The 85031-nt window shown below is 68.7% G+C and carries 81 protein-coding genes and 5 pseudogenes (1 of these 86 only partly in view); 54 read left to right on the forward strand and 32 right to left on the reverse strand.

Going from position 1 to position 85031, the window contains the following annotated elements; translation table 11 throughout:
* From ACFYTS_RS28560 to ACFYTS_RS28580, 5 genes are all read left to right on the forward strand, one after another.
* A protein-coding gene (locus ACFYTS_RS28560) for an MMPL family transporter (RefSeq protein ID WP_387308527.1) crosses the window boundary here: on the forward strand, window positions 1-274 show its final stretch. 1880 nt of this gene lie to the left of the window's left edge; only the last 274 of its 2154 coding nucleotides appear in the window; the start codon falls outside the window, past its left edge; the stop codon is at window positions 272-274.
* A 118-nt stretch (window positions 275-392) separates the two neighbouring features.
* Complete coding sequence (locus tag ACFYTS_RS28565) at window positions 393-662, forward strand: metal-sensitive transcriptional regulator (protein ID WP_357287602.1); 270 nt, start codon at window positions 393-395, stop codon at window positions 660-662.
* Window positions 663-686: 24 nt separating this feature from the next.
* On the forward strand, window positions 687-923 hold the full coding sequence (locus ACFYTS_RS28570) for a DUF2892 domain-containing protein (RefSeq protein ID WP_357287599.1): 237 nt from the start codon (window positions 687-689) through the stop codon (window positions 921-923).
* Entirely contained in the window at window positions 923-1318 is a 396-nt protein-coding gene (locus tag ACFYTS_RS28575) for a DUF302 domain-containing protein (RefSeq protein ID WP_357287597.1), read from the forward strand. The genes ACFYTS_RS28570 and ACFYTS_RS28575 overlap by 1 nt, the downstream gene beginning before the upstream one ends.
* Before the next feature lie 94 nt (window positions 1319-1412).
* A complete protein-coding gene (locus ACFYTS_RS28580) occupies window positions 1413-2006 on the forward strand; it encodes a TetR/AcrR family transcriptional regulator (protein ID WP_357287594.1) in 594 nt (197 codons plus the stop codon).
* A gap of 12 nt (window positions 2007-2018) precedes the next feature.
* Here ACFYTS_RS28580 and ACFYTS_RS28585 read toward each other — a convergent pair whose 3' ends face one another.
* A complete protein-coding gene (locus tag ACFYTS_RS28585; protein ID WP_387308531.1) occupies window positions 2019-2915 on the reverse strand; it encodes a sigma-70 family RNA polymerase sigma factor in 897 nt (298 codons plus the stop codon).
* Window positions 2916-2944: 29 nt separating this feature from the next.
* On the opposite strand from ACFYTS_RS28585, the gene ACFYTS_RS28590 reads away from it, so the two are divergent.
* Together ACFYTS_RS28590 and ACFYTS_RS28595 are read left to right on the forward strand one after the other, a co-directional pair.
* A complete protein-coding gene (locus ACFYTS_RS28590) occupies window positions 2945-3382 on the forward strand; it encodes a DoxX family protein (protein ID WP_387308533.1) in 438 nt (145 codons plus the stop codon).
* Window positions 3383-3455: 73 nt separating this feature from the next.
* Window positions 3456-5198, forward strand: coding sequence for a pyruvate dehydrogenase (locus ACFYTS_RS28595; protein ID WP_387308535.1), 1743 nt, complete (start codon window positions 3456-3458; stop codon window positions 5196-5198).
* A gap of 13 nt (window positions 5199-5211) precedes the next feature.
* On the opposite strand, the gene ACFYTS_RS28600 is transcribed toward ACFYTS_RS28595, so the two are convergent.
* Window positions 5212-6225: an LLM class flavin-dependent oxidoreductase gene (locus tag ACFYTS_RS28600; protein WP_357287583.1), complete on the reverse strand. Its 1014-nt coding sequence runs from the start codon at window positions 6223-6225 to the stop codon at window positions 5212-5214.
* Between the two features lie 152 nt (window positions 6226-6377).
* Entirely contained in the window at window positions 6378-6722 is a 345-nt protein-coding gene (locus tag ACFYTS_RS28605; protein WP_387308537.1) for an SDR family oxidoreductase, read from the reverse strand.
* 140 nt (window positions 6723-6862) lie between these two features.
* Here ACFYTS_RS28605 and ACFYTS_RS28610 point away from each other — a divergent pair, with 140 nt between their 5' ends.
* Genes ACFYTS_RS28610 through ACFYTS_RS28640 form a run of 7 tightly spaced genes read left to right on the forward strand, consistent with a single transcriptional unit; the run spans window position 6863 to window position 13238 of the window.
* The gene (locus tag ACFYTS_RS28610; RefSeq protein ID WP_357287577.1) at window positions 6863-7705 is read left to right on the forward strand and encodes a metalloregulator ArsR/SmtB family transcription factor; all 843 of its coding nucleotides are present in this window, start codon (window positions 6863-6865) and stop codon (window positions 7703-7705) included.
* Entirely contained in the window at window positions 7702-9138 is a 1437-nt protein-coding gene (gene sufB, locus ACFYTS_RS28615) for a Fe-S cluster assembly protein SufB (RefSeq protein ID WP_357287575.1), read from the forward strand. The genes ACFYTS_RS28610 and sufB overlap by 4 nt, the downstream gene beginning before the upstream one ends.
* Window positions 9138-10316, forward strand: coding sequence for a Fe-S cluster assembly protein SufD (sufD, locus tag ACFYTS_RS28620; RefSeq protein WP_387308540.1), 1179 nt, complete (start codon window positions 9138-9140; stop codon window positions 10314-10316). The genes sufB and sufD overlap by 1 nt, the downstream gene beginning before the upstream one ends.
* A 56-nt stretch (window positions 10317-10372) precedes the next feature.
* Complete coding sequence (gene sufC, locus ACFYTS_RS28625; RefSeq protein WP_357287570.1) at window positions 10373-11146, forward strand: Fe-S cluster assembly ATPase SufC; 774 nt, start codon at window positions 10373-10375, stop codon at window positions 11144-11146.
* 2 nt (window positions 11147-11148) lie between these two features.
* Window positions 11149-12402 carry a cysteine desulfurase gene (locus ACFYTS_RS28630; RefSeq protein WP_357287567.1) on the forward strand — a complete coding sequence of 418 codons (1254 nt, stop codon included), beginning with the start codon at window positions 11149-11151 and terminating at the stop codon, window positions 12400-12402.
* A 3-nt stretch (window positions 12403-12405) separates the two neighbouring features.
* The gene (sufU, locus tag ACFYTS_RS28635; RefSeq protein ID WP_357287565.1) at window positions 12406-12879 is read left to right on the forward strand and encodes a Fe-S cluster assembly sulfur transfer protein SufU; all 474 of its coding nucleotides are present in this window, start codon (window positions 12406-12408) and stop codon (window positions 12877-12879) included.
* 2 nt (window positions 12880-12881) lie between these two features.
* Complete coding sequence (locus ACFYTS_RS28640) at window positions 12882-13238, forward strand: metal-sulfur cluster assembly factor (RefSeq protein ID WP_357082950.1); 357 nt, start codon at window positions 12882-12884, stop codon at window positions 13236-13238.
* Window positions 13239-13296: 58 nt separating this feature from the next.
* On the opposite strand, the gene ACFYTS_RS28645 is transcribed toward ACFYTS_RS28640, so the two are convergent.
* Complete coding sequence (locus ACFYTS_RS28645) at window positions 13297-13887, reverse strand: TetR/AcrR family transcriptional regulator (RefSeq protein WP_387308543.1); 591 nt, start codon at window positions 13885-13887, stop codon at window positions 13297-13299.
* 46 nt (window positions 13888-13933) lie between these two features.
* Between ACFYTS_RS28645 and ACFYTS_RS28650 the strand changes: the two genes are divergently transcribed.
* From ACFYTS_RS28650 to ACFYTS_RS28665, 4 genes are all read left to right on the forward strand, one after another.
* Window positions 13934-14275 carry a cytoplasmic protein gene (locus ACFYTS_RS28650; RefSeq protein WP_357287559.1) on the forward strand — a complete coding sequence of 114 codons (342 nt, stop codon included), beginning with the start codon at window positions 13934-13936 and terminating at the stop codon, window positions 14273-14275.
* A 64-nt stretch (window positions 14276-14339) separates the two neighbouring features.
* Window positions 14340-15002 carry a transcriptional repressor LexA gene (gene lexA / locus ACFYTS_RS28655; protein WP_387308545.1) on the forward strand — a complete coding sequence of 221 codons (663 nt, stop codon included), beginning with the start codon at window positions 14340-14342 and terminating at the stop codon, window positions 15000-15002.
* Between the two features lie 52 nt (window positions 15003-15054).
* A complete protein-coding gene (locus tag ACFYTS_RS28660; protein WP_387308547.1) occupies window positions 15055-15513 on the forward strand; it encodes a DUF4189 domain-containing protein in 459 nt (152 codons plus the stop codon).
* Between the two features lie 111 nt (window positions 15514-15624).
* On the forward strand, window positions 15625-16251 hold the full coding sequence (locus ACFYTS_RS28665; RefSeq protein ID WP_387308549.1) for a hypothetical protein: 627 nt from the start codon (window positions 15625-15627) through the stop codon (window positions 16249-16251).
* Between the two features lie 2 nt (window positions 16252-16253).
* Here the strand turns inward: ACFYTS_RS28665 and ACFYTS_RS28670 are convergent, their stop codons facing one another.
* The 4 genes from ACFYTS_RS28670 to ACFYTS_RS28685 form a co-directional block, all read right to left on the reverse strand.
* Window positions 16254-17255 (reverse strand): SMP-30/gluconolactonase/LRE family protein, encoded by a 1002-nt coding sequence (locus ACFYTS_RS28670; RefSeq protein ID WP_387308551.1) that lies wholly within the window; start codon window positions 17253-17255, stop codon window positions 16254-16256.
* Window positions 17256-17532: 277 nt separating this feature from the next.
* A complete protein-coding gene (locus ACFYTS_RS28675; RefSeq protein WP_357287547.1) occupies window positions 17533-18024 on the reverse strand; it encodes a hypothetical protein in 492 nt (163 codons plus the stop codon).
* Window positions 18025-18054: 30 nt separating this feature from the next.
* Window positions 18055-18633, reverse strand: coding sequence for a GNAT family N-acetyltransferase (locus tag ACFYTS_RS28680; RefSeq protein ID WP_357287544.1), 579 nt, complete (start codon window positions 18631-18633; stop codon window positions 18055-18057).
* A gap of 31 nt (window positions 18634-18664) precedes the next feature.
* Window positions 18665-19564 carry a Ku protein gene (locus ACFYTS_RS28685; RefSeq protein ID WP_387308554.1) on the reverse strand — a complete coding sequence of 300 codons (900 nt, stop codon included), beginning with the start codon at window positions 19562-19564 and terminating at the stop codon, window positions 18665-18667.
* A gap of 89 nt (window positions 19565-19653) precedes the next feature.
* Here ACFYTS_RS28685 and ACFYTS_RS28690 point away from each other — a divergent pair, with 89 nt between their 5' ends.
* Window positions 19654-20778, forward strand: coding sequence for a sulfite oxidase (locus ACFYTS_RS28690; protein WP_387308556.1), 1125 nt, complete (start codon window positions 19654-19656; stop codon window positions 20776-20778).
* 16 nt (window positions 20779-20794) lie between these two features.
* On the opposite strand, the gene ACFYTS_RS28695 is transcribed toward ACFYTS_RS28690, so the two are convergent.
* Window positions 20795-21784 carry a diiron oxygenase gene (locus ACFYTS_RS28695; RefSeq protein WP_387308558.1) on the reverse strand — a complete coding sequence of 330 codons (990 nt, stop codon included), beginning with the start codon at window positions 21782-21784 and terminating at the stop codon, window positions 20795-20797.
* A gap of 292 nt (window positions 21785-22076) precedes the next feature.
* Here ACFYTS_RS28695 and ACFYTS_RS28700 point away from each other — a divergent pair, with 292 nt between their 5' ends.
* A complete protein-coding gene (locus ACFYTS_RS28700) occupies window positions 22077-23672 on the forward strand; it encodes an FAD-binding protein (RefSeq protein WP_357287532.1) in 1596 nt (531 codons plus the stop codon).
* Window positions 23669-24022, forward strand: a complete 354-nt coding sequence (locus ACFYTS_RS28705) for a 4Fe-4S binding protein (protein WP_387308560.1) — start codon at window positions 23669-23671, stop codon at window positions 24020-24022. The genes ACFYTS_RS28700 and ACFYTS_RS28705 overlap by 4 nt, the downstream gene beginning before the upstream one ends.
* Before the next feature lie 280 nt (window positions 24023-24302).
* Here ACFYTS_RS28705 and ACFYTS_RS28710 read toward each other — a convergent pair whose 3' ends face one another.
* Window positions 24303-25811, reverse strand: a complete 1509-nt coding sequence (locus tag ACFYTS_RS28710) for a PucR family transcriptional regulator (protein WP_387308561.1) — start codon at window positions 25809-25811, stop codon at window positions 24303-24305.
* 164 nt (window positions 25812-25975) lie between these two features.
* Here ACFYTS_RS28710 and uraD point away from each other — a divergent pair, with 164 nt between their 5' ends.
* The 10 genes from uraD (at window position 25976) to ACFYTS_RS28760 (ending at window position 35660) form a co-directional block, all read left to right on the forward strand.
* Complete coding sequence (gene uraD, locus ACFYTS_RS28715) at window positions 25976-26491, forward strand: 2-oxo-4-hydroxy-4-carboxy-5-ureidoimidazoline decarboxylase (protein WP_387308563.1); 516 nt, start codon at window positions 25976-25978, stop codon at window positions 26489-26491.
* Between the two features lie 93 nt (window positions 26492-26584).
* On the forward strand, window positions 26585-27457 hold the full coding sequence (locus ACFYTS_RS28720; RefSeq protein WP_357287521.1) for an FAD binding domain-containing protein: 873 nt from the start codon (window positions 26585-26587) through the stop codon (window positions 27455-27457).
* Complete coding sequence (locus tag ACFYTS_RS28725) at window positions 27457-27930, forward strand: (2Fe-2S)-binding protein (RefSeq protein ID WP_357287519.1); 474 nt, start codon at window positions 27457-27459, stop codon at window positions 27928-27930. Before ACFYTS_RS28720 ends, ACFYTS_RS28725 begins: the two co-directional genes overlap by 1 nt.
* The gene (locus ACFYTS_RS28730) at window positions 27927-29279 is read left to right on the forward strand and encodes an 8-oxoguanine deaminase (protein ID WP_357287516.1); all 1353 of its coding nucleotides are present in this window, start codon (window positions 27927-27929) and stop codon (window positions 29277-29279) included. The genes ACFYTS_RS28725 and ACFYTS_RS28730 overlap by 4 nt, the downstream gene beginning before the upstream one ends.
* Window positions 29276-31609, forward strand: coding sequence for a xanthine dehydrogenase family protein molybdopterin-binding subunit (locus ACFYTS_RS28735; protein ID WP_387308566.1), 2334 nt, complete (start codon window positions 29276-29278; stop codon window positions 31607-31609). The genes ACFYTS_RS28730 and ACFYTS_RS28735 overlap by 4 nt, the downstream gene beginning before the upstream one ends.
* Before the next feature lie 129 nt (window positions 31610-31738).
* Entirely contained in the window at window positions 31739-33175 is a 1437-nt protein-coding gene (locus ACFYTS_RS28740; protein WP_387308568.1) for an NCS2 family permease, read from the forward strand.
* Window positions 33176-33177: 2 nt separating this feature from the next.
* The gene (locus ACFYTS_RS28745) at window positions 33178-34293 is read left to right on the forward strand and encodes an XdhC/CoxI family protein (RefSeq protein WP_357287508.1); all 1116 of its coding nucleotides are present in this window, start codon (window positions 33178-33180) and stop codon (window positions 34291-34293) included.
* Between the two features lie 34 nt (window positions 34294-34327).
* Entirely contained in the window at window positions 34328-34711 is a 384-nt protein-coding gene (locus ACFYTS_RS28750; RefSeq protein WP_387308570.1) for a gamma-glutamylcyclotransferase, read from the forward strand.
* Entirely contained in the window at window positions 34699-35505 is an 807-nt protein-coding gene (locus ACFYTS_RS28755; RefSeq protein ID WP_387308646.1) for a hydroxypyruvate isomerase family protein, read from the forward strand. Before ACFYTS_RS28750 ends, ACFYTS_RS28755 begins: the two co-directional genes overlap by 13 nt.
* Window positions 35502-35660 carry a hypothetical protein gene (locus ACFYTS_RS28760; RefSeq protein WP_357287501.1) on the forward strand — a complete coding sequence of 53 codons (159 nt, stop codon included), beginning with the start codon at window positions 35502-35504 and terminating at the stop codon, window positions 35658-35660. Before ACFYTS_RS28755 ends, ACFYTS_RS28760 begins: the two co-directional genes overlap by 4 nt.
* A gap of 4 nt (window positions 35661-35664) precedes the next feature.
* Here ACFYTS_RS28760 and ACFYTS_RS28765 read toward each other — a convergent pair whose 3' ends face one another.
* Window positions 35665-35970 (reverse strand): hypothetical protein, encoded by a 306-nt coding sequence (locus ACFYTS_RS28765; protein WP_357287499.1) that lies wholly within the window; start codon window positions 35968-35970, stop codon window positions 35665-35667.
* 404 nt (window positions 35971-36374) lie between these two features.
* Here ACFYTS_RS28765 and ACFYTS_RS28770 point away from each other — a divergent pair.
* Window positions 36375-36584, forward strand: a pseudogene (locus ACFYTS_RS28770) (DUF397 domain-containing protein); the annotation flags it as partial.
* Between the two features lie 102 nt (window positions 36585-36686).
* On the opposite strand, the gene ACFYTS_RS28775 reads toward ACFYTS_RS28770, so the two are convergent.
* Together ACFYTS_RS28775 and ACFYTS_RS28780 are read right to left on the reverse strand one after the other, a co-directional pair.
* Window positions 36687-37106: a nuclear transport factor 2 family protein gene (locus tag ACFYTS_RS28775; RefSeq protein WP_357287496.1), complete on the reverse strand. Its 420-nt coding sequence runs from the start codon at window positions 37104-37106 to the stop codon at window positions 36687-36689.
* Window positions 37107-37129: 23 nt separating this feature from the next.
* Window positions 37130-37900 carry an SDR family NAD(P)-dependent oxidoreductase gene (locus ACFYTS_RS28780; protein WP_387308573.1) on the reverse strand — a complete coding sequence of 257 codons (771 nt, stop codon included), beginning with the start codon at window positions 37898-37900 and terminating at the stop codon, window positions 37130-37132.
* Window positions 37901-38000: 100 nt separating this feature from the next.
* On the opposite strand from ACFYTS_RS28780, the gene ACFYTS_RS28785 reads away from it, so the two are divergent.
* Window positions 38001-38753, forward strand: a complete 753-nt coding sequence (locus tag ACFYTS_RS28785; protein WP_387308575.1) for a DUF1295 domain-containing protein — start codon at window positions 38001-38003, stop codon at window positions 38751-38753.
* Between the two features lie 3 nt (window positions 38754-38756).
* Here the strand turns inward: ACFYTS_RS28785 and ACFYTS_RS28790 are convergent, their stop codons facing one another.
* Window positions 38757-39863 (reverse strand): lycopene cyclase family protein, encoded by a 1107-nt coding sequence (locus ACFYTS_RS28790; protein WP_387308577.1) that lies wholly within the window; start codon window positions 39861-39863, stop codon window positions 38757-38759.
* Between the two features lie 93 nt (window positions 39864-39956).
* On the opposite strand from ACFYTS_RS28790, the gene ACFYTS_RS28795 reads away from it, so the two are divergent.
* Window positions 39957-40967 (forward strand): hypothetical protein, encoded by a 1011-nt coding sequence (locus ACFYTS_RS28795; RefSeq protein ID WP_357287485.1) that lies wholly within the window; start codon window positions 39957-39959, stop codon window positions 40965-40967.
* A 69-nt stretch (window positions 40968-41036) separates the two neighbouring features.
* On the opposite strand, the gene ACFYTS_RS28800 is transcribed toward ACFYTS_RS28795, so the two are convergent.
* Window positions 41037-41801, reverse strand: coding sequence for an SDR family oxidoreductase (locus tag ACFYTS_RS28800; RefSeq protein ID WP_387308579.1), 765 nt, complete (start codon window positions 41799-41801; stop codon window positions 41037-41039).
* 286 nt (window positions 41802-42087) lie between these two features.
* Between ACFYTS_RS28800 and ACFYTS_RS28805 the strand changes: the two genes are divergently transcribed.
* Together ACFYTS_RS28805 and ACFYTS_RS28810 are read left to right on the forward strand one after the other, a co-directional pair.
* Complete coding sequence (locus tag ACFYTS_RS28805; RefSeq protein WP_387308581.1) at window positions 42088-43107, forward strand: hypothetical protein; 1020 nt, start codon at window positions 42088-42090, stop codon at window positions 43105-43107.
* Window positions 43108-43424: 317 nt separating this feature from the next.
* Window positions 43425-45095 (forward strand): phospholipase D-like domain-containing protein, encoded by a 1671-nt coding sequence (locus ACFYTS_RS28810; protein WP_387308583.1) that lies wholly within the window; start codon window positions 43425-43427, stop codon window positions 45093-45095.
* A 58-nt stretch (window positions 45096-45153) separates the two neighbouring features.
* Here ACFYTS_RS28810 and ACFYTS_RS28815 read toward each other — a convergent pair whose 3' ends face one another.
* Window positions 45154-45366: a hypothetical protein gene (locus ACFYTS_RS28815; protein WP_387308585.1), complete on the reverse strand. Its 213-nt coding sequence runs from the start codon at window positions 45364-45366 to the stop codon at window positions 45154-45156.
* Between the two features lie 242 nt (window positions 45367-45608).
* Here ACFYTS_RS28815 and ACFYTS_RS28820 point away from each other — a divergent pair, with 242 nt between their 5' ends.
* The 3 genes from ACFYTS_RS28820 to ACFYTS_RS28830 all read left to right on the forward strand — a co-directional run bounded on the left by ACFYTS_RS28820 (window position 45609) and on the right by ACFYTS_RS28830 (window position 49465).
* Window positions 45609-46766 carry a helix-turn-helix domain-containing protein gene (locus ACFYTS_RS28820; RefSeq protein WP_387308586.1) on the forward strand — a complete coding sequence of 386 codons (1158 nt, stop codon included), beginning with the start codon at window positions 45609-45611 and terminating at the stop codon, window positions 46764-46766.
* 208 nt (window positions 46767-46974) lie between these two features.
* Window positions 46975-47835 (forward strand): alpha/beta hydrolase family protein, encoded by an 861-nt coding sequence (locus tag ACFYTS_RS28825; protein WP_387308588.1) that lies wholly within the window; start codon window positions 46975-46977, stop codon window positions 47833-47835.
* Window positions 47836-48292: 457 nt separating this feature from the next.
* Window positions 48293-49465: a cytochrome P450 gene (locus ACFYTS_RS28830; protein WP_387308590.1), complete on the forward strand. Its 1173-nt coding sequence runs from the start codon at window positions 48293-48295 to the stop codon at window positions 49463-49465.
* Between the two features lie 70 nt (window positions 49466-49535).
* Here the strand turns inward: ACFYTS_RS28830 and ahpF are convergent, their stop codons facing one another.
* Window positions 49536-51116 (reverse strand): alkyl hydroperoxide reductase subunit F, encoded by a 1581-nt coding sequence (ahpF, locus tag ACFYTS_RS28835; protein ID WP_387308592.1) that lies wholly within the window; start codon window positions 51114-51116, stop codon window positions 49536-49538.
* Between the two features lie 50 nt (window positions 51117-51166).
* Window positions 51167-51730: an alkyl hydroperoxide reductase subunit C gene (ahpC, locus tag ACFYTS_RS28840; protein ID WP_387308594.1), complete on the reverse strand. Its 564-nt coding sequence runs from the start codon at window positions 51728-51730 to the stop codon at window positions 51167-51169.
* Between the two features lie 435 nt (window positions 51731-52165).
* Here ahpC and ACFYTS_RS28845 point away from each other — a divergent pair, with 435 nt between their 5' ends.
* From ACFYTS_RS28845 to ACFYTS_RS28865, 5 genes and pseudogenes are all read left to right on the forward strand, one after another.
* Entirely contained in the window at window positions 52166-53869 is a 1704-nt protein-coding gene (locus tag ACFYTS_RS28845) for an amidohydrolase (RefSeq protein WP_387308596.1), read from the forward strand.
* Window positions 53856-54086: a hypothetical protein gene (locus ACFYTS_RS28850; protein ID WP_387308598.1), complete on the forward strand. Its 231-nt coding sequence runs from the start codon at window positions 53856-53858 to the stop codon at window positions 54084-54086. The genes ACFYTS_RS28845 and ACFYTS_RS28850 overlap by 14 nt, the downstream gene beginning before the upstream one ends.
* 106 nt (window positions 54087-54192) lie before the next feature.
* Entirely contained in the window at window positions 54193-55299 is a 1107-nt protein-coding gene (locus ACFYTS_RS28855) for an agmatine/peptidylarginine deiminase (protein ID WP_387308600.1), read from the forward strand.
* 73 nt (window positions 55300-55372) lie between these two features.
* Window positions 55373-56477, forward strand: a pseudogene (locus tag ACFYTS_RS28860) (agmatine/peptidylarginine deiminase); the annotation flags it as partial.
* 77 nt (window positions 56478-56554) lie between these two features.
* Window positions 56555-57127: a TetR/AcrR family transcriptional regulator gene (locus ACFYTS_RS28865; protein ID WP_357289061.1), complete on the forward strand. Its 573-nt coding sequence runs from the start codon at window positions 56555-56557 to the stop codon at window positions 57125-57127.
* A gap of 6 nt (window positions 57128-57133) precedes the next feature.
* Here ACFYTS_RS28865 and ACFYTS_RS28870 read toward each other — a convergent pair whose 3' ends face one another.
* Together ACFYTS_RS28870 and ACFYTS_RS28875 are read right to left on the reverse strand one after the other, a co-directional pair.
* Window positions 57134-57709, reverse strand: coding sequence for a TetR/AcrR family transcriptional regulator (locus ACFYTS_RS28870; protein ID WP_387308602.1), 576 nt, complete (start codon window positions 57707-57709; stop codon window positions 57134-57136).
* A 4-nt stretch (window positions 57710-57713) separates the two neighbouring features.
* Window positions 57714-58844, reverse strand: coding sequence for an agmatine/peptidylarginine deiminase (locus tag ACFYTS_RS28875; RefSeq protein ID WP_387308604.1), 1131 nt, complete (start codon window positions 58842-58844; stop codon window positions 57714-57716).
* Window positions 58845-59109: 265 nt separating this feature from the next.
* Between ACFYTS_RS28875 and ACFYTS_RS28880 the strand changes: the two genes are divergently transcribed.
* From ACFYTS_RS28880 to ACFYTS_RS28920, 9 genes and pseudogenes are all read left to right on the forward strand, one after another.
* Window positions 59110-59820 (forward strand): hypothetical protein, encoded by a 711-nt coding sequence (locus ACFYTS_RS28880; RefSeq protein WP_387308606.1) that lies wholly within the window; start codon window positions 59110-59112, stop codon window positions 59818-59820.
* Between the two features lie 122 nt (window positions 59821-59942).
* Entirely contained in the window at window positions 59943-60983 is a 1041-nt protein-coding gene (locus tag ACFYTS_RS28885; RefSeq protein ID WP_387308608.1) for an agmatine/peptidylarginine deiminase, read from the forward strand.
* Complete coding sequence (locus ACFYTS_RS28890; RefSeq protein ID WP_357289076.1) at window positions 60980-61957, forward strand: nitrilase-related carbon-nitrogen hydrolase; 978 nt, start codon at window positions 60980-60982, stop codon at window positions 61955-61957. Before ACFYTS_RS28885 ends, ACFYTS_RS28890 begins: the two co-directional genes overlap by 4 nt.
* 75 nt (window positions 61958-62032) lie before the next feature.
* The gene (locus ACFYTS_RS28895; RefSeq protein WP_387308610.1) at window positions 62033-63673 is read left to right on the forward strand and encodes an ABC transporter substrate-binding protein; all 1641 of its coding nucleotides are present in this window, start codon (window positions 62033-62035) and stop codon (window positions 63671-63673) included.
* Between the two features lies 1 nt (window position 63674).
* Complete coding sequence (locus ACFYTS_RS28900) at window positions 63675-64622, forward strand: ABC transporter permease (RefSeq protein ID WP_387308612.1); 948 nt, start codon at window positions 63675-63677, stop codon at window positions 64620-64622.
* On the forward strand, window positions 64619-65506 hold the full coding sequence (locus ACFYTS_RS28905) for an ABC transporter permease (RefSeq protein WP_387308614.1): 888 nt from the start codon (window positions 64619-64621) through the stop codon (window positions 65504-65506). The genes ACFYTS_RS28900 and ACFYTS_RS28905 overlap by 4 nt, the downstream gene beginning before the upstream one ends.
* Window positions 65503-66552 (forward strand): ABC transporter ATP-binding protein, encoded by a 1050-nt coding sequence (locus ACFYTS_RS28910; protein ID WP_387308617.1) that lies wholly within the window; start codon window positions 65503-65505, stop codon window positions 66550-66552. Before ACFYTS_RS28905 ends, ACFYTS_RS28910 begins: the two co-directional genes overlap by 4 nt.
* Window positions 66549-67349, forward strand: a complete 801-nt coding sequence (locus ACFYTS_RS28915) for an ABC transporter ATP-binding protein (RefSeq protein ID WP_387308619.1) — start codon at window positions 66549-66551, stop codon at window positions 67347-67349. The genes ACFYTS_RS28910 and ACFYTS_RS28915 overlap by 4 nt, the downstream gene beginning before the upstream one ends.
* A gap of 349 nt (window positions 67350-67698) precedes the next feature.
* Window positions 67699-67909 (forward strand): annotated as a pseudogene (locus tag ACFYTS_RS28920) (pyruvate kinase alpha/beta domain-containing protein); the annotation flags it as partial.
* 4 nt (window positions 67910-67913) lie between these two features.
* Here ACFYTS_RS28920 and ACFYTS_RS28925 read toward each other — a convergent pair.
* The 8 genes from ACFYTS_RS28925 to ACFYTS_RS28960 all read right to left on the reverse strand — a co-directional run bounded on the left by ACFYTS_RS28925 (window position 67914) and on the right by ACFYTS_RS28960 (window position 78720).
* Window positions 67914-69041 carry a serine/threonine-protein kinase gene (locus tag ACFYTS_RS28925; protein WP_387308622.1) on the reverse strand — a complete coding sequence of 376 codons (1128 nt, stop codon included), beginning with the start codon at window positions 69039-69041 and terminating at the stop codon, window positions 67914-67916.
* 95 nt (window positions 69042-69136) lie between these two features.
* Window positions 69137-70501, reverse strand: a complete 1365-nt coding sequence (locus ACFYTS_RS28930) for a flavin monoamine oxidase family protein (RefSeq protein ID WP_387308624.1) — start codon at window positions 70499-70501, stop codon at window positions 69137-69139.
* A gap of 163 nt (window positions 70502-70664) precedes the next feature.
* A complete protein-coding gene (locus ACFYTS_RS28935) occupies window positions 70665-71699 on the reverse strand; it encodes an agmatine/peptidylarginine deiminase (RefSeq protein WP_387308626.1) in 1035 nt (344 codons plus the stop codon).
* The gene (locus ACFYTS_RS28940; RefSeq protein WP_387308628.1) at window positions 71699-72664 is read right to left on the reverse strand and encodes a nitrilase-related carbon-nitrogen hydrolase; all 966 of its coding nucleotides are present in this window, start codon (window positions 72662-72664) and stop codon (window positions 71699-71701) included. The genes ACFYTS_RS28935 and ACFYTS_RS28940 overlap by 1 nt, the downstream gene beginning before the upstream one ends.
* 33 nt (window positions 72665-72697) lie before the next feature.
* Complete coding sequence (locus ACFYTS_RS28945) at window positions 72698-74275, reverse strand: APC family permease (protein WP_357289106.1); 1578 nt, start codon at window positions 74273-74275, stop codon at window positions 72698-72700.
* Window positions 74276-74423: 148 nt separating this feature from the next.
* Complete coding sequence (locus tag ACFYTS_RS28950) at window positions 74424-75881, reverse strand: NAD-dependent succinate-semialdehyde dehydrogenase (RefSeq protein ID WP_357289109.1); 1458 nt, start codon at window positions 75879-75881, stop codon at window positions 74424-74426.
* Window positions 75882-75896: 15 nt separating this feature from the next.
* Window positions 75897-77240, reverse strand: coding sequence for a 4-aminobutyrate--2-oxoglutarate transaminase (gene gabT / locus ACFYTS_RS28955; RefSeq protein WP_387308631.1), 1344 nt, complete (start codon window positions 77238-77240; stop codon window positions 75897-75899).
* A gap of 49 nt (window positions 77241-77289) precedes the next feature.
* Window positions 77290-78720 (reverse strand): aminobutyraldehyde dehydrogenase, encoded by a 1431-nt coding sequence (locus tag ACFYTS_RS28960; RefSeq protein WP_357289114.1) that lies wholly within the window; start codon window positions 78718-78720, stop codon window positions 77290-77292.
* A gap of 143 nt (window positions 78721-78863) precedes the next feature.
* Between ACFYTS_RS28960 and ACFYTS_RS28965 the strand changes: the two genes are divergently transcribed.
* Window positions 78864-80390, forward strand: a complete 1527-nt coding sequence (locus ACFYTS_RS28965; RefSeq protein WP_357289117.1) for a PucR family transcriptional regulator — start codon at window positions 78864-78866, stop codon at window positions 80388-80390.
* 15 nt (window positions 80391-80405) lie between these two features.
* Here the strand turns inward: ACFYTS_RS28965 and ACFYTS_RS28970 are convergent, their stop codons facing one another.
* The 4 genes and pseudogenes from ACFYTS_RS28970 to ACFYTS_RS28985 form a co-directional block, all read right to left on the reverse strand.
* The gene (locus tag ACFYTS_RS28970) at window positions 80406-83498 is read right to left on the reverse strand and encodes an NAD-glutamate dehydrogenase domain-containing protein (protein ID WP_387308633.1); all 3093 of its coding nucleotides are present in this window, start codon (window positions 83496-83498) and stop codon (window positions 80406-80408) included.
* Window positions 83499-83775: 277 nt separating this feature from the next.
* Window positions 83776-84225 (reverse strand): annotated as a pseudogene (locus ACFYTS_RS28975) (Hsp70 family protein); the annotation flags it as partial.
* A 79-nt stretch (window positions 84226-84304) separates the two neighbouring features.
* Window positions 84305-84559 carry a hypothetical protein gene (locus ACFYTS_RS28980; protein WP_387308635.1) on the reverse strand — a complete coding sequence of 85 codons (255 nt, stop codon included), beginning with the start codon at window positions 84557-84559 and terminating at the stop codon, window positions 84305-84307.
* Window positions 84560-84830: 271 nt separating this feature from the next.
* A pseudogene (locus tag ACFYTS_RS28985) lies at window positions 84831-85031 on the reverse strand (long-chain fatty acid--CoA ligase); the annotation flags it as partial.

Here is an 85031-nt window from a genome sequence, read left to right on the forward strand (position 1 = left end):
TCCCGCGGTGGCCCATATCGACGGCATCGCGCATTCGGGCCGGGTGATCGCGGCCGCGGCGGCGGTCATGGTGGCGGTGTTCTTCACCTTCGCCCTGGCCGATCCGCTGCCGCCGAAGGAGATGGGCATCATCCTCGGCGTGGCCGTGCTGCTGGACGCCGTGCTGATCCGCTTGATCCTGCTGCCGGTGCTGTTGCGTCTGACGGGGCATGCCGCCTGGTGGTCGCCGCGCTGGTTGCGCAAGGTGCTGCCGGATATCAGCTTCGCGCACTGAGATATCGGCGTCGCGCACCGAACGGTGGGGGCCGTGGGAAAACGGTGAGCCTGCTCTCACGGCCCTCACATACCCCCAGGGGTATGATGGAGTCATCGAACTCAGGGAAGGAACCCTCATGATCGGCGACGAAGACAGCATCGCACTGGTCCTCAACCGCCTGCGCCGCGCACACGGCCAGCTCGCGGGCGTGATCTCCATGATCGAGCAGGGCCGCGACTGCAAGGACGTGGTCACCCAGCTCGCCGCGGTCTCGCGGGCGCTGGACCGCGCGGGCTTCAAGATCGTCGCCACCGGTCTGCGCGACTGCCTGACCGGCGAACAGGCCGAGGGTTCGGAGCCGATGACGATCGAGGAACTGGAGAAACTCTTCCTGGCGCTCGCCTGACGCCGGGATCGAAAGGAAGTCATGATGACCGCGACCCGCCGCTGGACCATCGACCGCATCGTGCCGGTCCTGGCCGCAACCATGGTGCTGCTCAGCATCGCGCTGGTGCTCGCGTTCTCGCCCTGGTGGCTGCTGCTGACCACGTTCGTGGCGGCCAACCTGCTGCTCTACGGGTTCGCCGGCTGGTGCCCGGTGACCCTGCTCCTGCGACGCCTGGGGGTGCCCCGGACGGGCAGCCCCGCAATGGAAAGGACCGCGTGATGACCCTCGCCCTGTCGACCACCCTCTACACCGATTTCGCCACCGCGGTGGAGCGCACCCGGAAGGCCCTGTCCGAGCAGGGTTTCGGCATCCTCACCGAGATCGACGTCACCGCCACCATGAAGCAGAAGCTCGACGCCGACCTGGAGAATTACCTCATCCTCGGCGCCTGCAACCCGCCGCTGGCCCACGCCGCCCTCGAGGTCGACCGCCAGATCGGGCTGCTGCTGCCGTGCAATGTGATTGTGCGCGATGACCGTTCACGCGCGGGCGCGGTGCTCGTCGAAGCCATGGACCCGCAGCTGATGGTGCAGGTCGCGGGCGATCCCGGGCTGAAGGAGGTGGCCGACACCGCCGCCGCCAAGCTCGGTGCCGCCATCGCCGCCCTGGGCTGATCCCGCCCGGATCCGGGCCGCTCACGCCCGGTTGCTCCACTGCCCGAACACGATTCGCCCTGCCGGTGTCGGACCCCGCTCATACTCTGGATGGATGGTGTCCGATTCGAAACGGCGAATCGAGGCGGCCGCGGCCGGGTTGCTAGCCCGGCACGGCTACCACGGATTCGGGCTGAAGAAGTTGAGCGAGGCGGCGGGGCTGCCGTATGGGTCGATCTACCACCACTTTCCGGGCGGCAAGGAGGAGATCGCGGTCGCGGCCATCACCGGCACGGGGGTGCTGTTCGGCCGCATGATCCGGCAGGCGCCCGGCGATGTGTTCGACACCGCGGCAACGCTGTTCGATTTCATGGCCGGGAGGCTGGACGAGACAGACTGGACCACCGGCTGTCCGGTCGGCACGCCTGCCCTGGACGGTGGCAGCGATGTCGAATCGGTGCGCACGGCGTGCGTTTCGGCATTCGACGCCATGACGCGCGGTTTCGCCGAACTGCTGATCGAACTGGGGCTGGAGCCGGGGGAGGCGCGGGGGTTGGCCACCACGGTGGTCGCGGCCTACGAGGGCGCGACCATCCTGGCCCGGGTGCGGCGCACCGACGAGCCGCTGCACACGGTGTCGGAGGCCATGGCCCGGCTGCTGCGCCTGAGTCTCGCCGAAGCCGTTGCCGTCGAGGCGCATTCACCCTGAGTGCGGTTCCCATCAAGCGGTGAAATCGGGCACCGTCAGCCGCAGGCGGGCCAAGACCTCCGGCTCGGCGATCACGTCGATGGCGGTGATCCGTTCGGCCGCGATGGTGAAGACCATGACCTCCGGCGATTCGCCGTGCGACACCACGAGCGCGCCCGGCCGCCCGTCGATCAGAATGATCGCCGAGAACTCCTCGCGCCGCGCGAAACCGGCCGCCAGCCGGGCCACCACACGCGTGCCTTGTGCGGTGACCGGCACGGATCCGGGCGCGGCCACCCGATCGGCGGACACCATGATCTCCGGATCCAGCACGGTCAGCGCCGCCTCGATGTCTCCGGCCCGGACCGCGGCCAGGAAGGCCCGCACGATCCGGTCCTCCCGCAGCGCTTCGGGCCGCAGCCCGTCGCCGTCGTCGAGCACTCGGCGCCGGGCTCGGCCGGCCAGCAGTCGCGCCGCGTTCGGCGTCCGGTCCAGGATCTCGCCGATCTCGTAGAACGGCACCCCGAACATGTCGTGCAGGACGAACGCGACCCGTTCGGCGGGCGGCAGTCGCCGCAGCAGCACCAGTACCGCCCGTTCCAGCTCGTCGGTGAGAATCGCCCGGTCCTCCGGGGTTTCCAGGATCGCGGCCTCGGGAAACGGCTCCGGCGCGCCGGGCCCGAGCGGGAACCGGTCGTCGACCCGGCGGCCGCGCAGCACGTCCAGGCAGATCCGGGAGAGCGCGGTGGTGAGCCAGCCGTCCAGGTTGCGGATGGTGTCGATATCGGTGCGGCTCAAGCGCATCCACGTGTCCTGCACCGCGTCCTCGGCCTCACCGGACGCGCCGAGCATCCGGAAGGCCTGGGCGGTCAGGCGGGCGCGCCGCCGCTCGAATCGGGCTGCGGGGGATCCGGAGTCGCTGACCGACATATTTCGTGCTCGCCGAACGTCGCGGTGACATGACTACACACACCATCGTCACACGAATCGTTCCCTACCGCGCCCTCCTCTACTGGACCTCGACCGTGCTGGTCGCCGCCGAACTGGCGGTGGGCGGCTGGTGGGATGTCGCCCGGATCGCGACTGTTCGCGAGGTCGTGGCGGCCCTGGGCTATCCGACCTATTTCCTGGTCATCCTGGGCGTCTGGAAGCTGCTGGGCGCGGTCGCGCTCCTGGCCCCGCGGCTGCCGCTGGTGAAGGAGTGGGCCTATGCCGGGACCTTCTTCGTCTATTCGGGAGCCATCGCCTCGCACCTGACCACCGGGGAGAAGCTCATCGAGGTGCCGATCCTGCTCGTCATGGCCACGCTGACCGCCGTCTCCTGGGCGACCCGTCCCGCCGATCGCCGATTCGTCAATGCCGAGCCTGCGGAAACGGATGCATCAGCAACCGTCTAGCTACCTGAAGGCCTGAATTCGGTTACAGTGACTTTCGATCATGCTCGGTCCCGGCACGGCGAACGGAGCGATGATGGGTCGCAACTCGGTTGCCAGTCAATTGGTGGACGCCCTCGTCGCCGCCGGAGTCCAACGGGTGTACGGCCTGGTCGGCGACAGTCTGAACCCGTTCGTCGACGCGCTGCGCCGCACCGAGGGCATTGACTGGGTGCACTGCCACAACGAGGAGAGCGCCGCCTTCGCCGCGGGCGCGGAATCGGTCCTCACCGGACGCCTCGCCGCCTGCGCGGCCAGCTGCGGACCCGGCAACACCCACCTCATCCAGGGCCTCTACGACGCGCACCGCAATGGCGCCTCGGTGCTGGCAATCGCCTCGCACATCCCGAGCCACGAGATCGGCACCGGCTTCTTCCAGGAGACCCATCCCGAACGACTCTTCGTGGAATGCAGCCACTTCTGCGAAATGGTGAGCACCCCGGCCCAGATGCCGCGCCTGGCCACCATCGCCATGCAGACCGCTCTGGGCCGTCATGGCGTCTCGGTCCTGGTCGTCCCGGGTGACGTGTTGAGCGCGGACGCCGAGAACCGTGGCCGCCCCTCGGATCTGGTGACGTCCGCGGCCACCGTGGTCCCGCCCGCCGAACAGGTGGACCGTCTCGCCGAAGCCGTCAATGACGCCGATACCGTCGCGCTGTTCGCGGGCGCGGGTGTGTGCGGCGCGCACCCGCAGGTCATGGCCCTGGCCGAGCGCCTGCACGCCCCGATCGGCCACGCCCTTGGCGGCAAGGAATGGATCCAGTTCGACAATCCCTACGACGTCGGCATGAGCGGCCTGCTCGGCTACGGCGCGGCCTACGAGGCCACCCACGAAGCGGATCTGCTGATCCTGCTCGGCACCGACTTCCCCTACGACACCTTCCTGCCGCAGGACGGCCGGGTCGCCCAGATCGACCGCGACCCCGCCCGCATCGGCCGCCGGACGATCGTCGACGTCGCCGTGCACGGTGACGTGGCCGCGACCATCGACGCGGTACTGCCACTGCTGCACCAGAAACCGAGTCGCGCCTTCCTCGACGACATGCTGCGCCGCCACGCCTCTTCCCTCGAGAGTGTGGTCGACGCCTACACCCACGACATCGACCACCACACGCCCATCCACCCCGAGTACGTGGCGTCTCTGATCGACGAAATCGCCGACAGTGATGCGGTTTTCACCGTCGATACCGGCATGTGCAATGTCTGGGCCGCCCGCTATCTGACCCCCAACGGCCGTCGCCGCATCATCGGCTCCTGGCGGCACGGCACCATGGCCAACGCGCTGCCGCACGCGATCGGCGCGCAGTCGGCTTTCCCGGGACGGCAGGTGATCTCGCTGTCCGGCGACGGCGGCCTGGCCATGCTGATGGGGGAGTTGCTGACGGTCTGGCGGCACCGGCTGCCGGTGAAGATCGTGGTGTTCGACAACTCCACCCTGGGCATGGTGAAACTCGAGATGCTCGTCGACGGCCTGCCCGACTACGGCACCGATCAGGAGCCGGTGAACTACGCCGATATCGCCGCGGCCGTGGGCATGCCGGCGATCCGGGTCACCGATCCCGCCCAGGTGCGCGGCGCGCTGGCCAAGGCGTTCGCCGAACCCGGACCGATGCTGGTCGACGTCGTCACCGACCCGAACGCGCTGTCGCTGCCGCCGAAGATCGATGCGGCGCAGGTGAAGGGCTTCGCCCTGGCCGCCGGGAAGATCGTGCTGGCGGGCGGAGTCGGGCGCATGGTCGAGATGGCCCGCTCCAACCTCCGCAATATCCCGCGCCCCTGACGCGGCGCTCCGATCAGCTTCGGGGCGTGACGGATTCGCGGGCGGCCACGGCCGCGCCGGTGAGCTCCACCGACCGCACCCGATCCTCGATGCCCTGTGCGTGGTGGGCGAGAATCAGCTCGTCGGCGTCGATCCCGGCCGCGAATTCCTCGAGGTAGTCGACGACGTCGTCGGGCGTGCCCACCGCGGTGTAGGTGGTCATCGCCGCCAGGTGACGGCCGTTGGGCGAGGCCAGGAACGCGTCGATCTCCTCGTCGGAGAAGTCCATGCCCGCCGCGCCGCGCTTGATGAAGGCCCGCGTGCGCGCCCGATAGGAGATGGTCTTCTGCTCCTCGGCCGCCTCCCGATCCGCGGCGGCGAACACGTTCGCGCCCGCCATCACATACGGCTCGGCCAACTGCTCCGAAGGGCGGAACCGCTCCCGATACTCGGTGACCGCCTGGTGCAGCGCGTCCGGCGCGAAGTGCGAGGCGAACGCGTACGGCAGTCCCAGATGCGCGGCCAGCTGCGCCCCGAACAGCGACGACCCCAGAATGTAGAGCGGCACAACGCCTTCCGCCCGCGGCACCGCCTGCACCCCTGGAATCCGGCTCTTGCCGGTGAGGAACCCCTGCAATTCGAGCACGTCCTGCGGGAAGGTATCCGCCGAGGACGGATTGCGCCGCAGCGCCCGCATGGTCTCCTGATCACTGCCCGGCGCCCGCCCCAGCCCCAGGTCGATCCGTCCCGGATACAGCGATTCGAGCGTCCCGAACTGCTCGGCGATCACCAGCGGCGAGTGATTGGGCAGCATGACCCCGCCCGCGCCGAGCCGGATGCTGTCGGTGTGCGCCGCGACGTACCCGATGAGCACGCTGGTCGCACTCGAGGCGATCGACTTCATATTGTGGTGCTCCGCGTACCAGACCCGCCGATACCCACTGCGTTCCGCCGCCCGCGCCAGCGCCACGCTGTGCTGGAAGCTGTCGCGCGCGGTCTGCCCGGGCGCGACCGTCGCCAGGTCGAGGATGGATACGGCGAAGGGCATGCTGGCACCGGCTTTCGTGGATCGGCTGTTCGTCGGACGGCGGGCAGGGTGCGCCCGCCTCTCAGTACTAATTCGATCGGCGTCGAACTTATGCCCGTCCGCCGAATCTCTCGTGCCCGCGCCCCGACCCGCGCCGGCAAGCGACCGGTCGGCTACCTGAATTCCGCCGCGTGCTCCACGGCCCAGTCCCGGATATCGCGGGCCGGTCTTCCAGTGAGGTCGGAGACCAGCCGCCGATCCGGTCCGCTCAACGCCCGCACGGCGCGTTCGGCGTTCTCGGTGTCGTGGAACGGCCAGATGAGTAGGACGGACTCGACCCGGTCGGTGGCCGCCGCCAGCGAGCCCGGATCGGCCAGATCGCCGCGCACCACGTCCACCTCAGGCGGAAGCCCGGCGGCTGCCGGATCCCGGATCAGGGCCCGGGTCCGCACACCCGCCACTGTCAGATCCGCGACGACTTTTCGGCCGACATTTCCCGTCCCGCCCACTACGAGCACACTGTTCGCACCGTCCAGAACTCCTCATGACCGGCCCTGATTTCCGAATTGCCGGGATGTATATGGTGTGCCAGCTCACATGCGCTGCCATATTCCCAGGTCGCGCATTTCCGGTCAGGGGACCCTTACTGGATCGAGGAATGGAATTCCGTCACACTTGTGTTGTGAAAACCGTGGGTTTGCGGAACGCGGAACAAACCGGGCACCAGCACGACGGTGCCCGGTCTGTTGTCGTGTCCGGGCCGGCGGGTGAGGGACACACGCGCGAAGCCGTCGTCAAGCTGCTGTTGGAGGAGGGCCCGATCACCGCGACCGCCATCGGCGAGCGGCTGGGTCTGAGTCCGGCGGGCGTGCGGCGGCATCTGGACGCGCTCATCGAGTCCGGTGAGGCGCAGGCGACCAGGTCGGCGCCGTGGCAGCAGAAGGGCCGCGGCCGTCCCGCCAAGCAGTACCAGCTGACGGCCACCGGCCGGGGCCGCCTCGCGCACGCCTACGATGACCTCGCCGGAGCGGCCATGCGGCAGTTGCGGGAGATCGGCGGCGATCAGGCCATCGCCGATTTCGCGCGCAAGCGGGTGGCGGCCATCGTGGCCGGGGTCGGCGATCTCGCCGTCCACGCCCCGGCCGAGACCGAGGCCAAGGCGGAGGAGATCGCGGAAGCGTTCACCGACGCCGGGTTCGCGGCCTCGACCCGGAAGGTCGGCGCCGGGGTGCAGATCTGCCAGCACCACTGCCCGGTCTCGCACGTCGCCGAGGAATTCCCGGAGTTGTGCGCGGCCGAGCTGGAGGCCTTCCGCGCGATTCTCGGCACGCATGTGCAGCGCCTGGCGACCATCGCCAACGGTGACTGCGCCTGCACCACGCACGTTCCTCTCATTGCTTCGCCCGCTATGCCCGATACCGCTCCCGAAAGTTCCGCCCAGACCCCCGTTGCGCAGCCCGCAACGACTTCTACACATGACTCCGGAAGGAGTGCCGAATGACGACGACCACCGACCAGGTGCAGCCGCTGTCCCAGGAAGAGACCATCGCGTCCCTGGGTACCTACGAGTACGGCTGGGCCGACAAGGATGTCGCCGGTGCCGCTGCCAAGCGCGGACTGTCCGAGGACGTCGTGCGCGACATCTCGGCCAAGAAGAGCGAGCCCGAGTGGATGCTCGACTTCCGCCTCAAGGCACTGCGCATCTTCGACAAGAAGCCCATGCCGCACTGGGGCTCCAACCTCGGGGGCATCGACTTCGACAACATCAAGTACTTCGTGCGCTCGAGCGAGAAGCAGGCCGCGTCCTGGGAAGAGCTGCCCGAGGACATCAAGAACACCTACGACAAGCTGGGCATCCCGGAGGCCGAGAAGCAGCGTCTCGTCGCCGGTGTCGCCGCCCAGTACGAGTCCGAGGTCGTCTACCACTCCATCCGTGAGGACCTGGAGAAGCAGGGCGTCATCTTCCTCGACACCGACACCGGTCTCAAGGAGCACCCCGAGCTGTTCCAGAAGTACTTCGGCTCGGTCATCCCCTCGGGTGACAACAAGTTCTCCGCGCTGAACTCCGCGGTGTGGTCGGGTGGCTCGTTCATCTACGTGCCGCCGGGCGTGCACGTGGACATCCCGCTGCAGGCGTACTTCCGCATCAACACCGAGAACATGGGTCAGTTCGAGCGGACGCTGATCATCGTCGACGAGGACGCCTACGTCCACTACGTCGAGGGGTGCACCGCGCCCATCTACTCCTCGGACTCGCTGCACTCGGCGGTCGTGGAGATCATCGTGAAGAAGGGCGGCCGCTGCCGCTACACCACGATCCAGAACTGGTCGAACAACGTCTACAACCTGGTGACCAAGCGCGCCAAGGCCGAGGCCGGCGCGACCATGGAGTGGGTCGACGGCAATATCGGCTCCAAGGTCACCATGAAGTACCCGGCCGTGTGGATGACCGGCGAGTACGCCAAGGGCGAGGTGCTCTCCATCGCGTTCGCCGGTGAGGGCCAGCACCAGGACACCGGTGCGAAGATGCTGCACCTGGCGCCGCACACCTCCTCGAACATCATCTCCAAGTCGGTGGCGCGCGGCGGTGGCCGGGCTTCGTACCGCGGCCTGGTGCAGGTGAACAAGGGCGCGTACGGCTCGAAGTCGACCGTGAAGTGCGATGCGCTGCTGGTGGACAACATCTCCCGCTCCGACACCTACCCCTACGTCGACATCCGCGAGGACGACGTGACCATGGGCCACGAGGCGACCGTCTCGAAGGTGTCCGAGGACCAGCTGTTCTACCTGATGTCCCGCGGTCTGACCGAGGACGAGGCGATGGCCATGGTGGTGCGCGGCTTCGTGGAGCCCATCGCCAAGGAGCTCCCGATGGAGTACGCCCTGGAACTGAACCGCCTGATCGAACTGCAGATGGAAGGAGCCGTCGGCTGATGGCCGTCGACAACGTTGCCGAGGCCGCTGAGGCTCGTACTCCCGCGTTGAACAAGGGTGAGGTCTTCGCCTCGTTCGACGTCAACGCCTTCGAAATCCCTTCGGGCCGTGACGAGGCGTGGCGCTTCACTCCGATGCGCCGCCTCAACGGCCTGCACGACGGCACCGCCGTCCGTGACGGTCAGGCCACCGTCGAGGTGAGCGCGCCCGCCGGCGTCACCGCCGAGACCGTGGACCGCACCGACGCTCGCCTGGGCCAGGGCGGCACCCCCACCGATCGGGTCGCCGCTCAGGCGTACTCCGGTTTCGAGGCCGCCACCGTCGTGTCGGTCGGCTCGGAAACCGAAGTGGCCGAACCGGTTACCGTGACCATCACCGGTCCGGGCGCGGGCAAGGTCGCCTTCGGCCACACCCAGATCCGCCTGGGCAACTTCGCGCGCGCCACGGTGGTCATCGACCAGCGGGGCAGCGGAACCTACGCGGAGAACGTGGAGTTCATCCTCGGTGACAGCGCCGCGCTGAACGTGATCGTGGTGCAGGACTGGGCCGATGACGCCGTGCACGTCACCGCGCACCACGCCATGCTGGGTCGCGACGCCGTGTTGCGCCACACCAATGTCACCCTCGGCGGCGATCTGGTGCGCCTGACCGGCAATGTCCGCTACGCGGGCCCGGGCGGCGACGCCGAACTGCTGGGCGTGTACTTCGCCGATGACGGCCAGTTCTTCGAGCAGCGCCTGCTGGTCGATCACTCGCAGCCCAACTGCAAGTCGAACGTGCAGTACAAGGGTGCGCTGCAGGGTGATCCGACCTCGGACAAGCCGGACGCGCACACCGTGTGGGTCGGCGACGTGCTGATCCGAGCGGCCGCCGAGGGCACCGACACCTACGAGCTGAACCGCAACCTGGTGCTCACCGACGGTGCGCGCGCCGACTCGGTGCCGAACCTGGAGATCGAGACCGGCGAGATCATCGGGGCCGGACACGCCTCGGCCACCGGCCGTTTCGATGACGAGCAGCTGTTCTACCTGCGTTCGCGCGGCATCCCGGAGGAGGTCGCCCGCCGTCTGGTGGTGCGCGGCTTCTTCTTCGAGGTGCTGCAGAAGATCTCCGTCCCCGAGGTCCGGGAGCGGCTCGAGGCGGCCATCGAGGCCGAGCTCGCCGCTGTCGGAGCTTGATGGGCGCCGTCGGCGCCTGACACCAACTTCCCATCCCCGCAAAGGAATCCGATTCGATGACCACCCTGGAAATCAAGGACCTGCACGTCGAGGTCGCCAGCCCGGACGAGAACGCCGAGCCCATCAAGATCCTCAAGGGCGTGAACCTGACCATCAAGTCGGGCGAGACCCACGCCATCATGGGCCCCAACGGCTCCGGCAAGTCGACCCTGTCCTACGCCATCGCCGGGCACCCCAAGTACACCGTCACCCAGGGCTCGATCACCCTGGACGGTGAGGACGTGCTGGAGATGTCGGTCGACGAGCGCGCCCGCGCCGGCCTGTTCCTGGCCATGCAGTACCCGGTCGAGGTGCCCGGCGTCTCGGTCTCGAACTTCCTGCGCACCGCCGCCACCGCCATCCGCGGCGAGGCCCCCAAGCTGCGCACCTGGGTCAAGGAAGTCAAGGAGGGCATGGCCGAGCTGGAGATCGATCCGGCCTTCGGCGAGCGCTCGGTCAACGAGGGCTTCTCCGGCGGTGAGAAGAAGCGCCAGGAGATCCTGCAGCTGAGCCTGCTCAAGCCGAAGATCGCCGTGCTCGACGAGACCGACTCGGGCCTCGACGTCGACGCGCTGCGGATTGTTTCCGAGGGTGTGAACCGTTACAAGGAGCGGGAGACCGGCGGCATCCTGCTGATCACCCACTACACCCGCATCCTGCGCTACATCAAGCCCGACTTCGTGCACGTGTTCGTGGGCGGCAAGATCGTCGCCGAGGGCGGCGCCGAGCTGGCCGAGGAACTCGACGCGAACGGCTACGTGCGCTTTACTTCAGCTGCTGTAGGAGCCTGAATATGACCAGCACCGTGGGGACTCTCGACATCGCCAGGATCCGGGCCGACTTCCCGATCCTGAGCCGGACCGTGCGTGACGGGAAACCGCTGGCGTACTTGGATTCCGGTGCGACGTCGCAACGTCCGCTGCAGGTGCTCGACGCCGAGCGGGAATTCCTGCTCGAGCACAACGCGGCCGTGCATCGCAGCGCGCACCAGCTCGCCGAGGAGGCCAACGAGGCCTACGAGGCGGCGCGCGCGGCGATCGCGGCGTTCGTCGGCGCCGGCCCGGACGAGATCGTGTACACCAAGAACGCGACCGAGTCGCTGAACGTGGTGGCCTACGCCTTCTCCGACGACCGCTTCCCGTACCACGTGGGTCCCGGTGACGAGATCGTCATCACCGAGCTCGAGCATCACGCGAATCTCGTTCCGTGGCAGGAGCTCGCGCGCCGCACGGGTGCGACGCTGAAGTGGTACGGCGTCACCGACGACGGCCGCATCGACCTGGATTCGCTCGAATTGTCGCCCGCCACGAAGGTGGTCGCGTTCACGCATCAGTCGAATGTGACCGGCGCGGTCGCCGATGTCGCCGAATTGGTGCGCCGGGCAAAGGAAGTCGGCGCCATCGTGGTGCTCGACGCCTGCCAGTCGGTGCCGCACATGGGCGTGAACTTCAAGGAGCTGGGCGTCGACTTCGCCGCCTTCTCCGGCCACAAGATGCTGGGCCCCTCGGGTGTCGGCATCCTGTACGGCCGCCGGGAGCTGCTCGAGGACACCCCGCCGTTCATCACCGGCGGCTCCATGATCGAGACCGTGTTCATGGATCACTCGACCTTCGCCCCGCCGCCGCAGCGGTTCGAGGCGGGCTCGCAGATGATCTCGCAGGTCGTCGGATTGGGCGCTGCCGTCAAGTATCTCGGCAATGTGGGTATGGAAGCCGTTGCGGCGCACGAGCACACGCTCGTCAGCGCGGCCCTCGAGGGTCTCGACGCGATCGACGGTGTCCGGATCATCGGCCCGACCGAGAACGTGAACCGCGGTGGCGCGGTGTCGTTCCTGGTCGACGGTGTCCACGCCCACGATGTCGGCCAGATCCTCGACGACCAGGGTGTCGCCATCCGAGTCGGTCACCACTGCGCGTGGCCGCTGCACCGCCGTTTCGGTATCGCCGCCACCGCCCGGGCCTCCTTCGCGCTGTACAACACGCTCGACGAGGTCGATCAGCTGGTGGCCGCGGTGCGGAAGGCCCAGAGCTTCTTCGGAGTTGCATAGACCATGCGCATGGAGCAGATGTACCAGGAAGTGATCCTGGACCACTACAAGCACCCGCACCACCGGGGGCTGCGTGAGCCCTTCGGCGCCGAGGTGCACCACGTCAACCCGACCTGCGGTGACGAGGTGACCCTGCGCGTGCACATCGACGGCAACGGCGATGTGCGGGACGTGTCCTACGACGGTCAGGGCTGCTCGATCAGCCAGGCCTCCACCTCGGTGCTCACCGATCAGGTCATCGGCCTGCCGGTGCAGCAGGCGCTGAAGGTGGTCGAGGAGTTCGACGCGATGATCACCGGCCGCGGCACCGTCGAGGGTGACGAGGACGTGATCGGCGACGGTGTCGCGTTCGTCGGCGTCGCCAAGTACCCCGCCCGCGTGAAGTGCGCGCTGCTGGGCTGGATGGCGTTCAAGGACGCCGTGGTGCGGATAGCCTCGGCCGAGGAAGCCAAGAAGACGATGGGCAACGGGGAGTAGCGATGAGCGAGACAGAGCAGCAGACCAAGGAACTCACTCCCGAGGAGCTGCAGCACCTCGACGACATGGAGGAGGCGATGCGTGACGTCGTCGACCCCGAACTCGGCATCAATGTCGTCGATCTGGGCCTCGTCTACGGCATGGCCTTCGAGGACGGCATCGCCAAACTCGACATGACCCTGACCTCCCCGGCCTGCCCCCTCACCGACGTCATCGAGGACCAGTCCCGCAACGCCCTGGTCCGCTCCGGCCTCGCCGAGGACCTGCAGATCAACTGGGTCTGGATGCCCCCGTGGGGCCCCGACAAGATCACCGACGACGGCCGCGAGCAGCTGCGCGCACTCGGCTTCACGGTGTAGACAGAACGCACTCCGGCGATGCGGACCGATCCCTGGTGGATCGGTCCGCATCGCCGTTTCAGCGTCCCAGCGCCTCGTTCAGGAGGGCTCTGGCTGTGGCGCAGAGGATTTCGGCGGCCTCGGGGTGGGGGAGGGCGGCCACGTCGACGAGCCAGATGAAGGATTCGATGCCGGTGGCGGATCGGATGGCGATGGCCAGGCGGTGGATGTCGATGTCCGGGTGAGTGATTCGCAGAGGTTCCAGCGCGTGTTCGAGCCAGCCGATCACCCGGCCGCGGCGGAGCGGGGAGGGGTTGCCCGCGGCGGGGTCCAGGGACAGGCGCAGGGAGGTGCGTAGCTCGGGTTCCCACTCCAGGTTGATGCGGACGCATTCGCGCATGACGAGGTCCAGGCGTTCGCGCGGGTCGGTGGGGGCGGGATCGGGGAGCAGGGTTTCCCGGTCGATCTCGGGGCGTACGGCCGCCAGGAGGGCGCGCTGGTTGGGGAAGTAGCGGTAGGCGGTGGTGCGGGAGATCTCGGCGGCCTGCGCGGCGTCCTCGACCGTCGGTATCGCGCCCTGCGCCAACAGCTTCCGGGTCGCGGTGATCAGGGCCGTGCGGGTGCGGGATTTCTGGTTGGTGCGCCCGGTGTTCTCATATGGTACGGCCATGCCCATGATGGTACTCTGATCCCATATCGAGTCCCGGAGGGCTGCTATGAGCACCGATCCCGCTGTCGTGAATCCGGACCTGTACCGGGTCGTCTTCGAGAACGAGCGGGTGCGGGTGCTGGAATACCGCGACAAGCCCGGTGACCGCACATCGCCCCACAGTCATCCCGACAGCGTCCTGTACCCCTTGAACTCCTTCCGGCGTCGGATCACCGCCAATGGGGAGCAGGTGGAGGTGGAGCTCACCGCGGGGCAGGTGCGGTGGCTCGGCGCGCAGGAGCATTCGGGTGAGAACATCGGCGAGGGGGAGACCCACGCGCTGTTCATCGAACTCAAGGAGCCCGCGCCGGCGGCCGGGGACACGGTGCTCGGGCCTTCCGGGATGTAGCGCGCTGGCGTGTTCCGGCCGGTCGTGCCGGGGTTGGAGCGGCGACTCACCGTACGATTCTTCGGTGACCTATGACGACTTCGACGGATTCGAGCATCTCGACACCTCCACGTTGCCCGAACGCCAGCAACGCATTCTGTGCAGCATTCGGGATTGGGTGCAGCGGCACGGGTATTCGCCGAGCACTCGGGAGATCGGGGACTCGGTCGGCCTGAAGTCGGCGTCATCGGTCTCGAGACATTTGCGTGAGCTGGAGAAGCGCGGGTTCCTCAAGCGCAGTGAGTCGGTGACGCGTCCCATGGACGTGCGGCTGTTCCTGCGGGCGTCCGCGCCCGCGCGGCAGCGGGACGATAACTCGGTGCCGGTGCCGGTCGTCGGCGATATCGCGGCCGGTACCCCGATCCTGGCGGAGGAGCACACCGACGATGTGCTCTCGCTGCCGCGGGAGCTGGTGGGCCGCGGCACCGTGTTCGGTCTGCGGGTGCGCGGCGACTCCATGGTCGACGCCGCCATCTGCGACGGAGACATCGTCGTGGTGCGCAAACAGCACGAGGCGCACACCGGCGAGATCGTGGCGGCCATGATCGACGGCGAGGCCACGGTCAAGGTCTACAAGCGCGCGAACGGGCATGTCTACCTGGAGCCGCGCAATCCCGCGTACCCGGTGATCGATGGTGACAATGCCCAGGTACTGGGTAAGGTCGTCTCGGTCATGCGCCGGGTCTGAGCGTCTGGCATGATGACCGCCGTTATCACCATCCATCCCCGGGGAGTATCGAATGTCGTTGCTGCGCAAGGCCGGTGTCGGCCTCGCCGTTACGTCGATGGCCGCGATGGGCACCGTGTCCGCCGGATCCGCCTCCGCGGCGGAGAACGGCGAGCCGGTCTTCATCGCGACCTCCGGTGACCTGTACGGCGCGCTGGCGCTGTCCAAGAGCACCGGGAACGTCGCGTATGCCGTGAACTACGGCAGCTGGGACGCCGCGGACTCCTCCGCGGTCAGCCAGTGTGGCGGCGGCGACTGTGCCGTCGTCGTGCACTTCGCCAACGCTTGTGGCGCGGTCGCCCAGGGCGCCGACACCCGCTTCGGCTGGGCGTGGGCGCCGTCCAAGGTGGAGGCCGAGTCGGCCGCCATCAATGTGCTCGGCAAGAGTGCGCCGGGTTTCCCGGACACGGGTTCGTCCTCGCCGCGTCAGGCCAAGGTCATTCTCTCGGCCTGCACCGACAACGCGAGCTGACGTTTCGCGAAACACTCATGCGCCACACCGGATTCGTCCGGTGTGGCGCTGTTTTGTTTGCGGGAGTCCATTTTCCAGCAACACGCCGGGCTCGGCGGCGATGATTTCCCCGTGGACGACATCACCTACGAGGACACCCGCTTCGCGCTGCACGCGGCGGCCGAACTGCTGATCGCCGGTCCGCAGTATCGCCGGTTCGGCAGCATCCGCATGCGCATCGTGCTGGGTGGATTCACCGGCATGAAGTGGCCGGTGTCGGTGACGGGCACCGATCTGGTGTGGCCGCAGGGCCGGACCCGCCTGCACGGCACCTACAGTGACCTCGCCTCGACCGCCGGTTTCGAGGCCGACGGCCCGCCGGACGGGCTGTATTCCGACGGCACCCGGATGGATCCGGACGAGCCGTTCAAGGTCGACTCCGAGGCCGCCACCGCCGTACACGACTGGTTCGCGGTGGGGGACACCGCATTACGACGCTTCGCCGCCGAACAGCAGCCGGTGCTGTGGCCCGAGCACTTCGACCTGTCGGTGGCGGTCGACGAGGTGAATTACGGTGTCTCCCCGGGCGACTGGGACAACCCGACGCCGTACGCCTACGTCGGCCCGTGGACCCGCCGTCGCGGCGGGTTCTGGAACGCGCCCTTCGGGGCCGTGCGGCCCCGCGCCGAAGTGGCGACGGTGCAGAGCCTCATGGAGTTCTTCCGCGAGGGCAGAGCCCATGCGGCACAGGACGACTGACGTCAGCGGTAATGGACTTTCAGGACGTCCCCGCCCTCGGTGCCGAGCACGAGCGTGCGCGCCGGGGCCGGGGCGACGGCCACGGAGGTGAGCGGCTGGCCCGACAGCAGGGTGCAACTGGTGTGCGCGACCGGATCCGCGAGCACCAATTGCCCGCTGCCGGTAGCGATGTAGAGCAGCCCGTCGACGATCGCGAGGTCGTCGGGGAGCAGTGGGCCGGACAGGGGAGCGGGGGCCAGATCCACGGCCACCGTCGCCCGCGTGGGATCGTCGATCGGCAGGGCGACGATCCGCGCGGTCGGGCTCTCCAGCAGCGTCACGTAGAGGATGCCGTCCGCGGCGACGATACCGTCGGCTCCGAGGCCGAGGGCCGCCAGCGCCGTGTGGCTGCGGGCGGTCCAGTCGGCGTCGACGCTGCCGTCCGGCCGGATCCGCACCACGGAGTTCGCGGAGGTGTCGGCCACGTACAGGGCGCCGTCGGGGTCGAAGGCCGCGCCATTGGCCTGACCGAGCCCGGACGCGAACACCTCGGGCGTCGGGTCGGCGGCGGCCGGATCGAACCGCACCACCCCGCTGCCTCCCGAGAGACCGGAGAGCGGCGAATTGCCGAAGGTCACGTACATCAGCCCGTCCGGCCCGCGCCGGACCGCGCCGGGACCCCGGACCGGCACACTGGCGACCAAATGGGCGTCCCCGTCGTACTTCTCCACCACATCGCGCTGCGCGCGCGAGACCCAGAAGCTCTCGGTCGCCTCGTCGAACGTCAGGTTCTCCGACCAGTCGAGCAGCGGAGCACGGGTGGGCAGCGCCACCCGCGCCTCGGTGGGCGCGCAGGACACCGATCCCGCGATGGGTGCTGGCGCGTCGGCGGCGGCCCGGGTGCCCGTTCCGAGCGGCCCACTCGCCACGGCCGTCATGGCCAGCAGGGTGGCGGCACCCGCGACGAGGCGGCGTCCCCGAGAGTCCGACTGCGGTGCAACCGCTTTCGGTAGCCGATCGGGCATCGAAGCACTTCCCTTCGTCGGGCGATGATCGCGGCCAGCGTATATCGGCCATTCCGGTCCAGCAATGCAGGTCGGGGCCCAGCGAGTCGAACCGGCCCAGCGACCTGAATTGTCGAGCGGTGGGGCCCGGCCGGTTGTCGCGACCGTGGGGTGGTCGCGGCTACCCGCCGTGGTTTCCGCCGGTGCGAGTGCTCGAGCGGGTTGGTGACCCCACGGGTGGCCGGGCGGCTCCTCGGTGGTGCCGTCGTCGACCAGCTCGCAGTTGACGTATGTGCCGCTACGCGGATGGGTGCGTGGGCAGCGGTTCGGTGGACTGATCGGCCAGCGCGGCTTCGACATTGGCGAGTCCGGCGCGCACGCCGAGGCCGTAGCCGTCCTCGTCGAGCGCGTCCAGGCGGGCGTGGGCGGCGGTCAGATGCCGCCGAGCGGTGTCGAAAGCGCCGAGCCGACGGTAGTTGTCGGCCAGATTGAGGTGGAGCGAGGGGTAGAAGCCACGCACGCTCAGGCCCGCGTGATGGGCCTGAGCGCGTTCGTCGGTGAGCGAGTCGGCGGCGTCGAGGGCGCGGATGTCCCAGGTGAGGGCGTCGGCCGCGTGGTCCTGCAGGTCGGCCAGGAAGTGCGCCAGCGACACTCGGTGCAGGGGGTCGCCGCCCGCCCCGATCTCGTCCCACAACGAGGTCAGCTGTTCGCGAGCCGTCGCTGGATCACCTTGGCGTCCAAGGGTTACGGCGTCGTTGATGGCGGTCATGGTCGGATCGGGGGCGGTCATGACGGCGACCGTAGCGGGAGGGACCGACAACTAGCGGGCGGGCCGCCCGTGGCGTCCGTCGCCGGTGATGCGGCCGCGCCGGATGAGGTCGCGTTTGGTGCCGGGGCCGAGGGTGATCTGTTCGTCCTCGCCGGCCACGCGGTCGTCGGGGTTGGGGCACACGAACAGTGTGACGGTGGTGCCTTCGGAGAATCCGTTGCGGCGCATCATGGCCGCGGAGGCGGTGTTGTGGATCTCGACGTCGGTGACGATGCGGGCCGCACCGTGCCGGAACAGCAGGTCGCAGCAGGCGGTCATGAGCTTGCTGGCGACACCGCGCCCCTGCACCTCGGGGGAGACGGCGATCCACTCGAGGTACGCCCAGTCCTCGCGGAGCTCGAATTCCATGGAGGCCAGCACGAATCCGACCACCTGATCCGAATCCACCGCCACCCAGCAGGATTTGCCCGCGCTGTCGAGGTGTTCGGCGACCGAGGTCAGCGACCACGACGTGTAGGGCTTGGCCTGGGTGTCGAACACCTGGTAGCCGAGGTCGATGACCTGCCGCAGATGTCCGAGCCCCATGGGCACGATGGCGATGTCCGGGTGGATGGATATGTCGGGATCCATGCCGCTAGTTTGCCAGGCGGGTGCTGGAGGGTCAGGCACCCTTGCGGGCCTGCTTGGCCGGAGCCTTCTTCGCGGCTTTCTTGGCCGGCTTCTTCTCGGCGGCCTTCTTGGCGGGGGCGGCCTTCGCGGCCGGGGCCGATCCGGTCTTGCGCCCGGACGCCTCGAGGCTGCGCTGCAGGGCCGCGACCAGGTCGACGACCTCGGCGTCCATCTCCGGGGCGGCCGCTTCCGGCGCCCGGGTGACCTTGCTGGAGCCGCTGGCGATGGCCTCGTCGAGCAGCTTCTTCAGCTCGATCTGGTATTGGTCCACGTAGAGGCCGGGATCGAAGTCGTCGGACAGCGTGTCGACGAGGGTCTCGGCCATCTTCAGTTCCTGCGACTTGGGTTCGGCGACGCCCTCGAGCTTGTCGAAGGCCACCGACCGCACCTCGTCGGGCCACAGCAGGGTCTGCAACACCATCACCCCGTCACGGACGCGCAGCGCGGCCAGCCGCGTCTTCTGCCGCAGGGTGAAATGCACCAGCGCCACCCGGTCCACTCGTTCGAGGGTCTTGGCCAGCAGCACATACGCTTTGGGCGTGGTGGAATCGGGTTCCAGATAGTAGCTCTTGTCGAAGAGAATCGGATCGATCTGTTCCGAGGGCACGAATTGCAACACTGGAATTTCGTGCTTCTCCGCGGCCGGCAGTTTCGCGAAGTCCTCATCGGTGAGAATCACCCGATCACCGTCGGGCGATTCATAGGCCCGATCGATATCGGAATACTGCACCGGCTGCCCGTCGACGGTGCACAGCCGCTCGTATCGAATCCGCCCGCCGTCCGCGGCGTGCACCTGGTGGAACTTGATGTCGTGGTCCTCCGTGGCGGTGTACACCTTCACGGGGACATTGACCAATCCGAACGCGATGGAGCCCTTCCAAATGGACCGCATAGTCCGATCGTAACTTGGGCAGCGGTTTCAGACCGGGAATGCCATTGACTCCCGCCACGATCGAGGCGTGCGGGCGCGATAATGAGCCGATGGGTCGTCGACTCGCTGATTCGAGCACCCGCGCTCGGCTGGCCGCCCCCGACGAGGGCATCGGCCTGGATGAGCTCGCGCTCGCGGGCCGCAATCACGGGCTGCCGCTCGAGGCGCTGCGGTACGACGTCACCCCGCAGGGCCTGCATTACGTGCTGACGCACTTCGACATCCCCTTCGTCCCGCCGAACGAGCCCTGGCAGCTGAAGATCGCGGGCCGGGTGCGGCGTCGGTTGCGGCTGGATGTGGCCGCCCTGAAGGCGCTCCCGCAGGTCACCACGCGGGTGACGCTCGAATGCGCGGGCAATGGCCGGGCCTTGCTGACACCGCGTCCGGTGAGTACGCCCTGGCTGCTCGGGGCGGTCGGCACCGCCGAGTGGACAGGTGTGCCGTTGCGGCTGTTGCTGACGGAGGCCGGTGTGGAGGCCGACGCGGTCGAGGTGGTCTTCACCGGCGCGGATCACGGGGTGGAGTATGGGGTCGAACAGGACTATCAGCGGGCGCTGCCGGTCGAGGTGGCCCTGGGTGCCGAGCCGGGGGTGCTCGTCGCCTATGAGATGAACGGGGCGCCGCTGCCGCCGCAGCACGGCTTTCCGGTCCGGCTGATCGTGCCCGGCTGGTATGGCATGGCGCACGTGAAGTGGCTGCGGGAGATCACGGTGACCGACACTCCGTTCACCGGGTACCAGCAGGCGGTGGCGTATCGGATACGGCAGGAGGCCGGTGAGGCGGGCGAGCCGGTGACCCGGATCGTGCCGCGCGCGCTGCTGGTTCCGCCCGGCTTCCCGGATTACATGTCGCGATCGCGGGTGGTGCGACCGGGCCCGGTGCCGCTCGAAGGGCGCGCCTGGTCGGGCCGGGCGCCGGTCACCCTCGTCGAGGTGAGTACCGATGGCGGGCAGAGTTGGCGGGAGGCGCGACTGGATCCGGACCAGGGCCGCCGATGGGCTTGGCGGCGCTGGCATTTCGACTGGATAGCGGCCGCGGGCGACTATGTCCTCAGCGCCCGGGCGACCGATGCCGATGGCAACACCCAGCCGCTGGAGCCGCCCTGGAATCACGGCGGATTCGTCGTGAATCCGGTCCAGCGGGTCCCGGTGCTGTGCCTGGAGGCCGACGAGTGACCGGAACCCGTCGGGGTCAGGCGACCCGGCGGTCGGGTTCGCTGCGGTAGCGCGAGTGGTCGCCGTCGATGCCGAGGGCCTTCCACAGTCGCTTGGTGACCGGGTTCATCAGGCCCAGTTCGTCCGCGAGGGAACGCATGTCGCCGAAATAGCCGGTCAGGATCTTCGACGCGGTCGGGGACTGCCAGAACGCTTCCTTGATGACCTCGCGCGGAATGTCGAAGGTGCGCGCGAATTCCGGCGGCGGGGCCATGATCTCCCCGGCGAGCCAGCGCATGGCGAGCGGGAAGGCGATGCCGCAGAGATTCTGGTACATCGGGCTGCGTCGCGGGATGTGCCTTTTCAGGAACTCGTTGGCGAAGGAGATGTGCCGGGCTTCCTCGGCGATATGGATCTCCATGCAGCGCACCACCGCGGGCGGCAGCTTCGCGCCGTTGCGGATGACGGCCTTCTGATAGTGGTCGATCGGTTCCTCGCCGCCGAGAATGCCGATGAACAGAATCGGCCAGGCATATCCGCCGGCAACTCCGATGAGCGGTGAGAGTTTCCGGAAGAAGGGCCGCATTCCCGGAACATCGACGCCGATCCGGTTCACCAGCTCCTGGAACATCTGGATGTGGTTGCACTCCTCGGTCATCTCGTGGAGGCAGTAGCGAAACTCCGGCGACCCGTTGGGCAGCTTCATGATGTACTGCATCATTCCGCGGATCAGGATGCTCTCGAAGGCCGCGCCGACCTTGATGGCATTGGCGATCCGCCACTTGCCGATCTCGATCTGCCGTTCGATCGGCTGGTCCCGATACCACCGGGTCGCGCCGAGCGGGTCGATATCGGGTTGCAGCACCCAGCGCGGATCGTGCGGGTCGATCGCGAATTCGGGGGAGTCCCAGGGGATGTCGAGATACGGATCGAACCGGCGGTACACCGATCCCTCCGACAGGGTGTGCAGCACGTCCGCGTATTCGCGTGCCTCGGTTCCGGTGCCCGACCTCGTCGTCAGAGCCATCATTGCCTCCTCGTCTGTGTACCGCGCCGCCCGGGCGTCGGGCGGGGGCCGTTCCTGTGCGGCGCGACACACTCAACGGTAAGTGCTAACCACGGTTACATACAACCCTGAATGTATGCGTGCCCGCGTGGCGGTCGATCGTGTGCTGGTCGGACAGCCGCGCCGAGCGCAAGCGGTTTGCCACGATGTGGGAAATTCCGCCGCCAAAGGATCGGCCTGATCGCAACCCTTCGGCGAGGGTGATCGGCCGTCTTACCGTTCCGGCACCAACTCTCCCGGGAGGACTGTGCCGATGAGCGAACCATGGCAGACCAGGACCGACGTGCTGGTGATCGGCGGCGGACCCGCCGCGTGCTGGGCGGCGGTGCACGCCCGGGAAGCGGGGGCGGAGGTGGTGCTGGTCGACAAGGGCTACTGCGGAACCAGCGGCGCCACAGCGCCTTCGGGCACCGGCGTCTGGTACGTCGCCCCCGAGACCACCGCCCGCGCCAAGGCGAAGGCCAGTCGCGAGGCGCTGGGCGGGCATCTGGCCGACCACTACTGGATGGACCGGGTCCTCGATCAGACCTACGTGAACATGAACCGGCTCGCCGTCGAGGGCCGCTATCCGTTCCCGGCCGATCCCGAGACCGGCGAACCCTTGCTCACCGGCGTGCAGGGCCCGGAGTACATGCGGCGCATGCGCGCCTGGGTGAAACGGCTCGGCGTGCGGATCCTGGACCACGCCCCGGCGCTGGAGCTGCTGGTCGATGCCGACGGCGTGGTGCGCGGGGCCGCCGGATATCAGCGGCATGCCGAGCGGGATTATCGCGTGGTGGCGGGCGCGGTCGTGCTGGCCACCGGTGGCTGTGCCTTCCTGTCCCGGGCGCTGGGCACCAATGTCGACACCGGTGACGGCGCGCTCATGGCGGCCGAGGCCGGGGCGCGGTTCTCGGGCATGGAGTTCTCCAACGCCTACGGCATCGTGCCCAAGGGCTCGACCATCACCAAGACCGCCTATTACGGCTACGCGACCTTCTTCCACGCCGACGGCCGGGTGCTCGAGGGCGCGGGGTCGGCGCAGGGGCGGTCGGTGATCGCCCGGACCCTGTTGTCGGAGCCCGTCTTCGCACAGCTGGACCGGGCCGACGCCGACGTGCGGGCCAGGATGCGACTGGGGCAGCCCAACTTCTTCCTCCAGTTCGACCGCCGGGGGATCGACCCGTTCACCGAGCGGTTCGAAGTGGACCTGCTCGCCGAGGGCACGGTGCGCGGCACCGGCGGGATCGATGTCGTCGACGACGACTGCGCGACAACGGTTCCCGGCCTGTACGCGGCGGGCGACGCGGCGACCCGGGAGCGGATCTGCGGCGGATTCACCGGCGGCGGCAGCCACAATTCGGCGTGGGCCATGTCGTCGGGGAGCTGGGCGGGCGCGGGAGCGGCGCGGTTCGCGCTCCGCTCCGGTCGGGTCGATTCTGCCGCAGTTCAGGGCATCGGACGGGTCGGACTGCGGCCCGAGACAACCGAATCGGTGTCCGCGGACGAGGTCGTGACGGACGCGCAGCACGAACTGATCCCGTTCGAGAAGAACTATCTGCGCCACGGTGACCGCATCAGGCCCGCACTGGCCGAACTCGACGCCCTCTGGGAGCGGGCCGCGCGTGGCCTCGGCGGCGGGTCCGGTGTGGACCGGGTCCGCGCCCGGCAGGCCGCCGCCATCACCGCGGTCGGTCGCCTGATGTACCGATCCACCTTGGCGCGCACGGAGACTCGCGGTATGAGCAAACGCGCGGACCATCCGGAGCTGGATCCGGGCCAGCACCACCACATCCTGTCCGGCGGTCTCGGCGAGGTGTGGACCGCGACGTCGGCGACCGCACCCGTATCGGCGGCGGTGGCGTCATGATCGAGTTGCTGCGCGCCGAGGACTGCATCGCCTGCGACAAGTGCGTCGACGTCTGCCCGACCGACGTCTTCGACCGCACCGAGAGCGGAATCCCGCTCATCGCACGGCAATCCGACTGCCAGACCTGCTTCATGTGCGAGGCGTACTGCCCGGCCGACGCCCTCTACGTCTCGCCCGACGCCGCCCCGCTCGCGGACCGCGAGATCCCCGAATCCCACATCGGCCGCTACCGCGAGCAGCTCGGCTGGGGAAAGGGCCGCGCCCCGGGCAGTCTCGTCGCGGTCGGCCCGGCTCTGCCGCACGGCGCACTGCCGCCCCGGCTGATCGAGCCCGCACGATCGACCACATGACCGAGACGTCGCCGATGCCGAACGTCCCCGCCGCCGTCGGCAGCTCGAACCCGGCAGCGGACGGGGTGCGGGAGCCGAGATCAGCGATGGCGCAACCAGATACACGCGCCCGTCCAGGCCATCGCCGGAATGCCCCTCATCCGGCGGCCGCGCCAGGACACCACGCCGGCCACCGGCGCGTAGTGCCCTGAGTTTTCGGTGCAGTCACATCCGTGTCGCTGTGATTGCCTCCAATGCCGGGCCGCCTGCCCTCGCACGCGCCCGGTGCGGCTGCGGGGGTTCAGCGCAGGGCCAGGGCCAGGAAGAAGTCGACGCGGTCTTCGAGGCGGGACAGGTCGCGGTTGGTGAGTTCCTCGATGCGCTGGATGCGGTAGCGCAGTGTGTTCACGTGGACGTGCAGTAGATCCGCGCACTTGGTCCACGACCCGGAGACTTCGAGGAAGGTCTCGAGGGTGTGGACCAGGTCGGCGCGGTTGTCCTGGTCGTAGACGCGCAGGGGGTCGAGGAGGCGCACCCGGAACATGCGGCGGACCTCGTCGGGAACGCTGGCCAGCAGCAGCATGTGGGTGGCGAGTTCGTCGTGGCGGACGACGCTGGTGGGTTGCTGTCGTTCGGCGGCCATGCGGCGGGCGTAGCGGGCCTCCTCGACCGCGCCGCGCAGCCCCTCACCGTCGACCGCGCCGCTGATGCCGACGGACAGGCGGCTCAGTTGCAGCCCGGGTTCGAGGGCCTCGATGGCGCGGTGGATGTGGTCGTCGAGGGCCTGTTCGTCGCCGAGCGCGACCAGCAGGATGACCTCGCCGTCCACGACGCCGATGGCAGGGCTTCTGCCGTACAGGATTTCGCGCAGCACCGCGCGCAGTTCACCGGGCCGCACCGCGCCCGAGTCGGCGGTCGCGGCGACCGCCAGGTAGCGGTCGGACAGGCCCAGCCCGGTCAGTTCCAGCCGCGAGATGATGTCGGCGGACTTGGCCTCGGACATGATCAGTTCGATCAGTTCCTGCGCGAGGCGGCCCTCGGCGCTGTGCCGGTCGTCGTGGCGGGCGCGTTCGAGCGACACCACCGCCGCGAGCTCGCCGATGAGTGCGCGGCGTTCCTCGGGCCAGTCCTTGAAGTCGCTCTCGAAGACCAGGAACCAGTCCGCGATCCGCGAGGTCGCGTCGGCGTCGACGGCGAACAGTGTGTACCGGATCTCGTTGTGGGACAGCACATGTGGCAGCCGCCGCGCGGTCAGGAAGGCCGATCGCACCTGCGCGGGCAGGTCGCGCGTGGGTCCGGCGACCACCCGCCCGATGGACGACACCACCCAGCAGCGGGTACCGAGTGTGCGGTGGACCAGGTCGAGGACCGAATCCAGCCCGCCGCCGGAGACCAGCTGCCGATGCCGGTCGAGGATGGCGCTCAGGTCCGCGGCCCGTCCCGAGGACAGCTTCCGGTTGATGGTCTCGGTGACGGTCGCGAACGCGATCTGCTCCTCTACCCGGAACAGCGGGATTCGGTGTTTCTTACACGCCGCGACCAGATCCTCGGGCGCTTCGCCGTAGAGGGCGTCGCCCGCGGCGAGCGCGGCGACCCGGGCGCGGGCGAGGGCCCCGACGAAGGTGTCGCTGTCCTCGGGGCCGTGCCGCCATTGCAGCCCGGTGAGCACGAATTCCCCACCGGACAGATACCGGCCCGGATCGAGCATGTCGGTGGTTACGACCCAGCGTACGAAGCGGTCCAGCTCGTCCTCTCCGGAGACGAGCCGCAGGCCCAGATCGTGCATGGTCAGCAGGGAACGTAACCGCATGATTCTCGAGGCTAACAGTGAGTGACGCGACGGTTACCGAACTTGGATGTAACTACGAACGCGCCCCTGTGAAGCAGGCCACAGGTTCGGAGGTCTCGTCCTATCGGGCATGACCACCCCCCGGGTTTAGTGATTGACACACGCTGAACACGGATGGAGGTCGGATGTCGAGTTGCCTGGAATGGCTCGGGTCGCTGCCCCTGGAAGAAGCCGAGACGCACCTGCTGACCTGCAACGCGTCGCGGACCTGGGCTCGCAAGATGGTGGCGAACCGGCCGTACGCGGACGAGTCGAGTCTGATCGCCGCGGCCGTGGCCGGGGTCGCCGAACTGAGTTGGGCCGATGTCGAGGAAGCGCTCGACGCGCACCCCCGCATCGGTGAGCGCGAGGCGGCCCGGCACCAGTCCGAGCGTGAGGCGCGGTGGTCGGCCGACGAGCAGTCCGGAGCGTCCGAGGCCGACGCCCGGGTGCTGGCCGAACTGGCCGCCGGGAACCTCGCCTACGAGGAACACTTCGGCCATGTCTTCCTGATCCGGGCCGCCGGCCGCAGCGGCGCGGAGATGCTGGCGGAGCTGCGGCACCGTCTGGGCAACCCGGTGGCCGAGGAACACCGCGTGGTGCGCCGCGAGCTGGCCGACATCACCGGCCGCCGGGTGCGCAAGCTCCTGGAGGAGCGATGAACGACCCCTGTAACTGAGTCCCTACTCCTTCTCTACGTACCGGGGCAGCCGAGGCTGTCGTACCTGCGCAGAACCGATATCTAGAGGAACGCAATGGATTTCCTACAACCGGGCAGCTGGGCCGAGGCGCTCCAGCTGAAAGCGGAACGCCCCGACGCGGTTCCGATCCAGGGTGGCACCGATGTGATGGTCGAGATGAACTTCGACGTGCACCGCCCGGACGCCCTGCTGGACCTGAACCCGTGCCGGGAGCTGTTCGGGGTGGACGAACAGGCCGACGGCCGCATCCGCCTCGGCTCCGGTGTCCCGTTCGTGAAGATCATCAACCGGTACCAGGATCGCCTGCCCGGTCTGGCGCAGGCCTCGCGCACCGTGGGTTCCCCGCAGATCCGCAACCGCGGCACCGTGGGCGGCAACCTGGGCGGTGCGTCGCCCGCCGGTGACGCCCACCCGGCGCTGCTGGCCGCGAACGCCGTGGTCGAGGTCGAGTCCGCCGCCCGCGGTACCCGCATGATCGACATCGACGACTTCTACGTGTGGGTCAAGAAGAACTCCCTGGAGCCGGACGAGCTGATCCGCGCGGTGTGGCTGCGCCCCGCCTCGGGCCCGCAGTACTTCTCGAAGGTCGGCACCCGCAACGCGATGGTGATCGCGGTGTGCTCGTTCTCGGTTGCCCTGCACGCGGATTCGCGCACGGCGGGGGCGGGCATCGGCTCGGCCGGTCCGACCCCGATCCGTCCGGTCGAGGCCCAGGACTTCCTGGCCGCCAACCTGGACTGGGACAACGGCGGCGCGCTGAACGAGGAGCTGGCCCACGAGTTCGGCCGTCTGGTCGGCGCCGCGGCCAAGCCCATCGACGATGTGCGCGGCACCGCCGACTACCGCCGGCACGCGCTGTCGGTGATGGCCCGCCGGACCCTCGGCTGGGCGTGGAACGACTACACCGCGGAGAGGAGGGCGGCCTGATGCGTATCGACTTCACCGTCAACGGATCCCAGGAAACCGCCGACGACGTCTGGGAAGGCGAGAGCCTGCTGTACCTGCTGCGCGAGCGGGTCGGCCTGCCCGGCGCGAAGAACGCCTGCGAGCAGGGCGAATGTGGTTCCTGCACCGTCTATCTGGACGGCACCCCGGTGTGCTCGTGCCTGGTGGCCGCCGGTCAGGTGCAGGGCCGTTCGGTCCGCACCGTCGAAGGTTTGGCCGAGGGCGACAAGCTCGACCCGATGCAGCAGGCGTTCGTCGAGGCGGGCGCGGTGCAGTGCGGCTTCTGCACGCCCGGCCTGATCGTGCAGGCGCACGACCTGATCGAGCGCGTCCCCAACCCCTCCGATGTCGAGATCCGTGAGGCTCTCGCCGGAAACCTGTGCCGCTGTACGGGTTACGAGAAGATTCTGGATGCCGTGCGCATGGCGGCCGAGCGGAAGGCGGCGGCGAAATGACCAAGCTCGTCATCGAGAACGCCTATATCGCACCGGTCGTCGGTGCCGAAATCCCCAACGGCTATCTGATCGTCGGCGACGACGGCCGGATCGAAGCTCTCGGCGCAGGACCTGCGCCGATGGTGGTGGGTGCTGAACGCCTCTCCGGCACCGGCTGCCTGGTGACCCCGGGCCTGGTGAATACCCACCACCACCTCTACCAGTGGGCCACCCAGGGCCTGTTCCAGGACGCCACCCTGTTCGAGTGGCTGACCGGGCTGTACCGCCTGTGGGCCACCATGGACGCCGAGATCGTCTACGGCGCGGCCTCGGCCGGCCTGGGCTGGCTCGCGCTGACCGGTACCACCACCTCCACCGATCACCACTACGTGTTCCCCAAGGGCCGTGGCGATCTGTTCGACGCCGAGGTGCGCGCCGCCCGCGAGCTCGGCATCCGGTTCCACCCCTGCCGCGGTTCCATGGACCGCGGGCAGTCGCACGGCGGTCTGCCGCCGGACGAGGTGGTCGAGAACCGCGAGGAGATCCTCCTCAACACCGAGGAGATCATCAACAAGTACCACGACGCGTCGTTCGACTCGATGCTGCGCGTGGCCGTCGCCCCCTGCTCGCCGTTCTCGGTGTCGGAGGGCCTGATGGTGGAATCCGCCGCCCTGGCCCGTCAGCACGGCGTCCGTCTGCACACCCACCTCGCCGAGACCCTCGACGAGGAGGAGCACTGCATCGAGCAGATGGGTTGCACGCCCGTCGAATACATGGAGAAGCTGGGCTGGCTCGGTGACGACGTGTGGTTCGCGCACGCGGTGCACCTGCACGACAAGGACATCGCGGCCTTCGCCAAGACCGGCACCGGTTCGGCGCACTGCCCGACCTCCAACGCGCGGCTCGGAGCGGGCATCGCGCGAGTGATGGACCTGCTCGCCGCCGGTGCGCCCGTGGGCCTCGGCGTGGACGGCGCGGCCTCCTCCGAGCTCACCTCGATGGCGGGGGAGATGCGGCAGGCCATGCTGTTCCAGCGCGCCGTGCACGGCCCCCGCGCGATGACCGCCCGCCAGGCCCTCGAGGTCGGCACCCTCGGCGGTGCGCGGAACCTGGGCCGCCAGAACGAGATCGGCTCGCTCGAGGTCGGCAAGCTCGCCGATATCGCGGTCTGGAAGGTGGACGGCTTCCGCGCCGCCATCGAGGACCCGGTGTGCGCGCTGGTGTTCGGCCCGCAGCCGCCGCTGGCGCGCCTGCTGGTGGGCGGCCACACCGTCGTGGAGAACGACGAGCTCAAGACCATGCCGCACGATCAGGTCGGTCAGAACGGCGTGGCGGCGCGTCAGCGAATCATGAAGCAGGAGAACCGATGACCATCGCACGCACCACTCGGTTCCCCGAGGACGTCGCGATCCCGGGCGCCGGCGGCATCGGTGAGAGCCCGCTGCGTCCCGACGGCACCCTCAAGGTGAAGGGCGAGTTCGCCTACTCCTCGGACCTGTGGATCGACGGCATGCTGTGGGGCGCGACCCTGCGCAGCCCGCACGCCCGCGCCCGGCTGATCGGCATCGACACCAGCAAGGCCCTGGCCATGCCCGGCGTCCACGCCGTGCTCACCCACGAGGACGTGCCCGGCCGCAAGGTCTACGGCCTCGACCACACCTGGGACCAGCCCGTGCTGGCCTTCGGCGAGGTGCGCCACCACGGTGAGGCCATCGCCCTGGTCGCCGCCGACCACCCCGAGATCGCGCGCCGCGCCGTGGCCGCCATCGAGGTGGAATACGAAGTGCTGGAACCGATCACCGACCCGATGGCCGTGATCGAGGACCCGGTCGGGCTGGCCGTGCAGGAGCGCGGCGGCATCGCCCGCTATCAGCCGGTGCGCGCCGGTGACATCGAGATCGGCAAGGCCCTGGCCACCGTCGTGGTGAGTGAGGAGTTCGAGGTCGGCATGCAGGACCAGGCCTTCCTGGGCCCGGAGTCCGGCATGGTCATCCCCAACGAGGACGGCACCCTCGACTTCTACGTCGCGACCCAGTGGCTGCATTGGGATCTCACCCAGATCGGCCCCTGCCTGGGGTTGAACGAGGACCAGATCCGGATGACCATGTCCGGTGTCGGCGGCGCGTTCGGCGGCCGCGAGGACCTGTCCATGCAGATCCACGCGGGCATGCTGGCCATGCGGACCGGTAAGCCGGTCAAGATGATGTACAACCGCCAGGAGTCGTTCTTCGGGCACGTGCACCGGCATCCGGCGCGCATGCGTTACGAGTACGGCGCGACCGCGACCGGAAAGATCACCTACGCCAAGGTGCTCATCGTCCTCGACGGCGGCGCGTACACCTCGGCCACCCAGAATGTGATCGGTAACGCCGCCTCCCTGGCGCTGGGTCCCTACGAGGTCCCGCACCTGGAGATCGACGCCTACGGCGTGTACACCAACAACCCGGTGTGTGGCGCGATGCGCGGATTCGGCGTCGTGCAGGCGTGTTTCGCGCACGAGTCGATGATGGACAAGCTCGCCGAGGCGCTGGACATGGATCCGGTCACGGTCCGTCAGGTCAATGTGGTGTCGCAGGGTTCCACGCTGGCCACCGGTCAGATCGTGCACGCGCCGACTCCGCTGGTGGAGATGCTCGACAGCCTGCGCGAGATGGAACTGCCGGAGTCCGTCGATACGTCGGATATTCGGAACCTGCCCGGCGGCGCGTCCCAGACCACCCACGGCGAGGGCGTGTACCGCGGCGTCGGCTACGGCGTCGGCATCAAGAACATCTGCTTCTCCGAGGGTTTCGACGACTATTCGACCGCCCGCGTGCGGCTCGAGGTGATCGGCGGCGAGCCGGTCGCGCTCGTGCACACCGCCGGCGCGGAGGTCGGTCAGGGTCTGATCACCCTCGAGGCGCAGATCGCACGCACCGAACTCACCATCGACCGCGTGGTCAGCCACCCGTCGGACAACAATGTCGGCAGCTCCGGCTCCTCGTCCGCCTCGCGCCAGTCGTACATGACCGGCGGCGCGGTGATGACCGCCTGCCGCGCGGTCGCCGACGAGCTGTTCGTGCTGGCGCGCAAGAAGTTCGACGTCCACGGCTTCATGCACCTCGACGGCGGCAAGGTCGTCAAGAACAACGGTGAGGTGGTCGCGTCGATCGCCGACGTCCTGGGCGACGACGTGATCGACCTGACCCGCGAATACCACCACCAGCCCACCACCGGTATGGACAAGATCACCGGTCAGGGCTCGAGCCACACCCAGCTCGCGGTCTGCGTGCACCGGGCAGTGGTCGATGTGGACACCGAACTCGGGCTCGTGAAAGTCGTTGCCCTGGACGCCGTCCAGGACGTCGGCAAGATCATGAACCGGCTCTCGCTGGAAGGCCAGATCCACGGCGGCTCCATTCAGGGCCTGGGTCTGGCGGTTATGGAGGAAATTCAGGTCACCAACGGCAAGGTGCGGAACCCGTCCTTCACGGACTATCTGATCCCCACCATTCTCGATACACCCCCGCAGAAACTGGAGATTCTGGAGAACCCGGACCCGCACGCCCCTTATGGCTTGCGTGGCGCGGGCGAACCGCCGACTCTCTCCTCCACGCCCGCGATCGCCGCAGCGATTCGCGATGCCTGCCGCAAGCGGGGCGGCACCGGAAACATCAACCGCGTGCCCGTGCGTCCGGAAGACATCATCCGGAACAGTTGACTAACAGGGGCAGACCGCGCCTCCCGCGACAAGGGAGCGCGGTAGGGACCCCACAACACCGAATCCGCGGCCCGGGGATTACCCAGCACCCCCGGGCCGTTGGTCGGCTACGCCCATAGGAGGGCAGCCATGACCCAGACTCAATCACCGATCACCACCCCGGAAACCGGGGGGTCCGCGCTCGAAAAGTTCTTCAGGCTATCGGAGCGCAAGACCACCATAACCCGTGAAATCCGTGGCGGCATCACCACATTCGTCGCTATGGCGTATGTCATATTGCTGGTCCCGCTAATTCTCGGCGGCGTCGCCGACTCGCACGGTGACAAGCTGAGCATCGCGCAGCTGACCACCACGACCGCCTTCTCCGCCGGTCTGACCACCGTCCTCATGGGCCTGGTGGGCAATGTGCCCCTCGCATTGGCCGCCGGACTCGGGCTGGTCCCCGTCGTCGCCTATCAGGCCGCGCCGCACATGACCTGGCCCCAGGCCATGGGTCTGGTGGTGCTGATGGGCATCGTCATCGTCATCCTGGCCGCGACCGGTCTGCGGACGATGATCATCAACGCCATTCCGCTGGCCATGAAGAACGCCATCGGCGTCGGCATCGGCATGTTCATCGCCATGATCGGCCTGGTCTCCTCCGGGGTCGTCGGCCACGGCGCGCCCGGCGGTCCGCCGGTGACGCTCGGCGTGGACGGGCATCTGGCCGGTTGGCCCACCGTGATCTTCGCGATCGGCCTGCTGCTGATGCTCGCGCTGTTCATCCGCAAGGTGCCGGGCGCGATCCTGATCAGCATCGCCATCTCCACGGTGCTCGCCATCGTGGTCAACGCCATGGCGAAGATCGATCCGAAGGCGTGGGGGACCGTCGTCCCCGAGAAGCCCACGTCGCTGTTCGCCTCTCCCGATTTCGGTCTGATCGGCCACATCGACCTGTTCGGCGGCTTCGCCACCGCGGGCGCCGTGACCGCCACCGTGGTGCTGTTCACGCTGGTGCTGACCGGCTTCTTCGACGCCATGGGAACCGTTTTCGGCGTCTGCGACGAGGCGGGCCTGACCGACGAGAAGGGTCAGGTGCCCGGCATGGGCAAGATCCTGACCACCGACGGTGTCGCCCAGATCGTCGGCGGCCTGTCCGGCGGCGCGGGTTCCACCGTGTACGTCGAGTCCGCGACGGGCGTCGGTGAGGGCGCCCGTACCGGTCTGGCCAGTGTGATCACCGGCGGATTGTTCTGCGCCGCCATCTTCTTCACGCCGATCGCGGCCGTGGTGCCGATCCAGGCCGCGGCTCCCGCGCTGGTGCTGGTCGGCGCGCTCATGATGACGCAGGCCCGCAAGATCGACTGGAACGATCTCGAGGTCGCGGTGCCGGCCTTCATCACGATCGTGCTCATGCCGTTCACCTACTCGATCACCAACGGTGTCGGCGCGGGCCTGATCGCCTACACCGTCATCAAGCTCGCTCGCGGGAAGTACCGCGAAATCCATTGGCTGGTGGCCGTGGTCAGCGTCGTCTTCGTCGCCTACTTCGGTATCAACGGCATCGAATTGGCCCTGGGAGGCTAGCCATGCGCGACATCGCGGCACAACTACTGGACTGGCACGCGGCGGGCAAGGACTACGCCGTGGCCTCCATCATCGGGATCGGCGGCTCCGCGCCGCGGCCGATCGGCGCGGCCCTGGCAGTGGACGCCGACGGCACCGTCGTCGGGAGCATTTCCGGCGGCTGCGTCGAGGGCGCGGTCTACGAGTTGTGCCGTGAGTCGCTGGCCACCGGCGCCACCATCCGGGAGACCTTCGGCTACAGCGACACCGACGCCTTCGCCGTCGGATTGACCTGTGGTGGAACGATTCAGGTGTTCGTCCAGTCGGTGACCGACGCCAACCGCGACGCGGTGGAACAGGTCCTGCGAGCTGAGGGGGAGGCCGTGGCCATGGTCCGCGACCTCGACAGCGGCGCCGTGATGGCGCTGGGCACCTGGTGGAGTTCCGGCCACGAATTCGACGATCGCGTGATCGCCGAAGCCCAGGCCATGCTCGACGCGGGCACGACCGCTGTGCGCACCATCGGATGCGGGTCCGATGAGGTCACCGTGTTCGTGGAATCGCATGTGCCGCCGCCGCGGATGATCGTCTTCGGGGCGATCGACTTCGCGGCCGCGGTGGCCCGGATCGGCAAGTTCCTCGGCTACCACGTCACGGTGTGCGACGCGCGGGCGGTCTTCGCGACCCCCGCGCGCTTCCCCGACGCCGACGAGGTGGTCGTGGAATGGCCGAACAAATATCTGGCCCGGACCCGGGTGGACGCCCGGACCGTGGTCTGCGTACTCACCCACGACGCCAAATTCGATGTGCCGCTGCTGGAGGTGGCGCTTCGCCTGCCGGTGGCGTTCGTGGGTGCGATGGGATCCCGGCGGACGCACGAGGACCGTCTCCAGCGGCTCCGTGCGGTCGGGATGACGAATGCCGAACTGGCGCGGCTGAAGTCGCCCATCGGACTGGATCTCGGCGGGCGTACCCCGGAGGAGACGGCCGTCTCCATCGCCGCCGAGATCGTGGCGGTCCGCCGTGGGGGCACCGGAGTGCCTCTCGGTACCCACGGCGGACCCATCCACCGCGACGCGGTCGTGGTGCCGGAGGTGATCGTCCCGGACTCCCCGGACGCCCTGCGGATCACCGCCTGAACTGTGACGTCCGACCGAGAAGGAGCCCACGGCTATGCCTCTGATCTTCCTGAACGGGGGTGCCATGCGCGGCGAACCCCTGAACTACCTGCTCGAGGGCGCGCCCTGCGCAGGGGAGGCCACCACCGCGCCGCAGTACCGCTTCTACTCGGTCGGCGACCGCTTCCCCGGCCTGCACCCCGTCGCCTACGGCGGGGCGCCCATCATCGGTGAACTGTTCGACGTGCCCATGGAGGTGCTGCGCAACCGGCTGCTCCCCGCCGAGCCGCCGGAACTGGAACTCGGTGTGATTGCCTTGGACGACAGCCGCTCGGTGCTGTCCATGCTGCTGCGGCGACCCGTCATCTCCGACCCGCAGCTCATCGACATCACCGATTACGGCAGCTGGCACACCTACCGGGAGGAATCGACACGATGAAATACACCGCCGACGGAGCTCTCCGGAAATTCGACGCGCACTGCTCGATCCTGTTCGCCGATCTGCCGTTGCTGGAACGTCCGGCGGCGGCGAAGGCGGCCGGGTTCGACGCCGTCGAATTCTGGTGGCCGTTCGGCGAGAACCCGGTGCCGGGGGACAAGGACGTCGACGCGTTCGTCTCCGCTGTCTCCGACGCCGGTGTGCAGCTCATCGGTCTCAACTTCATCGACCTGGTGCCCGTGGGCCGCGGCCTGGTCTCGGTGCCCGGGCGGGAATCCGAGTTCCGGGACAATATCGACGTCACCGTCGGCATTGCCGAACAGTTGGGCTGCCGGTCCCTGAATGCCTTGTACGGCAATCGGATTCCGGCTGTGGACCCGCGGGCGCAGGATGAGCTGGCTCTCGAGAACCTCCGTCTGGCCTCCGATGCCGGGGCCCGCATCGATGCCCAGGTCGTGCTCGAGGCGCTGAATTCGATCGAGTCGCCCGACTATCCGATCGTCTCCGCCGCCCACGCGGTACGGGTGATCGACGAGGTCGGTGCGCCGAACCTCCGCTTCCTCTGCGACCTCTACCATCTCGCCCGCATGGGTGAGGACCTCTTCGCCGTCATCGCCACCTACGCCGACCGCTTCGGGCACGTCCAGATCGCGGACGCCCCCGCCCGCAGCCGCCCCGGCACCGGGACCCTCGACTTCGAAGCCCTCTTCACCGCCCTCGACACCGCGGGCTACGACGGCTGGATCGGCCTCGAATACAAAGACCCCGACCATGATTGGAGCTGGATCGCATGACCACCGCCCCGGCCGCAGCCCTGCCGTGGACCCCGCACGGGCACTGCGGCACCGCGCTGCCCGCCGGCTGGGTGATCGAGCGCTTCACCGTCCAGCTTCCGGTCGTGGACGACCTACCGACCACTCACCCCGCGCAGGGAGCCGCTGACCGATGAGGGGTCAGCGGTTCCCGCGCTCAATCGACAACGCGTCGTCCAGGACCACCGAGTAAACCGCCGTGTCCCTAGGATTCGGCTCCACTCCGCCCAGGATCTCGTCCAGCAGCGGCGCCTGCACCAAACTCCCCGCGCCGTAATACCCGCCCGCCCGGGCGCTGGCCAGCACCGCGTGGATCACCGCCGCATACAACTGCGCACGCGGCGCCTTCACATACCCGCCCCCGCGCTCGTGGGCCCGCAACCGCTCCTCGACCGCGTCGATGACATCCCGGAGAACGCGAATCTCCACCTCGGCCATATCGTCCATCTCAATTCCCCCGGGGTGGTCGCCGACGTGGCCTGCCGGCCCGCATCAGATACGTCTTGGCCTGTAACTTGGCCGGGCACACGGTAATCGGACAATCCGCATGCTCCCGTAATGCCCGATTCGCCACATCCACACTCATCATCGCCAGGGCACTGTGCCCGGTCGCTGGAAGCCCGAACATCGTTGGAACCTCCCGTCATACGGGTATTGGACGAGATCCAGGAAACCACTGGCGACCGCATGGAATTGGTGATTTGGACGTTTCGGATGCATCTGGGTCCAAACAACCTGGATATGTTCCGATTCCGGTGTAGCCTTGCGGACCGCAATGGAATGCGCAGTGTTCTGAATTCCCGAGGACGGGAGTACCGCCACGGCCGATGACGAGCGACCGACGACACTCTATGGAGATTCGACATTCACCATGTACGTCGGTCTCGCCGCGTCAGCACGCACGATCACCGCCTACAACGAGATCGTCGTCGGTCTGCAGCAGCGGCCAAACCGAGTGCGTCGAAGTAGCTTTCCTCGCAGACGGTCAGGTCGGAATCCGAGACTCGAAAACCCCGACCGGCCCCGCGCTGACTTTCACCCCCACCGAGGGGACCACCTTCACCACCGCCCTCACCACCAACCCCCTGACCCCTTCCGCCCAGTGGCACACCCTGGAGGGGATTTGTCTGGTTCGCCGCCAGGATGTGCCACTCGGCGAGGCGTCAGCCGTTGGTGATGGAGCGGACCGAGACTCGCCAGCGGCCGTCGAGTTGGACCAGGGTGTCGTGGTATCTGCCCATGCCGATCAGGCGTGGGGCGGTGGTGGTGTCGGCGAAGAACTGCCAGACGGACTCTGCCCGTGCGGAATCGGGTCCGAGGAGGGTGATTGCCGTGCAGCTCGTCACGTGGCGGGTTCTGGTTCCCGGGCCGGCGATGCCGGCGTCGCGCCGGGCCTGGGCGCTGGCCGCGATCTCTGTTGCGCCACGGAAGATCTGCGGTGCGATGCCGGACTGGGGGTCGCCCTCGCGCTCCCAGACTGCGTCCGGGGTGTAGTGCTCGAAATACTCGTCGATCGGGCCCTCGTCGGCGAGATGGGAGAGGTGGGCGAGCAGGGATCGGATCTGCTCGGCGTGGTCGGTCATAGGGTTGTCCTCGTCCAGGGCGGTTAGACGCCGTAGCCGCCGTCGATGTCGAGCTTTTGGCCGCTGATGAAGTCGGCGCGGTCCGAGGCGAGGAAGCAGACCGCCTCGGCGATGTCCTGGGCGTCGCCGAAACGGCGCAGGGGGATGTTGTTCTTGGTGATTTCGAGGGCGTGGGCGTCCAGGTCGCCGGAGGCGATGAGGCGGTCGGCCATGCCGTCGGTCGTCATGCCGGGGCCGACGCTGTTGGCGCGGACGCCGAATCTGCCCTCCTCAGCGGCGATTCCGCGCACCAGCGCCTCGACCGCGCCCTTGGGGGCGATGGACAGGCCGTCGCGCACCGGGAACCGGGCGGTGCCGGCGGTGGTGATGGCGACAATGCTGCCCTTGGTCTCGCGCAGGTGCGGCAGGGCCGCGTGGACGGCGTTGAAGAAGCCGGACACGTCGTCGAGGATCTGGCCGCGGAAGTCGGCGGGAGCGATCTTGCTCAGATGCCGCATGGGCACGTGCGGTCCGGCGGCGTAGACGAGCGTGTGGATGCCGCCGAACTCCGCGGCGACCTGGCCGACGACTTCGCCGGTCCGGTCGGCGTCGGACAGGTCGATCTGCCAGGCCCGGGCGCGCGGGCCGGCGGTCTGCGCGGTGGTGAGGAGCCCATCGAGGGACTGTGGTGAGCGGAAGTAGGTCAGGGCGAGGTCGCTGCCGCGATCGAGGAGCATCCGCGCGCACGCTCCGCCCAGCCCGCCGCTCGCGCCCAGGACCAGCGCCGCGCCTGCCCGGTGACTGAAGTCGTCCACGATTCCTCCTCGGTTGCTCCACTCTGTTCATAGCGAACAGGCTCAAACCAAGCAAGTGCTTGATTGTTTACTGGGATGAAGGGGAGTAAGTACATACGTCATGCGGGATGTTTTTCACTTCGTGCTCGGATTTCTGATCGTCCTCACGGTGGTGACGTTCGCCAGCGGGTTCGGCTACACCAACCCGTATGGGCGGTTCGCCAAGGATGGTGAGCGTTTCGCGGTGCGGGGTCCGTGGGCCTGGCTGTTGTTCGAGAATCCGCAGTGGTGGGCGTTCACCGTCACTTTCTGGCTGGTCGTCAAGGATCCGCAGCCGCCGGCGGTGGTGTTGTACGCACTGTGGCAGGTGCACTATCTCTACCGCGGGCTGATCTATCCGCTGCTGCGGGCGTCCACCAAGGGATTCCCCGTGTACGGGATCGTCTTCGGAATGGTGTTCAACGCCGCCAACGGATTCGTCAACGGCTACGCCGTCGCCGATGCGCAGCACCTGCGGGACTCGGGGTGGTTCACCGACCCGCGCTTCCTCATCGGGCTGGTGGTGGCCGTGGCGGGGTGGGCGATCAACTTCCATGCCGACCGCGCTCTGATCGCCTTGCGCGGTGACGGATTCACCGGCTACCGCATCCCGTACGGCGGTGCGTTCCGCTGGGTGTCGAGCGCGAACTACTTCGGTGAGCTGGTGCTGTGGGTGGGGTGGGCACTCATGTCGTGGACGTGGGCGGGCCTGGTGTTCGTGCTGTTCACCGTGGCCAACCTGCTGCCGCGGGCGGTGTCCACCCATCGGTGGTACCGCGAGCGATTCGAGGACTATCCCAGCGACCGCAAGGCGATGATTCCCTACCTGATCTGAGACCTATCGGGTCGGGAGGGCGACCCGGGCCGCGAGAACGCGCCGCAGCCGCCACGGCAGTGCCGCGAACAGCGCCGCCATGGCCGTCGCGGTGCCGCGCGGATCGTCGCGGCCGGACAGGTAGGCCCGCTGGGCGGTGACCGGCAGCGCGAAGAAGGTGTCGAAGAACAGCGGTAGCTCGGCGGGCGGAATCGCCAGCAGGACGCGTAGTCCCGCCTGGCGCAACAGGTGTACGGCTCGGGCCGAGGCGGGCCACGCCGATTCTCCGGCCAGGACGGCGTCGGCCAGGCGCAGTGATGTGGCGACGCTGTAGCCGGTCGCGGGATGGGTGAAGGCTCCCGCCGCACCGAACGTCGACCGCTTCGGCTTGCCGCCGTGGACGGGGAAGCGGACGCGTTCGACGGGTTCGGCGCCGGTGAGAGTGATTCCGCGGGACCGCAATCGGTGGGTCAGACGGGCCTCGAGCGTGTTCTGGTCGAGGGCGGGGCGTCCGGCCAGGCAGGTCTCTTCCAGGAGGATGCGGTTGTCGTCCAAGGGAACCGCGTAGAGGAACGAGCGCGGGTCGGTGGGGGCCGCACCGTTGTCGTCACGCCAGTCCATGAACAAGGTGTCCGGGTCGGGGTAGTGGGCGCGGTCGGTGATCACGCCGTACGCCGTCTGCTCGGCCAGGGCGGGGGAGCGCGGGATGCCGCGCGCGTCGACGACCCGGCCCGCGGGGAGGGTGTGGCCGGAGGCGAGCCGTGCCGAGGGGAGGTCGAGTCCGTCGTGGCGGTGCCGGGCCGCGATGTCGATGGCGGTGACGGAGTCCTGGATCAGGCGGGCGCCGGAGATGTCGAGCGAATCCTGAAGTGCCGCAGTGTCGAACACTAGATAGGGTCGGTCGATCTCGACGCGGCGGGTCGTCCAGGCGACGGGCCGCTCGATCCTTGTCGCGATCGCCGCGTCGGCGACCCACGCCGGCAGCTCGTCCGCCCACGCCGCATAGGTGGCCGTCCACCGTCGGCGCGGGTGCGGATCGACCACGGTGACCGTCAGCCCGTGCGCCAAGGCGCGGTGGGCGAGGGTCCGTCCGGCCGGGCCCGCGCCGCAGATGAGCAGATCATCGGTCACCCCGTGATTGGATCATGCCGGATCGCCCGCATACTCTTCGGGAATCGAATGCCGGGCCGGGGAGGGCTCGGGCCGTCCGCGAAAGGTGATCAGATGACCTATCCACCAGCCGGATCCGGGGGCGATCCCACTGTCCACCGCCAGCCGCAACCCGGCGAGCCCGATGCCGCCTGGTGGGATCAGCCCGCCCAGGGGACCGGCGGACACCAGGTGCAGCAGCCCGGATGGCCGGGACAGCAGCCGGTCGACCAGGGCTGGCAGCCGACGCAGACGAACTGGCCTGCGCAGCAGGGATATCCGCAGGCGGGCCAGCCGCAGGACACCGGGTACGGGCAGCCGCCGGGGTTCGCGCAGAGCCTGAGGTACGGCCAGCAGCAGCCGGACGGGCCGGGCTTCCCGCCCCCGCCGGGCTTCCCGCAGCAGCCGGGTTATCCGCCGCAGCAGCCGAAGTCGAACACCGGGCTGATCATCGGTGTGGTGCTGGGCGCGGTCGTGCTGCTGGCGGTGGCGGTCGGCGCGATCGTGCTCGTCTCCGGGGGCGACGACGCCACCCAGGCCGACGCCACCTCCACCACCGAGAGCCCGACCCTGGTGCCCGCCACCTCGGCCCCGCCCCGCACCACCGCGACCACCTCCAAGGCCGCGCCCGGCGGCAGCCGCTTCAGCTACACCGAGTACGGCAAGGACTGGAACTTCAAGCTCGGTGACGTCGCCCTCCACGCCACCTACGTGACCGGCCAGGACTACGATTCCTGCGCCCCGATCGAGAAGGCCGGGAAGATGACCGGCCTGGGCTGCAAGCGCGCCTCGTCCATGGCGTGGAAGGCCGAGAGCGGCGGGCTCATGCTTACCCAGCTGGTCCTCACCATGTCCGACGACGCGAAGGCGTCCGCCGCGCACAACCAGTTCGAGGACACCGACCTGGAACTGCCCGACGGCAGCTACATCGCCGACTTCGAGACCGGCAAGTGGCGCGACGGCAGCCAGAGCAAGTTCGTCGTCGTCACCGTCGCCACCGCCACCGCCGCGGTCGACGAGGCCACCGTCAGCAAGTACCTGCAGTACCGCAACAGCGACACCATCGGCGCCCTCGCCTTCCGCTGACCTTCCCCCCGAAACGACCGTGCCCGGCACCGAATCCCGGTGCCGGGCATGTCTTTTCGATTCCGACTCTCAGATGCCGCCGGTAGCCAGCAGGCCGCCGTCCACCCGCACCGTCGTCCCGGTGATCCACGACGACTCGTCCGAGGCGAGGAACCCGATCAGCGCCGCCACATCCTCCGGCGACCCGAGCCGCTTCATCGGATACACCCCCGCCGCCGCCTCCTCGTCCGCCGAGTACAGCGCATCGGCGAACTTGGTCTTGATCACGCCCGGCGCGACCGCGTTCACCCGAATCTTCGGCCCCAGCTGCCACGACAGCTCCTCGGTGAGCCGGATGAGCGCCGCCTTGGACGCCCCGTAGGCGGCGATCACCCCGGTCGACCGCAGCCCGGCGACGCTGGCCACATTCACCACCGCACCCCCGTGCTCACCCATCCACGCCTTGTACGCCTGCTGCACATACCCCAGCGCCGCAACGACATTCACATCGAAGATCTTGCGCACGGCGTCGAGATCGGCCTCCATGAGCGACCCGTACACCGGATTGATCCCGGTGTTGTTGATCAGCACATCCAGCGACCCGAACTGCGCGACCGCGGTAGCGACCTGCTCGGCCCGCGCCGCGGCGTCCCCGGAGTTCCCGGCCACCGCCACGACCTTGCCCGCATGCCCCAGCCCGCGCAGCTTCTCGGCAGCCTCCTCCAGCGGCTCGGGCTTCCGCGCGGAGATCACCACATTGGCCCCCCGGGCCAACAGCTCCGCCGCCACCGCGAACCCGATACCCCGGCTCGCCCCGGTGACCAGTGCACTCTTACCCGCCAAGTTCTCACTCATGTGATGGCACGTTACTTCAGTCCCTTGGCATGAGCGATCTCGCACTGGTTCGGTGATCGTGCCGTCCTCCAGCGGCGAGGGTCCGCGGCAAATATTGCTGACTAGTTGCCGAAGGGTTCGATTCGGTATGGTCGATACCTGAGGGGCGCGATACATCAGGGAACACGACGGCTCGACGCATGATGCAGGAGGCCAGATGTTGCATACCGATGTTCCGACGCGAGGCGAGATCAAAGCGCTGGCCGCCGAGGCCGAACCGTGGAGTGTCGCGATATACACCCCGACCGTGGCCGACACCGCGGCACCGGATCAGAACCGCATCGCATTCTCGAACCATGTGCGCGATGCGCTGGGCGGGATCGATGATCGCCACGCCCGCGCGGCGCTGCAGGAAGAGTTCGACGATCTGGTCGACGACGAGGACTTCTGGCGATTCCAATCCAATACGCTGGTGGCCCTGGCCACTCCGGAACGGGTGCGGACCTATCGCCTCCCGAATCGCTTGCGGGAAGGCGTCTTCGTAGGATCCAGATTCCACCTCAAACCCCTATTGCGGGCGACCACCTTTCCGCAGGCGGCCTTCGTGCTCGCCCTGTCGGAGGGGGCTGTCCGCCTGATCGAAGTCAGCGCGGACGGCGGCGCCGAGGAGACTCGGATACCGGGTCTTCCGGTGAGCGCCGCCGATCATGCCCGCAAGGCATCGCTGAGCGGCCGTGCGCCCAAGGGCCGGATTCAGGGGACCGAGGGGCGCAAAGTGCGGGTGCGGCAATACGCCAGGGCCGTGGACCAGGGGCTGAGGGATCTGCTGACGGGGCGAGAAGCGCCGCTGATTCTCGCGGCGGCCGAGCCGATCGATTCGCTGTATCGGTCCGTCAACAGCTACCCGGACCTGCTGGCGGAGTCCATTCCCGGCAATCCCGAGCAGCTTTCCGCGGCCGAACTCGGTGCTCGGTCCCGGATCATTCTCGACACCCACTACGCGAGCCAACTGGCCGATCTGCACGCCTTGTTCGACCAACGGCGCGGAGAGGGGCGCGCAACCACTGATATCGCCGAGATCGCCCGCGCTGCCACCCTCGGCATGGTCGACACCTTGCTGGTCGACATCGACGTCACCGTGCCCGGCGACGTCGCCGCGGACGACGGAGCGGTGACACTGGAGACCGAATCGGATTCCGACGCACCAGGTGTCGTCGACGAGATCAGTAGACGAGTGCTCCTGTCCGACGGCCGGGTGCTGGCGGTTCGTACCGAGGACATGCCCGACGGCACACCCGCCGCCGCGATTTTGCGATACAGGTTCTGAGTTCCCCGTGCGTTCGTCCGCCGACCACTGTCCGGCATGCGGAAACGCGGCGGCTGGACCGGGCACCCGGTGGCAGGAATCGGAATACCTGGGTCGGGCTCCGATCCGCGCCGCAAGCTGAGTAGTCGCCTACGCGCGCTCGCCGACATGACGGCTCTAGAATCAGTTGTGTCATACCTGTTTTGGACCGTAGATGGCGGTGGTGACGGTCTCGCGCCGCACCATGAGGAAGCCTGCTCCTGGATGGCGGCGTTCCGGAGTGGCCTGTATTAGTTTGTTTGCCTTGGCAAACCAAACCTCGACGGGGGTGCGAGGTCATGCTGGTGAAGATTCATCACAACGGTGACGATGTACTGATCGCGTGGAAGCCCGACGGGTTCATCGCCGGGTGTCGCGGGTTCGCGCTGCTGCGTCGCCGCAACGGTATCGAAGAAGTGGTCAGCACCTGGGTCGGGTTCGAAGGCGACCAGGCCGTGGACGGTGAACGGCGAGCGTCCACGAACTGGCCGATCCAGAAGTATCAGTGGACCGATTACATGGCCGGCCCTGGAGACCGATTGGCGTACCGGGTCCTTCCGATGATCGGTCCCGACAAGGCCAACCTTCGTCCTGACCCGGATTCGGCCGGCGACTGGACCGATGAGATCACTCTCACCCCGGAGGAGTCGCCCGGTATCGAGGCGGTGTTCAATCGTGGAATCGTTGCCGCGCAATGGGTTTCACGAAGGTTGGGGGTCTCCGGTCACGATCTGCAGAACGCCGAGCTGGAAACGGTGATCCGGACTTCCGGGAATCCGCTACGGGACTATCTGGCCGGGCCGCTCGGCGCTCGGTTGTTCACGCTGCTCGCATCCGCGGCCCAAGACCACCGCGATGTGTACGCGGCGCTCTACGAACTCGATGACCCGCAGCTGATCGCCGCGCTGGCGCGCCTGGGTGAGCGTGCGCATGTCGTGCTGGCGAACGGGAGTGTGAAGAACCAGGGGGACGATCAGAACGCCGATGCGCGTGCCACATTGCGGGGGCAGGTCGAGCTGCACGACCGGATGTGTTCCCCGCGGGCCTTGGGACACAACAAGTTCCTGATCATCTGTGACCACGACGCTCGGCCGCGCTGGGTGTGGACCGGCAGCCAGAACTGGACCATGACCGGCCTGTGCACCCAGGCCAACAACTCGCTGCTGATCGACGATCCGGCCCTGGCCGAACAGTATCGGCAACAGTGGGAACGCCTGAAAGACGCCGGCGACGACACTCCCGAGTCCCTGCGCGCCTCCAACAGCACACCGCGCGACCTCACAGTGGACCCGGCCCACGTGCGACTGTGGTTCACCCCGACCCGCGACCGCGCCGACCTCGAGGACGCCCGCACCGCCATTACCGGCGCTCGGACCGCCATCTTGTTCCTGATGTTCAACCCGGGCCCGAAGGACACCCTGCTCAACACGATCCTCGATGTCGCGCACACCGCCCATTCCGGGCGTCTGTACATCCGCGGCGTGCTCAATCAGGACCCCAGCACCACCGCCAACCCGGTGCACCTGTTCGATCAGGACAACACCGAACGGGCCGACTTCGACGTCGTGTTGCCCGCGGCGATCGACGCACCCACCGCCTTCTTCCGGGAAGAGCTGAAGAAGCTGGACCGCGCGTTCGCGATGGTGCACAGCAAGGTCATCGTCATCGACCCCTTCGGGCCGAATCCCGTCCTGCTCACCGGGTCGCATAACCTCGGCCCGAAGGCCAGCGGTACCAACGATGAGAATCTGCTCATCATCCGCGACACCCCGGGCCTGGCTGACGCCTACGCCACCAACATCATGTCCGTGTACAACCAATATCGGTGGCGCTTCCGCCGGCACCTGCAGCCCGTCGACAAGCGGTGGAAAGGTCTCCTGGACAGCGACTCCTGGCAGAACTGGCACCTCGAGCCCGACAGCCCGCAGTACCGCGAGATCGACTTCTGGGTCGGACGGTCAACACCATGACCGCGGTCTCGAGAGCTGCCTCGCGGGTGATTGATTCCTGATCCGCGGACTCCGTCGGTCAGCGCAAGTCGATGTCGGAGATCACCAGTGGGGGCCAGGCGATCACCTCACCCACCGCGGAGAAGGCTTTGTCCAGCCCTTGTCTGTCACGCAGATGATCGTGGTGCGCGCCCAGCCAGATTCCCCCGACGGCGAAATAGGGGATCCCGAAGGCGATTGCCAGGTACGCGATTTGGCGAATGGAGAGACGCTGGTCCAGCAGCTTGGTCAACTCGGATGTGGTCAGGCGATATTGCCGAGGATCGGCTGGGATTCGACGACGCCCTGGTCGTCTCGCGGGCGCCTGAACCGGTCCCGGCAAATAACGGTGCCGCGTCCCGGGCCGGACCGGGTCCCTCTTGCCAGGGGCTACCATGCTGGTCCCGCACCGGTGCGCGGCGGCGGGATCGCTTGTGGAGGAAGGGCGGCGGCCGGGTGCTGGATCGTGGCAAGACATCGCACATTCTGTCCACTGTGGCCGAGCCGCTCTCGGGTCGGTTGCCCGGCATCGCCACGGGGCTGTCCGAGCGGATCCTCGCCGAAGACGCCGCGTACGCGGGGCTGATCGCGCCCACGGAGCTGCGGGACACCATCCTGCACAACCTGCGCCAGACCGTGGCCTCGATGCTGGACCGTTCGAAGGATCAGCCGATCGATCTTTCCGACGCGACCTGGACCGGGCGGACGCGGGCCCGGCAAGGGCTGCCGCTGGCCTCGCTGCAGGACGCGTATCGGCGTGGCTGCCGGCTGCTGTGGGAGGCGATGATCGCGACGGTGACGGAGCAGGATCCGGCGGCGCTGCCCGATCTGCTGCCGTGCGTGGGGGATCTGTGGGACATCGTCGATCTGCTGATCGGCGCTGTCACCGACGCCTATCAGGCGGTGGAGTCGGAGCGCCTGGCGCGGGACGGCGAGCGGCGCAACGCGATTCTCGATGTGCTGCTCGGCGGTCCGGGCGCGGCCTTCCCCGCGGGCGGGGGCGCCGGTCTGATCGCGGAGGCGTCGGCGTTCCTCGGCCTGTCCGAGCGCGCTCGCTACGCGGTGGCCGCGGTGCGGTCGGTGGGGATCGGCGCGGGTCTGCCTCGCGATCAGGGTCGCCCGGCCACCGACGGCTTCCACATCCTGTGGCGGATCCGCGCCGACCACGAGGTGGGGCTGATCGCGCTCGGCGCCGACGCGTTGACCGAGCCGGCCCGGCTGCTCCGGGAGCGGGGGGTGGCGGCCGGAATCAGTCCGGTGGTGGGCTCGCTGGCCGAAGTGGCCAGGGCCCGTTGGCTGGCCGAGATCGCCTTGCGGACCTGCGTGCCCGACATCGACGAGGTGGTGGTGCTCGATCAGCGACTGCCCGCCGCGCTGGTCGCCGCGCAATCCGACCTTGCCGAGCGGCTCCGGACCGTGGTGCTCGGCGAGGTGCTTCGATTGCCCGCGGCCGAACGTGACGTGCTGCTCGCCACCGTATCCGCGTGGCTCGACTCGGGCGGGTCAGCGGCGGGCGCGGCGGCGGCGTTGTACTGCCACCGCAACACCGTGCTGAACCGGTTGCGGCGGATCGAGGAGCTCACCGGCCGGTCCATCACCGAACCCCGCGCGATGATCGAGCTCGCGCTGGCGGTCGAGGCGGCCCGCCGATAGCCCCGGTCTGGGCAGGCGAAACAGTCTCACGACCGCCCGTCTGTGCTCAGGCACAAGACTTTCGCCGGGAAACGGATTCCGGCCGCACGCGGCGGGAACGCGCCATAGCTTTCCGCCAGGCAAACGGCCTAGTCGCCGGACCGCAGTCACGCTGCGCCGGTGTGTAATCCGCCCTCCGGGCCGCATTCGAAAGGGACGGTGTTCGCGCATGCGCATTCGCACCTCCATCCTCCGCGCCGCCGTGACGGCCCTCGTCACGGCGGCGGTCACCGCGCTGACTCTCACCGGCGTCGCGCCGCCCGCCCACGCCGACGGCATTCCGAGCGTGGGCCGGAACTGGGCTGCGGCGGGCCCCTATTCGCCGGAGGTCAGTATCGGTGTCGTGCACACGCTGTACTACCCGCAGACCATGGGCGCGCACGGGGAGAAGCACCCGGTGATCATCTGGGGCAACGGGACCGGCGTGCTGCCCGGGGCGTATACCCTGCTGCTGCGCCACTACGCCAGCCACGGCTTCATCGTGGTGGCAGCCAATACGCCCGTGAGCAATTTCGCGATCACCATGCGCAGCGGGATCGACCTCATCGAGAAGCTCAACGGTGATCCATCCAGCGTCTTCTACGGCAAGGTCAACCTGGACCGGATCGGGTCCGCGGGACACTCCCAGGGTGGGTCGGGTGCGATCAACGCCGCCGTCGACCCCCGCGTCGACACGGTCGTCGCGATCCAGCCGGGACCCCTCAACGACCCCGGCCAGCTCCACAAGCCGTCGCTGTTCCTCGCCGGCCAGTTCGACGCGATCGTGTGGCCGGTCCTGGTGAAGGCCATGTACAACGCCGTCGACCAGGCCCCGGCCGAGTACGCGGAGCTGCGCGGGGCCACCCACTTCGGCACCGGCATCACAGGTGGGGACATGCGCGGCCCGTCCACGGCCTGGCTCCGGTACTGGCTGATGGACGACGCGAACGCCCGCACCGAATTCTTCGGCCCCGACTGCGGCTTCTGCACTGACTCCCAACAGTTCTCCGACTTCCGGCGAAACGGATTGGCCAACCAGATTCCGGGCTGACACTCGATGGGCAAGGTGCGCACCCGAATTCGGAGACGGGTGCGCACCACAGCCGATCACAGGGATCAGCTAATTTCCGACATACCATGAGCAACAACACGACTGCTGCTCGACTATCCTCACCTACTCCAGGATGCGCGCGATGGTAGCTGGGGGTAACATTCGACGAGTGAACGAAACCTGTTACAGCGGAGCATGTTTAACGTGTCGCCGGATAGACAGGCGTATCACGGTCTCTCCGGCACGTCGGTAGCATCGCCGCGGACCGGACTGCAGGGTCCGCGCAGGTTACGGGATATCGATGCGGCACAGGACCGATCGCATCCCCGCAGCAATCACCGACGTGATTTCGTTTGTTCTGAGCACTTCTCACCGATCATGTTTCACCCGTTCATGGGAGTTGCACGTTGAAGATGTTCGAGTTTCCAGTGCCGAACCGCTGCGCGGAGCCGCGCGAGTGAAGCTGCACTCGCCAGAATTCGCCGCCGACCCGCACCGCGCGTACGAGGACCTGCGCCGCCGGTACGGCCCTGTGGCGCCCATCGAACTGGCCGCCGGAATTCCTGCCGTTCTGGTCCTCGGCTATCGCGAGGCGCTACGGATTCTCGGTGACCCCGAGCGCTTTCCGGCCGATTCGCGTGCCTGGGAGGAGACCATTCCGGAGAGCTGCCCGGTCATGCCCATCATGGAGTGGGGTCCCGTGGAATCGTCGGACAAGGGCCGGTCGACCCACCGTTCGGCCTATCTGGCCGCAATGGCCGACATCGACCAGTACCGGCTCCTCGGCACGGTCGAATCCGCCGCTGTGCCATTGATCAACAGTTTTTGCGGCGTCGGGCAGGCCGACCTGCTCGCCGACTACGCCCGCCCGCTCACCCTGCGCGTCCTCAACGAGTTGATGGGCCTGCCGCCCGTGCTCGGCGCGGAAGCCGGCGCCGCACTGATGGATCTGATCGAGGCCACCGACACGGCCGCCGCAGACCTCGCCGAGCGCCGATTCCGCGCCGTCCTGGCCGAATCGGTAGCCACCAGGCGGCGTTCCCCGGACCGCGACGTCACCTCGACCCTGATCGGCCACGCCGCCGGTTTCGCCGATGCCGAGATCGTCGAACAACTGGCCGAGCTCTACGCCATGGGCGCGGAATCGACCTGGAATCTCATCGTCAGCGCCCTGGTCCTGATGGCCGACGACACCTCCTTCCATGACGACGTCCTCGCCGGCTCCCTCCAACTGCGCGACGCCATCGACAAGGTCCTGTTCACCGACCCCCCGCTCGCCAACGCATGCCCCCGCTACCCGCAGCAGCCCCAGCTGGTGGGCAGCTCCTGGCTCCCAGCGAACCAACCGGTCCTGATCAGCATTACCGCGTGCAATAACGACCCCGCCGTCTCCGGCGACCACACCGGCAATCGCTCCCACCTCGCCTGGGGTTCGGGCGCCCACACCTGTCCGGCCCAGCCGATAGCCTCCATCATCGCTCGCGAGGCCCTCGACCAACTCCTCGATGCCCTCCCCGACATCAAACTCGCGGTCCCCCTGTCCGAACTGCCATGGCGCACCAGCACTTTCCATCGCGCCCCGGTCACCGTCCCGGTGACCTTTCCGCCCTCCCTGCCCCTGGTCCCGTGATCGTGGCGGACCCGGCACCGGACTCGCGGACGAACCGGGACCGACGGGTACCTCGGTCCGCTCGGGTGAGCTATCGCGCACCGGTTTCGAGGGCCGGGCTGGTGCGGATCAGGTGGTCGAACGCACCGAGGGCCGCCGTCGCTCCGGCGCCGGCGGCGACGATGATCTGCTTGAACGGGGCCGTGGTGCAGTCGCCCGCCGCGTACACGCCGGGAACGGACGTGTGGCCGTGATCGTCGATGACGATCTCACCGCGCTGGGTGAGATCGACAGTGCCGGAGAGCCATTCGGTGTTGGGTAGCAGTCCGATCTGGACGAAGACGCCATCCACGTCGACCGAATGCCACGCCCCGGTCGTGCGATCGGCGTAGGTCAGGCCCGTGACCTTGACGCCGTCGCCGACCACCTCGGTCGTCTGCGCGCTGAGCAGGATGTCGATATTGGGCAGGCTGCGGAGCTTGCGCTGCAGGACTTCGTCGGCACGCAGCTCGGCGTCGAATTCGACCAGCGTCACGTGCGCGACGATCCCGGCGAGATCGATGGCGGCCTCGACGCCGGAATTGCCGCCGCCGATCACCGCCACGCGCTTGCCCTTGAACAAGGGGCCGTCACAGTGCGGGCAGTAGGTGACGCCCTTGTTCCGGTATTCGGTCTCGCCGGGAACGTTCATCGACCGCCACCGCGCCCCCGTGGAGAGGATCACGCTGCGAGCCAGCAGGCGCGCACCGCTCGCGAGTTCCACCTCGACCAGACCCTGCTCCGTGACCGCCGGGATCAGCGCCGTGGCGTGCTGCGCGTTCATGATATCGACGTCGTACCGGCGAACATGGTCGTCCAGCGCGGCGGCGAGCTTCGGGCCCTCGGTGTAGGGCACCGAGGCGAAATTCTCGACGCCCACCGTGTCGAGCACCTGACCGCCGAAGCGCTCCGCCACGACTCCGGTCCGAATTCCCTTGCGCGCCGCGTAGATCGCCGCGGTGGCTCCCGCCGGTCCGCCGCCCACGACGAGCACGTCGAAGGGGTCCTTCTCGGAGATCGTGGTGGCGGTGCGCGCCGCGGCCCCGACATCGAGCCGGCCGACGATCTGCTCGAGGCTCATCCGGCCCGAGCCGAACGGTTCACCATTGAGGAACACGCTCGGCACCGCCATCACCTGGCGGTTGGCGACCTCGTCCGGGAACAGTGCCCCATCGATCGCGGTGTGCGTGATGGTCGGGTTCAGGACGCACATCAGGTTCAGCGCCTGCACGACATCGGGACAGTTCTGGCAGGACAGGGAGAAATAGGTCTCGAAGTGGAACTCGCCCTCGAGATCGCGCACCTGGGCGAGCAGCTCCGCGGCCTCCTTCGAGGGGTGGCCGCCGACCTGCAGCAGCGCGAGAACCAAAGACGAGAACTCGTGTCCGAGTGGGATTCCGGCGAACCCGACCTCGATGCCGGTGCCCGCGCGGCGGATCACGAACGACGGCCGGCGCGGGTCGTCGCCGGTGCGCGCGTGGGTGACCAGATCCGACAGACCGGCGATCTCGTCGAGGAGTTCGGCGAGTTCCGCGGACTTGGGGCGGTCATCGAGGGTGGACACCAGCTCGATCGGCTGAGTCACCTTCTCCAGCAGTGTCTTCAGTTGGCGTGCGAGCGAGGCGTCGAGCATGCGGGTCTACTCCGATGGGTCGGGAACGGGTGCGGGCAGGCGTCGGCGAATCAGATCTTGCCGACGAGCTCCAGGGACGGGGCCAGGGTCTCCTCGCCCTCTTCCCACTTGGCCGGGCAGACCTCGCCCGGGTGCGAGCGAACGTACTGGGCGGCCTTGACCTTGCGCAGCAGCTCGGATGCGTTGCGGCCGACGCCCTCCGCGGTGACCTCGGTGAACTGGACGACGCCGTCCGGGTCGACCAGGAAGGTGCCGCGGTCGGCCAGGCCCTCGTCCTCGCGAAGCACCCCGAAGTCGGCGCTGATCCGGAGGGCGGGGTCGCCGATCATGGCGTACTTGATCTTGCCGATGGTGTCGGAGGACGCGTGCCACGCCTTGTGCGTGAAGTGGGTGTCGGTGGAGACGGAGAAGACCTCGACGCCCAGGCGCTGCAGCTCGTCGTAGTGGTCGGCGAGGTCGCCGAGCTCGGTCGGGCACACGAAGGTGAAGTCGGCTGGGTAGAAGAAGAAGACCGCCCACTTGCCCTGGATGTCCGCGTCCGAAACGGTCACGAAGGAGCCGTCCTTGAACGCCTCCGCCGAGAAGGACTTGATCCGCTTGTTGATCAGCGACATGAATTGGCCTCATTCCGAAAGGTGGTGGGATCGCTGTTTTCGAAACTATCGAGCGCTAATTGATAGAACCAATCGGAATTCATTCTTTGATTGATAGTGCGAGGCAATAAGGGCTGGACAGGGTTTCTGTCGCGATCCGTGCCGCGATCGGAAGTGTGACCGATGCCTCACCGGGGGCTGGCTGCGCGGGTGCCGTCCTGGGTCGGAGTTCGACCGGAAAGTTCGATGTATGCGCAGGTAGGTGGCATGAGATCGGCGGATCGGCACGGCGGTCACGCATGCAAATCGACCGCTCGAAGCCAATGTACGTTTCGGTGTGGAACCATGGCCAAGTTTCGCCGACAAGGCAGGTTGCACATTCTCGAATTCGCCGCATAATGACTTCAGTTCACATGACTCACATCACAATAGGCGTGCGAGAGTAGGGATCGTCATTTGCGTGCCCAAGGCCCGCGGAAACGCCCCACATTGTTCCTCGGTGGGTCGATCTGGTCGCCGGGCGAGCCCGAATACGAGACGCTCGGCATCGCGGACGGCCGGGTCGTAGCGGTCGGCGCGGACGCCCTGCGGTGGTCCCGGACCGTGCCGGCCGGTGATCTGCGGACCGTCGATCTACGCGGAGGCTTCCTGATGCCCGCGTTCGGCGAGGGGCACGCGCATCCCATCTTCGGCGGACTCGAGGCCGTCGGCCCTCAGGTGCGAACCTGCACAAGCGTTTCCGAGATCGCCGAAGTGCTGCGTCGATGGGCCGGGCGGCATCCCGGCCCCGGCTGGATCATCGGAGCGGGCTACGACAGCAGTCTCGCCCCCGACGGGCTCTTCGACGCCGCCTGGCTCGACAACGCGGTCCCGGACCGCCCGGTCTTGTTGCGGGCCTGGGACTATCACACGGTCTGGTGCAATTCGGCGGCGCTCGAACTGGCCGGCATCACCGCCGACACACCCGAACCGGTGCTCGGCGAGATCCCGAGGCGGCCGGACGGGAGCCCACTCGGCACGCTGCGCGAGGCCGGGGCGGTGGACCTGCTCCTGGCCGCCGCACCCGCCGGCGAGACCACCGCGCGGGTCGACGCGCTGCGGCGCGCGACCGCGCAGTACGCGCGGCACGGTGTCACCTGGGTACAAGACGCCTGGGTGGAGGCGTCCGACGTCGCCGTCTACCTCGAGGCCGCTCGCTCCGGTGCGCTGTCGACCCGCGTGAACCTGGCGCTGCTGGCCGACCCGCGCCGGTTCACCGAGGACCTGCCCACCCTGCTCGCCTCCCGCGCCCGGGTCCGGACCCTCGATCACCCACTGCTGACCGCGAATTCGGTCAAGTTCTTCGCCGACGGCATCATCGAGAACGAGACCGCTGCGCTGCTCGAACCGTATTGCACCCACCGCCATTCGCGCGGCATGGACACCTGGGAGCCCGCGGCGCTGGCCGACGCCGCCGCGGCCGTCGACGCCGCCGGGTTCCAGCTGCACATCCACGCCATTGGCGATGCGGCGGTCCGTTCGGCACTCGACGCGGTCGTGTCCTGCGCCGACCGCAACGGGCCGCGCGACCGGCGACCGGTGATCGCCCACGCGCAACTGATCAGCCCCGACGACATTCCACGGTTCGCCGCACTCGGCGTGGTGGCGAATGTGCAGCCGCTGTGGGCACAACTCGACCCCGTCATGGTCGATCTGACCATGCCCCGGCTCGGCGCTCGGCGTTCCGAACGCCAATACCCTTTCCGGAGCCTGGCCGAGAGCGGCGCCCGCCTGGCGTTCGGCTCCGATTGGCCGGTGTCGTCGGCGATTCCGCTCGACGGCATCGCGACGGCGGTGACCCGCCGCAACGCCGCGGGTGAACCGAGTGGCGGCTGGATTCCCGGCGAGCTCCTCGACATCACCACCGCCCTGGACGCCTACACCGCCGGCGTCGCCCACCAGGCCTTCGCGGACCGCCGCGACGCCGCGTGGGGGACTCTGGCCCCCGGTTCCGCCGCCGATCTGGTGTGGCTCGACACCGACCCGAGATCGTCTGCCCCGCCATCGATCCCGGAGATCAAGGTGCTGGAGACCTGGCTGGCCGGACACACCACCTACCGCCTCGCCGCGGCGGGGAACCGCACGACCATCGAATGCGAGAACGACGATGACCTTGCCTGAAGCCCGGACCACACCCCGGGCTCGGACCGGCGACCCCACCGGTGACGCCCAGCTGCGGCGCGTCCTCGGCCTGCCGTCGCTGATCCTGTTCGGCCTGGTGTACATGGGACGGACCCTGGTGATCGGCGCCGTCTGGCTGAGTGTGGGCGTGCTCTACCTCGGCATCCTGACCCGCGGTTTCCGTCGGCCCCCGCCTACGCTGACGCTGGCGCACTGACCCGTTCGCGACGGCCGGGGACTCCTGCCGCTCACTCCTTGACTGAATTTTTAGTCAGGGATACCGTTGCAGCCTTCGAGCAAGACCGGATTTTTGGGAGATATGTATGCAGCGTCGTCGGTTCGTACAGACGGGTATCGGTGTGGTCGGCGGGGTGCTCCTCGCCGCCAAGGCCGCCTCGGCCATGCCCGCCACCGGCAGTGGGGGCGGCGACCGGCCGTGGTCGATGCCGGAGGAAGGGGAGCCGCACAAGCGCACCTGGATGGCGTTCGGCGCGAGTGCCGCCTATGGTGACGTGCTGCCTGAGGCCCAGCGCAACCTGGCCTCGATCGCGCAGGCCATCGCGCGGTTCGAGCCGGTGTCGATGCTGGTCCGTCCCGAGGAGATGGACATCGCGCGCGGGCTGATCGGCGGGGCGAACGTCGAGCTGGTGCCCGCCGCGCTCGACGATCTGTGGATGCGCGACACCGGGCCGGTGTTCGTCAAGGGCGGCGGCGGCAAGGCCGGGGTCGACTTCAACTTCAACGGGTGGGGCAACAAGCAGGCGCACGGGCAGGACGCGCGGGTGGCGGGCCTGGTCGCCGGTCGCGCGGGGGCGCGGACCGTGTCGACCGAGCTGGTGCTCGAGGGCGGCGGGATCGAGGTCGACGGCGAGGGCACCGCCATCATCACCGAGAGCTGTGTGCTCAACGCCAATCGCAACCCCGGCTGGAGCAAGGCCGATGTCGAGGCCGAACTGGACAAGCTGCTCGGGCTGAAGAAGATCATCTGGCTGCCCGGCATCGCGGGGCAGGACATCACCGACGGGCATACCGACTTCTACGCCCGCTTCGCCCGGCCCGGGGTGGTGGTGGCCGCGCTCGACACCGACCCGAAGTCCTACGACCACGACGTCACCAAGCGCCACCTCGAGATCCTGAAGACGGCCACCGATGCGCGCGGCCGGCAGGTGCAGGTGGAGGTCATCAAGGCGCCGACCCAGGTCCGGTCCGAGTACAAGACCAAGGACTTCGCGGCCGGGTACATCAACTTCTACGTCTGCAACGGCGCGGTCATCGCCCCGGAATTCGGTGACGCCGAAGCGGATTCGGCCGCCAAGTCCACCCTGGCCCGGCTGTTCCCGAACCGGCAGATCGTGCAGGTGAACATCGACGGCATCGCCTGGGGTGGCGGCGGTATCCACTGCACCACGCAGCAGGAACCGGTGGACTAGACCACCTGCGGGATCACGGAGGCCGCCCCGCGCGCCGGTGTTGGCTGAAATTTCAGTCAAGATTAGAGTCGGTGTGCGGGGCTTTCGAAAAGTACGGGAGAGAAAGCATGGGTATGGGCCGATTCGCGAGCGGTGCGCTGAGCCGCCTGCTGGGAGATTCGCGCGACTTCGAGGACGACGGCCGCCGCTGGTCGATGCCGGAGGAAGGCGATCCGCACCGGCGGACCTGGATGGCCTTCGGCGCGAACGAGGCGGTGTGGGGGAGACGCCTGCTGCCACAGGTCCAGCACGATCTGGCGCGGATCGCGCTGACGATCGCGCGATTCGAACCCGTCTCGGTGGTGGTCCGCCCCGAGGACCTCGATCTGGCCCGCCGCCTGCTCACCGACCCCCGTATCGACCTGATCCCCGCGCCGCTCGACGACATCTGGATGCGCGATTCCGGACCGGTCTTCGTACACGGCGAGAACGGTATGGCCGCGGTCGATTTCAACTTCAACGGCTGGGGCGGGAAACAGAAGGCCCGGCAGGATCGCAAGGTGGCCGACTTCGTCACCCGCACGGCGGGAGTGGAGTCCTTGCCCGCCGAATTGGTGCTCGAGGGCGGCGGAATCGAGGTCGACGGCCAGGGCACCGCCATCATCACCGAAAGCTGTGTGCTCAACAACAATCGGAACCCGGGCTGGAAGAAGAAGGACGTCGAGGACGAGCTGCGATACCTGCTCGGCCTCGAGAGGATCATCTGGCTGCCGGGCATCGCCGGCTACGACATCACCGACGGGCACACCGACTTCTACGCCCGCTTCGCCCGGCCGGGTGTGGTCGTGGCGGGGCTGGACACCGACCCGGACTCCTTCGACTACGACGTCACCCACACGCATCTCGAGATCCTGCGCTCGGCCACCGACGCCCGGGGCAGGCCCTTGCGGGTCGAGGTGATCGAGGGGCCGTCGCAGGTCCGCCCGCAGTTCGACGGCGAGGACTTCGCGGCGGGCTACATCAACTTCTACGTCTGCAACGGCGCGGTGATCGCACCCGAATTCGATGATCCCCGAGCGGATTCGGCGGCACACGCCACCCTGCGTCGCCTGTTCCCGGACCGCTACGTCGCGCAGATCCCGATCGACGGCATCGCCGCGGGCGGTGGCGGCATCCACTGCACCACCCAGCAGGAACCCGCGAACCTGAGCACTCCGCCCACCCCTCGGGACCCGTATACGTCCGATCATCCGGCACATCCGTAAAGTGAGGTTCCGTGTCCGACCGTCAGACTCAGATCCTGGAAGCAGCCATTCGCGTCATCGCCCAGGACGGCGTGCGCGGGCTGCGTATCGAGAAGCTCGCCGCCGAAGCCGGAGTCTCCACGGCGCTGATCTACTACCACTTCAAGGATCGGTCGGGCGTGCTCGACGCCGCGCTGGGATTCATCAACGCCCAGGCGCAGCGCTATACCGATTCGGCGTTCGCGATCGCCAATCCCCGTGCCGCGCTGGAACATATGCTGCTGCTGGAGATCCAGGACGTTCCCGACGTGCGCAACAACAGCATCGCCTGGGGCGAACTCCGGGCCAGCGCGGTCTTCTCCGAGGATCTGCGCGAACAGCTGCGCACCACGACCGAGAGCTGGGTCGAGGAAGCGGCCGCCCTCATCGAGCGGGCCCGCGAGGCGGGGCTCGCGGTCCGCGACGTCAACCCCACCGCCGCCGCCGAACGCCTCACCGCCCTCGTGGAGGGCCTCAGTGAGCGCTGGCTCAGCGGCTCCCTGGACCTGGCTCGCGCCCGCGAATTGCTCGCGGGCGCGGTCGTCGCCGAACTGGGCCGGGTCTGACACCGATCAGATCGTGGCGAGCTCGGCAGTGATTGCGCCGGAGAGCAATTCACGGGTCCGCTCGATAGTGCAGTACCCGCTGAGCCACCGTTTGCTCAAGCCTTCCACCAGGGTCGTGAGGCGTTCGGCCGCGCCGGTCAGGTCGGGCGCTGGGCTACCGTGCGCGGTCTCGACCACCTTCCGCATCACATCCGCGACATGGTCGACCCATTCACCGGTGGTCGACCGCAATGTCTCCCGCAGCTCCGGCGCGAACACCGCGCTGGCCCGCAGTTCGCCCCAGGCGATGCAGTGCATGCGCACGTCGAGCGCGCTCTGCAGTTCCACCAGCAGCATCCGGTCGAGTGCGGCGCGCGGGCACAGGTCCGCGGGCACCGCCTCCTCGATGTGCGCCGCCGCCCGCAGATCGAGATATTCGAGGGCATGGCGCAGCACGCCCGCCCGATCCTCGAAGTAGTGGTAGATCAGTGCGGTCGAGACGCGGGCCTCGGCGGCGACCTTGCCGATGCGCAAACCCTGCACCCCGTCCTCGGCGATCACCCGGACCGCCGCGTCCAGGATGTGCCGTTCACGTTCCCTCACCGCGCTAGCCGACCGGCTGCTGCTGGGTGGTGCAGTGGATACCGCCGCCGCCCGCGGCGATGCCGTCGATATCGATCTGTACGACCTCGCGGTCCGGGAACAGACGCTCGAGGGTGTCCTTGGCGGCCACATCGCCGTCCGGATCGCCGAACTGCGGCGCGATGACAGCACCGTTGCAGACGTAGAAGTTGATGTACCCGGCCGCGAAGTCCTTCTCGTTCCGGTATTGCGGGCGTACCTGCGCCGGACCTTCGATCACCTCCACCCGCAGCGGGTTGCCGTGCATATCCGTTGCGTCCCTCAGTATTTCGAGGTGACGCTGGGTGACGTCGTGGTCGTAGGACTCGGGGTCGGTGTCGAGGCCCGCCACGACGACGCCCGGCCGCGCGAAGCGGGCGTAGAAGTCGGTGTGGCCGTCGGTGATGTCGTGCCCCTTGATGCCGGGCAGCCAGATGATCTTCTCGAGGCCGAGCAGGTACTTCAGCTCGGACTCGACCTCCGGCTTGCTCCAACCCGGGTTCCGATTGTCGTTGAGCACACAGCTTTCGGTGATGATGGCGGTGCCCTCGCCGTCGACCTCGATCCCGCCGCCCTCGAGCACCAGACCGGTGTGCAGCGTTTCGACCCCGGCCCGGCCGGTGACGATCTGCGCGACCTTCGCGTCCTGGGCGTGCGACTGTTTCCCGCCCCACCCGTTGAAGTTGAAATCGACCCCCGCGAGCGCCCCGCCGCCCTTGACGAACACCGGCCCGGTGTCGCGCATCCACAGATCGTCGAGCGCGGCGGGCACCAGCTCGACGTTCGCGCCGCCGATCAGCCCGCGCGCGATGTCCATCTCCTCGGGACGGACCAGCATCGACACCGGCTCGAACCGCGCGATGGCCTGCGCGATCGAAGCCAGGTTGTGGCGGACCACCGGGAGCAGCTCCGCGCCCCAGACCCGTTCGCTCGCACCGAATGCCATCCAGGTCCGGGTGTGCGGATCGCCCTCCTCGGGCATCAACCAGGCGCGGTCGTCATGCGGAACCCGGCTGGGCGGAGTGTCATTGGTGTCCGAGCCGGTGTCGTCGCACGCGGCCAGCAGCAGGCCGCCCGCCATCGCCATGCTCACCTGAAAGAATCGCCGCCGCCGCATCGCGCCACTCCTTGTTGTCCGGTCCGTTGATGGGTTCCGATCGCATGAGCGATCGCAGGGCTACCGAGATGATAGCCCTGACTGAAAATTCAATCGATAGCCGCCGTACGGGCGCGTCATGCACTTGTAGTGCGAAGTCCGTCGCACTTCCAGTGGACGGTCGGGCGAATACTGACTGAAAATTTAGACACATTGTCATGGCGATCACGGGAGTGATGCGGCGCACACTGATCCACACCGAACATCCCCAACCGGAGAGATCAGGATGAAGTTTCGCTCGATCACCACGACCGCGGCCCTGGCGGCGGCCGCTCTCGCCAGCACGTCGATGACCGCGAATGTCGCTGGTGCGCAGCCGGATTCGCCGACCTCGGCACCCGGCATCCAGTACCGGGCCACCCTGGTCGACCACTCGGTCGTGGTCACCACCGACGCCGGTTCGCTGGCCGCCCGGGACGGCCGGTTCGAGGTGCTCGACCGCAGCGGCGCACCGGTCGCGGTGCTGCCGCTGAGTTATCAGCGTGAGGGCATGGTCTGGCCGATCGCGGCCCGCGTCGAGGGCAACACCGCCACCTTGACGCCCGGTACCGATCCGGCCGCGGCGGTGCCGGTTCCGGCGGGAACGCCGACGCTGACCTCGATCGACGCGACCGCCAATCCCAACTACAACCAGGCGCTGGCCAACTTCTCCAGTGCCGCCACCATCGGCGCCGCGGTCGGCACCCTGATCGGAACCGCGATCGGCGCGGCCGTGGGCTGCGTCGCGGGCGGGGCGCTGCTGGGCGCCAGCGCGGGCATCCCGACCCTGGGGACCCTGGCGATCCCGGGCGCGATCGGCGGTTGCCTGGTCACCGCCGCCGCCACCGCGCCGCTGGGTGCGGCCGTCGGTCTGATCGCCGTCGGCGGGCCGATCACGGCGGTGGCCCTGTTCCAGTTCTTCGCCGACCTGGCCACCCCGCCCGCTCCGGTGAACTGACCGCAACCCGCTGACCGGCAGGTATCGCAGCAGGTCCAGGCCGGTCAGCGCCATTGACTAACAATTTGGTCAGTGTGAAGATGCCCCTACGTTTCGACGTCCGAACGATCGGAAGAACGCAAATGGAAAGCAGTACAACCACCACCTGGCGAATGCCGGCCGAATGGGCGCCGCACGAGCGCTGCCTCATGGCGTGGCCGACCCGCGAAAGCCTGTGGGGCCCCTACTTCGAGGAAGCGAAAGCGGAGTACGCCGCGACCGCGAACGCCATCGGTGACTTCGAGCCGCTGCTGATGATCGCCAATCCGGGTCAGGCCGACGAGGTGCGCAAGGCGTGCGGCAGGGCGGTCGATGTCGTCGAGATGCCGATCGACGATTCCTGGATCCGGGATTCCGGGCCGCTGATCGTGCGGGATCGGGACGGGCGGCGCGCGGGCGTCGACTTCCGCTTCAACTCGTGGGGCGAACGATTCCTGCCCTACGACAAGGACGACGCACTCGCCGGGCGGATACTCCAGGCCCTCGGTTTCGATCGCCACGCCTCGGGCATGGTGCTCGAGGGCGGCTCGATCACCGTCGACGGCGAGGGCACCCTCATCACCACCGAGCAGTGCCTGCTCAACCCGAATCGCAACCCGTCGATGTCGCGGGAGGAGATCGAGGCGGAGTTGCGGCTGCGACTGGGCATCACGACCGTGATCTGGCTGCCCTACGGGCATTTCGACGACGCTCACACCGACGGCCACGTCGACGGCGTCTGCACGTTCGTGCGGCCGGGCGCGGTGGTCGCCCAGACCTGTACGAATCCTGATCTGCCCGATTACGAGCGGATGGCCGCCAACCTCGAGGTGCTGCGGTCCGCGACCGACTCGGCGGGCCGGCCGTTCGAAATCTACGAACTGCCCGAATTCCCGGTCACCACCCTGCCCGACGGCACCGACACCATGGTCGCCTACGCCAACTTCTACGTCGCCAACGGCGCGGTGATCACCCCGACCGCCGGGCACGAACTCGACGAGCCCGCGCTGGACACCCTGCGCAAGGCCTTCCCCGATCGCGAAGTCGTCGGCGTCCCGGGCAATATCGTCGCCTTCGGCGGCGGTGGCGTCCACTGCATCACCCAGCAGATCCCGGCCGTGACCAGCGCGGGGGTGAACCTGTGAGCGACCTCGATTTCCGTGGACCCGACCACACCGATGACGGCACCTTCGTCACCGTCACCGCGCTCGGCACGCCGACGTCCTCACCGGCCCGCACCGACCCGCCGACGCGGACCCCGATCCGGGTCGGCGCGGTGCAGACCAGCTGGCACGCCGATCCGGACGAACATCGCGCGGTCCTGGCCGCCGGCGTCGCCCGCGCGGCGCTGCTCGGGGCGCAGGTGGTGTGCCTGCAGGAACTGACCCTGAGCCCGTACTTCGCGACCGTGCCCGACAACGCCGAGGCCGCGGCGCACCGGGAGACCATTCCCGACGGGCCCACCACCACGTTCGCGCGGGACCTCGCTGCCCGCCACGGGATCCTGGTGCACGCCTCGCTCTACGAGCACAGCGACACCGGCCGCGGGTACAACACCGCGATCCTGGTCGCGCCCAGCGGCGAGGTGCTGGCCCGCACCCGCAAACTTCACATTCCCCAATTCCCCGGGTATCACGAGGACCGCTATTTCGATTCCGACGACAGCGGATTCCCGGTGATCGACGCGGCGGGCAGCCGATTCGGATTCCCCACCTGCTGGGATCAGTGGTTCCCGGAACTGGCGCGCGTGTATTCGCTGCGCGGCGCGGAGATTCTGGTCTATCCGACCGCGATCGGCAGTGATCCCGAATTGAAGGAATTCGACACTCTGCCGATGTGGCATCAGATGATCGCGGCCAATGGCCTGGCGAATGCCACCTTCATGGTCGCGGTGAATCGGATCGGGCACGAGGACGGCATCACCTTCTACGGGTCGTCGTTCATTTCCGATCCGTACGGGCGGACGATCGTGCAGGCTCCGCGGGACCGGGACACCGTCCTGGTCGCGGACCTGGATCTGGACCAGCGTCGGGACTGGCTCACCTTCGGCATGTTCGACACCCGCCGCCCGGCCAGTTACGGCGCTCTCACCGCCGAATCTGCCGCCGTCGAGGCATAACAGCACCACCCCTCCCGTGCCCGGCGGCTAGCCCGCGGCACACCGAGACAGGCCCACGACATTCCGAGGGACGAAATGCGCATCACCACAATGAAAACGGTCGCCCTGGCCACCTGTGCGACGGCTCTGCTGGCCGGGTGCGGCGGACGGCCGGAAACCTCCGCCACCGCCATCTCCAGCTCGAACTTCCTGGGCCTCCCCTCGATGACCGCCGCGGCGGCCGGGCCCGCGGACAGCGCCACCTGGGCGCTGTACCGCGACCCCACCACGATCGATCCGGCCACCGCGTTCGACTACCCGGAGAACACCGTGGTCTCGACGCTGTGCGAATCGCTACTGCGCCAACAGCCCGACGGGTCGCTCGCGCCCGGGCTGGCCAGTGAATACCACTTCGCCACCCCGACCACCCTGGTCCTGAAACTGCGTGCCGGAGTGCGCTTCTGGGACGGTCAACCGCTGACTCCGGCCGACGTCGCGTTCAGCCTGCAACGCAATATGGACACCCAGACGGGCGGCTTCTACAGCACGGTCCTCAAACGCATCACCAAGATCTCCGTCGATGGTCCCGACACCGTCACGCTCACCCTCAGCAGCCCGGACTACTGGCTGCCCGGGGAGCTCTCGTCGATGGCGGGTGTGGTCATCGAGGAACGGTATGCCCGCGGTCAGGGGCAGCGCTATGGCACGCCCGACGGGGGCGCGATGTGCACCGGGCCGTACAAATTGGCCGAGTGGACGGCCGGAAGATCGCTGACGGTGACGGCGAATCCGAATTACTGGGATCCGTCGCTGAAACCGATGACCAACCGGATCGACTTCCGCGGAGTCTCCAACGCGGCCACCCTGACCACCGGGCTGTCGACCGGCGAGATCAGCGGAACCTATCTGACCGACACCTCCACATTCCGGGAGCTCGAGCAGATCAAGAATGTCGAGATCCACAAGGGACCCTCGGGCGAGACCGAATTCCTGATCCCCGCCAATCTCACCGGCGTGCTCGGCGACCTGCGGGTCCGGCAGGCGCTGTCGCTGGCCTTCGACCGCAACGCCTTCAGCGCCGCGGTGTACGGCGGCAACGCGGTCGGGCCGCGTATGTCCACCAATCCGGGCACCTGGGGGTACGCGAAGGACGCGTTCACCGCGGCCTGGAACGCGGCGCCGGATCCCGCGCCCGACCTCGAGCGGGCCAAGCAGCTCATCCGCGAGGCCGGAGCCACCGGGAAGCCGTTCGTCATCGCCACCTCCACCGGACTGTCCACGGTCAACACCGCCGCCAACGCGTGGCTGGAAGCGGCCGATTCGATCGGTTTGAACGCCAGCCTGTCCAACGTCTCGCCGCAGAACTACATCAACCTGTTCACCGATCCCAAGGCCCGCGAGGGTGTCGACGCGTTCAGCACCACCACCTACGGTGACTACGCCGATCCCGCGGCGCTGATCGCCAGCTACACCGAACCCAAAGGCGCGCAGAACTATTCGGGTTACGACAATCCGCAACTGCACGCCGCGCTCGAACGCGCCCGCACCCAGGCCGACCCGGACCAGCGGGCCGCGGCCATGATCGAGGCCGACCGGCTGGTCATGGCCGACCTGCCCTGGATCCCGATGGTCCATCCCGCGCTGTTCCTGATCCTGGACAAGAAGCTCACCGGCGCGCCCTCCTCGTTCGCCTACATGCAGGCGCCGTGGCTGGCCGGACTCGGCCGGGGGCAATGACATGCGCGGCTTCCTCCTGCGACGCGGCGCCCTGCTGCTCGCGACCCTGTTCATCTCCAGCATCGGCGTCTACGCCGCGATGTATCTGGCGCCGGGCGACCCCATCGCGGTGCTGACCGGCGGGCGGCAGATCACCCCGGAGTACCGCGCGGTGCTGACCGAGCGGTATCACCTCGCCGACCCGCTGCCGGTGCGCTATTGGTACTGGCTGACCTCGGCGCTGCACGGCGACCTCGGCTACTCCATCGGTACCCGGCAGGACGTGTCGACGCTCATCGCGCAACGCGCGCCGACCACGTCGCTGCTGGTGGCCTACACGTCGCTGATCATCGTGGTGATCGGTATCGGCATCGGCGTTCTCAGCGCCCTCAAGCCCGGCATCCTGGACACCGCGGCGCTGCTGACCACCACCGTGCTCGCGGCGCTCCCGTCCTTCGTCGCGGCTCTCGCGCTGATCAGTCTGTTCGCCGTGAAGCTGCACTGGTTCCCGGCCCTGGGCGACGGCGTCGGATTCGCCGACCAGATCAAACATCTCACGCTGCCGGCGATCGCGCTGGCGTGCTCGTCGCTGGCGCTGGTCGCCCGCATCACCCGGGCGTCGGTGCGGACCGAATCCGCCCGCGAGCACGTCCGGACCGCTATCAGTCGCGGCCTGCCGGCGCACCACATTCTGCGCCGCCACATCCTGCGCAATGCCGCGATCCCCATCACCACCGTCACCGGCCTGGCCCTGGCGTCGCTGATCGTGCTGGTGTCGATCGTGGAGCAGGCGTTCAACCTCAACGGGCTGGGATCGAGTCTGGTCACGGCCGCACAGAACAAGGATTTCGCAGTGGTCCAAGCCATTTCGCTGCTCATGGTGGTGGCGTTCGTGATCGTCAACAGCGTCGTGGACTTCCTCTACGCGCTGCTCGACCCGCGGGTGAGTCTCGGAACGGCGGCGGCATGACCATCGTCTCCGGGCCCGTGCCCGCCTCGGATGTCAGCCTCCCGACCGGACGCAGGTGGCGGGTTCCCGGCCTGAACGGTGTCGGCTGGATCGGTTACGCGAGCGCGGTGATCATCGTGCTGGCGATCATCGTCGCCGTGTTCGGGCCGCTGCTGGCCCCGTTCCCGCCGAACGAGAGCAACCTCTCGCACGCGTTCGTCGGCGCCACCGGCTCGCACCCGCTGGGTTTCGACTCCCAGGGCCGTGACCTGCTCTCGCGTCTGCTCGTCGGGGCGCGCTCGTCCATGCTGGGCGCGTTCATCGTCACCGCGGTGGCGATCATCGTGGGGACCGCGCTCGCGGTGCTCGCGGCGTGGCGGCGCGGCTGGACCGACAGCGTCATCTCCTCGGGATCCGATCTCGTGTTCGCTTTCCCGGGACTGCTGCTCGCGGTCCTCGGCGCGGCGGTCTTCGGGCCCAGCCAGTGGTCGGCGGCGCTCGCGCTGGCGGTCGCCTACACCCCCTACGTGGCCCGGATCGTGCGCGGCGCGGCCCTGCGCGAACGCTCGCTGCCCTACATCGAGGCGCTCGAGGTGCAGGGGAGCGGCGCCTGGTCCATCGCGATCCGGCACCTGATCCCCAATATCGCGCCCCTGCTCGTCGCGCAGGCCACGATCCTGTTCGGCTGGGCCGCACTGGATCTCGCGGCGGTCTCCTTCCTCGGACTGGGTGTCCAGCCGCCGCAGGCCGACTGGGGCGTCATGGTCTCCGAGGGGGAAACCGGTGTGCTGCAAGGGTTTCCCGCCGAATCGTTCGTCGCGGGCGCCGCGCTGGTCCTGGTCATCGTCTCCTTCAACATCCTCGGTGAACGCCTCAACGACAAGCAGGGCAGGGAACGCTCATGACTACCGCCACCCCCCAGACCGTCCCCGGGTCGCGGGGTCCCGCGGCCACCGGCGCCGACGCGCCGCTGGTCGCGATCGAGGGACTGAATCTGACCCTGGACGTCGGCGGCCGCAAACGCCAAGTCCTGCGCGACATCTCGCTGACCATCGAGCGCGGCGAAGCGCTCGGGCTGGTCGGGGAATCCGGGGCCGGGAAGTCCATGACCCTGCGGACGCTGGCCCGGCTGCTGCCCGACCGGGCCGAGACCACCGGGACCATCCGCTTCGACGGCCAGGACCTGCTCGCCCTGCGCGGTGACGCCCTGCGCCGCAAGCGCGGCGATCTGGCGGTGATCTTCCAGGACCCCCGCGCGTACATCAATCCGGTGCGGCGCATCGGCGACTTCCTGACCGAGCAGTTGCGGACGGTCGGCCGGACCGACCGGCACGAGGCGACCCGGCGCGCGCAGCGCATGCTCTCCGAGGTCGGGATCACCGATACCGCCCGCCGGATGCGGCAGTACCCGGGCGACCTGTCCGGCGGCATGCTGCAACGGGTCATGATCGCCGCCGCCCTGCTCGGCGAACCCAAGCTCATCCTCGCCGACGAGCCCACCACCGCCCTCGACGTGACGACCCAGTCGGAGGTGATGGCGATCCTCGACGAGATGCGCCACGACGCCGGGGTGTCGCTGCTGTTCATCACCCACGACCTGGATCTCGCCGCCGCCGTCTGCGACCGCACCGCCGTCATGTACGCGGGCCAGATCGTCGAATCGCAGGAATCAGAAGCGCTGCACCACGATCCGCGACATCCCTACACCGCGGCCCTGGCGGGCGCGCGACCCGACCTCGACCGGCCCCGGACGCGCCTGGCGGCCATCCCCGGACGCCCGATCGGGGCGTGGGAGGCGGAACCGACCTGCGCGTTCGCCGCCCGCTGCCCCTTCCACGTGCCCGGCTGCACCGAATCCGGCCCCGTGCCATTGACCCACGAATCCGGCGTCGCCGTGCGATGCCTGCGCGCCGACGAACTCGGACCGCGGTTGCGAGGAGACACCGAATGAACGAACCGGCACTGCGAGTCTCCGGACTGTGCAAGAACTTCGGCGCCTTCGCCGCGGTCACCGACGTGTCCTTCGAACTGGCCGCCGGGTCCTCGATCGGCATCGTCGGCGAATCGGGCTCGGGCAAGACCACCGTCGCCCGCATGATCATCGGGCTGGAACAGCCCAGCGCCGGCTGCATCGTCTGCTGCGGCGGCGACCGATCCCGGCCGTCGCGCTCCACGCGTGCGCGCCGCGCGAGGGCCCGGGAGGCGCAGATGGTGTTCCAGGACCCGCATACCAGCCTCGATCCCCAGCGCACGGTCCGCCAGACGCTCACCGAGGCCGTGCGCCTGCACACCGGGCACGCCGCCACCGCCGAGCGGGTGCGGCAACTCGCCGATATGGTCGCGCTCGACGCGCGCCTGCTCGCGTCCCTGCCCGCGCACCTGTCGGGCGGCCAACGTCAGCGCGTCGCCATCGCCCGCGCGCTCGCCGCCGATCCCCGGGTGCTGGTACTCGACGAAGCCGTTGCCGCCCTGGATGTCTCGATCCGGGCGCAGATCCTCAACCTGCTCGACGATATCCGGGAGTCCACCGGGATCTCCTACGTGTTCATCACTCACGACCTGGCGGTCGTCCGCCAGATCACCGAGCACTGCATCGTCATGCAGACCGGTCGGATCGTCGAAGCCGGGCCGACGGACGAGCTGCTCCGCGACCCCCGGCACCCGTACACGCGGGCGCTGCTCGACAGTGTCCCGCGGCCGGGATGGCGTCCCCGGCGTCGATCGATCCCGGCCGACACCAACCTCTGAGCTGTACACAACCATCGATCAGCGCACCGACATCCGCCAGGGCGATGCTCCCGCATCCCCTGGCGGACCGGTCTGTGCTCTCGGCCACGGAAGGCGCCGAATTGACAACGCTCGCAATATGATCCGCGCTCGAACCCTGCGGGGCCGACGCCCTTCGGCGCGCTAGATGGGTGTTCATCCTGGGACCCGCGGTCGCCACCGATGTGGGGATCGAGGATCTCCTCAGCAGCGGAATGAACATCGCCTGACTGAATTTCAGCCACGGCGAACACCCTGACCACCGGGCCGGCTACGAGCGGGTGCGGGCAGCGGACGCGCGGGCCAGCCGCACGGTCGGGATTCTCGCCGTCGCGACCAGCTGGCCCTGACCTGGGGCACAGAGAACTTTCATCCTGCCCGAGGTGCGTTCCACCGACGGCATGATCGCCCGGATCGACGATGCGCTGCCGGCCATGAACCGTTATCGCAGAGGCGATCTGGTGGTCATCGTCGCGGGCACCCCGCCAGGCGCGGTCGGATCGACCAACGCCATCCTTCGGATCGGCGGGTGGGACTACTGAGTTCCTATTCGCCCGGGACGGGGGAGCCGGCTTCGGACGGGTAACCGGTGGTCTCGACCGAGTACCCGGTCCGGTAGTCCGGCTCCTCCTCCGCGGCGGGCGGCAGCAGGATGTAGGTGATCGCGCCGATCAGCGCCGCCAGGATCGCCACGCTCGAGATGACGCCGACGGCTCGGCGCCGCCGTCGGGGTGATGGCCCTGGCGCCGGGACCGGCCGGGGTGGTGGGGCGGGCGGACCGAGCCGCGGCGGTGGCGGGAGGATCCGGGTGGCGGGTTGCCGTGCGCCGCTGCCGGATTCGAAGGGCGCGGCGGTGCGAGGCGCGGACTCGACCGCGCGTCTGGCGGCCGCCGCGAGCGCCCCGGCGGTGGGGTAGCGGTGGTCGGGATTCTTCGCGAGCCCGCGCGCGATCACCTCGTCGAGTGCGACGGGAATGCCGGGCCGGGCCGGACTGGGCCGCGGCGGCGGGGCGTTCAGATGCCCGGCCAGCTGCTGTTCCAGACTGTCGCCCGGATAGGGGCGGGTCCCGGTGAGGCACTCGTACAGGACGCACGCCAGCGCGTAGACGTCCGAGCGCGCGTCGGCGTGGCCGGTGGTGAACCGTTCGGGGGCCATATAGGTGAAGGTGCCGATCGCGTTGCCGACACCAGTGAGGCCCACCGCTCCGGAGTGGGCGATGCCGAAGTCGATCAGATAGACGAAGTCCCGGCCGTTGATCAGCAGGTTGGATGGTTTGACGTCGCGGTGCACCAGGCCTTCGGCGTGCGCGGCGTCCAGCGCGGCGGCGGCCTGGTCGATGAACGACACCGCCAGCCGGGGCGGCATGGCGCCTCGCTGGGACAGCAGCGTGTGCAGATCGGTGCCGTCGATCAGCCGCATGTCGAGGTACAGGCGGCCGTCGATCTCGCCGAAGTGGTGGATAGGCACGATGTGGGGCTCGCGCAGCCGCGCGGTGGAGTGAGCCTCGCGACGGAATCGCTCCCGGTATTCCGGGTCCGTCGCGAGGCGCTCGTGCAGGACCTTCACCGCGACGACCCGGTCGGTTTCGGTGTCGTAGGCGCGATAGACCCGTCCCATACCGCCTTCACCGATGAGCGATTGCAGGTCGTAGCGGCCGAACGCCGATGTATCCATGCGCCCTACCTCCTTCGACACCGGGCCACGCTATCGACTGAAATTTCAGTCAGTGGCCCAGTGTAGCGGTCCCCCCGATCGCTCATCGCGGTGCGTCAGACCAGACTGTGCTGCGCCACGATGGCGGCGGCCGCCGCCTTGCCCATCCGGACCGCGCCGTCGACGTGCTGGAAGCCGTGGCCGGCCAGGTCCGAGCAGGCGAAGTGCATGGGCCCGATCGGGTCGCGGTGATCGTGGCCGTAGCGGGTCATGCCGCCGAGGTCGAAGCTGACGCCGTAGGCGCCGCGCGTCCATTCCTCGGAGCCCCAATCGGATTCGTAGAAGACGACCGGTTCGGCGGCTTCGGGACCCAGGTAGCGCACCAGGCAGTCGAGCGCGGCCCGCTTGCGTTCGGCCGGACCCATGGCGAAGTAGGCGTCGGCCTGTTCGTGGGCGATGAAACCGACCATGGCGCCGTTGTCCATGCCGTGGTTGGTGTTGTCGTACACCTCCGAGACCATGTCGGTGTCGCTGAAGCCGGTGCCGGACAAGCCCTTCGCGCGCCAGAACGGGGTCTCGTACACCGCGTGCACCTTCACCACGAAGCCGAACGACATGTGCTGGTACATCTGGTGGCGGCGGCGCGGCAGCGGGGGATCGAAGCTGATACCGGCGTACAGGTTCGGCGGCACCGCCAGTACCAGGCGGTTCGCGCGCACCTCGAGATCGCCGTCGGCGAAGGCGGTCACACCCGTCTCGGACCACTGGATCCGGCGCACCGGCGCACCGAGGTGCAGATCGGTGCCGAGGGGAGCGGCCAGGCGCTGCGACACCTGCTGCATCCCGCCGACCACGCGCTTGTCGAGCATGAAGGTGTCGGTGGCCAGCGAGGTGTAGGACCCCTGCGCGGCGGCCATGTGCAGGGCCTGGAGGGTGGAGAAGGTGTGCGCGGGCTTGGTCAGCATGGCGCCGGCGACGTAGAACGACACCGTCTCGCGGGCGTATTCGTTGTCGGACTGGCGTTCGAGCCAGATGCTGAACGGCACCGAATCCAGCTCCGCCGCTTGCGGATGCGTCCACGGGGCCTCGGCGCCGACCTCGGCCGCCAGCTCGTCGAGCAGCTTGATCAGCCGGTCGATCTCGGCGGCGGTCTCGGGGGCGGCGGGGAAGACGTCGCCGACGAATTGCTGGCGGGTGCCGTCCGCGGCCAGGTAGACCGAGTCGCCGTCGCGGTAGCGGGAGAAGGTCTCCAGCCCGAGTTCGCGCACCAGCGCCAGCGCGGCGGTGTGGTGCGGGGACAGCCACTGGCCGCCGATCTCGATCATGGCGCCGTCGACGTCGCCGGTCCAGGTGCGGCCGCCGACCCGATCGCGGGCCTCCAATACGGCCACCGTGAGGCCGGCCTTCCGTAATTCCGCCGCAGCGGTCAGGCCGGAGGGTCCGGCACCCACGATCACGACGTCACGAGCGATGACAGCCACGAGAGCTCCTTAACCGGTAATTCGAGGACCTCCGGATAGCCCGGAGGTTGCTATTTCAGTATGTGGGCGCGGTCACGATCATGCCCGCGCCGATTCGGCGCACCGGACCGCCCCTCATTCGCCAGGGTGGCGTGACGGTCCGGTGTCCGTGCGGGTGAGCCCGCTACCGCCCGGCAGAGACCGGCAGCGGTTCGTTCTGGGTGATGCAGTGGATGCCGCCGCCCCGCGCGAAGATCGGCCGCGCGTCGACGGTGACGATGGTCCGGCCGGGATAGACCTCGGCCAGCACGGACGCGGCCTCGGCATCGTTCGGGTCGTCGAACCCGCACAGGATGACCGCGTCGTTGCAGACGTAGTGATTGATGTAGCTGTAGTCGACGAACCCCTCCGCGTCGCGCAGCGTGCGCGGCGCGGGCAGCGGGACGACCGTGAAAGGCTTTCCGGCGGAAGTCGTCTCGTTCGCGAACTGCTTCATCAGCTCGAGGCTGAGCGCGTGGTCGGGATGTTCGCCGTCGCGCTGATCGTGCACCAGCACCACCCCGGGCGCGGGCAGCGCCGCCACGATGTCGGAATGCCCGCGGGTGCCGAAGCGCTGGGAATCGCGCCACAGCCCGCGCGGCAGCCAGATCGCGTTATCGATGCCGATGGTGCGCCGCAGTTCGGCTTCGACCTCGGCCTTGGACAGGCCCGGATTGCGGAACGGGTCCAACTGCACGGTGTCGGTGAGGATGACCGTGCCCGCGCCGTCGACCTGGATGCCGCCGCCCTCGTTCACCAGCGGCGACTCGACGACCGGGATCCCGGCCGCCGCCGCGACCGCCCGGCCGATCTCGCGGTCGTCGTCCCAGGAGGCCCAATCCTGTTGGCCCCACCCGTTGAACACCCAGTTCACGGCCGCCACCGAACCGTCGTCGGCGTGCACGAAGGTCGGCCCGATATCGCGCATCCAGGCATCGTCGAGCGGCGCGACCACGATGTCTATCGCCGAGGACAGGGTGCGCCGGGCCGTGCCGACGTCGGCCGGATCGACGACCATGGTCACCGGTTCGAACTCGGCCACCGCGTGCGCGACCGCGGTCCAGGCGCTGCGGGCCTCGTCGGTCGCCTCGGGGGTCGCGGTGATCTCCGAACCCTCGGGCGGGAACGCCATCCAGGTGCGGCGGTGCGGCCCGTGCTCGGCGGGCATACGCCAGCTCATCAGGCCCGCCCGAAGGGGTGCTCGGTGTCGACCGGAGCCGTGAGGCGGGCGTAGGTGTCGGGGCGGCGGGTGTCCAGGAACGGGAACAGCGTCAGCCAGTCGGTGCGCTGATCCAGATCCAGATCGGCCACCAGCACGGCGGATTCGTCGCGCGGAGCCTGCACCAGCACCCGGCCGTACGGGTCGGAGATGAACGACGAACCGTAGAAGGTGATCTCGCCTTCGTCGCCGTAACGATTGGGCACCACCATGAAAGTGCCCGCGGTGATGCCGTTTCCGACGATCACGTGCTGCCACAGGGGCTGGGTGTCGAAATCCGGGAAGGTGGGCTCGGAGCCGATGGCGGTCGGATAGACGATGACGTCGGCGCCCGCGAGCGAGTACATGCGGGCGACCTCGGGGAACCACTCGTCCCAGCAGGTCGGCATGCCGATGCGCGCCGGGCCGAGATCGGGGTGGCTGTGCGGCCGGTACGCCTCGTCGGTGGCCGGTCCGGCCCGGAAGTAGGTGTCCTCGTAGTAGCCGGCCGACACCGGAATGTGCAGCTTGCGGGTGCGGCCGACCAGTTCGCCGGTGGGGGACACCAGGATCGCGGTGTTGAAGCCGAGCCCGTCACCCTCGTCGGCGCGCTCGTACAGCGAGGCGTGCACGAACACGCCGTGCTCGATCGCGGCCTTGGCCGCGAAGGTGAAGGTCGGACCCGTGGTCAGGTCCTCGGCGTCGGCGCCCGGATTCTCGCCGCCGCGCACGAAGGCGGGGTACTTGCTCAGCGTGACCTCGGGCAGGAAGACCGCCTTGGCGCCCAGCTCGGCGGCGCGCGCGATGCCCTCGTTCAGCTCGGCGATCATGGCCTCGCCGTCGGCCTGCCAGCGGTGCTGGACCAGTGCGACCCGCAGCGGCGGGCGGACCGGATCCTGCACTCGCGCATGCGAAACGGGTGGTTCGAAACAAGTGATGACGTGCATGACAACTCCTGATGGTCGAAAGGGTGCGGCGCGCTAGTGCCCGCTCAGATGGGGTGCGACCGGCTCGGGCATCGGATCGCCCGACACCGCGCGCGGCAAGGTCTTGCCCTGGAAGTACTCCGGCTGACGCCAGCGCTGGATCAGCATGAGCACCGCGCCCAGCGCCAGGATCCCGAAGCCGAGGTAGAACACCAGGCCGATGCCGAGAATCGAAGCGCCGCTGCCGACTTCGGGCTTCAGGCTCTCGCGGACCGAGATGCCGAACACCACCAGCAGCATCGCTCCGCCCAGCAGCGGGAACACGAGCTTGAACACGGTGTCGCGCGCGGAGGCGAACCACCGCTTGCGGAAGTACCAGACCGAGGCGAACGCGGTGATGCCGTAGTACCAGCAGATCATGATGCCGAGGGCGGCGATGGTGTCCAGCAGCACGTGCTCGGACAGCAGCGCGGTGATCGCGTACAGACCGCCCGCCACCACCGCGGCGACCGCCGCGCCGAACCGCGGCACCTGATACACCGGGTGCACCGACGCGAACCGTTCGGGCAGCGCCTTGAACGTGCCCATGGCGAGCATGGCGCGCGCGGCGGGCAGGAAGGTGGCCTGCAGGCTGGCGATGGTGGAGACCAGGACGGCCAGGAACAGCAGCAGTTCACCGGCGCTGCCCATCACCGGTTCGGCGAGCGTGCCGAAGACATTGTTGCGGGCCTTCTCCCCGCCCAGGCCGATGCCGGTGTCGCCGACCCCGGCGTACCACATGAGCGCGACCGCCAGCAGCAGATAGGTGCCCAGCACGGTCAGGATCGACAGCAGTCCGGCGCGGCCGGGCGTGCGCTGAGGGTCCTTGCACTCCTCGCCCAGGGTGAGTGCGGTGTCCCAGCCCCAGTACATGAACACCGAGCCGATCAATCCGATCGCGAAGGCGCCCAGGGTGAGTCCGGTCAGCGGGTTGAACCAGTCGAGGCTGAAGCTCAGCCCCGACGGCGTATCGCCGCTGAGGGCCTTGGCCAGGGCGATGCCCGCGAACAGCAGCAGCACGGTCAGCTGGAACCCGACGAGCACGTACTGCACCCGCTCACTGGAACTGATGCCCCGACTGGCCGCCCATCCGGCCGCGGCCAGGAAGACGAGCGTGGTGACGATATTGATCAGCTTGTTCTCACCCAGTGCAGCAATGTATTCCGAGTGCGTCATCCGTCCGATGGTCAGATAGAGGAACTCCGCTCCCACCGCGGCGATATTGGCGAGCACGATGACCACCGCGATCACCGAACCCCAGCCGGCCATCCAGCCGACGTAGGGTCCCAGCGCGCGCGCCGACCAGGTGAAGGAGGCTCCGCAGTCCGGTGTCTCGGTGCTGAACTCGCGATAGGCGAAGGCCGCCAGGAACATCGGAACGAACCCGGCGATCAGCAGGGCGGGCATCTTCAGGCCGACCGCGGCGACGATCAGGCCCACGCTGGCCGTGGTGGTGTAGGCGGGGGCGATGGACGCGATACTCAGGACCGCGCCGGCCAGGGTGCCGACCTTGTCGGTGGCCAATCCCTTACCGCTGGAAGCGGTGTGGTCCTGAGCGGGCTCTGCCGTCTCGGAGGTGTTCTGTACGAGCATCCAAGCTCCTGGTACGGGGTGTGGCGCGGTCGAAGGCCGGGGCCCTCGACCGCACCGCGCCGCGGTGGCGAACCGATCGGCGGCGTCATTGCCGGAGACCGGGTTGGCACCGGATCCGGCGCAGGGGCCGGGGTGCCGGGGAATGACGTCAGCGGGTCAGCGCGACGTATTTGGTGTCGAGGTACTCGTGGATCCCTTCGGACCCGCCCTCACTGCCCAGACCGGACTGCTTCACCCCGCCGAACGGGGCCGCCGGATCGGAGATGACGCCGCGATTCACGCCGACCATCCCGGCCTCGAGCGCGGCGGACACGCGCAGCGCGCGATCCAGATCCTGCGTGTAGAAGTAGGCGGCCAAGCCGTATTCGGTGTCATTGGCCAGGGCCACGACCTCGTCCTCGGTGTCGAAGCCGTAGACGGCGGCGACCGGGCCGAAGATCTCCTCGCGGTGCATGCGCGCGGTGCGCGGCACCTCGTCGAGCACGGTGGGCTGGAAGAACCAGCCCGGCCCGTCGATGATCTGACCGCCGGTGCGGACCACCGCGCCGCCGGCGACGGCGTCGTCGACCAGTGCCGCAACGGTTTTGCGCTGCCGTTCGTTGATCAGCGGGCCGGTGTCGACGCCCGGTGCGTAACCGGGTCCGACGCGGAGCGCGCCAATCTTCTCGGCCAGGCGCGAGGCGAACTCCGCGCGAATCGAGTTGTGCACGTAGATGCGGTTGGCCGCGGTGCACGCCTCGCCGCCGTTGCGCATCTTCGCCGCCATCGCCCCGGCCAGCGCCTGGTCGAGGTCGGCGTCCTCGAACACGATGAACGGGGCGTTGCCGCCCAGCTCCATCGAGGTCCGCAGGACATTGTCGGCGGCCTGGCGCAGCAGCAGTTTGCCCACCCGGGTCGAACCGGTGAAGGTCACCTTGCGCAGGCGCGGATCCGCCAGCAGCGGCGCGGTGATGGCCGCGGCATCGCTGCCCGGCAGCACCGACAGCACGCCCGCGGGCAGACCGGCCTCGGCGAAGATCCGCGCCAGGGCCAGCATGGTCAGCGGGGTGTCCTCGGCGGGCTTCACGATGACGGTGCAGCCCGCGGCCAGCGCCGGGGCGATCTTGCGAGCGCCCATGGCCAGCGGGAAGTTCCACGGAGTGATCGCCAGGCAGGGGCCGACCGGCTGCTGGGTGACCAGGATGCGCCCGGTCCCGGCGGGGGATTCGGTGTAGCGGCCGCCGACGCGCACGGCCTCCTCGCTGAACCAGCGCAGGAATTCGCCGCCGTAGGCGACCTCGCCGCGCGCTTCGGCGAGGGTCTTGCCCATTTCCAGGGTCATCAGCAGCGCGATGTCCTCGGTGTGTTCGAGCAGGATCTCCCAGGCGCGGCGCAGGATCATCGAACGTTCCCGCGGAGACGTCGCGGCCCACGCGGACTGGGCCCGGCAGGCCGAGTCGAGGGCGCGCAGGGCGTCCTCGCCGTTCGCGTCGGCGACCTCGGTGAGGACCCCGCCACCGGCCGGATCGTGGACCGCGAAGGTGCGGCCGCCGGCGGCCGGGGCGGACGCCCCGTCGATCCACATCCCGGTGGGGACGCGGGCGCTGATGTTGTCGTATTCCAACATTGTCGTCCCAGCCCCCTATCGGCCAGCGAGATCGGCGATGGCGGTGCACAGCACCGTCAGCGCCTCGTCGAGCAGTTCGTCGCTGATCACCAGCGGCGGCAGCAGTCGAATGACATTGCCGTAGGTGCCGCAGGTCAGGGTGAGCACACCCTGCTCCAGGCAGCGCTTGGCGACGGCGGCGGTCAGTGCCGCATCGGGTTCGGTGGTGCCGGGGCGGACGAACTCGAGCGCCAGCATGGCGCCGCGGCCGCGCACGTCGCCGACGGCCGGAACTTCCCGCGCCAGGGCGTGGAAGCGCGTCAGCGCCGTCTCGCCGATCCGGCGGGCGCGGGCGGGCAGATCGTGGTCCCGGATGGCGTCGATGGCGGCCAGTGCCGCCGCGCAGGCGACCGGGTTGCCGCCGTAGGTGCCGCCCAGGCCGCCCGCGTGCACGGCGTCGAGCAGCTCGGCGCGGCCGGTGATGGCCGAGAGCGGCATACCGCCGGCGATGCCCTTGGCCATGGTGATGATGTCGGGGACCACGCCCTCGTGATCGCAGGCGAACCATTCGCCGGTGCGCGCGAAACCGGTCTGCACCTCGTCGGCGATGAACACCACGCCGTTCGCGCGCGCCCACTCCACCAGCGTCGGCAGGAAACCGGCCGCGGGCACGATGAATCCGCCCTCGCCCTGGATCGGCTCGATGATGATCGCCGCCACCGAATCCGCGCCGATCTGCTTCTCGATCCGGGTGATCGCCTCGCGGGCGGCGGCCGCGCCGTCCTGCCCGCCGTCTCGGAACGGGTAGGACATCGGCATCCGGTACACCTCGGGGGCGAACGGACCGAAATGCGACTTGTAGGGCATGGATTTCGCGGTCAACGCCATGGTCAGGTTGGTGCGGCCGTGATAGGCGTGGTCGAAGGCGACCACCGCGGTCCGGCCGGTGGCCAGGCGCGCCACCTTGACCGCGTTCTCCACCGCCTCCGCGCCGGAGTTGAACAGGACGCTGCGCTTCTCGTGATCGCCCGGGGTGAGCGCCGAGAGCTGCTCGCACACCTCGATGTACGCCTCGTACGGGGTGACCATGAAGCAGGAGTGGGTGAACCGCTCGACCTGCTTCCGCACCGCCGCGACCACCTTGGGGTGCGAAGCGCCGACATTGGTCACCGCGATACCGGCGGCCAGGTCGATCAGCGAATTGCCGTCGACGTCGACGATGACGCCGCCGTCGGCGTCGGCCGCGTACACCGGCGCGGTGGAACCCACCCCGGCCGCGACGGCGGCCTTGCGGCGGGCGGCCAGCTCCTGCGAGCGAGGGCCCGGTAGGGCGGTGGTCAGCACCCGCTGCTGCGGGAGCCGGTAGGTGATCTCGGTCATCGAAAGTCTTTCTGCGGAAAGGAGTGACAGGTCGGGTGGCGCGGTGAACTCAGTCGTGCGCGCTCATCACGTGCTTGACGCGGGTGTAGTCCTCCACGCCGTAGGCGGAGAGATCCTTGCCGTAGCCGGAGCGCTTGAACCCGCCGTGCGGCATCTCCGCCACCAGCGGGATATGGCAGTTGACCCACACCGCGCCGAAGTCCAGGGCCGCCGAAACGCGCTGTACCACACCGTGATCGCGGGTCCACACGCTCGAGGCCAGGCCGTAGACGACGTCATTGGCGAGCCGCACGGCGGCGGCCTCGTCGGCGAAGGTCTGCACGGTGATGACCGGGCCGAAGATCTCCTCCTGCACGATCGGATCGTCCTGGCGCACACCGGTGATGACGGTCGGGGCGAGGTAGAAGCCGCGCTCGCCGACCCGCTCACCGCCGGTGGCGACGCTGGCGTGCGCGGGCAGCGCCGCGATCTTGCCGATGACGGACTCGAAGTGCCGGATGTTGTTGAGCGGGCCGTAGGCGGCGTCGGGGTCGTCGGGCAGGCCCGGCTTCACCGTCCGCGCCTTCTTCACCAGCGCCTCGACGAAGTCGTCGTGCACCGACTCGTGCACCAGCACCCGGGTGGCGGCGGTGCAGTCCTGACCGGCGTTGAAGAAGGCCGCGTCGCCGATGCGGTCGGCGGCCAGCGCCAGATCGGCGTCGCCGAAGATCATCACCGGCGCGTTGCCGCCGAGTTCGAGGTGCGCGCGCTTGACCTGCGCGGCGGCGGCCTCGGCCACCGCGATGCCCGCCCGCACCGAACCGGTGATCGCCACCATGTCCAGGTCGGGGTGGCTCACCAGGGTCGCGCCGGTGCTCGCGGTGCCCAGCACCACATTGAGCACGCCGTCGGGCAGGATGCCGTGCGACAGCTCGGCCAGCAGCAGGGTGCTGCCCGGGGTGGTGTCACTGGGCTTGAGCACCACCGTGTTCCCGGTCGCCAGGGCCGGGCCGATCTTCCAGATGGCCATCATCAGCGGGTAGTTCCACGGGGTCACCTGGCCGATCACGCCGATCGGCTCCCGGCGCACATACGAGGTGAACCCGGACATGTACTCGCCGGCCGACTTGCCCTCCAGCATGCGCGCGGCGCCCGCGAAGAAGCGCAGGTGATCGGCGCCGGCGGCGACCTCCTCGGAGGCGACCAGATGTTTGGGCTGGCCGGTATCGCGGCACTGCGCCTCGACGAGGGCGTCGGAGTTGGCCTCGATGGCGTCGGCCAGCTTCAGCAGCGCGGCCTGACGCTGACTCGGGGTGGTCGCCTTCCAGGCGGGGAGGGCGCGGGTGGCGGCGGCGACGGCGGCGTCGATATCGGCCCGGCCGGAGATCGGGCTGAGGCCGGTCACCGCTTCGTCCACGGGGCTGATCAGTTCGAACGACTCCGACGTGGTGGCGGGCACCAGCCGGCCATCGATGTAGTTGCGGAGCAGCTCAGTCGTCATGTGTGTGCCCGATCTCGTTCGAAAGTGCGTTCTGTGGGGTTGCCAGTTAGTGTGCTGCGCAACACACCCCTGCGTCACCTGCCGGATCGGCGTGGGAGAAGAATTCGGTTTCGACAGATCGTCCAGATTGCTATGGGAGCGCTGTGAACGCGGGAATACCTGTCCGATGGGTCCTGTCCCAACCTGAGCTGGGCCTCGTGCTCAAGGGCGGCGCGAGCGGGCTCGGACGGGCCATCACCCTCGTCCTGACCTCCGAGCTGACCGAACCCCAGCAATGGCTGTCCGGAGGCGAGCTGGTGCTGACCACCGGCATGGGTTTGCCGCTCAGTCGCGCCGACCGGTCGCGGTATCTCGAGGACCTCGGGGCGGCCGGGGTGGCGGGCGTCGGATTCGGCATCGGGCTCTCGCACGAGACGGTGCCCGCGGATCTGGTCGAGGCCGCTGACCGGCTCGGGCTGCCGCTGTTCGAGGTGCCGCTGCCGACCCCGTTCGCGGCCATCACCAAGAAGGTCATGCAGCGGCTCGCCGAGCAGGAGTACGAAAAGGTGCTGCGCGCCTCGCGGGCGCAGCCGCGCATGACGCGGGCGGCCGTGCAGGGCGTGCGCGCGGTCATCAAGGAGCTGTCGGTGGCGCTGTCGGCGACGGTGCTCGTGGTCGGCGGCGACGGCGTCGTGACCGAGGCGCATCCGCGGTCGCCCGCCGCCGAGACCCTCGACCGCATCGGGGAGTTCATCGCCGCGCACGGCGAGAGCGCGGGCAGCGGCGTCATCCAGGTGTCGTCGGGGCAGTACATCGTGCTGCAGGCCATCAGTGCCGGGCAGACCGTGCACGGGCACCTCGCGGTCGTCACCGCCACCGCACTCGGTCCGGTCGATCAGGTGCTGCTCGGTCACGCCAGCTCGCTGCTCGCCCTCGACTTCGAGAAGCCGGCCCGGTTGCGAATGGCCCAGAACCACTTGAACTCTCAAGCCATCGCCATGCTGCTGCAACAGCCGGGCGACCCCGACAGCATGTGGCAGCACCTGACCGCGGCCGCCGACCGCACCGGCCGCATCCGCGCCCTCGTGCTGTGGTGCCCCGGGCCCGAGGCCGCGGCGGTCGCCCTCGACGCGATCGACGCGCGGCTGCGCCTGCTCAACCGGCAGCTGTTCGCGCACGTCACGGGCGACCACGCCGCGGTCCTGCTCCGCGGCTCCGACACCGACGAGGTCGCCGAGCAACTCCTGGCCGATCTGCCCGCCGATGTGCGTGCCACCGTGCGCGCGGGGCTGAGCTCCCCGCATCCGCTGCGCCGCTTCAGCGCGGCTGTCGACAATGCCGAGCTGGCCGCCTCGGCGGCGGCGCCCGGGGCCCGCCCGCTGGAGCTGGCGGCGCTGGCGGGCCATGCGCTGCTGGCCTTTCCGGAGGCCCAGCGGGTGCTGAGCGCGGTGTCGGAGGCCATGCTGCAGCCGCTGATCGACTACGACGACCGGCACGGCACCGATCTCATCGGCTCACTGCGCGCCTACCTCGAGGCCCACGGCCAATGGGAGACCGCTGCCACCGCGCTCGGCGTGCACCGCCACACCCTGCGCAGCCGCGTGGCCAGGATCGAATCGATCCTGGGCTGCAAGCTCGATCAGGCGCTGGTTCGCGCCGAACTGCTGCTGGCCGTCGTGGCCCGCCGCTGATCGGTGGTGTGGCGGCTACTCGTTGCCGAGGGCGGCGGTCGCGAGTTCGGCGTTGACGACGCAGAGCCGGGCGAGATCGACCGTGCCCGAACGGCGCAGGCGCGCGACCAGCTCCACCAGCCGCAGCGCGGCCGGCGAGGACTTCCACGCGGCGACGTGGTCGCGGGCCGAATCGGCGGGGGAGGCCCAGGACAGGACCGCCGCCGCGAGCGCGTGCCAGCGGGCTTGGAGTTCATCAGCCAGCACCGCGGCGGCCAGCGTCTCCCAGTGGTCGGAGGTGCGGGTGGCCGCGAAGGTCGTGGCCAGCCAGTCCAGGCCGATCAATTCGCCGAGCTCGCGGTAGGTCTGGCTGACCAGCGTGACCGGCAGCCCGGTGCGGCGGGCGGTCGCGCTCAGCGGCAGGGCCTGGGCGAGTAGGCGCAGGTTGGCCAGATCCCGCCCGGGATAGCCGCCGGGGCGTGGTAGGACCGTCATCAGTTCGGCGACAACCGGTGCGTGGCAGTCGATCTCGGCGGACCAGGTGGCCGCGCTGCGATGGGTGAGCAGCCAGGCGGTGGCCTGTTCCACCGCGTCCTGAATGCCCTTGAGGATGCCCATCCGAATCTGCGGGGAGACGCCCGGCAATGCCAGTGCCTCACGCCACCACCGGTCCACGTCCAGGACGGCGTCGACAACGGCGCAGGCCAGCACGATCTGCGGGGTGCCCGCGCCCAGCCGCTCCTCGAGCCGGTGGATCATGCCGGGGCCGACCCGATTGATCACCTGGTTGGCCGCGGCCACCGCGATGATCTCGCGGGCCACCGGATGCTCGCCCAGCAGCCGCTCGCCCAGCAGGTCCCGGATGCGGTCGGGGAAGTAGCTCGCCAGCGCGCCGGTCACCACCGGGTCGGTCGGCGCGTCCGAGGCCAGCAGTTCCTCGCGGACCAGGTTCTTGGCGGTGGCCAGCAATACCGCGATCTCCGGGCGCACCAGGCCCTTGCCCGCGCGGCGGCGCGCCGCGAGATCGGCCGGGGTGGGCAGGAATTCGGCGGCTCGGTCGAGTTCGGTCGCGTGCTCGAGGTTCTCGATCAGGCGGCCGTGCCGGTCGATGAGGAAGGGGGCGTGCGTCTCGGCGAGGCTGATGGCCAGCGCCTGTCGATCGCAGTCGGCGAGCACGGCGCGGGCCACGGCGTCGGCCTCCGCCGCCAGTAGCCGATTGCGTTCGTCGACGGTCGACAGTCCCGCGGCCACCGCGGAATCCAGCGCGATCTTGAGGTTCACCTCGCGGTCGGAGGTGGCCACGCCGGCGGCGTTGTCGATGAAGTCGGCGTTGACCTTGCCGCCGGCGACGGCGAATTCGATGCGGGCCTGCTGGGTGAGCCCCAGATTGCCGCCCTCGCCGATGACCCGGCAGCGCAGTCGATCCGCGGTGATCCGCACCTCGTCGTTGGACGGGTCGGCCACGTCGGCGTCCTGTTCGTCCCGGGCCCGCACGTAGGTGCCGATGCCGCCGTTGAACAGCAGGTCCACCTCCGCGCCGAGCATGGCCCGGATCAGCTCGGGTGCGGGTAGTTCGGCGGCGGTGACGCCCAGCCGCGCCCGCACCTCCGGTGCGAGCGGCACCGATTTCGCGGTGCGCGGCCACACGCCGCCGCCCGCGGAGATCAGCGCCGGGTCGTAGTCGGCCCAGCTGCTGCGCTCCAATCCGGCCAGCCGGGTGCGTTCCTGGTGCGAGAGCACCGGATCCGGGTCGGGGTCCAGGAAGATGTGCCGGTGGTCGAAGGCGGCCACCAGGCGGATGCGGTCGGTCTCGAGCATGCCGTTGCCGAAGACGTCGCCCGACATGTCGCCGATACCGGTGACCGTGAAGGGCTGGGTATCGGGATCGATGCCGAGTTCGGCGAAGTGCTGCCGAATCGAGCGCCACGCGCCGCGCGCGGTGATGCCCAGCGCCTTGTGGTCGTAGCCGGTCGAGCCGCCCGAGGCGAAGGCGTCGCCGAGCCAGAAACCACGTGCCACCGCAATGGAATTGGCCAGATCCGAGAAGCGGGCGGTGCCCTTGTCGGCGGCCACCACCAGATACGAATCCGGGTCGTCGTAGACGACGGTGTGCGCGGGCGTGGTGATGACGCCGTCCACGACATTGTCGGTGACGTCGAGCAGGCCGCCGATGAAGGCCGCGTACGCGAATTCCGCCGAGGCCGGATCGGTGCGGCCGCCGCGCACGACGAACGCGCCCTTGGCGCCCATCGGGACGATCACCGAGTTCTTCACCGTCTGGGTCTTCATCAGGCCCAGCACCTCGGTGCGGAAGTCGTCGACGCGATCCGACCAGCGCAGACCGCCGCGCGCGATCACGCCGCCGCGCACGTGACTGCCCTCGACCCGGGTGGAGTGCACGAAGATCTCGCGGTAGGGCGTGATCGGCGTGGACAGCGACAACCGCGCGGGATCGATCTTGAACGCGGCGACCGCCCGGTCCGGCTGGAACCAGTTGGTGCGCAATACCGCGGTGCAGAAGGTGTACAGCCCGCGCAGCAGCTGATCCTCGGGCAGGGTGGTGGCCGACTCCAGGCGGTGCTTGGCCTCGGCGTCGGCATGGGCCACCGCGGTGGCACGATCCGGGTGCTCGGGATCGAAGCGCGCGTGGAACAGCGCGACGAACGCGCGCACGAAATCCGGATGGGCGGTGAGGATTTCGGCGATCCGGGGCTCGCTCATGCGCAGCCCGGCCTGCCGCAGATACCGGCAGGCGGCCCGCACCAGGATCGCGTCCTGCCAGGCCAGGCCCGCGGTGGCGATCAGACCGGTGAAGCCGTCGATCTCCAGCGTGCCCGCGGTGGCGGCGGTGAACGCCTCCGCGAGCAGCTCGGCCGTCGGCTCGCTCAGCCCGAAGGCCGTGGGCCGGAAGGTGAATCGATGCTCGGTGCACAGCCCCTCCACGCTCACCTCATGGGTGGTGACGTGCAGGCCCAGGGCCGAGAAGATCTCGATCAGCTCGGTCAATGACGCCGGGGCGCCGGGCCAGGTCAGCCTCGCACGGGGCGGCAGCGAATCGGGATCGAAGCGGAGGCGGGGGGCGGCCTCCGTCCGATCCTCGTCCAGCGTGCCGACGGCTCCGAGATGCATCTGCTCAACTCCCTGCGCGTGACCTGTGATGTCGCAGTAAATTTGCCGCAAAGAGAGCCTCGACACAGTCGACAATGCGGCGCGGTCGGCGAGGCCCGGCGCTCCGGTTCGTCCAGTGCCGGACCAGAGGGCGCGTCCCCGCGCGCTCCCGGGCCGATCAGCGCGGATGCGCTGAACTCGACCCGCCCGGTTCGAGCTCGGATCGGGGCCGGTTACGGCGTCTGCCGCAGTTGGGGTTCGGTTCGCTGGAGGAACAGCGCCAGATCCTAGAGTGATTTCAGCTTCTCCTCGAAGTCCGCGAGAGGCGGCTCGAGATAGTCGTCCGGCCTGCGACTGTTGAGCAGGCCGTGCAATCGGCGTCGTTCTCCCGGGACAGCTCGTGCTCAGCGGATTCGGCCAGCGACAGCAGCCGGTCCGGCCGCTCCTCGTCGGCCCGGTTCCCGGGCTCCACCCGCAGGTCGTAGACGGGCAGCTGCGACACCATCCAGTCCACGATGGTCCGGTCGAAGTCGCAGCCGCCCAGGTACCGGTCCCCGCCGAAGGAGCTGAAGCCGTCCGCGGGATCCCAGGAAACCACCGAGGTGCCGAAGGTGCCGCCGAGGTCGTACACCAGGTAGCGGCGGAGCTCGGACTCCGACCAGCCGTTCTCGTGCATGTGCGCGAGGGCGGCGGCCACCGGCTCCATGAGCGTCTCGGCCACCTCCAGCCCCGCCGCCTCGCCCGCCTTGGTGGTCTGGGTCTTGGCGCTGGTCGAACTGCGCGGGCACGGTGATGACGGCCCGCTCGATCGGCACGCCCAGCGTCGCCTAGGCGGTCTGCTTCAGGTGCCGCAGCAGGGGGACCGACGCCTGCAATGGGGTTAGGACCGCGTGGCCCGCGGTGACCGGCCGATCGGTGCCCATGCTCCGCTTGAAGAACCTAGCCGGCGGCGTACCCCGTTGGCGTGCCTTGCGTTTGGCGAGCGCGCCGACCAGCGCGGTGCCGTCGGCCGCGATCCAGACCGCCGACGGCGTTGTCAGCGACAGGTCAGGATTCGCCACGATGAGCGCGTTGTCGTGCACCGCAATCGGTTCGGCTCGGGGTTGCGGTTGCGGTTGCGGTTGCGCTGGAGGCAACTCGCCGCGCACGGGTTCCGGCTCAGGTTCCGACTCACCCCTGCCTCCGCCACCGCGTGGCTATCGCCACTTCAACGCAGCATCCCCGCCGGGTTTCGCAGATCGCTTGCGCGGGAACACAACCCGGACACGGACCCGCTCAAACCAGAGGATAGCCGCCGCAGAGCGTGACGGTGATGTATTGGGCCTGCCACATACCGCCGAGTCCGGGTGGAATTCACTTCCCCACGGTGAGGTCGCGGCGCAGCACCTTGCCGGTGGCGTTGCGCGGCAGCGGATCCGCGGTGACCAGCCAGCGGGCGGGCACCTTGAAGTAGGCCAGTTGCCTGGCCACGTGGTCGCGCAGCTCGTCCTCGGTCAGGGTCTGCGGATCGTCGACCACGACGATGGCGGCCACCTCCTGGCCGAGGTCCTCGTG

This window comes from Nocardia sp. NPDC004151 (genome assembly GCF_042874235.1).
In the GTDB taxonomy this organism is placed as follows: Bacteria; Actinomycetota; Actinomycetes; order Mycobacteriales; family Mycobacteriaceae; genus Nocardia.

Bases quoted from the DNA above. Each gene is read 5' to 3' on its own strand.
- ACFYTS_RS28570 (WP_357287599.1), top strand. From the start codon at position 687: ATGACCGCGACCCGCCGCTGGACCATCGACCGCATCGTGCCGGTCCTG.
- ACFYTS_RS28690 (WP_387308556.1), top strand. From the start codon at position 19,654: ATGGGTCGTCGACTCGCTGATTCGAGCACCCGCGCTCGGCTGGCCGCC.
- ACFYTS_RS28730 (WP_357287516.1), top strand. From the start codon at position 27,927: ATGACCAAGCTCGTCATCGAGAACGCCTATATCGCACCGGTCGTCGGT.
- ACFYTS_RS28960 (WP_357289114.1), bottom strand. From the start codon at position 78,720: ATGACGACTGAGCTGCTCCGCAACTACATCGATGGCCGGCTGGTGCCC.
- ACFYTS_RS28700 (WP_357287532.1), top strand. From the start codon at position 22,077: ATGAGCGAACCATGGCAGACCAGGACCGACGTGCTGGTGATCGGCGGC.
- ahpC (WP_387308594.1), bottom strand. From the start codon at position 51,730: ATGTCGCTGATCAACAAGCGGATCAAGTCCTTCTCGGCGGAGGCGTTC.
- ACFYTS_RS28670 (WP_387308551.1), bottom strand. From the start codon at position 17,255: ATGCCCGATCGGCTACCGAAAGCGGTTGCACCGCAGTCGGACTCTCGG.
- ACFYTS_RS28610 (WP_357287577.1), top strand. From the start codon at position 6,863: ATGGAATTCCGTCACACTTGTGTTGTGAAAACCGTGGGTTTGCGGAAC.
- ACFYTS_RS28915 (WP_387308619.1), top strand. From the start codon at position 66,549: ATGAACGAACCGGCACTGCGAGTCTCCGGACTGTGCAAGAACTTCGGC.
- sufU (WP_357287565.1), top strand. From the start codon at position 12,406: ATGCGCATGGAGCAGATGTACCAGGAAGTGATCCTGGACCACTACAAG.
- ACFYTS_RS28705 (WP_387308560.1), top strand. From the start codon at position 23,669: ATGATCGAGTTGCTGCGCGCCGAGGACTGCATCGCCTGCGACAAGTGC.
- ACFYTS_RS28580 (WP_357287594.1), top strand. From the start codon at position 1,413: ATGGTGTCCGATTCGAAACGGCGAATCGAGGCGGCCGCGGCCGGGTTG.
- sufC (WP_357287570.1), top strand. From the start codon at position 10,373: ATGACCACCCTGGAAATCAAGGACCTGCACGTCGAGGTCGCCAGCCCG.
- ACFYTS_RS28795 (WP_357287485.1), top strand. From the start codon at position 39,957: ATGACCTATCCACCAGCCGGATCCGGGGGCGATCCCACTGTCCACCGC.
- ACFYTS_RS28875 (WP_387308604.1), bottom strand. From the start codon at position 58,844: ATGCGGCGGCGGCGATTCTTTCAGGTGAGCATGGCGATGGCGGGCGGC.
- ACFYTS_RS28910 (WP_387308617.1), top strand. From the start codon at position 65,503: ATGACTACCGCCACCCCCCAGACCGTCCCCGGGTCGCGGGGTCCCGCG.
- ahpF (WP_387308592.1), bottom strand. From the start codon at position 51,116: ATGCTCGACGCCTCGCTCGCACGCCAACTGAAGACACTGCTGGAGAAG.
- ACFYTS_RS28945 (WP_357289106.1), bottom strand. From the start codon at position 74,275: ATGCTCGTACAGAACACCTCCGAGACGGCAGAGCCCGCTCAGGACCAC.
- ACFYTS_RS28765 (WP_357287499.1), bottom strand. From the start codon at position 35,970: ATGGACGATATGGCCGAGGTGGAGATTCGCGTTCTCCGGGATGTCATC.
- ACFYTS_RS28825 (WP_387308588.1), top strand. From the start codon at position 46,975: ATGCGCATTCGCACCTCCATCCTCCGCGCCGCCGTGACGGCCCTCGTC.
- ACFYTS_RS28745 (WP_357287508.1), top strand. From the start codon at position 33,178: ATGCGCGACATCGCGGCACAACTACTGGACTGGCACGCGGCGGGCAAG.
- ACFYTS_RS28850 (WP_387308598.1), top strand. From the start codon at position 53,856: ATGACCTTGCCTGAAGCCCGGACCACACCCCGGGCTCGGACCGGCGAC.
- ACFYTS_RS28940 (WP_387308628.1), bottom strand. From the start codon at position 72,664: ATGCACGTCATCACTTGTTTCGAACCACCCGTTTCGCATGCGCGAGTG.
- ACFYTS_RS28675 (WP_357287547.1), bottom strand. From the start codon at position 18,024: ATGACCGCCCCCGATCCGACCATGACCGCCATCAACGACGCCGTAACC.
- ACFYTS_RS28585 (WP_387308531.1), bottom strand. From the start codon at position 2,915: ATGTCGGTCAGCGACTCCGGATCCCCCGCAGCCCGATTCGAGCGGCGG.
- ACFYTS_RS28720 (WP_357287521.1), top strand. From the start codon at position 26,585: ATGGATTTCCTACAACCGGGCAGCTGGGCCGAGGCGCTCCAGCTGAAA.
- ACFYTS_RS28925 (WP_387308622.1), bottom strand. From the start codon at position 69,041: ATGGATACATCGGCGTTCGGCCGCTACGACCTGCAATCGCTCATCGGT.
- ACFYTS_RS28950 (WP_357289109.1), bottom strand. From the start codon at position 75,881: ATGTTGGAATACGACAACATCAGCGCCCGCGTCCCCACCGGGATGTGG.
- ACFYTS_RS28575 (WP_357287597.1), top strand. From the start codon at position 923: ATGACCCTCGCCCTGTCGACCACCCTCTACACCGATTTCGCCACCGCG.
- ACFYTS_RS28970 (WP_387308633.1), bottom strand. From the start codon at position 83,498: ATGCATCTCGGAGCCGTCGGCACGCTGGACGAGGATCGGACGGAGGCC.
- ACFYTS_RS28800 (WP_387308579.1), bottom strand. From the start codon at position 41,801: ATGAGTGAGAACTTGGCGGGTAAGAGTGCACTGGTCACCGGGGCGAGC.
- ACFYTS_RS28855 (WP_387308600.1), top strand. From the start codon at position 54,193: ATGCAGCGTCGTCGGTTCGTACAGACGGGTATCGGTGTGGTCGGCGGG.
- ACFYTS_RS28750 (WP_387308570.1), top strand. From the start codon at position 34,328: ATGCCTCTGATCTTCCTGAACGGGGGTGCCATGCGCGGCGAACCCCTG.
- ACFYTS_RS28725 (WP_357287519.1), top strand. From the start codon at position 27,457: ATGCGTATCGACTTCACCGTCAACGGATCCCAGGAAACCGCCGACGAC.
- ACFYTS_RS28645 (WP_387308543.1), bottom strand. From the start codon at position 13,887: ATGGCCGTACCATATGAGAACACCGGGCGCACCAACCAGAAATCCCGC.
- ACFYTS_RS28905 (WP_387308614.1), top strand. From the start codon at position 64,619: ATGACCATCGTCTCCGGGCCCGTGCCCGCCTCGGATGTCAGCCTCCCG.
- ACFYTS_RS28600 (WP_357287583.1), bottom strand. From the start codon at position 6,225: ATGCCCTTCGCCGTATCCATCCTCGACCTGGCGACGGTCGCGCCCGGG.
- ACFYTS_RS28810 (WP_387308583.1), top strand. From the start codon at position 43,425: ATGCTGGTGAAGATTCATCACAACGGTGACGATGTACTGATCGCGTGG.
- ACFYTS_RS28565 (WP_357287602.1), top strand. From the start codon at position 393: ATGATCGGCGACGAAGACAGCATCGCACTGGTCCTCAACCGCCTGCGC.
- ACFYTS_RS28775 (WP_357287496.1), bottom strand. From the start codon at position 37,106: ATGACCGACCACGCCGAGCAGATCCGATCCCTGCTCGCCCACCTCTCC.
- ACFYTS_RS28935 (WP_387308626.1), bottom strand. From the start codon at position 71,699: ATGAGCTGGCGTATGCCCGCCGAGCACGGGCCGCACCGCCGCACCTGG.
- ACFYTS_RS28660 (WP_387308547.1), top strand. From the start codon at position 15,055: ATGTCGTTGCTGCGCAAGGCCGGTGTCGGCCTCGCCGTTACGTCGATG.
- sufD (WP_387308540.1), top strand. From the start codon at position 9,138: ATGGCCGTCGACAACGTTGCCGAGGCCGCTGAGGCTCGTACTCCCGCG.
- ACFYTS_RS28695 (WP_387308558.1), bottom strand. From the start codon at position 21,784: ATGGCTCTGACGACGAGGTCGGGCACCGGAACCGAGGCACGCGAATAC.
- ACFYTS_RS28640 (WP_357082950.1), top strand. From the start codon at position 12,882: ATGAGCGAGACAGAGCAGCAGACCAAGGAACTCACTCCCGAGGAGCTG.
- ACFYTS_RS28590 (WP_387308533.1), top strand. From the start codon at position 2,945: ATGACTACACACACCATCGTCACACGAATCGTTCCCTACCGCGCCCTC.
- ACFYTS_RS28680 (WP_357287544.1), bottom strand. From the start codon at position 18,633: ATGGATCCCGACATATCCATCCACCCGGACATCGCCATCGTGCCCATG.
- ACFYTS_RS28895 (WP_387308610.1), top strand. From the start codon at position 62,033: ATGCGCATCACCACAATGAAAACGGTCGCCCTGGCCACCTGTGCGACG.
- ACFYTS_RS28710 (WP_387308561.1), bottom strand. From the start codon at position 25,811: ATGCGGTTACGTTCCCTGCTGACCATGCACGATCTGGGCCTGCGGCTC.
- ACFYTS_RS28760 (WP_357287501.1), top strand. From the start codon at position 35,502: ATGACCACCGCCCCGGCCGCAGCCCTGCCGTGGACCCCGCACGGGCAC.
- ACFYTS_RS28685 (WP_387308554.1), bottom strand. From the start codon at position 19,564: ATGCGGTCCATTTGGAAGGGCTCCATCGCGTTCGGATTGGTCAATGTC.
- ACFYTS_RS28900 (WP_387308612.1), top strand. From the start codon at position 63,675: ATGCGCGGCTTCCTCCTGCGACGCGGCGCCCTGCTGCTCGCGACCCTG.
- ACFYTS_RS28630 (WP_357287567.1), top strand. From the start codon at position 11,149: ATGACCAGCACCGTGGGGACTCTCGACATCGCCAGGATCCGGGCCGAC.
- uraD (WP_387308563.1), top strand. From the start codon at position 25,976: ATGTCGAGTTGCCTGGAATGGCTCGGGTCGCTGCCCCTGGAAGAAGCC.
- ACFYTS_RS28785 (WP_387308575.1), top strand. From the start codon at position 38,001: ATGCGGGATGTTTTTCACTTCGTGCTCGGATTTCTGATCGTCCTCACG.
- ACFYTS_RS28740 (WP_387308568.1), top strand. From the start codon at position 31,739: ATGACCCAGACTCAATCACCGATCACCACCCCGGAAACCGGGGGGTCC.
- gabT (WP_387308631.1), bottom strand. From the start codon at position 77,240: ATGACCGAGATCACCTACCGGCTCCCGCAGCAGCGGGTGCTGACCACC.
- sufB (WP_357287575.1), top strand. From the start codon at position 7,702: ATGACGACGACCACCGACCAGGTGCAGCCGCTGTCCCAGGAAGAGACC.
- ACFYTS_RS28650 (WP_357287559.1), top strand. From the start codon at position 13,934: ATGAGCACCGATCCCGCTGTCGTGAATCCGGACCTGTACCGGGTCGTC.
- ACFYTS_RS28735 (WP_387308566.1), top strand. From the start codon at position 29,276: ATGACCATCGCACGCACCACTCGGTTCCCCGAGGACGTCGCGATCCCG.
- ACFYTS_RS28885 (WP_387308608.1), top strand. From the start codon at position 59,943: ATGGAAAGCAGTACAACCACCACCTGGCGAATGCCGGCCGAATGGGCG.
- ACFYTS_RS28595 (WP_387308535.1), top strand. From the start codon at position 3,456: ATGGGTCGCAACTCGGTTGCCAGTCAATTGGTGGACGCCCTCGTCGCC.
- ACFYTS_RS28880 (WP_387308606.1), top strand. From the start codon at position 59,110: ATGAAGTTTCGCTCGATCACCACGACCGCGGCCCTGGCGGCGGCCGCT.